Source organism: Kitasatospora sp. NBC_01300 (assembly GCF_041435235.1).
Classification (GTDB): Bacteria; Actinomycetota; Actinomycetes; order Streptomycetales; family Streptomycetaceae; genus Kitasatospora.
In genome coordinates this window covers 6,804,926-6,920,268 of sequence record NZ_CP108408.1, presented here as the reverse complement: position 1 = coordinate 6,920,268, position 115,343 = coordinate 6,804,926, and the positions used below count along the sequence as shown (strand labels likewise).

The following is a 115,343-nucleotide window of genomic DNA, read 5'->3' as shown; positions in this document are numbered from 1 at the left end:
CTGCAGCAGCGCCGTGACCGACGCCGTGCCCTCGGCGCCGCCGGCACCCGTCGGGCAGGCGGCGGCCTCCTCGGCGGCGCAGGCCTTCATGAAGTTGTCGAAGGCGAGCTGGAAGCCCTGGGCCTGGCCGAGCGCGGACTGCTGCGGGTCCTTCGTCGGGTCGACGACCGAGTCCAGGACGATCCGGCCGACCTCCTGCGGGAACAGGTGCGCGTAGACACCGCCGAGCTGGGTGCCGTAGCTGATGCCGAAGTAGTAGAGCTTCTGGTCGCCGAGCACCTGCCGCATCAGGTCGAGGTCGCGGGCGGCGCTCTCGGTGTCCACGTAGGGCAGCACCGGACCGGAGTTGTGCTCGCAGGCGGCGGTGAACTGCGCGTTGCTGGCGTCCAGCGCCTTCACCGCGTCGGGGGTCCCGGGAGTGTTGTCGACTGCCAGGGTGGCGTCCATCGCCTTGTCGTCCAGGCAGCTCACCCCGGCGCTGGCGCCGACCCCACGGGGGTCGAAGCTCACCAGGTCGTAGCGGGCGTTGAGGGAGGCGTAGTCGGCGGCGAGGGCGGGCAGCGTGGCGACGCCGGAGGCGCCGGGGCCGCCGAAGTTGAACAGCAGCGAGCCGATCCGGTGCTTCTCGTCCTTCGCCCGGCTCCGGATCATGGCCAGGTCGATGGTCGGGCCGTCCGGCTTGCCGTGGTCGAGCGGTGCCTTGAGGGTGGCGCACTGCCAGTCGCCGGCGGGCGCGGTGCCGCTGCCCTGCGCGGGACTGGGGGCCGGGCAGGCCTGCCAGTCGAGCCGCTGGGCCGCGAGCCCGGTCGCGGACGCGGCGGGCGAACCGGGTGAGCCGGCCGGGGAGGCCGGGGAGGTCGGCGCGGGCTCGACGGCGGAGCGGGCGTCGCCCTGGCAGCCGGCGGCGGAGGCGAGCAGCAGCGCGGCCAGGCCGAAAGCGCCGGCGCCGCGGACGACGGTGTGCATGGAGCGGTCCACCTCTCGGGTTGCCGGGCGCGCCCCGGCGGACGGCGGGGCGGCGTGCGCCCCGGCACTCGGCACGGTCAACGCACCACAGACCCTAGGGGTGGTGGGGCGACCGCGCCTGGCGGAAGGCCCGGTGGAGGGGCGTGCGCCGGTCCGGCTGCCACCCGCCGTCCGGGTGAGGCGTCCTGCGGCCCTCGTCCGGCATTGCCCACTACCTGGCGTCGCATGCTATCTTGCATCACATGGTACCTGGCATCACACATCACGACGGCGACGCCGGTACGGCCGACGGACCGGTGGCGACGCAGCTGCGCAAGGGCGTGCTGGAGTACTGCGTCCTGGCACTGCTGCGGGACGGCCCCCGGTACGGGGTGGAGCTGCTGCAGGAGCTCGGCCGGTTCCCGATGCTGGCGACCAGCCAGGGCACCATCTACCCCCTGCTGTCCCGGCTGCGCCGGGCCGGCCTCGCCGACACCTTCCTGCGCGACTCGGCCAGCGGCCCGTCCCGCCGGTACTACACCCTCACCGACACCGGCCGCAGCGCACTGGAGGAGTTCGCCACGCTGTGGCCCGCCTTCCGCGAAACCGTCGACCACGTCCTGGCCCCGGGAGAGAACCCGTGAACAACCCCATCGAGCACCCCCTGGTCCGCGCCCACCTGGCCGCGGTCGCCCGGTACACCGCTCCGCTGCCCGAGCCGCGCCGCCGCGAACTGCTCGCGGACCTGCGCGAGCACATCGAGGTCTCGCTCGCCGAGTGCGACCCCGCCGACGAGGCCGCCGTCCGGCGGGTCCTGGAGCAGCTGGGCAGCCCCCGGCGGATCGCCGACGCCGCGCTCGACGAGGAGGGCGGCACCCGACCGGAGCCGGAGAGCCGCGGCCGCACCGCCCGCACCCTGGTCTTCGCGGTGCTGCCGGTTCCGCTGTCGTTCGTCCCGGCCATCGGGCCCCCGCTCGCGCTGGCCGCCGCCGTCATCGCCGCGAGCAGGGTGTGGCGGTCCACGCAGTGGAGCCGCCGGGAGAAGCGGCTGGCGGCCCTGCTGCTGCTCTCCCCCGTCCTGGTCACTCCGCTGGCCGGCATCGCCGCCGCCGTCGTGTCCCCGTTCGGCCTGACCGCGACCGGCGTCCTCGCCGCCTGCGTGGTGGGCTTCTGCCCCGCCCTGCTCGCGGCGTTCCTCCTGGCCCGCTCCGCCGCCCGGCTGCGCAACGCCGCACTCACGGCCTGAACCGGCTTCACCGAAGAACACTGACGTTTCGCCGGCCCCCCCTGGCGATGCCGGACGCCGCCCCCACGCACAAGGGGGGGCGGCCTCCGCACGTCGGAGGCTCGCGCTTGCGCGCGCCTCTGCCCGGCGGCTAATGTCTTACCTGTTTCTCACCATCAAATCCCTTTTCGGCCAAGGCTGTTCATACGGTTAACGGAAACCCGTATACAGTGTGCGGGCCTGGAGAATCCGAACCGCCGCCCCCTCCGTCTGGGGGCTTTTCCATTACGCGGGAATCAAGGCAACTCACTTTACCGTCAGGCTCGTTGACCCTGTTCTCCGGCGGCTGCTTTGCTTCTCGGCGGCCGAGGCGGGCCTGTTTCCCCCCCGGTGATCCGTTGTGCGGCGGGTCATCCAGGCATTTCCACCGCCTCCGGCCTCTCCCTGTCCTTCGCGACCACCCGTCACCCACCGGTGCCCGGGCGGTCGGCATGAGAGAGGCAACCCTCACATGGGCCGAACCCCCACGTTCCGTCTCGCCGGACGGGCGGCGCTCACCGGCGTCGCCGCGCTCGCCCTCGCGGCGGCCGGCTTCACCGCGGCACCCGCCCAGGCTCAGCCCGACGACGCCGCGCACCCCACGGCGTCGGCGAACCACCCCTACCGGCACGGCGCCGTCCCGCTGCGCGGCCACCAGGCCGCACCGAACGCCACCTCCGCCAACAACCTCAACTACGGCGGCGGCGCGGGCAGTCCGAGCATCGGTGTGACCACCGGACCGGAGCACGTCTACCTGGTGTTCTGGGGCTCCCAGTGGGGCAGCTCCGGCACCGACGCCAACGGCAACACCACACTCAGCGGCGACGCCAAGGGCATGGCCCCGCGCCTCCAGCAGCTGTTCAAGGGCATCGGCGCGGGCAACGAACTCTGGTCCGGCGTCATGACGCAGTACTGCGAAGGCGTCGCCACCGGCTCCCAGACCTGCCCGGGGAACTCCGCGCACGTCGCCTACCCCACCGGCGGCGCGCTCGCCGGCGTCTGGGTGGACACCTCCGCCGCGGCGCCCGCCTCCGCGACCGGCAACCAGATCGGCGCCGAGGCGGTCAAGGCGTCCGGCCACTTCGGCAACACCACGGCCGCGGCCAACCGGAACGACCAGTACGTCGTCGTCTCCCCCACCGGCACCACCCCCGACGGCTTCAACACCGCGTCCGGCAACTTCTGCGCCTGGCACGACTACACCGGCGACACCACGCTCACCGGCGGCGCCGTCTCCTCCCCGTACGGCGAACTGGCCTTCACCAACCTGCCGTACGTGACGGACGCGGGCTCCGGCTGCGGCCAGGGCTTCGTCAACGCGGGGACGGCCGGCACCCTGGACGGCGTCACCATCGTCGAGGGCCACGAGTACGCCGAGACCATCACCGACCAGAACCCGGCCGGCGGCTGGACCGACAGCAGCGGCGCCGAGAACGGCGACAAGTGCGCCTGGGTCAGCAGCGGCCAGGGCGCCTCGGCGAACGTCGGCTTCACCACCGGCAGCTTCGCCATGCAGTCGACCTGGGCGAACGACTTCAACAGCGGTGCGGGCGGCTGCGAGATGTCCCACCCGATCGTCGGCGGCACGACCGGCAACACCGTCACCGTCACCAACCCGGGCGCCCAGACCGGCACCACCGGCAAGGCCGTCAGCCTGCAGATCGCGGCGACCGACAGCGCCTCCGGCCAGACCCTCACCTACACGGCGAGCGGCCTGCCGGCCGGCCTGTCCATCTCCGCCTCCGGCCTGATCAGCGGCACCCCGACCACCGCCGGCACGGCGAACGTCACGGTCACCGCCAAGGACGCCACCGGCGCCTCCGGCTCCGCCGCCTTCGGCTGGACCGTCACCTCCGCGGGCGGCGGCGGCCTCACCAACGGCGGCTTCGAGACCGGCACCCTGAGCGGCTGGACCTCCACCGGCAGCGCCGCCGCCTCCAGCGCCGCCAAGCACACCGGCGGCTACGGCGCGATGCTCGGCTCCACCGGCCCCACCACCACGTCCACGGCCAGCCAGACCTTCACCGCCCCGACCGGCAGCAGCAAGGTCGCCTTCTGGTACGACGTCACCTGCCCGGACACCGTCACCTACGACTGGGCGACCGCCACCCTCAAGGACAACACCACCAACACCACGACCACGGTGCTCGCCAAGACCTGCACCAGCGGCCTCGGCTGGAAGTCCGCCTCCGGCACCGTCACCCCGGGGCACAGCTACACGCTCACCCTCACCAACGTGGACGACAACTACCCGGGCGACCCGACCTACACCTACTACGACGACGTGACCGTCTCCTGACGGCCGCCCGTCCACGCCCCTGACGCCGCCGGGGCGGGCCACCACGGCCCGCCCCGGCGGCACCGCGCCCGGCGACCGCACCCCGCACCCCGCACCCCGACCCAGCGAAGGAGAAGAGCCGTGACCGTGCGAACGCTCGCGGCAGCCGCCCTGCTCGCCCTGGCGGCCGGCTGCTCGTCGAACACCGGCCCCGCCGCGCCGGGCCCGCCCGCCCCGGCCGCCCTGGTGCTCGACGAGCACGCCGACGGCACGACCGTACGGGTGGCACCCGGCACCGTCGTCCGGGTCGAGCTGCACAGCACCTACTGGTCCCCGGCCGCCGGCGACAACCCGCGGACGCTGCGTCCGACCGCCACCGCGACCACCCCCGCCCCCTCCTGCCGACCGGGCGGCGGCTGCGGCCAGGTCACCGCCGGCTTCCTCGCCGCCGCCCCCGGAACGGCCCGCCTCTCCGCCCACCGCACCACCTGCGGCGAGGCGTTGGCCTGCCCGCCCGGGCAGCGGGCCTTCACCGTGACGGTGACGGTCGGCTGACGGTCAGTGCTGGACGCCGGAGGACAGCGAGAAGTCCGCGAAGTAGGCGTGCTGGGTGCTCGCCGGGCCCCAACTGGTGTCGTGGCCGCCGTAGAAGGTGGAGAAGAACACGCCGCCGAAGGGGATCCTGCCGATGCCCGAGGCCACCCCGCGCGCCGCGTAGACCTGACGGCCGTCGTACCAGACGGTGACGTCCCCGGTGCCGCGGTCGACCAGCTGCTCGACGCTGTGCCACGCGCCGTCGCCCTGGAACCGCCAGTCACCGAGCCCCTCGTCCACCCCGTAGCCGGTCGGGCCGGAGTTGGTCGGGGTGTAGAGGTAGACCTCGCCGTTGTCCGGCACGCCCTTGGCGCCGCGCCACATGTAGCGCGTCGACCAGCCCGCGCCGTGGTTGCCGCCCGACTCCTCGCCGATCTTGCCGCCGTACAGTCCGGGCAGCTTCCCCGCCTTGCCCCAGTCCCGGCCGGCCGGGAACTTGAGGGAGTACTTCAGGTCCAGCGTCCGGCCCTGGGCCAGGGCGGACAGGCCCAGGCTGGTCAGATCCGTGTAGAACTGGCCGCCGCCCGGGTTCGGACAGTCGGTGCACTGGTTGGAGGAGGAGCCGGCGCCGTAGGTGACCTGGAGCGCCGAGCCGCCCCCGGGAGCGGCCGCGTCGTCGACCGCGCTCAGGTCCGAACCGCCCCACGTCCCCTGGTCGACCGCGCCCCAGGCGTGCTTCCACTGGTCCGTCCCGTAGCCGCGGAACTGGCCGGTCCAGGCCGCCTTCCCGCTCGCCACCGCGGCCGGCGCGGCTCCCCCGGCGCCCCCGGCTCCCTCGGCCCCCGAGGCAGCCGGCGCGGCGATCGAGGCCGCGGCGGGCGACGCCGACGGGGCGCAGGCGGCCAGGGCGGCGGCCGCGAGCACCGCTCCGAACACACGACGAGTGCTTTTCATGACTGCCCCTCCTGACGGGACCGGGCCGGGACGGCCCACCCGCTCCATGTGACGCTCCGCCACCGGGTCACAGTAGCGGCGCCCGATGTGACGTGGCCATCACACTCCCGGGTGACGGCGGGGCGGTTCCCGGCCCCCGGCCCTCCCCATGCGGGCCGTACGGAGACGCGCGAGGTGCGAGGTGCGAGGTGCGAGGTGCGAGGTGGCGATGCGGCCGCGAGGATTCCTCCGAACGTCCGGCGGAGGACGTCAAGACCGCGGCGACGGCTCCGACCACCGGTCGAGGAGCCCAGCCGGGCCCGCGAACCACGAGGAGCACGAGATGAAGTTCCTGATCAGCCTGCACATCAACCCGGCCGTGATGGACGCGCTGACCGACGAGGAGAAGGCGGCGATCGGCCGCGGCCACGGCGAGTTCATCGAGGCGCTGAAGGCGTCCGGAGAGCTGATCACCACCCAGGCACTGGCCGATCCGGCCCAGGCCGCCGTGGTGACCGTGCGCAACGGCCAGCCGGTGGTGACCGACGGCCCGTTCCTGGAGGCCAAGGAGTACCTGGGCGGCTTCTACCTGATCGACTGCGAGGACAAGGAGCGGGCGATCGCGCTGGCGGCGCTGATCCCGGACACCGCGATCGAGGGCCTGGGGGTCGAGGTGCGCCAGGTGATGTTCGCCGACGGACACTTGGAGGCATGACAGCACCGGACTTCGAGGACCTGCTGCGTGCGCTCACGCCGCAGGTCCTCGGCACCCTGGTGCGCCGCTACGGCCGGTTCGAAGGGTGCGAGGACGCCGTCCAGGAGGCCGTCCTCGCCGCCACCCTGCAGTGGCCGTCCGAGGGCATGCCCGACAATCCGCACGGCTGGCTGGTGACCGTCGCCGCCCGGCGGCTCATCGACCAGCTGCGCCGCGACCGCGCGCGCCGCGAACGGGAGTCGGCGACGGCCGCCGAGACGCTGCCGCCGGAGGTGCCGGACACCGACGACACGCTCGTCCTGCTGTTCCTGTGCTGCCACCCGACGCTCACCGCGGCCTCCCGGACCGCCCTGACGCTGCGGGCGGTCGGCGGTCTGACCACCGCCGAGATCGCCCGCGCGTTCCTGGTGCCGGAGGCCACCATGGCGGCCAGGATCAGCCGGGCCAAGCAGCGCATCAGGGCCGCCGGCAGCTCGTTCGCCCTGCCGGACGGCGCGGAGCGCGAGGAACGGCTGCGGGTCGTGCTGCACGTGCTCTACCTGATCTTCAACGAGGGCTACACCGCCACCTCCGGCCCCGAGTTGCACCGCCCCGACCTCGCGCGCGAGGCGATCCGGCTGACCAGGACGGTGCACGCGCAGCTACCGGAGGACGACGAGGTGACCGGGCTGCTCGCACTGATGCTGCTGACCCACGCCCGCCGGGAGGCGCGGACCACCCCGGCCGGCGACCTGGTGCCGCTGGACGAGCAGGACCGCAAGGCCTGGGACCGGGCGCTGATCGACGAGGGCGTCGGACTGGTCGAGGCGGCGCTGGCCGGCCCGACCCTGGGGGCTTACCAGTTGCAGGCCGCCATCGCGGCCACGCACGCCGACGCGGCCACCGCCGAGGAGACCGACTGGCCCCAGGTGCACGCCCTCTACCTGATCCTGGAACGGATCGCGCCCAACCCGATGGTCACCCTCAACCGGGCGATCGCGCTCGCCGAGACCGACGGCCCGGCCGCCGGGCTGGCCCTGCTGTCCGCCCTGGACGGTGACGGGCGGATGGCCGGGCACCACCGGCTGCTGTCCGTCCGGGCGCACCTGCTGGAGAAGGCCGGCGACCCGGCCGGCGCCCACGAGCACTACCGGCTGGCCGCGAAGGCCACCGCCAGCCTCGCCGAGCGGCGCCACCTGGAGGCCCGGGCCGCCCGGACCAGGCCGCGCTCCGACTGATCACGCGCCCGGGGCGTCCGAAACGTCCGGTGCGCGGCCCGGGCGGGCCCGGGAACGGCCGGGCTCAACCACCCTGCGGCGCCATCCCCGGCCTGCCCCGCACCGCGTACGCCGGCAGCCGCAGCTCGCCGAGGACGGCCCGGGGCAGGCTCAGCCCGAACCGCCGCCCGACCGCGCCGAGGGTGCGGCGGCGGACGGCCGCGGGCGGCTCGCCCCCGGGGCCGCGGGTGATCCCGTCGGGCTCCAGGACGCCCGCGGCGACCAGCTCGGGAACCAGCAGGTCGGGCTCCCGGCCCCAGCGCCAGCGCTCCTCGGCGAGGCCGAACCCGCACAGCACGGCGCCGTCGCGGGCGTAGTCCAGCAGCGCGGGCGGGTGGTCCGGCATCGGGCGGAAGTGGACCACCTCGACCCCGTCGCGCGCTATCTCGGTGAGCCGTTCGCCGCCGGTGGAGTCGCCGTACTCAACCGCGAAGGACCAGTCACCGGACTCGCCGACCCGGATCACACCGTCGCCGTCGTCGCTCGGGCGGAACACCTCGATGTCGAGGTCCCACACCTCGGTGCCGCTGAGCGGCCCGGCCGCGGCGGCCGGATCGGCGCCCATCCGGCGGGCGAGCTCCTGCGGCGGTATCCCCCGGGCGAACAGGACGCCGTCGACGGAGCACCCGGCGTCCGCGAGCCACCGGATGCCCTCCTCGCCCCCCGCCCCTTCGGTACCGTCCGTCATGACGCCCCCTCACCTCGCGCCGACCCGCGTGGCCGGGCCGCCGGTCCGCACCCTAACGGACGCCACCGACAACCGGCCGCCCCCAGGCGCGTCCCGGCCGAGCGTCCTCAGCACCCGCCCGAGGAAGGGCAGTTCGCCGGGGGCCGCCGGAAGACCGCGCTCAGGCACCCCGGCGGTTCAGCCTCCCGCGCATCAGCACCGCGTACACCGCCGCCGCGACGACCATGCCGACCGGCAGCGCGAGGTCCGCGCCGACGAGGGCGGCCACCGGCCCGGTGTACAGGGTGTCCACGCACAGCGCGGCGCCGGCCACCCCGGCCGCGAGGGCGAGCGCGCCGGCCGGGTTGACGCCCGCCCGGTACCAGAAGGGGCTGCCCGGGCTCTCGTCCGTGAGCGCGCGGCCGTCGTAGCGGTTGCGGCGCAGCAGGATGTCGGTGGCGTAGATCGCGGTGCTGGGGCCGAGCAGGACGACGGTCAGCTGGAGCACGTTGCTGACGGTGTCGAGGAAGTTGGAGACCAGCAGCGCGTACAGCGTGAGGCAGACGGCGACGGTGCCGTCGACGAGCACGCTGAGCGTGCGGCGGATCCGGATGCCGACGGCTTGCAAGGCGAGGCCGGCGCTGTAGGCGGTGAGCGCGTTGACCGCGATCGTGCCGACGACCAGGGCGAGCAGGAAGACCGGGTCGAACCAGCCGGGCAGGATCCGCTGGAGGGCGGCCTGCGGGTCCGTCATGTCGACGGCGCTGGCGGCGAGTACGCCCAGGCCGCCGACCGCGACGCTGGGCAGGAAGCCGCCGAGGGCCGTCCAGCCGAGGACGGCGCGCGGGGAGGTGGTGTGCGGCAGGTAGCGGGAGAAGTCGGCGCTGGTGGTGTAGGACAGCGGGCCGGAGGCGATCAGGGTGACGCCGGCCAGGACGGCGGACCACAGGCGGGTGCCGGAGAGCGGTTCGGCGGGCGCGTAGCCGAAGTCGGCGTGCCGGAGCACCACGTACCCGACGACGGCGAAGGCGGCGGCGAGCACCAGGGTGATCGGCAGGTAGAGCCGGAGGATCGCGGCGTGGCCGTAGACGCTGATGGTGAGCGTCACCACGACGATGGCCACCACGATGGCGATCTTGATCGGGGTGGTCGGGGTGATCCCGGCCTGTTCGACGAGCGAGAACGCGGCGACGGCGGCCGCGGCGAGGTTGAGCGCGAAGTAGCAGACGGAGATCATCCAGCCGGTGACGGCGTTGTTCACGCGGTTGCCGCGGACGCCGTACAGCGCGCGGGTGATGACCTCGCTGGGCGCGCCCGCGGCCGGTCCGGAGACCGCCAGCAGGCCGGTGCCCAGCCAGAACAGGTTGCCGACGACGACCACCGCGAACGCCTGGGGCAGGTCGAGCCCGGCCAGGACGAGGGTGCCGCCGACGACCAGGTTGAGGTAGTTGACGCTGGCCGCCGCCCAGACGGAGAAGAGTTCGCGGGCGCGGCCGCGCCGTTCGGTCTCGGGGATGTGGTCGATGCCGTGGACCTCGACCCGGCCGGCCCGCTCCTGCTGGAGCGGCGCGGCGGCGCGGGTGTCGGGGTGGGGGTGGTCCGGGAGCGTGGACGCCATTGGGGGCCCTCCGTGGGGGTGTCGTGCCCACCTGCTTGCTTATTGGTCGCACACTCAATAGCATCCGGCACATGACGTCAAGCGTTCAGCGCAAACGGGTCCGCAAATCCCCCGACGACCGGCGGGCGGAGATCGTCGAGGCGGCGGCCGCCGTCGCCCTCACCGAGGGCCTGGAGTGCATCACGCTGCGCAGGATCGCCGAGCAGCTCGACGTCCGCCCCGGTCTGATCAGCCACTACTTCCCCGCCGTCGAGGACCTCGTCGCCGAGGCCTTCGGCAGCGCCGCCACCGCCGAACTGGAGACGCTGCTGCCCGCCGACCCGCACGACGGGTCGCCGCTGCACCACCTCGCACGGTTCTTCGCCCGCGCCACCGGGCCCGCCTACGACGACATGAGCCGGCTCTGGCTCAACGCCCGCCACCTCAGCCGCTACCGGCCCGTCCTGCGCGACCGGGTCCTGGAGCAGCAGGCCGGCTGGCGCGGACGGCTCAGCGGCGTCATCGAAGCGGGCGTCACCCAGGGCGAGTTCCGCACCGAGGACGGCGATGTGGCGGCAATTCAGATCCTGGTCGTGATCGACGGCCTCGCCGCCCACGCCAACACCGGCCTGCGCGAACACCCTTCCGCCGTCACCCGGCTCGCCGCGGCCACCGCCGAACGCGAACTCGGCCTGCCCGACGGCTCCCTCACCCGGCACGACTGACCACCCCACAACTCCCCCACCCCGCAGCACCGTTGGAGCCGATGTGCGCACCTCCCTCGTCCTCCTGTCCGCCCGCCTGCTCGACCCGGCGACCGGCGGCCCCCTCCCGCAGACCGCCCTGGCCGTCGCCGACGGCCGGATCGCCGCCCTCGGCGACGACCGGGAGATCCGCCGACTCGCCGACGCCGCCACCACGGTGGTCGACCTGAAGGGCGCCACCGTCACCCCCGGGCTGGTCGACGGGCACCTGCACCCGGTCACCGGCGCCGAACTCACCCACGGCCTCGACCTCTCCGGCTGCACCGACCTCGCCGGGGTCCGCGCCGCCCTCGCCGCCGAGGTCCGCACCCTCGCCCCCGGCGCCTGGCTGCACGCCTGGGGCCTGGACCCGAACGTCTTCGGCGACCGGCCGGTGGAGTCCGCCGCGCTCGCGCCCGTCCTCGACGGCGTCCCGGCGCTGCTCCAACTCTTCGACGCCCACTCCATGCTCGCCAGCCCGCGCGCCCTGGAACTCGCCGGCGTCGACGGCCCGCGCAGCTTCGCCCAGGCCGCCGAGGTGGTCTGCGACGCGACCGGGCGCCCCACCGGCCTGCTGCTGGAGGACGCCGCCTGCGAACTGGTCGAACGCGCCGCCCCGCAGCCCACCCGGGCCGAACGCCGCGCCCGCCTGGCCGCCGCGCTCACCGCCATGGCCGCCGCCGGCCTCACCGGCGGCCACGCGATGGACGCGAACGGCGACAGCCTCGACCTCTACACCGAACTCGACGAGGCGGGCGAGCTGCCGCTGCGGCTGCGGGTCGCCCCCTGGTGCCAGCCCGGGGTGGACGCGGACGGGCTGCGCGCCCTCGTCGAACAGCAGCACCGGGGCGGCCGGCTCTGGCGGGTCGACGGCGTCAAGCTGTTCATGGACGGCACCATCGACAACGGCACCGCCTGGCTGGAACGCCCGGACTGCCACGGCGAGTCCACCCACGCGTTCTGGCCCGACCCGGCGGAGTACACCCGCGTCATCGCGCACCTGCACCGCGCCGGCGTGCCGACCGCCACCCACGCCATCGGCGACGCCGCCGTCCGCCACGCGCTCGACGCCGTGGCCGGGGCCTCGGCGCAGGACCCGGGGGCGGCCGCCGCCGGGGCGCGTACCGTCCGGCACCGGATCGAACACATCGAGACCGTCCCGGACGCCGTCCTGCGGCGTTTCGCCGAGCTGGGCGTGATCGCCTCCATGCAGCCCACCCACTGCTGCGACTTCACCCGGGCCGACCACACCGACAACTGGTCCCGCCGCCTCGGCGAGGAGCGCGCCGACCGCGCCTGGCGCTGCCGCGACCTGTGGGACGCGGGCGCCACCGTCGTGCTCGGCTCGGACTGGCCGATCGCCCCGTACCCGCCGCTCGGCGTGATGGCCGGCGCCCGCCACCGCCGCCCGAGCCGCGACCTGACCCAGCCGCCGCACCAGCCCGGGCAGGCGCTCACCGCCCTGGAGGCGCTGCGGGCGGTGACCGTCAACGCCGCGCACGCGGCCGGGGAGGAGGAGCAGGCCGGCCGGATCGCCGTCGGGCAGCGCGCCGACCTCACCGTCCTGGCCGCCGACCCGCTCACCACCCCCGCCACCGAACTGCCGGACGTCCCCGTGCTGCTGACCGTCCTGGACGGCCGCCCGACGCACCGCGCCGCCGCGCTCTGACCCGCCGGGCGGACCCCGCATCGCCGCAGGTCGGGGGTTATCCCCCCGAGGAACCCGGCGGTCGGCCCCAGCGCGCCGCACCCCCGCCGCGGACGATGATCATCTCACCGAGCTTTCGGGACAAGGAAACTGAGGAGAGATCATGACCACGGCGAACAAGCGAACGATCGGCCGACGCGGGCTGATCGCGGTGACGGTGGCGGCCGCCGGCACCGCCCTGCTGGCCCCGGTGGCCTCCGCCGCCCCTGCGGTGGACGGCCAACGGAGCACGGTGGTCCGCGCGTTGGAGCGGTCCGCGCACCCGCTGCGGTCGACCGAGCCCGGCGGCAGCACCAGCGACCTGCGGGCGCTCGGCGCGATGGTCGGGGACGCCAAGGTGGTGGGCCTCGGCGAGGCCACGCACGGCTCGCACGAGTTCTTCACCATGAAGCAGCGGGTCTTCCGCTACCTGGTCCAGGAGAAGGGCTTCACCACCTTCGCCCTGGAGATGAGCTGGTCGGCGGGCCTGAAGATCGACAAGTTCCTCCAGGACGGCAAGGGCGACGCCCGGCAGATCGTCAAGGACGAGCTGGGCCAATCACCTTGGGAGCGCCAGGAGTTCGTGGACCTGATCAGCTGGATGCGCGAGTACAACCGCCAGCACCCGGAGCACCCGGTCCACTTCATGGGCGACGACGTCGGCGCCCCCAAGCTCGGCGAGGAGGTCTTCGCCCGGGTCGACGCCTACCTGCGCAAGGCCGACCCCGCGGCCCTGGCGCGCGTGGACGGGCTGTACGCGGGCCTGCGCCCGCTCGACGACACCGTCGCCTACCTGAAGCGGCCGGTGGCCGAGCGGAAGGAGAACGCCGCCAAGGCGCAGCAGGCGCTGGACCTGGTCACCGCCGCCAAGGGCAAGGGCGGCGAGGAGTACGACTGGGCCGTGCAGCACGCCCGCATCATCGCCCAGACCTTCGCCTTCGCCACCTTCGAACTCACCGACAAGGCCTCGGTGAACGCCGCGGAGGTCGTCCGCGACCGGGCCATGGCCGACAACACCGCGTGGTGGCAGCGCCACACCGGCGACCGGATGCTGCTCTCCGCCCACAACGGGCACGTCGGCTACCTGGCCAGCGATCCCGAGATGTACCCCAAGACGCAGGGCTCGATCCTGCGCGACACCTTCGGCCCGGAGTACATGAACATCGGGTTCACCTTCGACCGGGGCTCCTTCCTCACCATGGGCGCCGCCCTCGACACCAATTGGGAGAAGAACACCGTGCCCGCGGCCACGCCCGGGATGAACGAGTACACCCTGGACCAGGTCCGCGGCCAGGACTACTACGTCGACCTGCGCACCGCCCCGCGCGTGGCCCGCGAGTGGCTGGACACCGCCCGACCCGTCTACGAGGCCGGGTCCACGTTCACGAAGGACCCGCTGCCCTCCGTCGCCCTCGGGCGGGCCCACGACGTCCTCGTCCACCTCCACCAGGTCCACGAGGCCACGAAGCTCTGACCGGGCTCCGGCCCCGCCTCGGGCCGGCGGCCCGGCCTCAGCCGGGCGGGGCCGCCGTCTCGGGGAACGCCCGGTCCAGCAGCGCGCCCAGGGCGGCCCGGTCCTGGCCGGAGAGCTGTTCCAGCGCGGTCAGGCCGGACATCAGGTCGGCCCGGATCAGCCGGACGGTCTGCTCGCCCCGGTCGGTCAGGGCGATGCTCTTGACCCGGCGGTCGGCGGGGTCGGGCTCGCGGCGGACCAGGTCGCGGCCCTCCAGCCGGTCGACGATGCCGGTGACGTTGGAGGCGTCGCAGGACAGCAGTCCGGCGAGGGAGCGCATGGAGCGCGGCCGGGTGAGCAGGCTGAGGGTCTTACCCTGCATCAGGGTCAGCCCGTGCCCGGCCGCGGCGGAGGCGAAGTGGCGGTAGTAGGCCGCGGCCACCCGGGCGAGCTGATCCATCAGCTCGCCCGGCGTGGCCGGTGGGTCCGGGTGGGGGTTCTGGTGCACGGTTCGAGCATAGGCACATTGCTTGACACCCTCAACCATTGAGGTTTACCGTCCAAGAATGCTTGAGGTCATAAACCATCGACGACCTCAAGCCAGCTGGAAGGACCGCGAGACCCTCATGAACCACACCCCTGCCGCCACTCCGGACGCCGCTCCCGAAGCCACGCCGGAAGCCGCCCCGGAGACCGCCGCCGCCACGGTCACCCGTCTGCGCGCCGCCTTCGACACCGGCCGGACCAAGCCGCTCGCCTGGCGCCAGGCCCAGCTGGCAGCACTGCGCTCGCTGCTCACCGAGCAGTCCGAGGCGTTCCTCCAGGCCCTGCACGAGGACCTCGGCAAGAGCACCGCCGAGGCCTACCGCACCGAGATCGGCTTCACGCTCAACGAGCTCGACCACACCGTCGCCCACCTGGAGCAGTGGCTGCGGCCGAAGCCCGCCGCCGTGCCCGAGTTCTTCCGGCCCGCCGCGGCCCGCGTGGTGCGCGACCCGCTCGGCGTGGTCCTGATCATCGCGCCCTGGAACTACCCGCTCCAGCTCGCCCTGTCCCCGCTGGTCGGCGCACTGGCCGCCGGGAACGCGGCAGTCCTCAAGCCCAGCGAGCTCGCCCCCGCGACCTCCGCCGCGCTCGCCCGGCTGCTCCCGCGCTACCTCGACCCGGCGGCCGTCGCGGTCGTCGAGGGCGCCGTCCCGGAGACCACCGCGCTGCTGGAGCAGCGCTTCGACCACATCTTCTACACCGGCAACGGCGCCGTCGGCCGGATCGTCATGGCGGCCGCCGCCCGGCACCTGACCCCGGTCACCCTGGAACTCGGCGGCAAGAGCCCGGTGGTGGTCGAACCCGGCGTCGACCTCGCGGTCACCGCCCGGCGGATCGCCCGGGGCAAGTTCCTCAACGCCGGCCAGACCTGCGTCGCCCCCGACTACGTCCTCGCCATCGGCGAGAGCGCGTCCGCGCTGGAGGCGCACCTCGCCGACGCCGTCCGGGAGCTGTACGGCGACGACCCGGCGACCGGCGGCGAGTACGGCCGGATCGTCAACGAGCGCCACTTCGACCGGCTCACCGCGCTGCTCGGCGACGGTCGGACCGTCACGGGCGGCACCCACGACCGCGCCGACCGCTACCTCGCGCCGACCGTCCTCGCCGACGTCTCCCCCGAGGCCCCCGTGATGCGGGCGGAGATCTTCGGCCCGATCCTCCCCGTCGTCGCCGTGCCCGACCTCGACGCGGCGATCGCCTTCATCAACGAGCGCGACAAGCCGCTCGCCCTCTACGCCTTCACCGAGTCCGCGCACACCAAGCAGCGGCTGACCGAGGAGACCTCCTCCGGCGCGCTCTCCTTCGGACTGCCGGTCTCCCACCTCGCCATGCCCGAGCTGCCGTTCGGCGGGGTCGGCGAGAGCGGCATGGGCCGCTACCACGGCGAGTACTCCCTCGACACCTTCAGCCACGCCAAGGCCGTCGTCGACAAGCCCCTCGCCTGACCGCTCCCCCTCGTCCGACCGTTCCGCCCCTCGTCCGACCGTTTCGCCCCTCCCCGCCACCCCGACACCGAGCGAGCACCCTCATGACCACCATCGACCACGGCGCCGCCGTCGCCGCGGAGACCGCCCGGCTCGTCGCCGCCCTCCAGGACGCCGACCCGACCACCCCGGTGCCCACCTGCCCCGGCTGGACACTGACCGACCTCACCCGCCACACCGGCAGCGTGCAGCGCTGGTTCACCGTCCTGCTCCGGCAGCGGATCCAGCAGCCGCCCCGCAGCCGCGAGGTCGACCTGCGGCTGCCCGCCGGGCCGGACGGCTACCCCGCCTGGCTGGCGCAGGCCGCGGCCGAGGCCGGCGCCGCGTTCGCGGAGACCGACCTCGACGCCCCGATGTGGGCCTGGGGCGCCGACCAGCACGCCCGCTTCTGGGTACGGCGGATGCTGTTCGAGACCCTGGTGCACCGCGCCGACGCGGAACTCGCCCTCGGGCGCACCCCGGTGCTCGACCCGGAGCTGGCCGCCGACGGGGTGTCCGAATTCCTCACCAACCTGCCCCACGCCGCCTTCTTCGCCCCGGGGACCGCCGAGCTGCGCGGCGCGGACCGCACCATCCGCTTCACCCGCACCGACGGCAACGCCACGTCCCCGGACGGCGACTGGCTGATCCGCCTGCGGCCCGACGGCTTCGGGCTCGACGACCTCGGGCCCGACGCGGACGGCCCGAGCCCGGAGGCCGACGCGACCGTCCGGGCGAGCGCCGCCGATCTGCTGCTGCTCCTGTACGGCCGCCTCGACCTGGCCTCCGCCCGCCTCGACGTGCGCGGGGACGAGGAGCTGCTCGCGCACTGGTGCGCCAACTCGGCGTTCTGACCTGCCCGGACGAGGGGCGGCGGCCCGGCCGCCGCCCCTCCCCCGTACGGGTGATCGACTGTCGGTGGCCGGTGCTAGCGTGCCGTTCCGTCAACAGACGATCAAGGAAAGGCGGCATCGGATCGTGGACGTCGAGGTCACGCGCCACCAGGTCGCACCCCAGCGGATCGCCCAGGCCCTGGAGGGCATCGAGGACCGGGCCCTCGCCGGCTGGTACCGGATCCACTACGGCCGCCTGGCCATCCAGGAGATCCGGACGATGGGCGAGGAGCTCCTCGACCACATCGGCGCGCTCACCCTGGAGGGCCGGCCGCTCGGCGGCTACCCCGCCCGAGTCATCCTGGAGACCGCGGCCGAGTGCTCCCTCGGCGTGCTGTCCCTCGGCTGCTTCCCCCGCGGCGACTTCGAGGTCCCCTTCCCGTTCATCGGCGAGACGCTGACCAGCGAAGAGACCAGCTTCGGCGACACCGTCGACTTCGCCCCCACGGCCGCCACCTGGGTCGACGCCTTCGCGATGTGCGTGATCAGCGGCCTGATCCAGGAGCGCCACCGCATGCTCGGCCCGCTGCTGAAGGACGACTACGGGCCCTCGGTCCGCAACGGCCTGCCCCACTCGGACCTGGACTCGACCTCCGATCCGGCGAGCCTCGCCGAGCTGGACGCGCTCTGCTCCTACCTCCACGTCGTGCCGACCGCCGTCTCGCCCTGGGTCGCCCCCGGCCCCGTGCCCCTGCGCAAGCCGGACGCCGAGGAGCGCGCCGCGGCCGCCCGGGCGCTGGACGCCGCCGGTCGGCTCACGCCGGACCAGCACCTGCTGCGCGTCCTGCTCGACGACGACCAGAGCACCTTCGAGCGCGCCCTCGCCGCCCGCCTCGACCAGCACCGTGAGAGCAGCGCTCCGGACGCGGCCCCGCGCAGCCTGCTCCCGGTCCTCCCGATCGCCCTGGCCGCACTCGCCGTCCAGGCGCACGGCTGGCAGCTCGGCCTCTCCTCCGGCTACCTCCCGGCGACGCTCATACAGCCCCCGGCGCCCTGACCGCCCCACCGCAGCCGCCCGCCTGCCTCCCACTCCCCGGCCGTCGCGAGCGCCGTGGTCGTGGTGCTCCAGGCCCCGCCGGCACTGCCGTTCCTGCCGCTGCTGGTCCTCTCGACCGGCATCCTGGTGGCGATCGGCCTCCTCCCCGGCCGGATCGGCGGGCACCCCGTCCGCTACCCGGTCTCCTGGTGAGGGCACCCGCCCCCGGCGAGCACCGAGCCCCCTGCGAGCCGCGACGGCCGGGTCATCCGATCGGATGGCCCGGCCGTCCGCGTTGTCGTCGTCCTGGCCGAAGGACGCCGGGTCCGGCCCGGAACCACCGGGACCAGGGGCGCGAGCCGGGCTCAGCCGGCCGCCGGGCGGTCGAGGAAGCGCCGGAGCCCCTCCCGCACCCCGTCCGTCGGCACGGTGGCCGCGAAGCAGGCCGCCTCGACGGCGAGGCCCTCGTCGATCGGCAGGTTGATGCCGCGGGTGACGGCCCGCAGGCAGGCGGACACCGCGGTCGGCGCGTGCCGGATGATCCGGTCGACCAGGCCCCGTGCCGCGTCGAGCAGTTCACCGGCCGGGACGACGGCGTTGACCAGTCCGATCTCGGCGGCACGGGCGGCCGGGATCGGATCCCCGGTCAGGATCAGCTCCAGGGCGCGCTTGCGTCCGACGTGCCGCGGCAGCCGCTGGGAGCCGCCGAACGGCGGCGGGAAGCCGAGCGAGATCTCCGGCTTGGCGAAGGTCGCGTGCTCGGCGGCGACGGCCAGCGGGGCGGCCTCGGTGAGCTCGCACCCTCCCCCGTAGGCGAGGCCGTTGACGGCGACGACGATCGGCTTCGGGAACTCCTCGATCCGCCGGGTCAGCGCGTGGCCGCGCCGGACGACCTCGCGCAGCGCCCGCTCGGGCCCGCCCGCGATGCTCCCGGCCAGCGACGGGATGTCGGCGCCCGCACTGAACGCCCGCTGCCCGGCGCCGGTGAGCACGACCGCTCGGACGGTGTCGTCGGCGTCGACGCGGTCGAGTTCGGCGAGCAGCGCGTCGATGGTCGGGTAGTCGAGCGCGTTGAGCTTGTGCTCCCGGTCGATGGTCAGGGTGACGACGTGCTGGTCCCGCTCGCTGCGGACGGTCATGCCGGGTGCTCCGATTCGCCTGGGCACGGACGCCCGCAACCCGGCGGACGCCCGCGTGGTGGCGGACGCCCCCACGGCGCCCGCCCGGTTGCGGACGGCACCGAGGCTAGGAACAACCCTCCAGGACAATCCAGTTATTGTCCTGGATACACCCTGGACGCCCAACGCCCCACGACGGCAGGTGCCGCATGCGACCGCCCTCCTACAAGGCCATCGTCGACGAGTTCGCGGCGGCCATCCGCTCCGGCGCGCTCCCGGCCGGCACCCGGCTGCCGACCCACCGGGTGCTCGCCCGCGAGCGGCGGATCGCCCTGGCCACCGCCACCCGCGTCTACACCGAACTCGCCGCCGCCGGGCTGGTGGTGGGGGAACAGGGCCGGGGCACCTTCGTCCGGACGCGCTCCGGCTACGACGGGATCGAGCCCTCCCGCGCGCTCCCGGTGCCCCGGGTCGCGGACCTGTCGTTCAACCAGCCGCTGGCCCCCGGGCAGGGGGACCTGCTCCGGCAGGCCCTGCGCACGCTGGCCTCCTCCGGCGACGCCGAGGCGCTGCTGCGCCAGCACCCGCCCGGCGGCCACCGGCACGACCGGGCGGTGGTGGCCGGGTACCTGCTGGGGCGCGGCGTCGACACCGCCCCGGAGAACATCCTGCTGACCAGCGGGGCGCAGCAGGCACTCGACTGCGTGCTGCGCACGCTCACCCGGCCCGGCGACGTCCTCGCCGTCGACGCGCTCAGCTACCCGGGGGTGAAGCTGCTCGCCGCCGCCCACGGCCTCGACCTGGCGCCCGTGCCGGTCACCGCGACGGGACCGGACCTCGACGCGCTGGAGCGGCTGTGCCGCGCCCGGCCGGTCCGCGCGGTGTACACCATGCCCACCGTCCATAACCCGCTCGGCTGGGTGCTCGACCGGGCGCAGCGCGACCGACTGGCCGCCATCGCCACCGCCCGCGGCTGCACACTGATCGAGGACGGCACGTACGCCTTCCTGGAGGTCTCGCCGCCCCCGCCGCTGCACGCACTGGCGCCCGAACACACCTGCTACGTCGCCGGGTTGTCCAAGAACGTGGCCCCGGGCCTGCGGTTCGGCTTCGCCGTGCTGCCCGGGCGCCTGCTGCGGGCCGCGACCAGCAGCCTGCGCGCCGCGGCCTGGGGTGCGCCCGGGCTGGTGACGGCGCTGGCCACCGGCTGGCTCGCGGACGGCACGGTCGCCCGGCTGGAGCGGCACCGCCGCGCGGACGCCGCCGCCCGCCAGCGCGTCGCCGCCACCGCCCTGGCCGGCCTGGACGTCACGGCGCACCCGGCCTCTTACCTGGTGTGGCTCGGCCTGGCGGAGCACCAACGGCCCGACCGGGTCGCGGCCGTCCTCGCGGGCGAGGGGATCCTGGTGTCCACGGCGGACGCCTTCGCCACCGGCCCGCACCGCCCCCGGGCCGTCCGGCTGGCGCTGGCCACGCCGCCGCTGGACGCGTTGGCGGGCGTGCTGGGGCGGCTGCGCACGGCCGTCGAGGCGATCCCGCCGTGAGGCCTCTCGCGGCGCACGGCCCGCCTGCCCGCAGGCCTGCCCGCTGCGGGGGCCGACCCGCCGCACGCGCAGCACCAACCGCACGAGAAGTCGGCCCGCCCGATGTCCTGCTCCGACGTCCTGCCCCGGTGTCCTACTCCCCCGCGCCACCCCGCGCGGCCCGGGTGAACCGCGCCCCCCACTCCTCGACGAGGTCGAGCAGTTCGGGCGGGCCGAGGACGCGGAAGTCCGCGCCCAGCGAGCCGAGGGCCATGGCCGGCCAGTCCAGGGAGTCGGCGGTCATCTCCAGACGGCAGCGCCCGGCGTCGACCTCCTCGACGGTGCCCCACCGGCCGACCCGTGCGCGGACGGTCGCGGCCGGGGCGTCCACCAGCGCCGCCACCCGGTACGGGCGCGGCACGCCGTTGAGACCGGCCCGGACGAACTCGGCGGCGTCGGCGGCGGGCAGCGAACGGGGCCCGAACCGGACGCCGCCGCCCTGCGGCGCGCTCAGCCGGTCGAGCCGGAAGGTGCGCCAGTCCTGCCGGTCGAGGTCGTAGGCGACCAGGTACCAGCGGCGGTGCAGGCAGACCAGCCGGTGCGGTTCGACCTGCCGTTCGGCGTGCCGGCCGTCGGCGGCGGTGTAGGAGAAGCGCAGCCGCTCGGTGTCCCGGCAGGCCAGCGCGACCACGGTGAGCCGGTCCGGGTCGACGCCCGGCCCGGCCGTGGCGCCCCCGCCGACGGGGACGGTCACCGCGCGCAGCGCCTCGACCCGGTGCCGCAGCCGGGCGGGCATCACCTGCACCACCTTGGCCAGCACCCGCACCGAGGCCTCGGCGATGCCCTCCACCGGGCTCTCCGCCGCGGCCTGGAGGCCCACGGCCAGGGCGACCGCCTCCTCGTCGTCGATCACCAGCGGGGGCAGCGCGGCGCCCGCGGCGAGTTGGTAGCCGCCGTCGACGCCGCGCTGCGCCTCCACGGGGTAGCCGAGTTCGCGCAGTCGGTCGATGTCACGGCGCAGGGTGCGGATCGACACCCCGAGCCGGTCTGCCAGTTCCTCGCCGGGCCAGTAACGGTGGGTCTGGAGCAGGGAGAGCAGTCGCAGCGTCCGGGTGCTGGTGTTCGCCATGACTCCGATCATCCCGGAATTCAGGCCAGAAAGTGGCCGCTATCGCGTTTAGCGTGGAGCTTGTCCGAAGGAGCAGGAACCGAACGGAAGGCCATCACCATGACCAGCACCGCGACCCCGAACAACAGCACCACCACCGGCGAGCGCGCCGACCTGCTGGCGGCCCTGGCCAAGCAGCGGCACTTCCTGCGCTTCACCACCCGCGACCTCACCGACGAGCAGGCCGGCCTGCGGACCACCGTCAGCGCACTGTGCCTGGGCGGCCTGATCAAGCACGTGAGCGCGGTCGAGCGGTTCTGGGTGGCCTTCATCGTGGAAGGCCCGTCCGCCATGCCCGATTTCAGCAGCTTCACCGAGGCCGACTTCGCCCGCCGTGCGGACGAGTTCCGCCTGCTGCCCGGCGAGACGCTGGCCGGCGTCCTGGCCGAGTACGCCGAGGTGGCCCGCCGCACCGACGACCTGGTCGCCACCCTCCCCGATCTGGGCGCCACCCAGCCGCTGCCGAAGGCCCCCTGGTTCGAGGCCGACACCGAGTGGTCGGCCCGCCGGGTGCTGATGCACATCGTCGCCGAGAGCGCCCAGCACGCGGGCCACGCCGACATCATCCGCGAGGCCCTGGACGGCGCGAAGAGCATGGGCTGACGCCGGTGGACGGCCCGGGCGCCCGGGGCCTGTCCGGCGGATCCGCCGGACAGGCCCCAGGCCGCCCCTCCCCCTCGGCCGGTTGCCGGGGGCGGGTCAGCCCCGGCCGACGAAGGTGAACCCGGCCCCGGCGACCGCGCCACGGAGCACGGCGTCGTCGAGCGGTTGCGCGGACGCCACGGTGACGCGGCCGGTCGGCGCGTCGGCGCTGACCCCGGTGACGCCGGGGAGGGCGGCCAGCCCGGCGCTGACCGTCCTTTCGCAGTGGCCGCAGCTCATGCCGTCGACGGTGAGGACGGTGGTGATGGACATGGTGGTGCCTCCGGTGAGGTGAGGTGGGGTGGGGTGGGGTGGGGAAGCCCGGCCGGGCCCGCTCGGACGCGGCCGGTGATCAACGTGCACCACGACAGCGGAAAGCGCCGCCGACGCCGAGGGACACGCCGCACGGGTGGCACCTTCGAGTGGTTCTGGGAACCGATCGGTCCGCGCGACCGACGGGTCGTCACCGACCGGCTGAACCGGTGGTCCGCTTTCGCCCGTTCCTCCCCACAACGCCCTTCCTTTCCGCGACCGAACCCCGTCCGAACCTGCCTGAACCCGTCCGAACTCCGCCTAGACTCGTCTGATCCCGACCGGACCCGCCCAGGAGCCCTTCACCGCCATGCCCACCCCGACGCCCCACACCTCCATACCCGGCGGGTCCACCGGACCCGACCCGACCACCGGAGCGAGGGCGCGCCTCGCGGCCGGGGGCAGCCGATGAAGAGGTTCACCGGATTCCGGCGCCTGCGGCTCTGGCACGGCGCGCTCGCCCTGGTGGCGGCCGGCGCCGTGACCGCCGGCCTGCTGTGGTGGCACCCGTGGGCCCCGGGCGAGGGCCAGAAGCCGATGCAGTTCACCACGGCCGCCGGCGGCTCACCCCGCTTCGGCACCGGCGAGCACCTGTACCGCTACAAGGTGCGGGCGGAGAACGGGATCGCCGAGAGCCCCGGGCAGTTCGCCGCCGAGGTCGACGCGGTCCTCGGGAACGTCCAGTACGGCTGGGCCGCCGGTGGCACCGCCTCCTTCCAGCGCATGCCCGCCGACCCGGTGGACTTCACCGTCTACCTGGCCACCCCGGAGACCACCGACCGGATCTGCGGCCAGTACGGCCTGGACACCGGCGGCACGGTGAACTGCGGCGTGGGCCACCAGGTCGTCATCAACCTCAAGCGCTGGACGGAGCTGTCGGAGTTCTACGTCGGCAAGCCCGAGCTCTACCACGCGCTCGCCGTCAACCACGAGGTCGGCCACATCCTCGGCAACGGCCACGTCGACTGCCCGGGCGCGGGCGCGCCGGCACCGGTGATGATGCAGCAGATCAAGGGCCTGCACGGCTGCGTCCCGAACGGCTGGCCCTACTCCGACACCGGCACCCTGCTCACCGGCCCGCCCGTCCAGGCCCCCACCTCCGCTCCCTGACGGCCCGCCCCTCCCGTCCGCGACCGGCCGCCCGGCCGCCCGGCCGGCGTCAGGACCAGGCGGTCGGCAGCGGACGGGCGTGCAGTACGTCCAGCCGGGACACCGCCCGGGTCACGACCACATAGAGGCGGTGCAGGCCGCGCGGTTCGGCCTCGACGATGGCGGCGGGCTCCAGCACGATCACATGGTCGTACTCAAGTCCCTTGACCAGCGAGGCCGGTAGCACCGTGACCCGCGCCGAGGTGCCGACCTCCGCCGCCGACGCGGCCGCCACCCCGGCCTCCCGCAGTGCCGAGGCGGCCCCCGGGGCCTCCGCGTCCGCGGCGATGACCGCGATCGACCCCTCCCGCTCCAGCGCGCCGCGCACCGACTCCACCACCGACCGCGCCGGGTCACCGACTTGACGTACCGTCAGTTCGCCGTCCTGGCGCAGCGAGCGGGCCGGCGGGACTCCCACGTCCAGCGCGGCGAGCAGTTGGTTGGCCAGGGCCAGCACGGCCGCCGGCACCCGGAAACCGGTGGTCAGCGGGACCACGGCCGCCTGCGGCTTGCCCAGGTGGGCCAGTTGCTCGGGCCAGCTGCGCGCCGACCACGGCGCGGTCGCCTGCGCGAGGTCGCCGAGGACGGTGAGCGAACCGAAGGCACTGCGGCGGGCGATCGCCCGGCACTGCATCGGCGAGAGGTCCTGCGCCTCGTCGACCACCACGTGGCCGAAGCCGGCCGGCCGCTCGATCAGCCCGGCCACCTCGTCGAGCAGCAGCAGGTCGTGCCCGGACCAGCGTGCGCTCTTCGGCGAGCGCGGCGGCCGGTGCCAGCGGATCGCCGCCTGCTCGGCCGGGGCGAGCAGGCCGTCCGCGGCCTCGGCCAGGACGGCGGGGTCACCGAGCAGGGCCGCCAGCACCGCCTCCGGGCGCAGCGCGGGCCACGCCGCGTCGAGGAAGGCCGCCACCGGCCGGCATCGGCCGATCCTCGTCCGCCAGGCTCCACCCTTGATCCCGGACCGCCACTCGGCCCGGTCCTGGAGTGCGGCCACCACCCGGGTACGGAGGTTCTCCCGGCCGATCGCGTACGGCGCGTCCTGCTCCCGCAGTTCGGCGACCATCCGGTCCAGTTCGTCCGCCGGGACGCGCCAGCGGTAGGAGCCGTCCGGGACGACCAACGCCTCGGAGCCGGTCGCGCCGACCCGCCCGTACAGCGCCCGGCGCAGCACGGCCGCCATCCGGGCGTCCTGCTTGACCACGGCGGCCCGCTCGTCGTCGTCCGCCTGGACGGGGTGCGTGGCCACCAGGTCCTCGACGGTGCACTGGGCGATGTCGATCTCGCCGAGCGCGGGCAGGACTTCGGCGATGTAGCGCAGGAAGGTCGGGTTCGGGCCGACGACCAGCAGGCCACCGCGCTGGATCCGCTGGGGGAAGGTGTAGAGCAGGTAGGCGGCGCGGTGCAGGCCGACGGCGGTCTTGCCGCTGCCCGGCGCGCCCTGGACGCACACCGACTCGGCCAGCCCGCCGCGCACCAGCGCGTCCTGCTCGGGCTGGATGGTGGCGACGATGTCACGCATCGGCCCGGTCCGTGGGCGTTCGATCTCGGCGGTGAGGATGCCGCCGGCGCCTCGCCGCCCGCCCCGCGCCTCGGCGCGGCTCAGGTACTCGTCCTCCAGGCCGGTGAGGTCCTCGGGCGCGCCGGGGCTCGACGGCGCCCAGCCGAAGCGCCGTCGCCTCGCGAGGCCGAGCGGCCGGTCGGCGCTCGCCTGGTAGAACGCCCGGGAGACGGGGGCCCTCCAGTCGATCACCAGCGGCGGCGCGGCCGGGTCGGCCGAGATCCGGCGGCGGCCCACGTGGTAGCGCTGGCGCCGGTGGTCGCCGGTCTCCGGGGCGTCGTCGAAGTCGAGCCGGCCGAAGAACGCCGGGCTCTGCGGCAGTTCCCGCATCCGCCGGGCCCGGGTCCGCAGGTAGCGGCCGAGGGCCTCCGCGCCGGCACCGTCGCCGGAGACGTCCTCCGCGGCGACGACCTGGTGGTCCGCGTCCTCGACCTGCCGGGCCAGTGCAGCCCGGCAGGCCTCGACATGGGCCCGTTCGCCTTCCAGCTCCCCGTCGAGGCCGGCCGCCTTCCGCTCGCCGTCCGCGCGCCGGAGGTCTCCCGCCATCGCCGCACCTCTTCCCCGTCACTGCCACCTGTCCGGCCATGCCGTGCGCCCGCAGCACGGGCGCACGGAGCAGCATAACTGAACCTGGTTAAGAGAATGACTGAGTTGTGTTTTGGGTGGAGCCGGGGACCGGCGGGCGCCCGAAGCCTCCCCGGCCGCCCCTCCTACCAGCGCCGACGTCGCTCCCGGTGCTCATCCGCACGTCCCGGAGCACGGATAATCCTGTATCGGACCAGGTCGTGGTCCTGATCGCGCTCATGGAGGAACAGCGTTGAACGGTATGCCCGCCGGAGAGAACCTCGACTACCGGCTGCTGCTGGATGCCGCGGCGGCGGCCGCGCGGGCGACCGGCGACCAGGGGCATGTCGCCGACTACATCCCGGCCCTCGCCACGGTCGACCCGGACGCCTTCGGCATGGCGGTGGCCACCGTCGACGGCGAGCTGTACGGGGTCGGGGACTGGGAGCAGCCGTTCTCCGTCCAGAGCGTCTCGAAGCTGTTCACCCTGGCACTGGCCCTGGCCCACGGCGGGGACACGGTCTGGCGCGGGGTGGGGCGGGAGCCGTCCGGCAACCCCTTCAACTCGCTGGTGCAGCTGGAGAGCGAGCACGGCATCCCGCGCAACCCGTTCATCAACGCCGGCGCGCTCGTGGTGACCGACCGCCTGCAGACCATGACGGGCGACGCCGCCGGGGCGGTCCGCGAGTTCCTCCGCCGGGAGTCCGGCAACCCGCTGCTCGACACCGATCCGGTCGTGGCCGCGTCCGAGGCCGAGCACGGCCACCGCAACGCCGCCCTGGCCCACTTCATCGCCAGCCACGGCAATCTGGAGAACCCGGTCGAGACCGTCCTCGACCACTACTACGCGCACTGCGCGGTGTCCGCCAGCTGCCGGGACCTGGTCCTGGCCGGCTCCTTCCTGGCCCGCTACGGGGTGCGCACCGACGGCACCCGACTGATGTCGCGCAGCGAGGCCAAGCGCGTCAACGCCGTCCTGCTCACCTGCGGCACCTACGACGCGGCGGGCGAGTTCGCCTTCCGGGTCGGGCTGCCGGGCAAGAGCGGCGTGGGCGGCGGCGTCCTCGCCATACTCCCCGGGCGGGCCGCGGTCTGCGCCTGGGGCCCCCGGCTGGACCAGGCCGGCAACTCGGTGGCCGCGGTCACCGCCCTGGACGCCCTGACCACCCTCTCCGGCTGCTCGATCTTCTGACCTCCCGACGGTCTCCCGACGGGCTCCCGGCAACCTCCCGACGGCCTCCCCGGGCATTCCACGGGCTCCGCGTGCCACACCCGGCCGTCGCCTAACTCGTGGCGTCGATCCGGCCGTTGGGCACCGACCGGCCGGTCGTCCATGGCATGCTCCAGGCGGGGGCGCCGATCGTGCCGACGATCGGCCGGCCATGAGGAACACGACCAAGAGGAAAGTGGGGGTCCCGTCCCATGCGAACCGTCGTAGCAAGCTTGTTGGCCCTGGCCGGCGCGGCAGGGCTGGTGCTCAGTTCGTTCCAGCCCTGGTACGCCAAGAGCGATCCCAGGTCCGTACCGGTCGCCGACCTGTTCCGGGGCATGTCACCCACCCGCACCACGTCGACCGGTATGTCGATGTTCCTGCTCCTGGCCGTCGCCGCGGCGATCGCGGTGCTGGCGCTGCTGGTGCGCTCGCGCCCGGGCCTGCTCCTGGCCGCCGTGGTCGCGGTGGTCACCGGCGTGCTCTGGGTGTACCAGAAGGGACGGGAGGTGAAGCCGCTCTCGCTCGGGATCGGCGATCTGGAGAACGGCTTCTGGAACGCCTGCGGCGGCGTCCTGGTACTCCTCCTCGCCCTGGCCGTGCTGCCGCCCAAACGCTCCTGAGCATTCCCGCCTCCCGGCCCGGTCGCCCCCACGGCGGCCGGGCCGGAGTCGTTTCCGCCCGAGGTGATCCGCTCCCCATCACTCCCTAAAATTACCTTTACTTCACCCCTCGCGGTGGTTTAAGGATAGATACCAACCTATCGAGCGAACTGGAGTACGGCATGACCATCTACACCTCCGACGCGGGCGCCCGCGTCCTCGCCCAGGAGTACACCGCCCTCCTGGACCGCTGGCCCGTGCCCGCCGAACGGCTGCACGTCCCCACCCGCCAGGGTTCGACCTTCGTCCTGACCTGCGGCCCCGAGGACGCGCCGCCCCTGGTCCTGCTGCACGGCTCCGGGGCGAACACGGCGATGTGGGCGGACGACGTGGCCCTGTGGGCCCGGCACTTCCGCGTCCACGCCGTCGACGTGATCGGCGAGCCCGGCCTGAGCGCCCCCGTGCGCCCCGAACTGCACTCCGACGCGCACGCGCTGTGGCTAGACGACGTGCTGGACGCGCTGCGCGTCGAGCGCGCGGCCTTCGTGGGGACGTCGCTGGGCGGGCTGCTCGCCCTCGACTACGCCATCCGCCGCCCGCAGCGGGTGGACCGGCTGGCGCTGCGCTGCCCCAGCGGGATCGGCCGCCAGAAGTGGGGCGTCCTGGTCGCCGCGCTGTTCCTGCTGCCGTTCGGGGAGTGGGGGCGGCGCACGATGCTGGGGCTGGCCCTGGGCCCCGCCCCCACCACCGCCCCGCCCACGACCGGGCAACGCGCCTTCGGCGAGTACGTCCTGCTCATCCACCAGCACTTCCGGCCGCGGCGGGAGAAGCTCCCGGTCGTCACCGACGACGACCTGGCGGGCCTGGAGATGCCGGTGCAGGTCACCATCGGTGGCCGCGACCGGCTCATCGACTCCCACGACACCCGCCGCCGGCTCCAGCGGGCCGCCCCCCGGGTCTCGGTCACCTTCCTCCCCGAGGTCGGCCACCTGCTCGGGGACCAGGCCCGGCCGGTCCTCGACTTCCTCCTCGCCCCGGAAGGCGGCCCGCCCCGGGCCTGAACACGAGCGGCCCCGCGCTCCACCGCCCGGTCGGGGCGGGGAGCACGGGGCCGTCGTACCGGGCCGGTTCGCACCGGGCCCGCACGAACCGGGTCAGGACCGCGCGGCGGACCTCACGGCGCGCGGATGACGGGCGGCGGCAGCGCCGGCAGGGCGGCGGCGCCCGCCACCGACGGCACCCCGGGCGGAGCGGCGGGGACGCTCGACGACCGGGTCGGGGATCGTCACGGGGATGCCGGTCGGGACGCGGGCGCCGGTGAGGCGGGCGAGTTCGTCGTCGTCGGAGTGGACGCGGGTGGCCGTGGGGGCGATCCCGGCGGTGGCCGCCAGCCGGGCCATCTGGCGGCGCTGGCTGGGCAGGACGAGGGTGACGACGGTGCCGGACTCGCCGGCCCGGGCGGTGCGCCCGCCCCGGTGGAGGTAGTCCTTGTGGTCGACCGGCGGGTCCAGGTTGACGACCAGGTCGAGGCCGTCGACGTGGATGCCCCGGGCGGCGACGTTGGTGGCGATCAGCGCCGTGACGTGGCCGGTGCGGAACTGCTCCAGGGTCCGGGTGCGCTGGGGCTGGGACTTGCCGCCGTGCAGGGCCGCGGCCTTCACCCCGTTGGCGAGCAGGTCCTCGACCAGCGCGTCGGCGCGGTCCCGGGTGTCGGTGAACATGATCACCCCGCCGTCCCGGGCGGCGATGCGGACGATCAGGGTGTTCTTGTCGTGGTTCTGCACATGCAGCACGTGGTGCTCCATGGTGGTGACCGCTCCGGCCGACGGATCCACCGAGTGGGTGACCGGGTCCTTGAGGAAGCGGCGCACCAGGCGGTCGACGTTGCGGTCCAGGGTCGCGGAGAAGAGCAGCGTCTGGCAGTCGGCGGAGACCTGGTCGAGCAGCTCGGTGACCTGCGGCAGGAAGCCGAGGTCGGCCATCTGGTCGGCCTCGTCCAGGACCGCGATGCCGACGTCGTCCAGTCGGCAGTGGCCGCGCTCGATCAGGTCCTTGAGCCGACCGGGGGTGGCGACGACGACCTCGGCGCCCCGGTGCAGCACCTGGGACTGGCGGCCGATCGACATCCCGCCGACCACGGTCGCCATCCGCAGCCGCACGGAGTGCGCGTAGGGGGTGAGCGCCTCGGTGACCTGCTGCGCGAGCTCGCGGGTGGGCACCAGCACCAGGGCCAGCGGGCTGCCCGGCTCGGCCCTGCGGCCGGCGGCACGGGCGGCGGTGCGGGCCAGCACCGCGAGGCCGAAGGCGATGGTCTTGCCGGAGCCGGTACGGCCCCGGCCGAGCACGTCGCGGCCGGCCAGCGAGTTCGGCAGCGTGGTGGCCTGGATCGGGAACGGCGAGGTGACGCCCTGGCGGGTCAGCGTCTTCAACAGGGCCGCGGGCATGTCCAGTTCGTCGAACGACTCGACGGCGGGCAGGGCGGGGGTGGTGCTGACCGGGAGTTCGAACTCCTGCTGGGAGGAGCGGCCCTGGGCCCGGTTCGGGGCTCCGGTCCGGCGGTGCGGACTGCGGTGCGACGGGCGGTTCGAGCGGTTCATACGGAACCTTCCTCAGGACGGCACGTCGCGAGGAAGGCTCCGCTGCACGGGCGCGCGGAGATCACAAGAAACGGGCCGGAGATGTGCCGGGCGGGGCGCGGACGATGCGGCCGGGCGAGGCATGGACGGTGCAGCCACCGGTGGGCGGGCGTCGGTGTGCGCGGTCGGCGCGACACGGCCCGCGCGGGACGGCGGACGACGGCCGAAGGCGGATCCACGGGGCCCGGTACGGCCGGGGCGGCCTGGCGGCCAGGACGGCCGGAGGCGATGGGGGGTGGAACGGCCGAGGGGCCCGCACCGGGCGTAGCGCACGGTGCGGGCCCCTCGCTACCAGGCGAGTGCCGTGGCAGAGAACTACAGCGGGCGAATGTTCTCGGCCTGCGGGCCCTTCTGGCCCTGCGTGACGTCGAACTCGACCTTCTGGCCCTCGAGCAGCTCACGGAAGCCCTGGGCGTTGATGTTCGAGTAGTGGGCGAAGACGTCAGCGCCGCCGTCCTCCTGCTCGATGAAGCCGAAGCCCTTTTCCGCGTTGAACCACTTCACGGTACCAGTAGCCATTAAAAAATCTCCTTCGAGAGACTGTACGAAGTCCGCACCGTGCGGACGCCGAGTCGCCGCGATGAGCACCCGCCGGGGAAAGAGCCGGAAAACAAAAAATGCGCCTGCAATACATCAGCAGGCGCACACAAAGTTCATGGGAACCACTACTGCAACTAAATCGACTGTAGCAGGCCCGGGCTCGTCGCGGAGGATATTCCGCAGCCGGTCTTTCCCGGCCCTCCTCCACGGGCGCGGCCCACCCGCCGACGGGGTCGGCAACGGGTGGTGCCGCCAGGGCAGTTGGGGCACCGGCGGCGGGGCCCGGTCGGGCGGAGAATTTTTCCGGGCCGGGCGGGTCCGCCGAGCCGGGGCCGACTGGTCGTGCCCTGTCACCCGGCGGGGTTCCGGCCCTCCGGAAGGGTCCGCTCCCCGGTTTTTCGGAGCATACTGATCGGGATGACGAAATCACCGGCAGTCCGGCGCCACCTGCCCACCAGTCCCTTCAAAGCCCCGGCCGAGGTGCCCCGCAAGCGGTTCGCCGTGGGCGACCGGGTCACCCACGACAAGCACGGCCTCGGCCGGGTCGTCGACGTCGAGGACGGCAGCGACATCGCGGTCCTCGTCGACTTCGGCTCCCGCCAGGAGCGACTCACCCCTCCGTACGCCGAGATGTGGAAGCTCTGACCCGGGGCTCCCCCCCGGGACACCAGGGCCCGGGCCCCGGAACGATCCACAAGATCTTCCCCAGGACGCCGGACCGTGCGTAGGCCGTAGGACAGGCCGCGCGCACGGTCACGCGCCCGGCCTGCGCCGAACCGTGCACGAGGCCACCGAAGCCGGCGGCGGCGCAATAGTCTGGGTGCATGTCGAACTCTGATGAGCTCCTCGTTGACATCGCCGCCATGGTGGAGTCCGAGCACAGCAACCAGATGTCCTTGACCGTGGTCGTCCCCGGAGCGGTCATCACCGGCCGGCTCGCACCGATGGCCCTCTGGTTCGAGCGGGTGTCGGAAGTCCTGCACACCTCACAGCACTTGAAGCCGTTCGCCGCCCTCTTCTCCCCGCCCTCCGCCGACGTGCCCGCACGGCCGAAGCACCTGCACCTGCACCGGGCGCGGATCCTCCAGGGCGACTTCGGACTGCCCCACACCGGCGGCATGTACCGGATCGCCATCGAGGACGTGAGCAGTTGGACGGTGGGTGACCTCAGCTACTCCGACGCCTGACCTCCGACGCGACGGGCCCCGGGCGCCACACGGCCGCCCGGGGCCCTTTCCGTCCGCGGACCCGGGCCCGCGCCGCGCCGTCAGCGGCCGGTGAGCGAGCGGAGCTCGGCGGCGTAGAGCTCGGCGGGGTCGAACCCCATGCCGGTGAAGTGGCCGGCGAGTTCGAGGGAGAGCACGCCGTGCAGCCGGGTCCAGACGGAGAGGGCCCGGCGGAGGACCGCCGGCGGGGCCGGGTGCTCCCCGGCCCAGGCCCGGTGTTCGGCCAGGTGGGCGTCGAACGGGGACGGCGGCACGGCCGGTGACTGCTCCGCCGGCGCCTGCTCGACGGGCGACCGCTCGGCGGCGCAGGCATCGAGCAGGACGGCCATGATCTCGACGGAGATCCGGGTGGTGTCCTCGGGCGCCCGGTAGCCGGGCACGGGGGTGCCGTAGACGAGCAGGTACCGCTGGGGGTCGTCCAGGGCCCACCCGCGCAGGGCCTGCGCCAGCCCGGCCACGTCGGTACCCGCGGCGGCGCGGGCCCGGAAGGCGTCGGCGAGGCTCCGGTAGGCGTCCCGGACGAGTTCGGTGATCAGCTCGTCGCGACTGGCGAAGTACCGGTAGAGGGCCGGGCCGCTCATGCCCATCCGCTTGGCGATGGCGTTGAGGGACAGTGCGGAGGCCCCGGCGGTGGCGATCTGCTCCCAGGCCCGCTCCTTGATCTCCTCCTGCACCTGGGCGCGGTAGCGCTCCCGGGGAGTCCTCACATCCGACGCGCCCATGGCCGCCTCCAGACCTCACGACGACGACATCACCATCTCGTTAGAGGCTATCACTCCCCCTCTTGACTCTCACCGACGCCTGGAGTTATAACTTCTAACGAAGGAAACAACGTCTATCGAGAAGGAGGGCGTCATGGACACCGAACGCCTCGTCCAGGTCGTACTGCCGGGCGTCGTGGCGCCGGAGGGCCTGGAGATCCGGCACGGAGCCGTACCGCGGGCCGGCCGGGGACAGGTCCTGATCGCCATGGAGGCGAGCGGCGTCTCGTTCGCCGAGCAGCAGATGCGCCGCGGCCGGTACTACGACCAGCCGCCGTTCCCGTTCGTCCCCGGCTACGACCTGGTCGGCCGGGTGCTGGCCACCGGCGAGGGCGTCGACCCGGGGCTGGCCGGGCAGCGGGTGGCCGCGCTGACGAAGGTCGGCGGGTGGGCCAGCCACGTGACCGTCGACGCCGCCGACGCCGTGCCCGTCCCGGACGGCCTCACCGCGGCCGAGGCGGAGACCGTGGTGGTCAACGGCATCACGGCCTGGCAGCTGCTGCACCGCCAGGCGCGGGTGCGCGCCGGGCAGCGGATCCTGGTGCACGGCGCCTCCGGCGGGGTGGGCTCCGTCCTGGTCCAGCTGGCGCGCGCGGCCGGCGTGCAGGTGATCGGCACCGCGTCCGCGCGGCACCACGACGCCCTGCGGGAGCTCGGCGTGACCCCGGTCGACTACCGCACCGAGGACGTGGCGGCCCGGGTCCGGGAGCTGGCGCCCGGCGGGGTGGACGCCGTGTTCGACCACGTCGGCGGGCGCAGCGTGATCGACTCCTGGCGCCTGCTCGCCCCCGGCGGCACGCTCGTCGCCTACGGCAGCGCCTCCACCCGCGACGACACCGGCTCCAAGCAGTGGCCCGTGCTGAAGATCCTCGCCCGCACCTGGCTCTGGAACACCCTGCCCAACGGCCGCCGCGCCCACTTCTACAACATCTGGGCCGGCCGCGCCCTCGGCCGGGACCGCTTCCGCGCCCGCCTCCGGTCCGACCTCGCCCAGGTGTTCGCCGCCGTCGCCCGCGGTGACGTCACCGCCCGGATCGCCGCCCGACTCCCGCTCGCCCAGGCGGCCGAGGCCCTGCGACTGGCGGAGTCCGGGACCGTCAGCGGCAAGATCGTCCTGATTCCCTGACCTGCGGGCGCGGGGCGCGGGGCCCGGCAATGACTCGGCAATGAACCGGCAATGGTTCAGACCATTGACGGCCCGGGCGGGGGCTTCTACGGTGTCAGCACCGACCTGACGCAGGCATGCCATGATCTTCGGCCGCGCCCCCACGCGCGCGCCCTACGTCGGGCGCACACTCCATCCACCCCCACGGAGGAGCACCATGCGCAAACGTCATCTCGCCGGCGCGGCCGCGGCCGCGATCGCGCTCCCGCTCGTACTGGCCCTGCCCGCCCAGTCGCACGGCTACATCAACCTGCCGCCCAGCCGGTCCGCGCTCTGCGGAGCGGGCGGAGTGCCGTGGGACTGCGGCGACATCCAGTGGGAACCGCAGAGTGTCGAGGGCCCGAAGGGCTTCCCCGGCCGGGGCCCGGCCGACGGCACCATCTGCGCCGGCGGGGACGCCCGTTGGGCCCCGCTGGACAACCCGCGCAACGGCACCTGGCCGACCACCCGGGTGACGGCGGGCCAGCAGCTCACCTTCACCTGGTACATCGAGGCCCGGCACTCCACCACGAACTTCAGGTACTTCCTCACCAAGCCCGGCTATGACGCGAGCCAGCCGATCACCCGGGCCAGCCTGGAGCTCACCCCCTTCCTGACCGTCCCCTACAACGGCCGCCAGCCCGCCGCCACCACCACCCACACCGCGACCCTCCCCAGCGGTCGTACCGGGCACCAGGTGGTGGTGGCGGTCTGGGACGTCGCCGACACCGGCAACGCCTTCTACTCCTGCACCGACGTCCAGTTCTGACGGTCCCGACCGCCCTGACAGCTCTGATAGCACTGACTGCCTGACCGCGGCACTCCGCTGCCCCGCCGTCCCTTGCGGCGGGGCAGCACCGCGGCCCCGGCCCGACCGCTCAGGACGCCGTGCCGGTCCGGGCCCGCAGCCCTTCGGCGAACGCGCGCGCCGCCGTCAGGTCGTCGGCGTCGGGCCGGGTCTTGTTGATACCGCCGACGAGCTTGAACGGGGCCCAGGTGTCGAACCCGCGGCACGCGAAGGTGTCGCCCACCTCGAAGCCCTTCTGCTCCAGGACCCGCACGACGGGGCGGGTGAACGGCTGGAACCGCGGCTCGGGCAGCCCGCTGGTGGCGAACACGAACGCCCGGCGGCGCGGCCCCCGCCCCTGCGGGAGCGACCTGACGAACCGGCGCAGCTGCGGGTGGAACTTCATCGAGAAGATCCCCGAGCCGAACCCCACGAGGTCACAGTCGGCGAGTTCCTCGACACCGATCCGTTCGGGGTCGACGACCCGGGCCTCCAGGACCTGGCCCATGACGTCGGCGATCCTCCTCGTGTTGCCGTGGGACACGGAGGTGCACACGATGACGGCCTTCATGACGGCGCTCCTTACGCTTCACGATTCCCGTGCGGCGCGGCCGGACCAGGCCACCCGCTCGCCCCACCCGCCCGCACCGCACCCGATTCACCGGAGGCGGTCGCCGCAGCACGCCACGACCGCACCCGACAGGTAGACCGGGCACCGCCGGAGAACGTGACATCGGCGTGCGCCGAAGACCCCCGTGGATCCCCGTGGATCCCCGACCGCGCATTCCACCCGGGCGGCCGGCCCGCGCGGCGGCACCGCTTCGGTCACCGACCTGCCGCGTCGCTCCGGGCGCCCCGAGGAGTCAGCCGTTGGGGAGGATGACGGCGCGCCCGTTGATCCGGCCGCTGTGCAGGCGCTCGTAGGCGAGCGGCGCCTCGTCGATCCCGTAGGTCTCGACGTGCACGTCCACCGCGCCGGCCCGGGCGAGGTCGAGGACCTCGATCAGCTCCGCGCGGGTGCCCCAGTACGGGGAGGCCACCGAGACCTCGTACGGCAGGGTGCCGAAGCCGACGGCCAGGGTGCCGCCGCCGAGGCCGACGATCGTCACGTCGCCCTCCACCGCCGCCATCGCGCCGGCCGCGGCCGTCGTGGGCGGGGCGCCGACGAAGTCCAGCACCACCTGGGCGCCGACGCCGCCGGTGAGTTCGCGCACCCGGGCGGGCGCGGAGGCGTCGGAGCGGACCGTCTCGTGCGCGCCGACGCTGCGGGCCAGCGCGAGCTTCTCCTCCGTCACGTCCAGGGCGATCACCCGGGCCGCGGTCATCGCGCGCAGCAGCTGGATCGCGACGTGGCCCAGGCCGCCGGTGCCGATCACCACGGCGGTGCTGCCGGGCGTCAGCTTGCCGAGCGAGCGCTTGATGGCGTGGTACGGGGTCAGGCCCGCGTCCGTGAGCGGCACGGCCCTGACCGGGTCGAGGCCGCCGAGCGGCACCAGGTGCCGGGGGCTGTCCACCACCATGTACTCGGCCATCGCCCCGGGGGCGCCCAGGCCGGGCGGGCGGATGCCCAGTTCGGCGGCGCGCAGGCAGTAGTTCTCCTTGCCCTCCGCGCACTTGGCGCAGTTGCCGCAGCCCCACGGCCCGTAGACGGCGACCGGTTCGCCCTCGGTCAGGCCGGTCACGCCCGCGCCGAGCGCGGCCACGGTGCCGACGCCCTCGTGCCCGAGGGTGAGCGGCAGGGGGAAGGAGAGCCGCTCGGCGGGCATGCTCATCACGGCGATGTCGGAGTGGCACACCCCCGCCGCGGTGACCTTGAGCAGGACCTGGCCGGGGCCGGGCTCCGGATCGGGGACGGTGACCACCTCGGGGGCGGCGCCGACGCTGCGGTACTGGACTGCCTTCATGGGTTTCGGACTCCCTCTCTCTGCCCCCCGGACGTGTCTGTCCCCCGCTTGCGCTGCGCCTGCTCCCGGACGGGCCGGTGACGGTCCGGTCAGCGGGCCGCGTAGCCGCCGTCGACCAGGTGGTAGCTGCCGTGGATGAAGGAGGCCCGGTCGGAGAGCAGGAAGGCGGTCAGTTCGGCGACCTCCTCGGCGCGGCCGAGCCGGCCGGCCGGGTGCAGGGCGACCAGCGCCTGACGCGCCTCCTCGTCGGCCGCGCTCAGCAGCGGGGTGTCGATGAAGCCCGGGCCGACGGCGTTGATCCGCACGCCCTGCGCGGCGTACTCCAGGGCGGCGGTCTTGGTCAGGCCCACCACGCCGTGCTTGGCGGCGGCGTAGGCGGGCGAACCGGCGAAGCCGTTGGTGCCCAGGATCGAGGCCATGTTGACGACGGCGCCGCCGCCGGCCGCCAGGATGGCGGGTATCTCGTAGCGCAGCGAGTAGAAGACGCCGTCGAGGTTGGTGGCCAGGACCCGGCGCCACTGCTCGGGCTCGTACGCGCCGGTGGGAGCCTTCGCGCCGCTGATGCCGGCGTTGTTGACGGCCAGGTGCAGGGCGCCGAGGCCGTCCACGGCGGCCTGGACGGCGGCCCGCACCGACTCCGGGTCGGTGACGTCCGTCCCGATCGCCAGGGCCCGGGCGCCGGTGGCCTCCAGTTCGGCGGCGGCCTTGCGGGCGCCCTCCAGGTCGAAGTCGGCGACGGCGACGGCCGCGCCGCCGGCCGCCAGGCGGCGGGCCACGGCGAGGCCGATGCCGGAGGCACCACCGGTGACCAGTGCGGCCTTGCCGGTGAACTCCTGGGGGTGGTCGGTGCCGGTCATGGCGTACGTCCTTTCGTGCGGGTGCGCCGGGGGGCGCGGTGGTTCAGGCCGCCGGGCCGTCGGGGGGCGGTTCGGCGGCGAGCAGGTCGAAGGCCCGTTCCACGAGGTCGGGCAGATCCGGTTCGTCGGCGCCGACGGGGTGGCGGACCCAGGCACGGGAGGCGGCCTGGAGGGCCGCCACGCCGAGGCCGACGGCGACGGCCGGGCGCAGGTCGTACTCCGGGTCCAGGCCGAGGCGGGCGGCGGCGATCCGGATGGAGGCCTCCTCCTCGTCGACGCAGATCCGCCGGTAGGCGGCGGTCAGCGAGGGCTCGGCGGCGATCAGGCCGAACAGTTCCCGCACGCCGGGGCGCCGGTGCCAGGCCGGGTCCCGCTCGTCGCCCAGCCAGACCCGCAGCGCCGCGCGGTAGGCGGCCACCGGGGTCTCGGCGGCGGCGCGGGCCGCCAGTGCCGCGTTGATCCGGCCGAAGTCGGCGCGCAGGCAGTCCAGCACGGCGTCCTCGCGGGAGGCGAAGTACCGGCTGAAGGTGCGTCGGGAGACGTCGGCCCGGTCGGTGACGTCCTCGACGGAGACGGCGGCCAGGCCGCGGTCCAGCACCAGCTGGAGGGCGGCGGCGGCCAGTGACTCGCGGGTGCGGCGCGCCTTGCGGTCACGCCGCCCCTCGGTGCTGTGCTCGGCCTTCTCGGTGGTCACGGGAGCCACCGTACACCCGGAAATGTCTCACTGGGACATGAGTCCCGACGGGACGCGAACCGGCCCCGGCCCTCGCGGGAAGGCGGGGGCCGGGGCGAACTCGGAGGCGGGTCCGGCGGAACGGGTCAGGCCGATGGGTCGGGCGGCCGGGTCAGGCGGCCGGGTCAGGCGGGGACTATCGCGAAGGAGCCGTTGCTGAGCGCGGTCTCGGTGTAGGGGCCGCTGTTGATGGCCTGCGGGGAGTAGCCGTCGAAGACCTGGCCGTTGACCGTGACGCCGGAGAAGTCCAGGCGGCTGAAGGAGGGGTAGCTCTGGCTCGGGGACTCGATCACGGCCTCGGCGCTGACGTTCTGGCCGTCGAGCTGCTGGGTGGTGGTCTCGGTCCAGCCCTTGGTGTTGTCCGTGATCTGCAGGGCGTAGCTGGAACCACCGCTGTTGACCACCGAGGCGGTGAAGCTGTCGCCGGCGTCCACCGGGTCGCTGAAGTACTGCGGCGGGGCCGGGTACATCTCGTACCAGGCCGAGTAGACCGCGGAGCCGCTGGAGCAGTCGGCCTGGACGCCGGTCTGCTCGACGGTCTGCGAGCCGTAGCCGTCGATGCCGACCCAGGGGGCGAACAGGTCGTTGGTGGTGTTGCACTGCACGGCGGGCATCGTCCAGGAGCCGGAGACGCTCTGGAAGCCGTTGCCCTGGGCGACGTAGCCGCCCCAGACTCCGCCGTCGTAGCGGGCGCCGTGGCCGAAGCGGTGTGCGGCGCCGTAGCCGTGCGCGGCGGTGTGGGTGGCGGGGGCGGCGGTGGCGGGGGTCGCGGCCGCGGCGGCCGGGAGGGCCAGCAGGGCGGCGAGCACGAGCCGGCCGGTGCGGGAAAGGGCCATGGGGGGCTCCTTCACTGGGGGTTGAGGGGGTGCCGCCCAGCTTGCGGGCGCCGCGGGCGGGCCGGGAAGGGAGCCGCGTGGGCAGGAACCCGACATGGCGGGAACATGTCGGCCGATCAATCCCTTGATTTCGGGCACCGAGTGGCGCACAGTCGGCTCGTCCACTGGCGGTGCAGGACGAGGAGGGCGCAGTGTCGGGGACGGGCATGCTCGCCGGACTCGGCCTCGGCACGGTCGAGGAACAGCTCTACCTGCGGCTGCTCGGCGTCCAGGCCGCCGACCCGCAGTGGCTGGCCACCCAGATGAACCTCCAGGCCTCGATCGTGCTCGCGGCGCTGGTCTCGCTGGCCGCGCAGGGGCTGGTGGAGGCCTGCGCGGCCGGGGCCTGGGCGGCGGTGCCGCCGGACGTGGCGGTGGAGGAACTGCTGCTGCGGCGCGAGGTCGAACTGCGGCGCGCCCGGGGGCGGATGGGCGAGCTGATGCGCGCCTACCGGCAGGGCCGGGACGGCAGCGGCTCCGACGGGCCGGCCGAGGTGATCTGCGGGCGCAGGTCGGTCGCCGAGCTGTGGCGCACCCTGCAACAGGGGGTACGCCGACAGTTGCGGGTCCTGGACCGGCCCCCGTACATCCGGCGCAGCGATCCGCAGACCGAACTGGCCCTGCTGGCAAGGGGGGTGACGACCAGGGTGGTGTACCACAGCCAGGTGCTGCGCGATCCGGAGCGCCTGGCGGAGATCCACTCCTTCACCACGGCCGGGGAGCAGGCCCGGGTGCACACCGAACTGCCGCTGAAGCTGGCGCTGTTGGACGACCGCTGGGCGCTGCTGCCGGTCAGCGCGGGCACCGAGCTGCAGAGCGTGCTGCTGATCCGGCCCTCCACCCTGCTGGACGCGCTGGCCGGGCTGTTCGAGCTGTACTGGGCGCAGGCGATGCGGCTGCCCGCCCTGCCGGAGGAGAGTCCGGAGGACCGGCACCGCCAGCTGCTCCCGCTGCTCGCGGCGGGGCTCACCGACGAGTCGATCGCCCGCCAGCTGGGGGTGTCCACCCGGACGGTGCAGCGCTGGGTGCGGGAGCTGATGGACCGGTTCGGGGCCCGGACCAGGTTCCAGGCGGGCATCCAGGCGGCCCGGGCCGAGCTGCTGTGAGCCGGCCGCGCCGCCGTCGGCCCGCGTGAGTGCGCAGGTCAAGGCCGGGCCGGGTGCGCGCGGGAGGCCCGGTGACCGGGAGAATGGTGCGGACAGTTCACCGGAAGTACAGAGAAAGCGAACCCCCACCATGGATCTCGGCGTGCGCTGGAAGCTGCACGGTGACGGGCGTACGCCCGCGCCGGGGGCGGTCGTCCGCCCCGACGAACGGCTCTCCTGGCCCCGCACGGCAGGGCTCGGCGCCCAGCACGTGGTGGCCATGTTCGGCGCGAGCTTCGTGGCGCCCGTGCTGATGGGGCTCAACCCCAACCTGGCGATCATGATGTCCGGCGTCTCGACGATCATCTTCCTGCTGGCCACCCGCGGCCGGGTGCCCAGCTACCTCGGCTGCTCGCTGTCCTTCGTGGGCGTGGCCGCGGTGATCCGGGCGCAGGGCGGCACCAGCGCGACCGTGACCGGTGCGGTGTTCGTGGTGGGCGCGGCGCTGTTCCTGGTGGGCCTCGCGGTCCAGCGGTTCGGGGCACGGATCATCCACGCGGCGATGCCGCCGATCGTGACCGGCGCGGTCGTCATGCTGATCGGCTTCAACCTCGCCCCCGTCACCGCGTCGACCTACTGGCCGCAGGACCAGTGGACGGCGCTGCTGGTGATGCTGTTCACCGGTCTGGCCGTGGTGTGCCTGCGCGGCTTCTGGTCGCGCGTGGCGATCTTCCTCGGGCTGCTCTTCGGGTACGGGATCTCCTGGCTGTTCGACCAGGTCTTCGGCAGGATCCACTCGGTGGACGCAGGCGGCCACCTCACCGACCACTGGCGCCTGGACCTGTCGGGCGTCGGCAAGGCGGACTGGATCGGCCTGCCCGACTTCCACGGCCCCTCCTTCCAGTGGTCCGCGATCCTGGTCGCCCTGCCCGTGGTGATCGCGCTCGTCGCGGAGAACGCCGGGCACGTCAAGGCCGTGGGCGAGATGACCGGGCAGACGCTGGACGACAAGCTCGGCGTCGCGATCTCCGCCGACGGCGTCGGCTCCATGCTCTCCACCGCGCTCGGCGGCCCGCCGAACACCACCTACTCCGAGAACATCGGCGTCATGGCCGCCACCCGGGTCTACTCCACCGCCGCCTACTGGGCCGCCGCCGGCTTCGCGCTGCTGTTCGGCGTCTGCCCGAAGTTCGGCGCCGTCGTCGCCGCGATCCCCGGCGGGGTGCTCGGCGGCATCACCGTCATCCTGTACGGCATGATCGGCCTGCTCGGCGCGCAGATCTGGATCAAGTCCAAGGTGGACCTGCGCAACCCGCTGAACCTGGTGCCGGCCGCCGCGGGCATCATCATCGGCATCGGCAACGTCACCCTGAAGTTCACCGACACCTTCAGCCTCAGCGGCATCGCGCTGGGCACCCTGGTCGTCATCACCGGCTACCACACGCTGCGGGCGCTGGCCCCCGCGCACCTCAAGACGCAGGAGCCGCTGCTGGACGAGGGCACGTCCTCGTACGACGAGGGCTCCGCCGAGGAGCCTCGCCGGTAACGGACGACCCCGGGTTCGGGTTCAGGTCGACACGACGGCCGGCGGAAGTGTCCGAAAAGGATCTTCCGTCGGCCGTTCCGTCTGGCCGGACGGGCCGGGCGGTGGTCGAATCGCCGCGTACACCCGTCCCCCGCCCCGCGCCACTCATCCCCCCGGGAGAGGCATGTCCGTTCCGATCCACCGCCGCAAGGCCGCCGCCGCGGCCGCCGCCCTCGCCACGTTCGCGCTCACCTGCGGCGGCCAGGCCTCCGCCGCCGACGCGGGCAAGGTCCTGTGGACGCCGAGCACCAGCACCGGCCCGTCCTCGTTCAAGGCCGTCCAGTGCGCGGCCGGCAACTTCGGCGTCGTCAAGGACTCCGCCAAGGGCAACGTGTGGCGGGCCTTCCAGGCCGCCGGCGAGGAGCGTTGCGAGACGCTCAGCCCGGACCTGAAGCAGGGCGACACCTTCTACCTGGGCTGGTCGTCCAAGGTGGACATCAAGGACACCAACAGCCGGTACGTGTTCCAGCTCAAGTGCTCGCCGAGCACCGACACGGCCAACCACCCGATCGAGATCGACATCGTCAACGGGCGCGTCCGCCTCCAGGAGTGGGACACCGACCACGTCGCGCACTCCCTGTGGACCGCGCAGACGGCCAACAACACGTGGCACTCGTACGCGCTGAAGATCCGTCTGGGCCGCACCGACGGCACCATCGACTTCTGGTTCGACGGCGCGAAGCAGACCTTCACCACCGGCTCCGACACCTTCACGGGCACCACCTGGGACGGCGACCGCAACTACCTCAAGTGGGGCTCCTACCACCCCTCCTCGGGCGACGCGACGAACACGTTCACCAGCCCGATCATGGCGACCACCCTGGAAGCGGCCACGGCCGGCTCCTGACGGCGCGCGGGCCCGGACCGGTGAGCGGTCCGGGCCCGCGGTTCCGGACGTCGCCGAACTCGCACGACCGGCCGAAGCCGGCCGTTCCGCTCACCCGCCGAGCCCTCGCCGCCGCCGCTTCAGGGCCGGGGTTCCAGGTAGTCGCGGATCGCGTCGCGGTTGCGGGTGAGACAGTCGATGCGCTCGTCGAGCCGGCCCGGTTCGCGCCGGAGCAGTGCGGCCGGTTCCGGCCCGGGGGTGGCCGGGAGGGTCACCGAGCCGTGCAGGCAGGGGATGACCGAGCGCAGGACGCGGGAGGGCGGAGCGGGCGGCGGTCACCGCAAGGGGTGGCCGACGTCGGATAAATGCCGTGCGTGCCTGGCCGCCGGTGGCTACACTGGCGCGGACTTCGACCGTCCGTATGCCGAGGAGACCAGACGTGGTGGTGGACGACGACATCTCCGGGTGAGTCCCGGACCCGGTAGGCCACCGACCGGTGCGTACGAGCACCGTCGGCGTGGCCCCGTCGTCGTGCCCTTCTCCCATCCGTCTGCCCCCGGGCGCCGGCTGTCTGCTGCGCCGCGCCCTGCTCCTCTGTGAGGCCACCTCCATGTCCGGCGCTCTCGTCGTCTGCTCGAACCTGTCCTTCTCCTGGCCCGACGACACCCCCGTCTTCCAGGACCTGTCCTTCTCCCTCGGTGCCGGCCGCACCGGCCTCGTCGCGCCCAACGGCACCGGCAAGAGCACGCTGCTGCGGCTCCTCGCCGGGACGCTGCGGCCCGCCGGCGGATCCGTCACCGTCACCGGCACCCTCGGCCACCTCCCGCAGACCCTCCCCCTGAGCGGCGACCTCACCGCCGCCGAGGTGCTGGGCGTCGCCGCGATCGTCCGGGCCATCGACGCCGTGGAGTCCGGGGACGTCGACGAGCGGCACTTCGCCGTCATCGGCGACGACTGGGACATCGAGGAACGCACCCGCGCCCAGCTGGAACGCCTGGGCCTGGCCCACCTGGCGCTGGACCGGCGCCTGGGCACCCTCAGCGGCGGCCAGATCGTCTCCCTCGGCCTGGCCGCCCAACTGCTCAGGCGCCCCGACGTGCTGCTGCTCGACGAGCCCACCAACAACCTCGACGCCGACGCCCGCCACCGCCTCCACGACGCCCTGGACGACTTCCGCGGCGGCCTGCTCCTGGTCAGCCACGACCGCGCCCTGCTCGACCGGATGGAGCGGATCGCCGAACTCGACCGCGGCGAACTGCGCTTCCACGGCGGCAACTTCACCGCGTACGAGGAAGCCGTACGGGCCGAGCAGGAGACCGCCGAGAAGAACGTGCGCAACGCCGAACAGGAACTGCGCCGCGAGAAGCGGGAGATGCAGCAGGCCCGCGAACGCGCCGAACGCCGCCAGGGCAACGCCGCCCGCAACCTGAAGAGCGCCGGCCTGCCCCGCATCTTCGCCGGCACCATGAAGCGCGGCGCCCAGGAATCCGCCGGGCGGGCCGGCCAGATGCACGCCGAGCGGGTCGGTGAGGCGAAGGCCCGGCTGGACGAGGCCGGGCGCGCGCTGCGCGAGGAGCAGCGCCTCTCGCTGGACCTGCCCGACACCACCGTGCCCGCCGGGCGCACCCTCTTCCTCGGCGAGCGGCTGCGCGTGCGGCTCGGCGACCGGGAGGTGTTCACCGGCCGGGGCGTCGACCTGACGGTGCGCGGCCCCGAGCGCATCGCGCTGACCGGCCCCAACGGCGCGGGCAAGAGCACCCTGCTGCGCCTGCTCAGCGGGGACCTCACCCCCGAGGGAGGCGACGTGCGGCGCGCCGAAGGGCGCACCGCCTACCTCTCGCAGCGCCTCGACCTGCTGGACCCGGAGCGCACGGTGGCCGAGAACTTCGCCGCGTACGCCCCGCAGCGGCCCGAGGCCGAGCGGATGAACCTGCTCGCCCGCTTCCTCTTCCGCGGCGCCCGCGCCCACCTGCCCGTCGGGGTGCTCTCCGGCGGCGAGCGGCTGCGCGCCACCCTGGCCTGCGTGCTCTGTGCGGAGCCGGCCCCGCACCTGCTGCTGTTGGACGAGCCCACCAACAACCTCGACCTGGCGGGCGCGGCCCAGCTGGAGAGCGCGCTGAACTCCTACCGGGGGGCCTTCGTGGTGGTCAGCCACGACGAGCGGTTCCTGCACGGGATCGGCGTACAGCGGTGGCTGCGGCTGGCCGACGGCGAGCTGGCGGAGGGCGCGCCCGCGTAGCGGGAGACGGGCTGCGCCGTTCGGTGGGCGCAGCCCGGTGCGCCCACCGGCGGAACGGCGCGATGTGGCGCCGGTCACAGGATCGGGGCCCTCGGGGGCCTCCGGGTGAGAAGGGTCACGCCCGGCGGGCGGGCGGGCGTCCGGACGGCGACAGGGCCCGGCAGGACTGGGCGGGCGGGGTCGCGACACGGTCCGAGGTCCTGTCCGCTTCGGGACCTTCGTCGCGACTTCGGCCGACCTTCGGCCCGGTGGCGGCCCCCTCGCACCCGGGCAACCGTGGACGGTCGCCCGGTGTGAGCGGGTGATGGCGCCGTCCGCCGGACGGCGTCTTTCCTTGCCGTCTACCCGGCGCACGGTGAGCGGGTCATCCGCCGTCGTACGCTCCGGAGGACCCCCAGCACATGTCCCAGACCATCGACAACGCCCCGTATACCGCCTTCCACCGGAGACTGGCCCTCGCCTGTTCCGGTGGACCGCTGCTCGACGGCTACATCCTGAGCATCGTCGGCGTCGCCCTGATCGGGATGCGACCCGAGCTCGGCCTGTCCACCGCGGAGGTCAGCCTGATCGGCGCCGCCGCGCTGGTGGGCATGTTCGTCGGCGGCGCGCTCTTCGGCGTGCTGACCGACCGGATCGGCCGGGAGGTGATGTACACCGCCGACCTGCTCGTGATGGTCGCCTGCTCGGTGCTCTCCTTCTGGGTCGACACGGTGTGGGCGATCGCCGTGCTGCGCTTCGTGCTCGGCATGGCCGTGGCCGCCGACTACCCCATCGCCACTTCCCTGCTCGCCGAGTGGCTGCCCGCCAAACAGCGCGGGCGGCTGCTCGGTCAGCAGATCATCGCCTGGTACGCCGGGTCCGTGCTCGCCTACGTGGTGGGCTACGCGTTCCTGGAGCTGGCCGGGCCCGGCAGTTGGCGGTGGATGCTCGCGAGTTCCACGGTGCTGTGCGTGGTGTTCCTGGTGATCCGCCGCGGTACGCCGGAGTCCCCGCGCTGGCTGGCCGCCCACGGGCGGGTCGGCGACGCGGTGCGCGTGGTCGAGAAGCACCTCGGCGTCCGGGTGGACGGCCGCGAGCTGATGCCCGACCCGGCCGAGCGCGGCCGCCCCGGCGGGCTGCGCCTGCTGATGACCCCGCCCTACCGGCGCCGCACCCTGTTCTGCGGTCTGTTCTTCCTCTGCCAGGTCGGCCCGCTGTTCGCGATGCTCACCTTCGGCCCGCAGATCCTCTCCTCCTTCGGCATGCCCGGCGGCACCGTGATGGAGACCCTGGGCACCGGGCTGATCAGCCTCGTCTTCCTGCTCGGCTGCTACCCGGCCCTGCGCCTGATCGACACCCGCGGTCGGCGCCCCGTCATCATCTGGTCGTTCGCCCTGATGGCCGTCCCGCTGGCCCTGCTGGGCGTGTGGCCCACCGCTCCGGCGGCCGTCGCGCTGACGGCGCTGTGCGCGTACGCCTTCCTGTGCGGCGGGCCCAACGTCCTCGACTGGACCTACCCCAACGAGCTGTTCCCCACCGAGATCCGGGCGACGGCGGTGGGTGTGGCGACCTCGGTGAGCCGGATCGGCGCGGCCGTCGGCACCTACCTGCTGCCGCTGTCGCTGTCCGGGCTGGGCACCGGTCCGACCATGCTCATCGCGGCCGGCACCACCGTGGTCGGCCTGCTGGTGTGCATGCTGTGGGCCGAGGAGACCCGGGGCACCGCCCTGGGAGCCGCCCCGGCCGCGGGCCGCACGACCGCCAGGCCGGCCGTCCCGGGCCAGCGCGTCCCGCAGACGGCGCGCTGACGGCCACTGCCTGACGCACGCGGCGGCGCTGCCCGGAACCTTCCGGGCAGCGCCACCGGGCTTTTACGGGCCGCTGACGGCCCGGGGCGGCCCAGTGCGGCCCGACGGTTCCCACCGGGCGCGCGGCGCGGACCGTCGGGCACGCCCTACGGCAGGTCGCCCCGCTCGCGCAGCAACGGCAGGAGGTGGTCGCGCACGGCCGGGGCGAGGCGGAGGGTGTCGTCGCGGCCGTCGGTCCAGCGCAGGGCGGCGAGTTCGGCGGCGGGGACGGGGGTGCGGTCCAGGGCGGCGGTGAAGACGGTCATCAGCATGGGCACGCCCTCCAGGGCGGCGGTGGCGCGGATGTCGACGAGGTGACAGGGGTCGACGGGCACGGCCCCGAGTTCCTCGCGCAGTTCACGGGCCAGCGCCTGGAGCGGGTTCTCGCCCGGGTCGGGCTTGCCGCCCGGGAGGTAGAAGACGTCGGGGGCGGCCTGCTTGCTGACCACGAGCAGTCGGCCGTCCTGGACGATCGCGGCGGCGGCGACGGCGAGGGGGGCGGTCGGGGCGGCAGAGTCGATCATGGTCGGGATTGTCGCAGGTGGGGGCCGTGGTCGGCACCCGAGCAACCCGGGCGGCGAGCCGGACGACCGGCCGAACCTTCAAATGTGACGCTCATCACAGGCGATCGGAACGGCCCGCCGACCCCCTCGGGGCGGTGCGGAGCGGCCGGCGCCCCGGCGGCGGTGCCTGTCGCACCGGAGGACGGACGGGCTGCCGGAAGAACGGGCCGCGTCCGCCGCCCGACCTGGGGGGTCGGGACACGCCGACCGGGAGCCGGTGCCGGCGGCGCTCGCCCGCTTCACCCCTCGACCCGTCCGCCCGCGACGGGCCCCCGCAGCGCATCGCGGTTGTCGCCCCGTGACGCGAAGCTGGCCGATCCCGGGCTGGTTGGCGGATTCCCGCTGAACCCGACTCAGATGTTCATCCGTAGGTTATGCGACGGTCGACCCGTGGTGGGCCGCTGGACGGAGGGATGGACGATGGGACGAGTTCTGACCGAATTGGTGGGCGACGCGGCGACGTTCGCCGAGGCGCTGGAGGAACGCCGGCCGCAGGTGTTCCGCACCGCGGGCTGGCCCGCGGGGCTGCCCCGGCCGGGCGAGCTGGACGAGGCGCTGCGCGGCGGACTGCTGCGGGTGCCCTACGTCGAGATGGTCCGGGCGGGTGCGGTCGTCCCGCCCGCGGAGTTCTGCACGACCCGGGTGGTCGCCGGGCGCCGGGAGGAGGGCTTCGCCGACCCCGACCGGATCGCCGCCCTGCTGGCCGACGGCGCCACGCTGCTGCTGCCGCAGCTGGACCAGTGGCACGCGCCGGTGCGCGCGCTGGCCACCGACATCGCGGTCGAACTGGGCCGCCGGACCGAGGCGTTCTGCTTCGCGACGGGTGCCGGCCGACGCGGACTGGACGTGCACCGGGACGACGCGGACGTGCTGGTCGTCCAGCTCGCGGGGAAGAAGGAGTGGACGGTCCACGAGGCCCCCGCCGACGGGCGCTGGCGCCCGGGGCTGGCCCCCGAGCCCGGCGCGGTGGCGCTCAACTCGGTGCTCGGGCCGGGCGAGGTGCTGTACGTGCCGCGCGGGGCGCCGCACACCGCGACGGGCCATCAGGGCCTGTCGGTGCACCTCTCGTTCACGATCCGGGAGGCGGGCACGGGGCAGCTGCGCGGCGCCGTCGGCGAGTGGCTGGCCGGCGGCGGCTGGGCGGACGGGCTGCCGGAGCGCCCGGCGACACCGGCGGAACTGCTGGACACGGCCGCGGAGGTGCTGCGGCTGGGCCGCGCCCGGCTGGCCGAACTGACCCCGCAGGAGCTGCTGCGGCTGGCCCGGGGGCCGCTGCCCGCGCCGGTGACGGACGACGGCCGGGCGGCGCCGGGTCACGGACCGCTGGCCGCCGGCGGCTGAGCCGGGCCCGGACCGGGCGGGGCCCGAACGCACGAGGGCGCGGCTGCCCGGACCGTCTGGTCCGGGCAGCCGCGCCCCGTAGTGCCGGTACTGCTACCGGACTAGATGCACCACGGACGGGTGCAGGACCCCTCACAGGAGATGCTGATCGCGGACTCCTCGCGCTCGCCGAGCTCGCCCGAGACCAGGTCCTGCACGTCAAGGTCGAACAGCTCCAGCATGTCGTCGGCCATGAGGGCCTCCCTTCGTCAGTGCCACGGTTGACCGCGGCGGACTGCAGCGGACGTTAGGCACTCCTGCATGGGCCCAGCAATGGTTCTGCACGGATGAATGGATTAACTCAGCCAAAAATCGAAACAGTTCGATCGATGGTGGACAGTTTTCGATCGCCGGGGTAGACACGACCCGACCCGCCGTCAGGAGTGCGGACCGCGTGGCGGCATCGGCACGAGGCGTGTGGCACGAGGCACCGAGGCACGAGGAGCACAGTGGTCGAGACGCACGGAGCGCCCCAGGACGGACTCTTCACCGCGACCGGCCCGGTCCTGCTGCGGACACCCGCGCTGCCGCGCTCGCACCGTCACACCGTCCCGGCCCCGGAGTCCGCCGACCCCGCACACCCCGCGTCGGGGTCCACCGACACCGAGCTCCTGGCACACCTCGCCGAGGCCGCCGCCGACCCGGCCCTGCGCGAGGCGATCGAGCTCTCCAGCCCCTCCCTGGCCGACCTGCTCGACCAGGTCGCCGCAGGCACCGTGCCCCGCCCGGCCGCGCTGCGCCGGGCGGCCGAGGCGGTCAGCCGCTACCGGCTGCGGATGGCCACCCGGCCGACGCCGTTCGGGCTGATGGCCGCAGTGGCGCCGGCGCGCTTCGGTGCGGCGGCCAAGGTCCGCTGGGGCGGGGCCGACCGCCGCGCCCTGCGGCCCGACCTGGGCTGGCTGCTCCCGCTGCTCGACCGGCTGCGGACCGACCCCGCGGTGCTGCCCGGCCTGCGGCTGGCCGTGGACCAGCAGGCCCGGCTGCGCGGCGGTCGCCTGGTGCTGCCGTACCTGCCCGAGCGTCGGCCCGCCGCCGGTACCGGCGCCGCTTCCGGTGCCGAGGCGGAGCCGGTCGCCGAACGGACCGTACGGGCCACCGCCGTCGTCCGGGCCGCGATCCGGACCGCCGCCGAGCCGGTCCGGCACCGCGACCTGCTGGCCGCGCTGACCGCCGACTTCCCCACGGCCCCGGCCGAGGCCGTCACGGCCCTGGTCCGCTCGCTGGTCGGCCAGGGCTTCCTGCTCACCGACCTGACGCCTCCGCCGGACAGCACCGACCTGCTCGGCCATGTGCTCGACCGGATACCCGCCGACCACCCGGTGCACCCCGAACTGGCGGCTGTCCGGGACGCGTTGGCGCAGGCCGCCGCCCTGCCCGGCGGACAGGCCACCGACCTGCTGCGCGAGCTCCGGACCCGGATGACCCGGCTCGCCCCGGCCGACCGCCCGCTCCACGCGGATCTCGCCCTGGACGCCGAGGTGGTCCTGCCGGACCAGGTCCGCACCGAGCTGGAGCGGACCGCCGCGCTCCTCTGGCGCCTGGCGCCGCAGACCCCCGGGCCCGAGCACCTGCGCGCCTACCACGCGGAGTTCGTCGAGCGGTACGGCACGGACAGCCCCGTCCCGCTGGCCGAACTGCTCGACCCCGACACCGGCCTGGGCCCGCCGGCCGGCTACCGGCGCCCGGCCGGCCCCCGCGGCACGGCCAACCCCCAGCCCACCCGGGCCCGCACCGACGCCGACGCGGCCCGCGACCGGTTGCTGGCCGAACTGGCGGCGGGCGCCCTCGCCGACCGGGAGCCGGACGGCACGCTGCCCGAAGTGCTCCTGGACGACGACCTGCTGGCCCGGCTGGCCCCGCCGCGCGACGAGGCGGGCGGCGCCGTCGACACCCCGCCCGCCTCCCTGGAGCTGTACGCCGAACTGGCGGCGGACTCCCTGGAGGCGCTGGACGCCGGGGACTTCCGGCTCGTGCTCTCCCCCGTCGCCGGCAGTGACCGCGCCGGGGCCACCTTCGGCCGCTTCGCCACCCTGCTCGCGGGCGCGGGGGGCGACCGCGGCCCGGCTGCCGGACCGGGTACCGAACCGGGCCGGTCGACGGGCGACCCGGCGGCGGCCGGCGGGGCCCTGCTGGCCGAGGCCGCCGGGTCCGTACGGTCTGCCGGGCCCGCCGGGCCCACCGGATCCGGCGACTCCGGCGCACTCGAAGCGCACCTGGAGTTCACCCCGTACCGCGCGCGCCATGCCAACATCGCCCTGACCCCGCGCTGGCTCGACCACCGGGTGGTGGTCAGCGCCTTCGCCGACCCGGGCGGCCCCTCCGTACTGCCGCTGGACGACCTGGTCGTGCTGGCCGATCCCGACCGGCTCGCGGTGTACTCCCGCCGCCTCGGCCGGGAGGTCCGCGTCGCCACCCATCACGTGCTCAACCTGCGCAGCGGTGCGCCCAACGCGGCCCGTTTCCTCCAGGAGGTGACGCTGACCGGGCAACGGCCCTGGCAGCCCTGGGACTGGGGGGCGGCGAGCAGCGCGCCCGTGCTGCCGCGCGTCCGCCGGGGCCGGGTGGTGCTGGCCCCGGCCACCTGGCGGCTGACCGCGCCCGTCCCGGCGGCCTCCGCCCCGTTCGAGCAGTGGGACGAGGGCCTGGCCCGCTGGCGCCGACGCTGGGGAGTGCCGGCCGCCGTCCGCCTGATCAGCGGCGACCAGCGGATCAGCCTGGACCTCGACCTCCCGTGGCACCGGCGGCTGTTGCACAGCCAGGCGCGGTCCGCCGAGCCCACCGTGCTCCAGGAGGACCCCAATCCGGCCGGCGACGGCGGCTGGCTGTGCGGACCGGACGGTGCGCGGACCGCCGAACTGGTGGTCCCGCTGCGCCGCAGCACGACCGGGCCGACCGCGTCCGGACCTCGCCGACCGCTGCCCGCCCGGCGCGACCGGACCGTCGAACTCCCCGGCGGATCCTGGCTGTTCGCCCGGCTGGCGGCCACCGAGGCGCGCCAGGAGGAGATCCTGGTCGAGCACCTTCCCCGGCTGCTCGACGCCCTGCCCGCCGACGTGGACCGCTGGTTCTTCATCCGCTACCAGGACTCCGCGCCGCATCTGCGGCTGCGTTTCCACGGTGCGCCGCCGGTCCTCGCCGCCCGACTGCTGCCCACCGTGCACGACTGGGTGCGGGAGCTGCACAGGGCCGGGCTCGCCGCCGACCTGCGCCTGGAGGGCTACGCGCCGGAGACCGACCGCTACGGCGGCGCCGAGGTGCTCGCCGACGCCGAGCGGGTCTTCCAGGCCGACAGCCTGGTCGCGCTGGCCGCGCTGCGGCTGGCCCGGGCGGAGCGCTCGCTCTCCCGGGACCTGCTCGCCGCCGTGAACCTCGCCGGCACCGTGCAGGCCTTCCTGGCCGGCCGCGCGGGGCAGTCGGCGGGGCAGCCGACGGGAGACCGCGTTCCTGACGGCGGGCCCGAGCGCGGCACCGGCCTCCCCGCCGGCCCTCCCGACGACCAGCCGGCCGTTCCCGGCGTGCCCTCGGTCGGAGCCTGGCTGGCGGGGGCGTATCCGAAGTCGGAGCGCCACCACCAGGCGTTCCGGGCCCAGCGTGCGGCCGTGTTGCGGGCGATCGGCCCCGACGGGCCGGCCGTCCCGGCGGGCGGCCTGCTGCCCGCCGACCCCGCGCTGGCCGACGCCTGGCGGCAGCGGGCCGTCGCACTCGCGCGGTACGCGTCCAAGGTGGAGCCGTCGTCGGCCGACCCGGTGCTGGCCTCGCTGCTGCACATGGGCCACAACCGGCTGATCGGGATCGACCGCGAGGCCGAACGCCGCGCCTACGCACTGGCCCGAGGCGCCGTCGAGGCCCACCGGGCCCGCCGCTCCAGCCCGCGGGAGGGGCGATGAACACGACGGATCCGATCCGCGCCGTGGCCGAGTTGCTCAGCAGGCCCGGTGCGCTCGAAGAACCGGCCGCCGACACCACGACGTCCTCGGCGCCCGTGCCGCCCCCGGCGGCGCACGCGCTCGGGGCCGGCCGCAGCGGCGCCGCGCTCGCGCTCGCCGTGCTGGCCGACCGCGAGGACGACGCCGCGCTGCGCCGCGCCGCGCACGGGCACCTCGCGGCCGCTGTGAAAGCCCCCGGGGCGATGCGGGGCGGCGGACTCTTCTCCGGCGCCGCCGCGATCGCCTTCGCCGCCCGCACCATGGCGCGGCGCCCCGGCGAGTACCGCACGCTGCTCGACGGGCTGACGCCCCGGGTCCGGCAGGCCGCAGCCGGGCGCGTCGCCGACCTGCGCGCCGATCTGGCCGCCGGCACGGGCCTGCGGGCGCACACCTTCGACGCCGTCTCGGGCGCGGCGGGCCTGGGCCGGCTGCTGCTCGCGCTGGAGCCGGCCGGACCGGCGCTGGCCGACCTGCTCACCGCGCTGGTCGCGCTGGCCGAGCCGACCGGCGGTGTGCTGCCGCGCTGGTGGACCGCCGGTGGACCGGGACTGCCCGGCGCGGCTCCCGGCTTCCCCCGGGGGCACCTCAACCTGGGCCTGGCCCACGGGGTCCCGGGCCCGCTCGCCCTGCTGGCGCTGGCCCGGCTGCGCGGTGTGCGGGTGCCCGGGCAGGACGAGGCGATCGAGGCGCTGGCGAGCTGGCTCGCCGCCCGGCGGATCCCCGGTCCGGTCGACCCGGCCGGCCCGGTCGGGCCCGTCCCGGCCGAGCCGGTGCCCATGGGCCCCGACGCGGCCGGGGGCCGACCCGGCGTGGGCGGCTCCTGGCCGATGACCGTGCGCGTCGAGGACGAGGAGGCCGGCCGGCTGCCGACCGACCAGCCGACGCGCGCGGCCTGGTGCTACGGAACCCCCGGTGCGGCCCGCGCGCTCTTCCTGGCGGGCGCGGCCCGCGGCCGCTCCGACTGGCGGACCACCGCCGTCGCGGCGCTGACCGACACGCTGCGCGACCCCGCCGGCTGGAACCTCCAGGGCCCCGGGCTCTGCCACGGCACCGGCGGCCTGCTGCGGATCGCCCAACGGATGGCCGAGGACTCCGGCTCCGCCGAACTGACCGCCCGCCTGCCCGGGCTCGCCGCCACCGTCGCGAGCCGGCTCGACACGGCACTCGGCGCCGGCGACCCGCCCGGCCTCCTGGAGGGGACGGCAGGCGCGGCCCTCGCCCTGCACGCCCACGCCCATGCCCATGCCCGTACCGCTGCGCAGGCGTCCTCGGCGGGCACCGGCGACGCCGCCGAGGAGTGGGACGCCTTCCTCCTGATCTGCTGAACTACTGAACTGCTCGACTCCTGAGCCGTTGAGCCGTTGAGCTGCTGATCAGCAGGAAAGCCGCCCCACCCGCCGGGCCGTCACTTCTTCGGGGCGCCCTACTCCACCGTCACGCTCTTCGCCAGGTTGCGCGGCTTGTCGACGTCGCGGCCGAGGGCCACGGCGGCGTGGTAGGCGAGGAGTTGGAGCGGGATGTTGAGCAGCAGCGGGTCGAGCTCGGGCTCGCTCTTGGGGACGAGGACGCAGTGGTCGGCGAGCTTGTCCTCGGGGCGGCGGTGCGCGATGGCGATCACGCGGCCGGAGCGGGCCTTGATCTCACCGAGGGTGGTGAGGTTCTTGTCGAGCAGCTCGTCGTCCGGGACAAGTGCGACGGTGGGCAGTTCGGGGCTGATCAGCGCCAGCGGACCGTGCTTCAGCTCGCTCGCCGGGTAGGCCTCGGCGTGCACGTAGGAGATCTCCTTGAGCTTCTGCGCGCCCTCCCGGGCGACCGGGAAGCCGCGGACCCGGCCGATGAACATCATGCCCGCCGAACCGGCGTACTCGGCGGCGAGTTCGGCGATGGCCTCGGTCTGCGCGAGCACCTCGCGGATCTGGTCCGGCAGCGCCTTCAGGGCCGCGACGATCCGGCGGCCGTCGGCGGGCGACAGGTCGTGGATGCGGCCGAAGTGCAGGGCGAGCAGCGCGAAGGCGACCACGGTGGAGGTGAAGGCCTTGGTGGAGGCGACCGAGATCTCCGGCCCGGCGTGCAGGTACATGCCGCCGTCGCACTCGCGGGCGATCGCGCTGCCCACGGTGTTGACGACGCCGAGCACCCGGCCGCCCTTGCGCTTGATCTCCTGCACGGCGGCCAGCGTGTCGTAGGTCTCGCCGGACTGGCTGACCGCGATGTAGAGCGTGTCCGCCTCGATCACCGGGTTGCGGTAGCGGAACTCGGAGGCGGGCTCGCTGTGCGCGGGGATGCGGGAGAGCTCCTCGATCAGCTGGGCGCCCATCTCGCCGGCGTAGTAGGCGGATCCGCAGCCGAGGATCTTCACCCGGCGGATCTCGCGCAGCTCCCGGGCGTCCAGGTTGAGGCCGCCGAGGTGCGCGGTGGAGAAGCGCTCGTCGAGCCGGCCGCTGAGCGTGCGCTCGACCGAGCCGGGCTGCTCGTGGATCTCCTTGAGCAGGAAGTGCTCGTAGCCGCCGGTGTCGTAGGAGTCGATCTCCCAGTCCACGGTGGACGGCTGGTGGTGGGTGGTGCGGGCGTCGGTGGTGAAGGTGCGGAAGCCGTCGGCGCGGACGGTGGCCAGCTCGCCGTCCTCCAGGTGGACGACCTGGCGGGTGTAGCGGACGAGGGCGGAGACGTCGGAGGCGACGAACATCTCCTTCTCGCCGAGGCCGAGAACTATCGGGCTGCCGTTGCGGGCGGCCACGATCCGGTCCGGCTGCTCGGCGTCGAGCACCGCGATGCCGTAGGTGCCGACCACCCGGCCGAGGGCGGCGCGGACCGCGTCCTCCAGCTCGACGCCCTCGCCGACGTGCGCGGCGATCAGGTGGGAGAGCACCTCGGTGTCGGTCTCGGAGCGGAACACGACGCCGTCGGCGGTGAGCTTGGCGCGCAGTTCGTCGGCGTTCTCGATGATGCCGTTGTGGACGACGGCGATCCGCTCGGCGCCGTCCAGGTGCGGGTGGGCGTTGGCGTCACTGGGCACGCCGTGGGTCGCCCAGCGGGTGTGGCCGATGCCGGTGCTGCCCTTGAACCGGGCCGGGACGGCGGCGGCCAGGTCAGCGACCCGGCCCTTGACCTTGCGGACCTTGAGCCCGCCGGTGCGACCGGTGACGGCCACGCCGGCCGAGTCGTAGCCCCGGTACTCCAGCCGGGCCAGGCCCTCCAGCAGGAAGGGGGTCGCGTCCTTGGGGCCGATGTAGGCCACGATTCCGCACATGCGTGGTCTCCTCTTCGTGAATGCCGTGAATACCGTGAATGCCGTAAGTGCTGTGGATGCCGCGAATGCCGTGGATGCGGCGAGTGCGCCGGTGCCGTGGGTGCGCCGGCGCCGCGCCCCCGCCCCGGCAGCGCTCAGCCGTAGACGATCCGGCGCAGCTGGCGGGCCGAGAGCTCGGGTGCCGCGACCCGGCGGGCGGGGAGTTCCTCGGCGAGCCGGGTGAAGATCCGTTCGTTGGTCAGTCCGCGTGCCTGGAGCTCGCCGTGGCGGCGGCGGACGTACTCCTCGGTGCTCTCGGAGAAGTACGCCAGCACCTCCGCCACGACCCGCGCCGCCTCCCGGGGCCCGAGCGGGCTGGTCCGGGTGAGGTGGGCGAGGAGGTCGTCGTGAGGGTGGGGTGAGCTCGGCACGAGTGAGGAGCCTAGGCCGCACCGCCCGCCGGGGCCAAGAATCCTGCCCGAATTCGGGCAGACTTTACGACTTTCAGCTCAAACAACCAGTCACATCGCCCTCCCGAGCCCCTCCCGCCTCCTTCCCGACTCCGTCCCGACGCACCCTTGTAGTCGCACCCCTTCGACACGTAGCGTCATTTTCCGCATACGTAGCGGAAGAACCGGAGGCTTGCTGATGTGCGGGATCACCGGATGGGTCGCCTTCAACCGTGACCTCACCGCCGAACGGGCCGTCGTCGACGCCATGACGGCCACCCAGATCTGCCGCGGCCCGGACGCCGGCGGCGTCCACCTGGAGCGACACGCCGCCCTCGGCCACCGCCGCCTCGCGGTCATCGACCTGGAGGGCGGCGTCCAGCCGATGACCGTCGAGCACGACGGCCGGCTGCTGGCGGCGCTCACCTACAGCGGCGAGGTCTACAACCACCGCGAACTGCGCGCGGAACTGAAGGCGGCCGGACACCGCTTCCGCACCCGCAGCGACACCGAGGTCGTGCTGCACGCCTACCTGGAGTGGGGCGAGGGCCTGGCCGAACGCCTCAACGGGATGTTCGCCTTCGCGATCTGGGACGCCCGCAGCGAGGAACTGCTGCTGGTCCGCGACCGGATGGGCGTCAAGCCGCTGCACTACCACCCGACCCCCGACGGCGTGCTCTTCGGCTCCGAGGTGAAGGCCATCCTGGCCCACCCCTCGGTCCGCCCGGTGGTCGACCTGGACGGGCTGCGCGAACTGCTCGCCTTCACCCGCACCCCCGGCATCACCCCCTACCGGGGCATCGTCGAGGTCCGGCCCGGGCACGTCGTCCGGGTCCGCCGCGAGGGCATCTCGGTGCGCCGCTACTGGGCGCTGGAGGCGCGCGAGCACACCGACACCCTGGAGGCCACCGTCGCCACCGTCCGGGCCCTGCTGGACGACATCGTCCACCGCCAGCTCGATTCGGACGTCCCGCTCTGCTCGCTGCTCTCCGGCGGCCTGGACTCCAGCGCCGTCACCGCCCTCGCCGCCCGGGTCCTACGGGCCGAGGGCGCAGGCCCGGTGCGCTCCTTCGCCGTCGACTTCGCCGGCCAGAGCGAGAACTTCCACGCCAGCGAGGTCCGACCGACCCTGGACGGCCCGTACGCCCGGATGCTGGCCGAGCACGTCGGCGCCGACCACAACGTGATCGAGCTGGACGCCGCCGCGCTCACCGACCTCGCCCAGCGGGACGCCGTCCTGCGCGCCCGCGACCTGCCCGGCGGCTTCGGCGACATGGACATCTCGCTGCTGCTGCTCTTCCAGGGCGTGCGCCGCCAGTCCACCGTCGCCCTGTCGGGCGAGTCCGCGGACGAGCTGTTCGGCGGCTACCGCTGGTTCCACGACCCGAAGACCGTCGCCACCGACGACTTCCCCTGGGCGGTCTCGCTGACCGGCCTCGGCGGCCAGGGAACGGGCCCGCGCGAACACCTGCTCGACGCCGGCCTGCTCGCCGAGCTCGACCTGGCCGGCTACCGGCGGGCCCGCTACCGCGAGGCGCTCGCCGAAGTCCCGCACCTGCCGGACGCCGATCCGCTGGAACGGCGGATGCGCGAGATCTCGTACCTCCACCTGACCCGCTTCGTCTGTATCCTGCTCGACCGCAAGGACCGGATGAGCATGGCCAACGGCCTGGAGGTGCGGGTGCCGTTCTGCGACCACCGGCTGGTCCAGTACGTCTTCAACACGCCGTGGGCGATGAAGCACTTCGACGGCCGGGAGAAGAGCCTGCTGCGCGCGGCCGTCCGGGACGTGCTGCCGGCCGCCGTCGCCGACCGGGTGAAGAGCCCGTACCCGGTCACCGAGGACCCGCACTACCCGGCGCTGCTGCGGGCCGAGCTCGCCCGGCTCGCCGCCGAGCAGAAGTCCCCGGCGCTCGCCCTGCTCGACCGGCGGCGCCTCGCCGACGCGCTCGATCCGGACACCGACCCGCAGTCCGTCCGGCTGTCCGTCGACTTCGCGCTCGAACTGCACACCTGGCTGACGGACTACCAGGTGACGCTGGACATCTGACGGCGGGCCGCCCCGGGCGGCGCGGCGGCCCTGACGGCGGGCCGCTGCGCCGTTCGGGTGATTGATCCGGGTGGTCGATCCCGGGTGATCATCCGGAACCAACCCGCCGCGCCCGGGCGTCGGACGGTGCGGTAGCGTCGCCGACACCTCCCGAATGGCGGGCGATAACGCGGACTCCCGCCGGCGTGCCGTCAGGATGGGAGCGAACCGTCCACCTCGATCCGCCGGGGGATCACCTCATGCAACCGCGGGTATTCGCGATTCTCACCGCCCTGCTCCTGGGCGTCCTGGGCCTCGGGTCGGTGGCCGTCACCGACTGGTCGCCCGCGCCCGCCACCGCGGCGACGACCCCGGCCGCCACCGCGGGCTCCGGCGCCGCCGCGCCCGGCGTCGCACCGGCGGCCGCGAGCGCCACCCCGACCGGCGACCCGGCGGTGTGGACCCGCTCGACGCTGCGCAACAAGCTGATGGCCGAGATGGACGCCACCGACCCCGGCGTCGCGCTCGCCGACCTCGACAAGATCACCAAGGAGAAGCCGTACACCGTGCGCTTCTGTCACCCGATCGCGCACGAGCTCGGCCACGCGGCGGTCAAGCGCTTCAACGCCGACTTCCAGAAGGTCATCTCCTACCCGCACGAGACCTGTGCGGCCGGCTACCTGCACGGCGCGGTCGAGGAGATGCTCAACGCCTCCGCCCAGCCCGAGGTCGACCTCCTCAAGCTCTGCGCGCCCAAGAACACCGGCCCGTGCATCCACGGCGTCGGCCACGGCACCATGTTCGTCGCCAAGCAGGACGTCCCCAAGGCGCGCGAGCTGTGCAGCAAGTTCCCCAGCGACCAGAACAAGATCCGCTGTTCCGAGGGGCTGTTCATGCAGCTCTTCGGCCCGGACGAGGAGGACGAGAAGGCCAAGGCGAACCTGCCCGCCGACAAGCTCGCCCAGGACCCGCTGTACCCGTGCAAGGACCAGCCGCCCCTGTTCCAGTCCGCGTGCTTCTTCTACGCCCCGACCTTCTACCTCTCCTCGCACGACTACCCGAACCACCCCGAGGTCTACGCCGACGCCCTCAAGTGGTGCCTCAACGGCAAGGCCAGCGGCGGGGCGACCGACTGCAGCCGCGGCGTCGGCTCGCGGACGATGAAGTACAACCTCGACCGCGAGGACTGGGCCGCCCAGCAGTGCGGCACCGCCGCCGACAGCTGGCAGCGCAAGGCCTGCGCCGAGGGCCTGGTCAGCTACTACACGGTGAACTACACCGACGAGGGCGCGGCCGGCCGGCTCTGCGCCAAGATCACCAACAGGGAGATGCAGGGCTACTGCCGCTCCGCCAGCGGCCTGTCCAGCTCGCTCGACTGACCCCGCCCCGCCGGGACCGACCGCCCCGTCTCACCTGGAGGGCCCGCGCCGCACGGCGCGGGCCCTTTCCGTAGGATCGGCCGACCGGTCCACCGGACCGAACGATCAGGGTGCGCCGAGGACGCCGCGCCTCCCCCGCCCCTGGAGAGCCGCCACCATGACCACCGAGGACTTCCGCGCCGCCGCGCACACCGCCGCCGACCTCGTCTCCGACTACCTCGCCGAACTGCCCGGGCGCCCGGTCTGGCAGCCGATGGACGACACCGCCCGCCGGGCCCTGCTCGACGCCCCGCTGCCCGCCGACGGCCGCCCGCTCGCCGACCTCCTCACCGCCATCGGGCAGGACGTCCTCCCCCACCCGATGGGCAACGGCCACCCCCGCTTCTTCGGCTGGGTCAACTCCGCCCCCGCCCCCGCCGGAGTCCTCGCCACCCTCGCCGCCTCCGCCATGAACCCCAGCTCGGCCGGCGGCGACCACGCCGACGTCCACCTGGAACGCGCCGTGGTCCGCTGGATCGCCGAACTCGTCGGCTTCCCGCACCCGGCCGGCGGCGGCCTGCTCACCTCCGGCACCTCGATGGCCACCATCGTGTGCGTGGCCGCCGCCCGCAACCGCGCCGCCCGCCGGGCCGGCCGGGACGTCCGCGAGGACGGCCTGGCCGGTCTGCCGCCGCTGGTCGGCTACGTCACCGGCGAGACCCACTCCTGCGTCCGCAAGGCCGCCGAACTCCTCGGCCTCGGCAGCCGGCACCTGCGCACCGTCGCCACCGGGCCGGACGGCCGCATCGACCCCGCCGAACTGCGGGCCGCCGTCGAACGCGACCGGGCCGCCGGGCTGCTGCCCTTCCTGGTCGTCGCCTCGGCCGGCACCGTCGGCACCGGCGCCGTCGACGACTTCGGCCCGATCGCCGACCTCTGCGCCGAGCAGCGCCTGTGGCTGCACGTCGACGGCGCGTACGGGGCCTTCGGCAGGCTCGACCCGGCCATCGCCCACCGCTACGGCGGCCTGGAGCGCGCCGACTCCCTCGCCCTCGACCCGCACAAGTGGCTGGGCGTGCCCGTCGACTGCGGCTGCGCGCTGGTGCGCGACACCGAGGAGCTGCGTGCCACCTTCAGCCTCGTCCCCTCCTACCTGCGCGACGAGGCGGCCGGCGCGCTCGGCTGGTTCTCCGAGTACGGCACCGAGCAGACCCGCCCGTTCCGCGCGCTCAAGGTCTGGGCCACCATCGCCCACAAGGGCCGCGACGGCATCGCCCGGGACATCGCCCGCTGCACCGCCCTCGCCCGCCGCCTCGGCGAACTGATCGAGGTTGACGGGGAGTTGGAGCTGCTGACCGAGGTCCAGACCTCCATCGTCGCATTCCGCCACCGCGCCCCCGGGCACGACGAGGCCGCCGTCGACGCCCTCAACCGCGAACTCCCCGCCGCCGTCCAGCGGCGCGGCCGGGTCTTCGTCACCGGGGCCCGTCTCGGCGACCACGAGATGCTCCGGGCCTGCCTGCTCAACGCCGCCACCACCGAGGCCGACCTGGAACTCCTGCTCACGGAGGTCAAGGCGGCGGCCGCGGACCTGCAACCGTAACGCGGGCCCGCCGGCCTTAACCACCAGGTCACGGCGGGTTCGTGGACAGGAAACACCCGTCGGGCAGGGTGCTGTCATGGAGCAGACGGAGCACACGGAGCACCCGACCATGCAGCCGACGCCCACCCTCCCCCGGGCCCGACGACGCGGCGCCGGCACCCACCGCTGGCGCCGCGACAGCGTCGAACTCGCCGCCGTCTTCGTCTCGGTCACCGCGGCCGACCTGGTCGCCAAGATCGTCGTCCGCGGCCCCGACGGCCCGGTGGTCCTCGCCGCCGCCGCCCTCGCCCTCCTCGCCACCGCCCTCTTCCACACCTGGTGGTCCCAGCGCCACCACCCCCACTCCCCCGCGCCCCCGACCACCCTGTGGCGCGTCCGCACCGCCGCCCGCAGCACCCCCGACGGCCTGGCCCGTGTCCACACCGCCCTGGCCGACCAGCACGTCGCCGTCCTCTCCCGCCAGCCCCACCCCCTCCCCGGCACCACCGTCGACGAGCTCTACCTCCGCGCCCCCCACACCCTCACCCCCACCGACCTCACCACCCTCCTCGCCACCACCGGCCACCCCCTCCTCGACACCCCCACCCGCATCGGCTGACCACGGCGCGACCACGGCGACGCGGCCGGCTCCCCGACACCGCTTCGCAGGAGGGGGTTCGACGCCCCTCCCGCGAGCCCGCCCGCCGCGTCCGGCTCAGGACTGCGGGGCTGCCGCGGTGAGACGGTAGGCGGGCAGGCCCCGGCGGCGGATGAGGAATTCGGCGACTATCAGGTTGGGCAGCCAGCTGAGGAACGGGAGGGCGGCGTAGGCGTTGTCGAAGAGGCGCTCGCCGTCGACGTGCCCCTGGGCGGTGAGCGTCTGGAGGAGGATGAGGACGCCGAGCCAGGACCGGAGGGTGACGGCGGCGTAGGTGAGGGCGAAGCTGCGGATCATCCAGGCGCGGTGGCTCGGCAGGTCACGGTCGCGGACGGCGCGGTAGCCGCGCCAGGTGGTCCAGGCCCAGAGCACGGCGAGCCCGCCGAAGCCGAAGAAGCCGTTGAAGGCGGCGGAGTTGAAGAACGCCATGACGAACGCGGCCAGGGATCCGACGCCGACCCCGAAGACGTAGACGCGGCCGGTCCAGCGGTGGACGGCGGGGGATCGCCGGCGCAGCGTGGTGGAGAACTGGAACGGGCCGACCAGCAGCGCGAGCGCGGCCGCCACGATGTGGACGTAGAAGGCGACTTGGACGGCCATCGGGCGCTCGGCGTAGATGGCGGACACGCCGCCCTTCGACGCGGTGATGGGCAGGCCTGCCTGGGCGTACGTCCCCACGGCGTACCCGACGATCGCGAGCGAGGTCAGCAGGACGACGGTCCAGCGGACGCGCCCTCCCCTCCTGCTCGTCGGGGCGGCGGCGGGGGCGGTCGCGGCGCGGGCGGCGGTACTGGTCATCGGTGACCCCGATCGGCTGGAGGTGGGACGGCATCACGTGCACGGTGCGCGTCGCGCGGTCGGCCGGCGCCCTGCTGCGGCACCCACCACCCCGGAACCGGGGCCTACCACCACGCTGTTCGAACCGCAGCCAGTGTGGCCGGGCCCGTGACCCCGGGCCATGGAGCGTCCCCCCGGGCCGGGAGGGGGGTTACCCCCACGACCCGACGCGGCGTCAACCGGAACGCCTCCCACCGCGCGGGCACCGTCGCCGCCACCCCGGCCGCGACGGGCCCCGGGGTTCGTTACGCAGCCGATGGGCGGCCGTGACACGACCGGCCGGGGACCGCGACACGGGCCTCCTACCGTCATGGACGACGCACCGGCCACCCCGGCCGGAAGGCGTCCATGACGAAGGAGAACACCGTATGAGCAGGAGCCGTACCCACCGCTCCCCCGCCCGCCGCGTGCTGGCCGTCTGCGCCCTGACCGGTGGCGCGCTGCTGACCGTCGTCACCGGCGGACAGGCCTTCGCCGACGGGACCCCGTCCGCCGCGCCTGCTGCGGGTGCCGGCGTGTCGGCCGCCCCCACCTCGACGCCCACCCCGGCCCGCCCCGCCCCGGCCGCCCCCTCGGTCGCGGGCAAGGACGCCGCTGTCACGCCCACCGCGACGCCCTCCGCGGGCGCCGGTAGCGGCCCGGTCGTGCAGCCCTCCGCCGGTGGCGCCGCGGTCTCCAGTGACGGCAAGACCCAGGTCCGTGAGGTGCCCAAGGGCGCCGCCCAGGCCGGTGACGGATCCGGCGAGACCGACAGCAACGGCCTGATGCTGGCCGGTGGCGGGGCCGTCGCGGCCGTCGGCGCCGGTGCGCTGGGCTTCGCGATGCTGCGCCGCCGCTCCGGTGCGCGCGGCTGACACCGGCCCCGAGTCCGCCGGGCACCCCGGCGCCGTTCCCCCGCCCTTGACCGGGCGGGGAGGCGGCGCCGGGGGCCCGGTGGGTACCGGGGCCCCCGCGGGCGGCGGGCAGCCCGACAGCACGCCCGGCGCCGACGGGCCGGCCCGCCACGGCCGCTCGCGCGGTGGCCGCAGCCGGCGGCGCCGCAAGGCCTCCCCCGGCCCGGGCACACTGCGCCGGACGGCGTTCGGTGCGGCGGGCCTGGCCTGCCTGGTCCTGGGCACCACCGTGGCGTTGTCCGGCCGGCACACCCCGGTGGTGCGGGTCGAGCCCTCGGTGCACGGCAGTACGGACAACCCGGCGGCCGCGCCCTCGGGAGGCCCCGGAACCGCGGGGACCACGGGAACGGCCGGGAGCACCGGGAGCCCGGCCGGCGCGCCGAAGCCGTTCGCCGCCTCGGCGCCGACCCGGCTGCTGGTCCCGGCCGCCGGGGTGGACGCCCCGGTGACCGGCCTCGGACTGAACCCCGACGGGACGGTCGAAGTGCCGGCCGCCGACCGGGCCGAAGAGGTCGGCTGGTACCGCAACGGGCCGACGCCCGGGGAGGCCGGCCCCGCCGTCCTCATCGGGCACTACGACACCGCGCACGGCCCGGCGGTCTTCCACGGCGTGCCGAAGCTGCGGCCGGGCGACCTGATCCAGGTGCGGCGCGCCGACGGCAGCACCGTGGACTTCAAGGTCCGCTCGCTGCTCCAGGCCGCCAAGGACCGCTTCCCGACCGAAACGGTCTACGGTGACACTCCCGAACCCGCTCTCAGGCTCATCACCTGCGGCGGGCGGATCGGCTCGGACGGGCACTGGACGGACAACATCATCGTCCTGGCGGACCTGGCCGGTCCCGGCGCCGCGACCGGCTGAAGCCGCCGCGCCGTCGCCGTCGTCCCGGCCGTCGGGTCGTTTCGACTGTCGAACCGGCGCGGCGGCCGGGACGGCGGGACGGGAACCACCGACCGCCGTCCACGCGACCTACCACCGAGGCCGGTACGGGGACGAACCGGCGCATCGCCGCAGACCAGGAGGACGAGCACCGACCGTGGCAGCAGCATCCCCACCCCGCCGCCGGCCCGTCGCCGTGCCGGTGGCGGCCCTCGCCGCCCTGGCCGTCCTCGTGACGCTCGCGGCCCTGGCCCTCGGCCGTGCCACCCCCGGCGGGCTCCAGGACCACGGCGCCACCCAGCCGGTGGCACCGCCGCTGGTGGCCCAGCCGCTCTGGCCCGACCTGGCGGCCTCCCCGCCGCCGCGCCCTCCCGCCACCGGCGCCGCGGCCGCCATGCAGGCCGCGCCGCAACCCGTCCCGGACGTGACCGTCCCCGGGCACGACATCAGGACGGTCGACGTCCGCACCGTCCTCGCCAAGGACTCCACGGTGGGCCCGGAGGAGCGGCGCGCCCTGAACTCCTGCCCCGCCTGCGACGTCCGCAGCCCCGAGTTCCGTGACCTCACCGGCGACGGGCGGGACGAACTGGTCGTCGCCGTCGTCACCCCCGGGCCCGTGGTCCTGCACGTCTACCTGCTGGCCGACGACCGGCTGCTGCCCATCCTCCAGGTCGAGGTGCTCAAGGGGTTCAGCGCCGCGACCGTCGGATCCGACCTGTGGCTCTACGAGCCGACCGGCGCGTTCGTCCGGACCAGCAGCCACTACCAGTGGGACGGCGTCCGGCTCGGCCTGCTGGAGCGGAAGGTCGAGGACACCGGCCCGATCGCCGGCCCGGGCGGCGGACCCGCGAACGGCGGCGCACTGACGCCCACCAGCACGCCCAGCGCCGGCCCCGCCGTCTCCACCCGCGACGGCCGCTCATCCGCCCAGCCTCAGCCCGCCCTGCCCGGGGCCGGGGCCGGCGCCGGCCCCGGCGTGGGCGTCCCCTCCCAGAAGACGGCCGTCCCGGTCCCCGTCCGCCCGTCCTCGGCTCCCTCGGAAGCGAAGCCATGAACCCCGCAGCCGCGCCCGCCCACCCGCACATCCTGCTCGTCGAGGACGACGAGGTGATCCGGGAGGCCACCCGGATGGCCCTGGAGCGCTACGGCTTCCCGGTCACCACGGCCGCCGACGGCCTGGAGGGCCTGGAGGCCTTCCACGCCGTGCGCCCCGACCTCCTCCTGCTGGACGTCATGCTGCCGCTCCTCGACGGGGTCGGCCTCTGCCGCCGGATCCGGGAGGAGAGCCAGCTGCCGATCCTGATGATGTCGGCGCGCACCGACCCGGTCGACGTGGTGTCCGGTCTGGAGGCCGGGGCGGACGACTACGTCGTCAAGCCCTTCGAGAGCGCCGTGCTGGTCGCCCGGATCCGCACCGTGCTGCGCCGGGTGCGGGTGGTCCCGGCCGAACCCGCGCCGCCCGAGGAGCCGGTGGACCCCGCCGTGCCCGTCGCAGCGCCGGCCGCCGCCGTTCCCGCCACCGCCGTTCCCGCGGACGCCCCCTCCCCCGCGCTGCGCAGCTTCGACGGCATGCAGGTGGACACCGACAGCATGGAGGTGCGCGTCGACGGCCGCCTCATCCCGCTCACCCCCACCGAGCTGCGGCTGCTGCTGGAGTTCACCGCCGCGCCCGGCATCGTGCTGGAGCGCTCCACCCTGCTGGAACGCGTCTGGGACTACGACTGGGGCGCCGACACCCGGGTGGTGGACGTCCACGTGCAGCGGCTGCGCGCCAAGATCGGCCCCGGCCGGATCGAGACCGTCCGCGGGTTCGGCTACAAGCTGCGGCGTCCGGCATGACCCTGCGCCGTCAGATCGCCACCGCCGTCGCCGCCATCGCCGTCCTGGTGGCGGTGGCCGTCGGCCTGCTGGTCCACCAGGCGATGATCCGTCAGCACGTGGACCAGGCCCGCGCCGCCGCGCTCGCCGCGCTCGGCTCGGCCGTGGACACCTACAAGCGCGGCGAGGTCACCGACCGGTTCGCCCTGGACGACCCGGCGCTGCCCGCGGGGCTGCGGACGCTCGCGGCCGACGGCCGCGAGGGCTCGCTGCTCGCCGGCGGTCCGCGGGGCGAGTCGATGTGGGCGGCCCGACAGGTCCAGACCGGGGTGCTCTCCGTCCGGGTGGACTTCACCCAGGACCGGCAGGCGATCGCCGACCTCGACCGGATCATCCTGATCACCGTCGTCGCCGCCGTCTTCACCACGGTCCTGGCCGGCGTCCTGGTCGCCGACCGGATCAGCCGCCGACTGCGCACCGCGGCGACGGCCGCCCGGGGCATCGCCGCCGGCCGGACGGACACCCGGATCGGCGAGCTCGTCGACGGGAAGGACGAGGTCGCCGACCTCGCCGCCGCCGTCGACCTGATGTCCCGCACCCTGCACCAGCGGCTGGAGGACGAACAGCGCTTCACGGCGGACGTCGCCCACGAACTGCGCACCCCGCTCACCGGCCTGGTCACCGCGGCCGAGCTGCTCCCGCCCGGCCGCCCCACCCAGCTCGTCCAGAACCGGGTGCAGGCCCTGCGCTCGCTGGTCGAGGACCTGCTGGAGGTCTCCCGCCTCGACGCCGACGCCGAGATCCCGGACTTCGCCCCCGTCCCGCTGGAGCGGGCGGTGCGCCGCACCGTCACGCTCACCGGCCTGGAGGTCGACGTGGACGTGGACGTCGCCGCCGACCGCCAGGTCCGCACCGACCTGCGCCGCCTCGACCGCATCCTCGGCAACCTGCTGATCAACGCCCACCGGCACGGCACCGCGCCGATCCGGCTGCACGTCGACGGCCACCGGATCACCGTCCGCGACCACGGACCCGGCTACCCCGACGACCTGCTCGCCCGCGGCCCCCAGCGCTTCCGCACCAACGCCCCCGAACGCGGACGCGGCCACGGCCTCGGCCTCACCATCGCCACCGGCCACGCCCGCGTCATCGGCGCCGGCCTCACCTTCACCAACCACCCCGACGGCGGCGCCCTCGCCACCCTCACCCTGCCCGACGACCCGTCCCACCCCTGACCGCTCAACCGCGGCCGTGAGGCAAGGCCGCCGGGTGGCAGCCGCCGGAGCAGCGGCTGCCACCCGGCGGCCGGGGCCTGAGGGCGGCCCCGTACGGCCGCCGCTCAGCCGTCGCTCAGTCGTCGCTTCAGCTGTCGTTCAGCTGTCGCTCGGCTGCACGACGCACGCCGAGTTCGCGAGCATCGACCCGAAGCCGCCGAGCAGCGTCGAGACGACGGCCTTGCAAGCGGCAGCCTCCTGGGGCGTCTTGGGCCCGTCGGCGGCGGCGGCCGGCTGGGCGAGGGCGATCGGCGCGGCCAGCAGCAGTGCACAGCACGCCACGCCCAGTACGGACCGCTGCACGAGGGCGGACTTCTTCAGGAAGGACGACGGGAAGGACATGTGAGCCCCTTCGGGGGAGGTGGGATCGGCGAAAAGCCGAGCCATCCCTATCCGAACGGGCTCGCTCGTCCCCGGATTCTGCGCCATCCGTGAGCGTGTCCAGGTCAACAGTCCGGTCGGGGCCGGGCGATCGCCCCGCGCCCGTCGGCCACCCTGGTGCCCGAGCCCGGTCGGGCACCGTCGAGCACGGTCGGGCACCGTCGAGCACGGTCGACGCCCCCGAAACATGGTCACGCTCCGGAACCGCCCAGGTCATTCCTGCGTTCACGATCACGTAACCGGCCGGAAGCGCGGCGTCGGTAGCGTCGGCGGCATGACGGCATCACGCACTCGCCCCGAACGGCTCTGGCACCGGCCTTTCCGCAGGTCCGACCGCAGGTGCGCGGCGCCCGAGGGCCAGGCCGCCCGGCTGCCCGCGCTCACCGGGGGCCCGCTGCGGCCCGCCCGCCCGCACCCCCCGGTCGACCGGCCACGAACCGTGACGGACCCGGGCCGGGAGGCGCCGTCCCGGCTGACGCTGGCGGACGGGACGGCGCTGACGCTGCGCCCCGCCGGACCGGCCGACCGGGCCGCGGCCCTGGCGATGCACCTCCGCTGCTCCCCCGCCTCGCTGCGGCTGCGCTACCACGGGCCCGTCCGCGACGCCGGCCGCTACCTGGACCACCTGCTGGACGCCCGGCACGGCCGCAGCCTCGCCGCGACGGCCGCCGACGGGCGGATCGTCGCCCTCGGACACCTGATGTGGGACGACGACGAGGCGGAGCTGGCGGTGCTGGTCGAGGACGCCTGGCAGCGGCGCGGACTCGGTCCGGCCCTGCTGCGGCAGCTGTCGGCGGCGGCCCGGGCGGCCGGTGTCACGACCGTGTACGCGGTGACCCACGCCTCCAACACCGGGCTGATCACCGCGATGCGCCGGCTTGCCGCGCCGCTGGACTTCCGGGCCGAGGACGGCACCCTGGTGATCACCGCCACGCTGACCGCGGACGAGCCGGTCTCCTGCGCCCGCCCGGGCCGCTGATCTTTTCTTCACCACATCCTCACCCGGGAACCCCGAGGGCCCGGAGAGCGTCCCAAGCGGCGAAGGCCCCCTCCGTACACCGTCTTCCCCGACGATCCGTCAGGACGCCCGAGGCGGCGCCTCCGGCCGTGTCGCAGCAGGCTGCCTGGGGTCCGGATCGTCGAGCCGGGCGGCGGAGTCGGTAGGCTGGCCCCGTCCCCGCCGCCCGACGGCCCGTTGATCCGGACCCGGGTGGTGCCGCAGCAAGGAGGAACCACTGAGCATGGCAGGCACCGAATCGGAGCCCACAGGCGCACGCGACGCCTCGCTGCCGGCCCGCGCCAAGATCGCGGTCACGGCCGGTCGGGTCGCTGCCGCCGTGTCCCGCAAGGCCGGACGCGGAAGCGGCTCGGTGATCGGCGGCAAGGTCGCCCTGAGGCTCGACCCCGACCTGCTCGCCACCCTCGCCGACCACCTCGACGTCGTCCTGGTCAGCGCCACCAACGGCAAGACCACCACGACCCGCCTGATCGCCGAGGCGCTGCGCGCCGCCGGCCCGGTGGTCTCCAACGCCCTGGGCGCCAACATGCCGGCCGGCATCACCTCCGCCCTGGCCGGCGGCTCGGACGCCCGCTTCGGCGTGATCGAGGTCGACGAGAAGTACCTGGCGGGCGTCGCCCGCGACACCCGCCCCAAGGCGATCGCCCTGCTCAACCTCTCCCGCGACCAGCTCGACCGCGCGGCCGAGACCCGGATGATGGCCGAGAAGTGGCGCGAGGGCCTTCAGGACACCGAGGCCGTGGTCATCGCCAACGCCGACGACCCGCTGGTGACCTGGGCCGCCTCCTCCTGCAAGAAGGTGGTCTGGGTGGCCGCCGGGCAGGCCTGGAAGGAGGACGCCTGGTCCTGCCCCGCCTGCGGCGGCGTGATGCAGCGACCCGGCGACGACTGGTTCTGCCAGGAGTGCGGCTTCCGGCGCCCCAACCCGCACTGGGCGCTCCAGGGCACCCACGTGATCGACCCGCAGCGCGGCGCCTGGCCGATCCAGCTCCAGCTGCCCGGCCGGGCCAACCTGGCCAACGCCACCAGCTCGGCCGCCGTCGCCGCCGTGTTCGGCGTCTCCCCGCAGGTCGCGCTGGAGCGGATGCGCTCGGTCACGGCCGTCGCCGGCCGCTACGACGTCGTCCAGTACCAGGGCCGGGACATCCGGCTGCTGCTGGCCAAGAACCCGGCCGGCTGGCTGGAGACCTTCTCGCTGATCGACGGCCCGCCCGCGCCGGTGATCCTCTCCGTCAACGCGCTCGACGCCGACGGCACGGACACCTCCTGGCTGTGGGACGTCGACTACGAGCGCCTCGCCGGGCACCCGGTGTTCGTGATGGGGCAGCGCAAGCTGGACCTGGCCGTCCGCCTGGAGGTCGCCGGACTGCAGTTCCACGTGGTGGACACGCTGGAGCAGGCCGTCCGGATGGCCCCGCCCGGCCGGATCGAGGCCATCGCCAACTACACCGCCTTCCAGCAGCTGCGGAAGGTCGTGGCCGGCTGATGCCGCGCCTGCAGCCCCATCTGATCGTGACGGAAGGCCTTCGAGGATGAGTGAGAGCAGCCTGCGCGTGGTCTGGGTCTACCCGGACCTGCTCAGCACCTACGGCGACCGCGGCAACGCCCTGGTCGTGGAGCGCCGGGCCCGCCAGCGCCATCTCAACGTGACCCGGATCGACGTCCGCTCCGACCAGGCGGTCCCCACCAGCGGCGACATCTACCTGATCGGCGGCGGCGAGGACCGTCCGCAGCGGCTCGCCGCCGAGCGGCTGCGCAACGACAGCGGCCTGATCCGGGCCTCCGAGAACGGCGCGATCATCTTCGGCGTCTGCGCGGGCTTCCAGATCATGGGCCACGAGTTCATCAACGACCTCGGCGAGCGCGAGCCGGGCCTCGGCCTGCTCGACGTCTGGACCACCCGCGGCGACGGCGCCCGCTGCGTCGGCGACGTCCTCGCCGACGTCGACCCGCGCCTCGGCCTGCCGCAGCTGACCGGCTTCGAGAACCACCAGGGCGTCACCCACCTCGGCCAGGGCGTCCAGCCGCTGGCCACCGTGGTCGCAGGCCGGGGCAACGGCACCGGCGACGGCACCGAGGGCGCCTGGCGGGACACCGTGTTCGGCACCTACCTGCACGGCCCAGTGCTGGCCCGCAACCCCGCCGTGGCCGACATGCTGATCAAGCTGGCGCTGGACGTCAACGCCCTGCCGCCGGCCGACACCACCTGGTACGACGCGCTGCGCGCCGAGCGCATCGCCGCCACGACGCGCCCCGCGTAGTACGTCCGACCCGCCCCGGAACCCGGGTGCCCGCGATGCGGTCACCCGGTTCAGGGGCGGCCCCGGACGTACCACAATGGGGCTGCCTACTGCACACCCTCCTCGGCAGCAGGCTGCACTTCCGCGCGGGGGCGCCGACGGCGCCGCTCCCGCGTCGGCTCCTGCCCGGCCGGACCAGGGGCCGTATGCTCGACTTCGCGGCCGTTTTCGGGCGTTCTGTCCGGATCGGCCGGTCCTTCACCCCGCGGCCACCTCCCCGCCACTCCGGCGTGGGAGCGCCCCGCTACGGTGACGGCTCGTCGTCCCAGCCTGTAGTCCGGCCGTTCCTCGGTTCTGCTCGGGAGTTGCAAAGCTAATGCGTATCGGAGTGCTGACCAGCGGCGGTGACTGCCCCGGCCTGAACGCGGTGATCCGTTCCGTGGTCCACCGGGGGGTGGTCGACCACGGCGACGAGATCATCGGTTTCCAGGACGGCTGGCGCGGTCTCCTGGAGGGCGTCCACCGGCCGCTCACCCTCGACTCGGTGAGCGGCATCCTGGCCCAGGGCGGCACGATCCTCGGCTCGTCCCGGGTCCAGCCCAGCCACCTGCGCGACGGCGTCGAGCGCGCCAAGCGACTGTGCGCGGACCTCGGCATCGACGCGGTGATCCCGATCGGCGGCGAGGGCACCCTCAAGGCCGCCAAGCTGATGAGCGACGCCGGACTGCCGGTGGTCGGGGTCCCGAAGACCATCGACAACGACATCGCCTCCACCGACGTCACCTTCGGCTTCGACACCGCCGTCTCGGTCGCCACCGAGGCGCTGGACCGGCTGAAGACCACCGCCGAATCCCACCAGCGGGTCATGGTCGTCGAGGTCATGGGCCGGCACACCGGCTGGATCGCGCTCAACGCGGGCATGGCGGCCGGCGCGCACGCCATCGTCGTCCCGGAGCGGCCGTTCCACATCGACAAGCTGACCGCCGTCGTCCGCGAACGCTTCGACCGGCAGAAGAAGTTCGCCATCGTGGTCTGCGCCGAGGGCGCCAAGCCCGAGCCCGGCACCATGCACTGGGAAGAGGGCACCAAGGACATCTACGGCCACGAGCGGTTCACCGGCATCGCCACCCAGCTCTCCCGCGAGCTGGAGCACCGGCTCGGCAAGGAGGCCCGCCCGGTGATCCTCGGCCACACCCAGCGCGGCGGCACCCCGACCGCGTACGACCGGGTGCTCGCCACCCGCTTCGGCTGGCACGCCGTCGAGGCCGTCCACAAGGGCGCGTTCGGTCACATCACCGCGCTGCAGGGCACCGACATCAACCTGGTGCCGATCGCCGAGGCCGTCGCCGAGCTGAAGACCGTCCCGCAGGAGCGCTACCTGGAGGCGGAGACGGTCATCTGACCTCCCCCGCCCCGCCGAGGGCCCGGACCGCTACCGGTCCGGGCCCTCGTGCGTCCGACGGGCGCCCCTGCGACGGCCCCGCTAGCGTGGCCGGTGGAGCGGACCACTCGCGGAAGGGCAACCGATGGAGATCCTCGCGTACGGGGTGCAGGCCGACGAACGGCCGCTGCTGGAACAGGCCTTCGCCGGGCGGCACGGGCTGCGCTGCCTGAGCATGTTCCTCAACCGCGACACCGCCCCGCTCGCCGCCGGCTACCCGGCCGTCAGCAGCAGCGTCAACGCCGTCCTCGACGCCGGGACCCTCACCGCCCTCGCCGCCGGCGGCACCAAGCTGATCGCCCAACGCTCCACCGGCTTCAACAACATCGACCTCGACGCCGCCGCCGACCTCGGCCTCACCGTCGCCCGGGTCTCCCACTACAGCCCGTACTCGGTCGCCGAACACGCTTGGGCCCTCGCCCTGGCCGTCAACCGCCGCCTCACCCGCGCCGCCAACCGCTCCCGCGAGTTCGACTTCCGCCTCGACGGCCTCCTCGGCCGCGACATCCACGGAATGACCGTCGGCGTCGTCGGCACCGGCAAGATCGGCGAGTGCTTCACCCGGATCGCGGCCGGCTTCGGCACCCACCTCCTCGGCTGGGACATCGCCCGGAACCCGGCCTGCCTCGACCTCGGCATGACCTACACCGAACTGCCCGAACTCCTCACCCGCGCCGACCTGATCAGCCTCCACGTCCCCCTCCTCCCCGCCACCCACCACCTGATCAACGGCGGCGCCCTCGCCCGGATGAAGGACGACGCCATCCTCGTCAACTCCAGCCGCGGCGGCCTCATCGACAGCGCAGCCCTCGTCGAAACCCTCCGCGCCGGCCGCCTCTCCGGCGTCGGCCTCGACGTCTACGAAGAAGAAACCGGCGTCTTCTTCACCGACCGCTCCATCGAAGGCATCACCGACGACGTCCTCGCCCGCCTCGTCACCTTCCCCCAAGTCCTCGTCACCAGCCACCAGGCCTACTTCACCCACACCGCCGTCGGCCAGATCATCGACGCCACCACCCGCAACATCGACGACTACGCCGCCGGCCGCACCAACGAGAACACCCTGGTCCCGAGGAGCTGACCCGTCGGCGGAGGGGGTGGCCCGGAGGGCGCGGCCCGGGGGTGTTCAGCCGTGTTTGGACTCCGGGAGGCGGGCGCAGGGGGCGCCGTCCGGGGTGCCGGGGGCGGTGGTGTCCCAGGTTCGCAGGGCCGTGAGGGCGGCGGCGCGGGCGGGGGCCGTCGGGCGGACGCCCTCCGGGGCGAGCAGGAAGTCGGCGACCGGGGTGAGCAGCAGGGTGGCGGGTCCGGCCGGGAGGAGGCGGGCCTCGTCCCACTGGTGCCGGATGACGGTGCGGCGCAGCAGGGTGCCGTGCCGCGGCCGGAGCGGGCGGGCGAGGGATTCGCGACGGCGGAGTTCGGGGGCGACCTCGGCCTCCAGGACGGTGCGCACGCCCGCCAGGGAGCCCAGCGGCACGTGTTCGGCGGCGAGGTCGAGCAGCGCAACGGCCTCCGGGGCGAGCCGGTAGGCGGCGACCACGGCGGCGGTCTCGACGGGTTCGAAGGACTGCCGGCCCAGGCGGGCCACGTCGATCACGTCGCCCGCCCGGAAGGCGCGGCCGAGGCCCTCCTCCGCGAGGGCGATCAGGCACTCGACGTGGTCGTCGGCGGCCAGGTAGGGCCGGACCGGGACGGTGGCGAGGTCGCCGGTGAGCGCGGCGGTGCCGAGCCGGACCTGGTACCACGGGTCGAGCAGCGGGTCCTCGGCCGGCCAGCGCAGGGTGACGGAGGTGTGCCGGGGGCGCTCGCCGATCAGGGTGACCTCGACGGACTCCACCGGGTGTTCGGTGACCAGCCGGCTGACGGCCTGCCAGAGCGCGGCCTCGGTGGGGCTGACGAGGGTGAGCTCGCCCAGCGGCCGGGGCAGGTCGGGCGGGTAGTAGCCGGCCAGCGGGAGGTCGCGGATCGGGCGCACCCCGGTGGCGTCGGCGAGGTCGCGGGCGATCCGGGCGTAACACTCGGCCCGGTCGCGGGCGCGCTGGAGTTCGGCGCGGGCGTGCTCGCCCATCCGGACGTCCTCCCGGACGAGCGCGGCGAGCACCAGGTAGGGGAGGTCGCGGGCGCCGCGGGCGCGGTGGAGCAGTTCGACCGGTCCGGCGACCGGGTCGACGTCGAGCAACCGGTAGAGCAGGTCGGTGTTCACTGGCGTCGGCCTCCGAGAAACTGTGGTGGTCGCCCGGGCGGCGGCACCCGGGGGGTGTGGCGGGCCCGGCGGGTCGTACCGGGCCGACAGCTGGGCCACACCAGTGATTGTGGCGGTGGGGGATCAACACCGGATCACTACGGGGTCGACGATCTCTCGACAGTCCACCGGCTGGCGTGGGTTGATAGTGACTCATCAATCGGGGGGCAGACGCGTGCGTGGGCGGGGGCGGGCACATGAAGCGGGCAGGTGCACGAATGGGTGATTTCCGGTTCTCGGTGCTGGGGTTGATGAGAGCGCAGCGCGGCACGACCGTGCTGAAGGTCGGCAGTCCCCAGCAGCAGGCGATGCTGGCGGTGCTGCTGCTCCGTCCGGGGCACGGCGCGAGCGCCACGGACCTGATCGACGCCCTGTGGGGTGAGGAGCCGCCGAGCACCGCGGTGACGACGGTGCGGACGTACGCCTGGCGGTGGCGCAAGATCCTGCACGGCGACGAGCCGGACGCGCCGACCGTGCTGACCTCGGTCGGGGACGGCTACCGGCTGGTGCTGCCCAAGCACTCCGTGGACGCGGCGCAGGGCGAGGAGCTGGCGGCGCAGGCCGAGCGCACGGCGGCCGCCGGACAGCCGCAGCAGGCGCGTGACCTGCTGAACCAGGCGCTGGAGCTGTGGCAGGGCGAGCCGCTGGCCGGCATCCCCGGCCCGTTCGCGCAGCGGCAGCGCCAGCGGTTGCAGGAGCTCCGGCTGACCCTGCTGGAGGAACGGATCGCCCTGGACCTGACGCTGGGCCGCTTCTCCCGGTGCATCCCGGAGCTGACCGCGCTGACCACCGAGCACCCGCTGCACGAGCGGGCGTACGGGCTGCTGATGCGCGCGCTGTACCAGGCCGGGCGGCAGGCGGACGCGCTCTCGGTGTACCGGAGCGTGCGTCAGTTGTTCCTGGACGAGCTGGGGGTGGAGCCCGGGGCCGACCTGGACCAGCTGCACCGGCGGATCCTGGAGGGCGACCTGTCGCTCGCCGCCCCGGCGCCGGCCGTGGCGCTGCTCTCCAGCCCGGTGAAGCCGGCCGGGCCCGGGCCCGCGGCGCAGGATCCACCGGACGGCCCCGCGGCGGCGGGTGCGCCCGCCGCGCCCGCCGGCACCGCCACGGCGTCGCCCAGACCGGCCCAGCTGCCGCCCGACGCGGCGGACTTCACCGGCCGCACCGTCCTGGTCGAGCGGCTGGGCGAGGCCCTCGGCGCCCCGGACCAGCAGGCGCTGGTGATCGCGACCGTGGTCGGCATGGGAGGGGTCGGCAAGACCGCGCTGGCCCTGCACGTCGCCCACCGGGCCCGCGACTCCTACCCCGACGGGCAGCTCTACGTCGACCTGCGGGGCGCCGACACCACGCCGGCCGACCCGGAGGCGGTGCTCAGCAGCTTCCTGGTGGCGCTCGGCGTGCCGGTCGACGGGGTGCCCGACGGGCTGGACGCCCGCTCGGCGCTGTTCCGCTCGGTGGTGGACGGCAGGCGGCTGCTGCTGGTGCTCGACAACGTCCACGACACCGCGCAGATCAGGCCCCTGCTGCCGGGCGCGGTCGGCTGCGCCGTGCTCACCACCAGCCGTACCCGGCTCTCGGGCCTGCCCGCGTCCGTCCAGGCCGACCTCGGCGTGTTCGAGCCGGCGGAGGCGCTCGAACTGCTGGGCCGCACGATCGGCGCCGAGCGGCTGGCCGCCGAGCCGGAGGCCGCCCGGGAGCTGCTGCTCGTCTGCGGCCACCTGCCGCTCGCGGTGCGGATCGTGGCGGCCCGGCTCGCCGCCCGGCCCAGCTGGACGATCCAGACGCTGGGCCGCCGGCTGGCGGTCGAACGGCGGCGGATCGACGAGCTGCGCATCGGCGACCTGGCGGTGGAGGCCGCCTTCGAACTGAGCTACCGCCAGTTGACGCCCGCCCAGGCCCGGGCGTTCCGGCTGGCCGCCTCGGTGGACGGCCCGGACATCGGGCTGCCCGCCGCGGCCGCCCTGCTGGACCTGGACGAGTACGACGCCGAGGACCTGCTGGAGTCCCTGGTGGACGTGGCGATGATGGAGTCGCCGTTCCCCGGCCGCTACCGCTACCACGACCTGCTGCGGGCCTTCGCCCGGCGGCGCCCGGACCACCCGGGCGCGGCCGTGGAGGCCCGTGACCGGCTGCTGGACCATCTGCTGGCCACCGCGTGCGCGGCCTTCCAGCACGCCGTCCCGGGGGATCCGGCCGCCGGTGCGCTCGGGCCGGCCCGCAGCGCGGGCGTGGACCTCGGCGGCCCGGACGGCGCCCGGGCCTGGGCCGAGGCGGAGGGTTCCGGGGCGATCGCGCTCGCCGCCCAGGTGGCGTGCTGGACCGTCGCGGACGACACCGCGCCGGCGCCGGCCGACGGTGCGGCACCGGACCCGTTGCGCGCCGCGATCGACCTGCTGATCGCGCTCACGCCGTTCGTCCTCGCCCCGCCCAGCCGCCAGCTCGCCAGTACGGCGGAGGCCCTGGCCGCCGCCGCGGACCATCACGCCGACCACCGGGCAGCTGGTCGGGCGCACTTCCTCCGCGGCAACGTCGCCCTGGCCGCCACCCGGTTGGAGGAGGCCGAGGCGGCCTCCCGGCTGGCGGTGGCCGCCTCCCGCTCGGCGGGCGACACGGTGATCCTGCGCCAGGCGCTGAACGACCTCGGCCTGGTCTGCCAGTTCCTCAGCCGCTACGACGAGGCCGTCGGGCACTACGACGAGGCGCTGCTGCTGGCCCGCGAACTCGGCCACCGCTCCGGGGCGCTGGTGACGACGGTGAACGCCGCGCTGGCCCGGGTGCGCAGCGGGCGGGCCGCCGAGGCCGTGCCGATCTGCCACGAGGCGCTGGCCGAGCTGCGGACCCGGCACGACGATCCCGGCCGGGCGTACACGCTGTACGTGCTGGGGCTCGCACTGCACGGGCTGGGGCGGCACGAGGAGGCCGTCACCTGGTTCGGCGAGTGCCTGGCGGTGGCCTCGGCAGCCGGACTGCGGGCCCGGGCCGCGCACGCCCGCTACCGGATGGCGGACAGTCTGCGCTCGCTGGGCCGGACGGACGAGGCGCTGGAGCACGCCGGGCAGGCGCTGACGCTGTGCGAGGAGCTGGGGGCCGAGCGGGACCAGGGCCAGGCGCTGGTGGTGCTGGGCCGGACGCTGGCGGACCTCGGGCGGGAGGCCGAGGCGTGGGGCCGGCTGCGGGAGGCGCATCGGATCTTCGTCCGGCTGGGGCTGCCGGAGGCGGAGGAGGTGGCGGGGCTGCTGCCCCGGGGGGAGGGTCCGAACCCTTCGGCCGATACGGCCGCTACGGCTGCTACGGCTGGTTCGACGGCTACGGCTGCTGCGGCTCCGTCGACGTCGTCGACTCCGTCCGTCCCGGATGGGCGTCGAGGCGGTGGTCGGGGAGCGTCGGGCGCTCCGGTGACGAGCTGCGGGCCGGGCCGCTGACGAGCTGATGACCAGCTGCTGAAGAATCGATCCTGCCGCTTTTTGTCGCGGTCAGGAGCCGGTGCTGTTCCAGTCGCCGGTGCTGCCGTGGACGGTGCCGGTGGGGCTGGGCTGGGCGGGGGTGGGCGTCGGCGTCGCGTCGCCGCTCACCACCGTCACCGTCCCGGTGCCGGCCGTCTCCGCCACGGCGGCCGTGGCGGAGAGGCCGGCGCCCAGGGCGACGACCACCCCGAGACCGACCGTGAACAGCCGGAGGCGGGTGGGGGTGGTGGCCGGACGCTGCGTCATCTCTGGTGCTCCCTTGGCTCGCTTCCCTGGTGGGAAGGGCTTCCGTCGTGGTGTGCCACCAGTCTGGCCGGGAGCGTTCAACGGCGGATCTACAGCCGAGCACCACTGATCACGGCCGCCCGCCGAGACCGTCGTTCAGGCCGTCGTTGAGGCCGCTGTTCAGACCGTCGTTCAGGCCGCCGCGCGGATCTCCAGGGTGCAGCACTTGACGCTGCCACCGCCCTTGAGCAGCTCGCTGAGGTCCATCCCGATCGGCCGGAACCCGCGCTCCCGCAGCCGCGCGGCCAGGCCGACGGCCGCCTCCGGCAGCACCACGTGCAGGCCGTCGCTGACCGCGTTGAGGCCGAACACCGCCGCGTCGGCGCCGTCCACCAGCAGGGCGTCGGGGAACAGCCGGCGCAGGACGGCACGGCTGCCGGCCGAGAAGGCCTCCGGGTTGTACATGATCTCGTCGCCGTCCAGCACGGCCAGCGCGGTGTCCAGGTGGTAGTAGCGCGGGTCGACCAGCTCCAGGCCGATCACCGGGCGCCCGAAGAACTCCTGGGCCTCCGCGTGCCCGTCGGTCACGCTGCGGAAGCCCCGCCCGGCCAGCACGGAGCTCGCGGTCAGCAGCAGGTCCCCCTCGCCCTCGTTGACGTGCTCCGGATCGAGCGTCTCGAAGCCCCGGGCGCGGAACCACTCCAGGTAGGCGGGGCCCTCGGCGGCGCGCTCGGCGTTGCGGAAGCGGGCGCCGAGCACCTTGCCGTCCACCACGGTGGCGCCGTTGGCCGCGTAGACCATGTCGGGCAGGCCGGGCAGCGGGTCGATCAGGTCGACCCGGTGGCCGAGCTCCTGGTAGAGCGCGTACAGCCGCTCCCACTGCGCCACGGCGAGCCCGGTGTCGACCGGCTTCGCCGGGTCCATCCACGGGTTGATCGCGTAGGTGACCTCGAAGTGGGTCGGACGGCACATCAGGTAGTGGCGCGGGCGGGCGGTGCGGGTCATCGGAGGCTCCAGGGGTCGGGAGGGAAGGCCACGTCAGGTCAGGTCAGGTCAGGTGCGGGGCAGAGCGGGTGGTTCGGGTGCTGCGGCGGTCCGGTCAGGAGACGGGACGCCCGGGGCGCTCGGGCAGCTCGGGCAGTTCGGGCCGCTCGGGGAAGTCGCGCAGGCCCCGCAGCGGGCTCGCCAGCAGCACCCCGCCGGCGGAGAGCAGCACGCCCGCCATGATCCAGATGGTGGTGCGGGCGCCCAGCGCCTCGCCGAGCCAGCCGCCGGCCAGGGCGCCGACGGGGATCGCGCCGTAGTTCAGGGTCGCCGCGCTGGCCCGGATCCGGCCGATCATCTCCGGCGGGCAGTAGGCCTGGTTGAAGCTTCCCGCCAGCACGTTCCCGGCGATCACCCCGCCCACCGCGACGGCCCAGGCGAGCGCGCACACCGCCAGCGGCAGCCGCTCCCCCGCGAGCGGCAGCAGCAGGATGAACGGCGCCACCACCAGCTCGCAGAGCAGCAGTCCGCGCGCGCTGCCGAGCCGGCGGGCGATCCGCCGGGCCAGCGTCGCCCCGGCCAGGCCGCCGATGCTGACCACCGCGAACACCAGGCCCACCGCGCCCGGTTCGACGCCGACCGACCGGATCAGGAACACCGTCTGCACCGCCTGGATGCCGTTCAGCCCCAGGTTGCCGACGGCGCCGAACAGCGCCAGCGTCCGCAGGTACGGGTCGTGCACCAGGAAGCGCACCCCGTCGCCGATCTCCCGCAGGAGGCCGCGCCGCGCGGACCGCGGCGGCGGCTGCTCGACCGTCCGGATCCGGCTGACGCAGATCGCGGAGACCACGTAGCTGACGGAGTCCGCGAGCAGCCCGCTGGCCGCGCCGAACGCCTGCGCCAGCAGACCGGCCACGCCCGGCCCGGCGATGTCGGCCGCGGAGGCGCCGGAGCGCAGCTTGACGTTGCCCTCCAGCAGGTCCTCCTTGCCGACCAGGGTCGGCAGCACGGCCCCGTAGGCGGTGGAGAAGAACACCTTCACGGCCCCGGTGAGCAGGGCCACCACCACCAGCTGCGGCATGCCGAGCACGCCCAGCCAGCCGGCCACCGGGACGCTCGCGAACAGCAGGAGCAGCAGCAGGTCGCAGACCAGCATCACCCGCAGTCGCGGCCAGCGGTCCACCCAGGCGCCGGCCGGCAGGCCGAGGAACAGCCAGGGCAGCCAGGCGGCCGCGTTCAGCACACCGACCGCGAGCGGGCCGGCGTCCAGCGTGACGACGGCGACCAGGGCCAGTGCCACGCTCCCGACGGCCGTGCCGAGACCGCTGGAGGTCTCACCGATCCAGAGCCGGCGGAAGTCGGCGTGGGCCCACAGGCCCCACCGGCCGCGGGGCGGTCCGGTCGGCGGTGCGGCGGGTGCGGGGACGGTGGTGGTCATCGCGGATCACACTCCAAGCTTCTCGGCGAGCACGGCGGCGATCCGTGCGAGGGACTCCGGACGGGTCAGGTCGCCGTGCCCGCAGGCCAGGCGGTGGCTCTCGATCCGGCCGTCCAGGTAGGGCCGCCAAGCCTGCTCGTACGGCCAGTCGGCGGGCTTGTCGAGGGTGGCGCCGAAGAACACGGCGTCGCCCCGGTACTGCTCGGGCAGGTGCTCGGCCATCAGCTTGCGGTGCCGGTCGAACACCTCGGGCAGGACGTCCGCGGCCTCGCCGAGCACGGCCGCCAGGTCGGCCTGGCCGCTGCCGTCCGCCGGATCGTAGCCCAGCGAGCGCAGCAACTCGGCCAACGTGTCGGCGGGTTCGGTGGTGGGCGGGGCGGCGTCCGTGCGGACCGCCGGGGCGCCGTCCAACAGGGCCAGCAGGCCGACCGGCGCGCCCTCGGCCCGCAGCCGGACCGCCATCTCCTGGGCGACCACCGCGCCGAACGACCAGCCCAGCAGGTGGTACGGGCCGGACGGGTGCACCGCGCGGATCTGCCGCACGTAGTCCTCGGCGATCTCGGCGACGCTGGCCGGCGCCCCGCCGCGCAGGCCGCGGGCCTGGAGGCCGTACACCGGCAGCTCGGGGTCGAGGTGGCGCAGCAGCCCGGAGTAGACCCAGCTGATGCCGGCCGCCGGGTGGACGCAGAACAGCGGGGCCCGGTCGCCGCCGGTGCGCAGCGGCAGCAGGACGTCCAGGGCGTCGGCCGCCGGGCCCTGGTCGAGCCGGCGGTCGAGCCCGGCCACGGTCGGCGCCTCGAACAGCGCCCGCATGCCGAGGTCGACGCCGAGGGCGGTGCGGATCCGGGAGAGCAGCTTCATGGCGAGCAGGGAGTGTCCGCCGAGGTCGAAGAAGCCGTCGTCGATGCCGAGCCGGTCCAGGCCGAGGGTCTCGGCGAACAGCGTGCACAGCAGGCGCTCCCGCGGGGTGCGGGCCGGGCGGCCGGCCGGCAGGGCGGCGAAGTCCGGGGCGGGCAGGGCCCGGTGGTCGACCTTGCCGCTGCCGGTCAGCGGCAGGGCGGGCAGCGCGACGAAGGCGGCGGGCACCATGTGGGCGGGCAGGGACTCGGCGGTGAAGGCCCGCAGCCCGGCCGGGTCGAGCGGACGGTCGGTGACCAGGTAGGCGACCAGCCGGGTGCCGCTGTCGTCCGGGCGGACGACGGCTGCGGCGACCTCCGGGTGGCGGGTCAACGCCTGCTCGATCTCGCCGAGTTCGATCCGGAAGCCGCGGATCTTCACCTGGTCGTCGGTGCGGCCCAGGTATTCCAGCTCGCCGTCACGGGTGCGGCGGACCAGGTCCCCGGTGCGGTACATCCGCTCGCCCTCGGCGAACGGGCTGGCGACGAAACGCTCCGCCGTGAGGGCCGCACGGCCCAGGTAGCCCCGGGCCAGACCGGCCCCCGCCAGGTACAACTCCCCCGGAACACCGGCCGGCACCGGGTTCAGGTGCTCGTCCAGCACGTACCCGGCGGTCCCCGCGACCGTCCGGCCGAGCACCGGCCGGTCCGTGCCGTCGAGCGGCTGCACCAGCGCGTCCACGGTGGACTCCGTCGGACCGTACAGGTTGTACGCCCGAGTCCCCGGCGCCTCCCGCAACCGCGTCCACAACGCCTGACCGACGGCCTCACCGCCCAGCAGGACGAGTTTGGGGGCGGGGGCGTCGAGCAGTCCCTCCTCGACCAGTTGGGCCGCGAAGGACGGGGTGGAGTTCACCACGTCGAGGCCGTGCGTGCCGACGTGGCGGACCAGGGCGGCCGCGTCGAGGCGCAGGTCGTCGCCGATCAGGTGCAGCTCGTGCCCGGCGACCATCCACAGCACGCCGTCCCACGAGGCGTCGAAGCACAGCGAGGCCGTCAACGCGACCTTCCGCCGCTCCTCACCCGCCATCAGCTCCATGCGGTGGCCGGCCAGCAGCGCCGCGAGACTCCCGTGCGACACCACCACGCCCTTGGGGCGACCGGTCGAACCCGAGGTGTAGATCACGTACGCCGCGTCCGCCGACTCCAGCCGACGGCTCGGGCTCCCGTCCGGGCCGGGCGCATCCGTGACGTCCAGGACGGACAGCCCGGCCAGCACCTCCGGCAGCGGCCAGCGCCCGTCGCTCAGCACCAGCACCGGCGCCGCGTCCTCCAGCGTGTACGCCGTCCGCTCCGCCGGGTACGACGGGTCCAGTGGCAGGTAGGCGCCGCCGGCCTTGAGCACCGCCAGCAGCCCGACCACCGACTCCACCGAACGCGGGAGGGCGAGGGCCACCACCGATCCGGGGGCGACCCCGGCGGCGATCAGCCGGTGCGCCAGCCGGTTCGCCCGCGCGTCCAGCTCCGCGAAGGTCAACGCGGCACCCCCGTGCACCAGCGCCACCGCCTCCGGAGTCGCCACGGCCTGAGCCTCGAACACGGCCGGAACCAACGGCACCTCCACCGCCAACGGCACCGACCCGTCAAGCAGTTCGGCCCGCTCGGCCGGGGACAGCAGTTCCGCCCGGCCGATCGGCCGGTCCGGCCCGGCCGCCACGGCCGCCAGCAGCCGGCCGAGCCGGAGGGCGATCGCCTCGACCGTCTCCCGGTCGAAGAGGTCGGTGGCGAAGTCGATCACGCACTCCAGGCCGGCCGGGGCGCCGTCCGCGTCGAAGGACTCGCCGATGCCGACGCTCAGGTCGAACTTGGCGACCGCGCCGCCGGACGGCTCGACGGAGACGTCCAGACCGGCCGCGTCGAGCGGCGCCGCGTCGCCGTCGCCCTGCATCACCAGCATGACCTGGAAGAGCGGGTGCCGGGCCAGCGAGCGGGCCGGGTTCAGCTCCTCCACCAGCCGCTCGAACGGCACGTCCTGGTGTGCGTGCGCGTCGAGTTGGGCCTCCCGGACGCGGGCCAGGAGTTCGGTGAAGCTCGGGTCGCCCGAGGTGTCGGTGCGCAGCACCAGGGTGTTGACGAAGAAGCCGACCAGCTCGTCCAGCGCCTCGTCGGACCGCCCGGCCACCACCGAGCCGATCGGGATGTCCGTACCGGCCCCCAGTCGGGTGAGCAGGGCGGCCAGGGCGGCCTGGACGGTCATGAACATCGTCACCCGCTGTGAGCGCGCCAACGTCACCAGCTCGCGGTGGAGTTCGGCGCCCAGCGGATGGACGATCCGGGCGCCGCGGTGGCTGGCGACGGCGCCCCGGGGGCGGTCCGCCGGCAGCGTCAGCTCCTCCGGGAGGTCGGCCAGCGCGTCGCGCCAGTAGGCGAGTTGGCGACCGAGGAGGCCGCCCTGGTCCTGGTCCTGGTCCTGGTCCTGGTCCCGGTCCTGGTCCCGGTCCTGGTCCAGGTCCCGGTCCTGGTCCTGGTCCAGGTCCTGGCCGTCGCCCTCGCGCTCCCCCAGCAGCTCACGCTGCCAGAGCGCGTAGTCCGCGTACTGCACCCGCAGCGGCGTCCGCTCGGGCGCAACGCCCGCCACCCGCGCCGCGTAGGCCGCGGCGAGATCCCGCAGCAGCGGGCCCATCGACCAGCCGTCACCGGCGATGTGGTGCAGCACCAGGACGAGCAGGTGCTCGTCCCGGCCGGCCGGGATCAGGTGGGCCCGGATCGGCAGTTCGGCCGCGAGGTCGAACGGGCGCGAGGTGCAGGCCTCCGGCGCGGTGCCGCCGGGCAGCAGCTCGACGGGGACACGGGCCGCCTCGGCCGGTCGGATCCGCTGGTACGGGGTCCCGTCCTCCTCTTCGATCACCGTGCGCAGGCTCTCGTGCCGGGCCACCAGGTCGCCGAGGGCGAGCTCCAGGGCCGCGGCGTCCAGCTCGCCCCTCACCCGGAGCACGAGCGGCAGGTTGTAGAGGGCGCTCGGGCCCTCCATCCGGTCGATCAGCCAGAGCCGCTGCTGCGCGAAGGACAGCGGCACCCGCTCGGGCCGCTCGGCCCGGGCACTCAGCGCCAGCCGGTCGGAGCCCGCGTCGAGGCGGTCGGCGAGCCCGGCCGCGGTCGGCGCCTCGAAGACGTCCCGGATGCCCAACTCCGCTCCCAGTACGGAGCGGACCCGGCTCAGCAGCCGGGTGGCGAGCAGCGAGTGCCCGCCCAGCGCGAAGAAGTCGTCCTCCACGCCGACCGTGTCCAGGCCCAGCACCTCGGCGAGCAGGCCGCACAGGATCTCCTCCTGCGGGCTGCGGGCCGCCCGGCCGCCGGCCGCCGCCAGGGCGGCGAAGTCCGGGGCGGGCAGAGCGCGGTGGTCGACCTTGCCGCTGCCGGTCAGCGGCAGGGCGTCGAGCGGCACCACGGCTGCGGGCACCATGTAGCCGGGCAGCGACTCGCCGGCGAACCGGCGCAGCGCGTGGGCGAGTTCGGGGGCGGCGGCGCCGTCCACCGCGCAGTAGGCGACCAGTCGGCGGTCCCCTTCGCCGCTCTCCCGGACGGTCACCACGGTCTGGCGGACGGCGGGGTGGCGGGTCAACACCTGCTCGATCTCGCCGAGTTCGATCCGGAAGCCGCGGATCTTCACCTGGTCGTCGGTGCGGCCCAGGTACTCCAGCTCGCCGTCACGGGTGCGGCGGACCAGGTCCCCGGTGCGGTACATCCGCTCGCCCACCGCGAACGGGCTGGCGACGAAACGCTCCGCCGTGAGTGCCGCGCGGCCCAGGTAGCCCCGGGCCAGACCGGCCCCGGCCAGGTACAACTCCCCCGGAACACCGGCCGGCACCGGGTTCAGGTGCTCGTCCAACACGTACCCGGAGGTCCCCGCGACCGTCCGGCCGAGCACCGGCCGGTCCGTGCCGTCGAGCGGCTGCACCAGCGCGTCCACGGTGGACTCCGTCGGACCGTACAGGTTGTACGCCCGGGTCCCCGGCGCCTCCCGCAACCGCGTCCACAACGCCTGACCCACGGCCTCACCCCCCAGCAGCAGGAGGCCCGGCGCCGGTGCTTCCAGCAGTCCTTCCGCCAGGAGCTGTTCGGCGTACGAAGGGGTGACCTCCAGGACACCGATCCCGGCCTCGCGCACATGGCGGACCAGCTGGGCGGCGTCCCGGCGGACCTCGTCGCCGATCAGGTGCAGCTCGTGCCCGGCGACCATCCACAGCACGCCGTCCCACGAGGCGTCGAAGCACAGCGAGGCCGTCAACGCGACCCTGCGCCGCTCCTCACCCGCCATCAACTCCGTGCGGTGGCCGGCCAGCAGCGCCGCGAGACTCCCGTGCGACACCACCACGCCCTTGGGGCGACCGGTCGAACCCGAGGTGTAGATCACGTACGCCGCATCCGCCGCGCCCAGACCGAGTCGCAGACCCTCCGCAGGACCGGGCGCATCCGTGACGTCCAGGACGGACAGCCCCGCCAGCACCTCCGGCAGCGGCCAACGGGCGTCGGTCAGCACCAGCACCGGCGCCGCGTCCTCCAGCGTGTACGCCGTCCGCTCCGCCGGGTACGACGGGTCCAGCGGCAGGTAGGCGCCGCCGGCCTTGAGCACCGCCAGCAACCCGACCACCGACTCCACCGAACGCGGCAGCGCCAGCGCCACCACCGCTCCGGGGGCGACTCCGGCGGCGATCAGCCGGTGCGCCAACCGGTTGGCCCGCGCGTCCAGCTCCGCGAAGGTCAACGCGACGCCCCCGTGCACCAGCGCCACCGCCTCCGGAGTCGCCACGGCCTGAGCCTCGAACACGGCCGGAACCAACGGCACCTCCACCGCCAACGGCGCCACACCGCCCAGCAGTTCGGCCCGCTCGGCCGGGGTGACCAACGGGAGCAGCCCGATCCGGGTGTCCGGCCGCCGGACGGCCGCCGTCAGCAGCCGCGCGAAGTGGCGGACGACCGCCTCGGCCGTCTCCCGGTCGAAGAGGTCCGTCGCGAAGTCGAGCGCGCAGTCGATCCCGGCGGGTTCACCCTCCGGGTCGAAGGACTCCTGGGCGATCAGGTTGAGGTCGAACTTGGCGACTCCGGTGGCCGCCGGCAGCGCCTCGCCCCACGGGCCGGTGGGCGATGCGTCGGCCTGCTCGTTGTTCTGGAGCACCAGCATGACCTGGAAGAGCGGGTGGCGGGCCAGCGAGCGGACCGGGTTCAGCTCCTCCACCAGTCGCTCGAACGGCACGTCCTGGTGCGCGTAGGCACCGAGGTCGGTCTCCCGGACGCGGGCCAGCAGTTCGGTGAAGCTCGGGTCGCCCGAGGTGTCGGTGCGCAGCACCAGGGTGTTGACGAAGAAGCCGACCAGCTCGTCCAGCGCCTCGTCGGACCGCCCGGCCACCACCGAGCCGATCGGCACGTCGGTGCCCGCGCCGAGCCGGGTCAGCAGGGCGGCCAGGGTGGCCTGGAGGGCCATGAACACCGTCACCCGCTGCGAGCGGGCCAACCCGACCAGCTCGCGGTGGAGTTCGGCGCCCAGGAGGTGCGACACCCGGTCACCGCGGTGGCTGGCGACGGCGCCCCGGGGGCGGTCCGCCGACAGCGTCAGCTCCTCCGGAAGGTCGGCCAGCGCGCCGCGCCAGTAGGCGAGTTGGCGGGCGGCCAGACTCTCCGGATCGGCCTCCTCGCCGAGCAGCTCGCGCTGCCAGAGCGCGTAGTCCGCGTACTGCACCGGCAGCGGCACCCGCTCGGGTGCGGTGCCCGCCGCCCGGGCCTCGTAGGCCTCGGCGAGGTCGCGGACCAGCGGGCCCGTCGACCAGCCGTCGCTCGCGATGTGGTGCAGCACCAGGACCAGCACGTGGTCCTGGTCGTCGGTGCGCAACAGGACGGCCCGGAGGGGGAGTTCGGTGGCCAGGTCGAAGGCCCGGCGGGAGGCCGCGTCGACCGCTTCGGCGACCTCGTCGGCCGGGCAGTCCCGGACGTCGAAGGGCACCGCCGCCGCGTCGGCCGGCCGGATCAGCTGGTGGGGCTCGCCGTCGGTCTCGACGATCACCGTGCGCAGGCTCTCGTGCCGGGCCACCAGGTCGCCGAGGGCGAGCTCCAGGGCGGCGGTGTCCAGCTCCCCGGCCAACCGCAGGGCCAGCGGCGAGTTGTAGAGGGCGCTCGGGCCCTCCATCCGGTCGATCAGCCAGAGCCGCTGCTGCGCGAAGGACAGCGGCACCCGCTCGGGCCGCTCGGCCCGGGCACTCAGCGCCAGCCGGTCGCAGCCCGCGTCGAGGCGGTCGGCGAGCCCGGCCGCGGTCGGCGCCTCGAAGACGTCCCGGATGCCCAACTCCGCACCCAGCGCGCCCCGGACCCGGCTCAGCAGCCGGGTGGCGAGCAGCGAGTGCCCGCCCAGCGCGAAGAAGTCGTCGTCGGCGCCGACCGCGTCGAGGCCGAGCACCTCGGCGAGCAGGCCGCAGAGGATCTCCTCCTGCGGGGTGCGGGCGGCCCGGCCGCCGGCGAGGGCGGCGAAGTCCGGGGCCGGGAGCGCGGCGCGGTCCAGTTTGCCGTTGGCGTTCAGCGGCAGGGCGGGCAGCGCGACGAAGGCGGCCGGGAGCATGTAGCCGGGCAGTGTCTCCGCGGCGAAGGCGCGCAGTGCGGCCGGGTCGAGGGGGCCGTCGGCGACCACGTAGGCGACCAGGCGCAGACCGCTGTCGTCGGGCAGGACGGCGGCCCGGTGCACCTGCGGGTGCGCGGCCAGGACGCTCTCGATCTCGCCGAGTTCGATCCGGAAGCCCCGGACCTTGACCTGGTGGTCGGTGCGGCCGAGGTACTCCAGCTCGCCGTCGCGGGTGCGGCGGACCAGGTCCCCGGTGCGGTACATCCGCTCGCCCTCGGCGAACGGGCTGGCGACGAAGCGCTCGGCGGTCAGAGCCGGCCGGTTCAGGTAGCCCCGGGCCAGACCGGCCCCCGCCAGGTACAGCTCCCCGGGGACGCCGACCGGCGCCGGGTTCAGGTACTCGTCCAGCACGTACCCGGCGGTCCCGGCGACCGTCCGGCCGAGCACCGGCCGGTCCGTGCCGTCGAGCGGCCGGGTGAGGGCGTGCACGGTGGACTCGGTGGGGCCGTACATGGTGTGGCCGGCGGTCAGCGGGGACGCGCACAGCCTGGTCCACAGGCCCTGGCCGATGGCCTCCCCGCCGAGCAGCAGCAGCTTCGGCGCGGGCTCCTCCAGCAGGCCCTCCTCGACCAGTTGCTCGGCGTACGAGGGGGTGACGTGCAGCGTGTCGATCCCGGTCCCGCGCACGTGGCGGACCAGCTGGGCGGCGTCCCGGCGGACCTCGTCGCCGATCAGGTGCAGCTCGTGCCCGGCGACCATCCAGAGCACGACCTCCAGCGAGGCGTCGAAGCAGAGCGACGCCGTCAGCGCGGCCCGCAGCCGGCCGTGCGCCGCCTCGGCGTCCGCGATCACCGTGGCCCGGTGGCCGGCCAGCAGGGCCGCGAGGCTGCGGTGCGGCACCAGCACGCCCTTGGGGCGGCCGGTCGAGCCGGAGGTGTGGATCACGTAGGCGGCGTCCTCCGGGTGCAGGCGGGGCCGCGGGTCCTGGGCCGGGCCGGGCTCGTCCGTGACATCCGTGACGTCCGTGATGTCCAGGACGGGCAGGGCGGCCAGCAGTTCGGGCAGCGGCCAGCGGGCGTCGGTCAGCACCAGGGCGGGCGCGGCGTCCGCGAGCATGTGCGCCGTCCGCTCCGCCGGGTACTCGGCGTCCAGCGGCAGGTAGGCACCGCCGGCCTTGAGCACCGCCAGCAGCCCGACCACCGTCTCCGCCGAGCGCGGCAGGGCGAGGGCCACCACCGATCCGGGGGCGACCCCGGCGGCGATCAGCCGGTGCGCCAGCCGGTTGGCCCGCGCGTTCAGCTCCGCGAAGGTCAGCACGGTGCTCCCGTGGACCAGCGCCACCGCCTCCGGAGTCGCCACGGCCTGAGCCTCGAACACGGCCGGGAGCAGCGGCGGTTCCCCGGCCGGCGCGGGGCCGGCCGTCAGCGCGGCCCGCTCGTCCTCGGGCAGGACCTCGGCAGTGGTGACGGCCTGGTCCGGGTCGGCGGCGGCCTGCCGCAGGATCAGGACCAGTGCGGCGCCCAGCCGTTCCGCCGTCTCCCGGTCGAACAGGTCGGTGGCGTACTCCAGCCCGCCCGCGAGCCCGCCCGGGGTGCCGTCGGCACGGTGGCGCTCGGTCAGCGACAGCTTGAGGTCGAACTTGGCGGTGCCGTAGTCGACGGGCTCCTCCGCCGCCGCCACACCGGGGAAGGACGGTCCGGCCTCGGCGGCGGTGGCGAAGGTCAGCATCACCTGGAACAGCGGGTGCCGGGCCAGCGAGCGGACCGGGTTGAGCTCCTCGACGAGGCGCTCGAACGGCGTGTCCTGGTGCTCGTACGCCGCGAGGTCGGTGTCCCGGACGCGGCGCAGCAGTTCGGCGAAGCCCGGCCGGCCGGAGAGGTCGGTGCGCAGCACCAGGGTGTTGGCGAAGTAGCCGACCAGGTCGGTGACGGCCTCGTCCAGGCGGCCGGCGACCGGGGTGCCGATCGGCAGGTCGGTGCCGGCGCCGAAGCGGTGCAGCAGGGTGGCGTAGGCGGCCTGGAGGACCATGAACAGGGTCGCGCCGTGCTGGGCGCCGAGCTCGCCGAGGCGGGCGTGCAGTTCGGCGTCGAGTTCCAGCGGGACGACGGCGCCGCGGTGGGTGGCGACCGGCGGCCGGGAGCGGTCCACGGGCAGCGGCAGCTCCTCCGGCAGGTCGGCCAGCGCGTCGCGCCAGTAGGCGAGTTGGCGGGCGGCCAGGCTCTGCGGGTCGTCCTCGTCGCCGAGCAGGGCGTGCTGCCAGAGCGCGTAGTCGGCGTACTGGACGGGCAGCGGCTCGCCGTCGGGGGCGCGGCCGGCGAGCCGGGCCCGGTAGGCGTCGGTGAGGTCGCGGTAGAGCGGGCCCAGCGAGGCGCCGTCGCCGGCGATGTGGTGCAGGACGAGGACCAGGACGTGCTCGTCCGGGCCCTCGGGCCGCAGGTAGGCGTGCAGGGGCAGGTCGGCGGCCAGGTCGAAGGTGTGGCGGGCGAGTTCGTCCACCGGCCGGTCGGTGGTGGTGAGCAGCGGGGCGGTCGGCCCGTCCAGGACGTGCTGGTGGGGGGTGCCGTCGTGGACGGCGAAGACGGTGCGCAGGGCCTCGTGCCGCCGGACGGTGTCGCCGAGGGCGTCGGCCAGGGCGGCGGGGTCGAGCGGGCCGCTCAGCCGCAGGGCGAGGGTCACGTTGTAGGTGGCGGCGGGGCCCTCGGCCTGGGCGAGGAACCAGAGGCGGCGTTGGGCGAAGGAGAGCGGCACCCGGTCCGGCCGGGGGCCGGGCCGCAGCGCCGGGCGGGCCGGGGCCGGCACGTCGGCCGCGCGGTCGGCGAGCCGGTCGGTGAGCCCGGCGACGGTGGGGGCCTGGAAGAGGTCGCCGATGGCGAGTTCGATGCCGAGTTCGGCGCGGGCCCGCCCGGTGAGGCGGGTGGCGAGCAGCGAGTGGCCGCCGAGGGCGAAGAAGTCGTCGTCGATGGTGATGTCGTCGATGCCGAGCAGGTCGCCGAAGAGCTCGCACAGCGCCCGTTCGCGCTCGTCGCGGGGCTCGCGGCCGGTGCCGTCGGCGGCGACGTCCGGGGCGGGCAGGGCCCGGCGGTCGACCTTGCCGTTGGCGTTGAGCGGCAGCGCGTCGAGCAGGACGACGGCGGCGGGGACCATGTAGCCGGGCAGCGTGGTGCCGGCGAAGGTGCGCAGCTCGGCCGGGGTGAGCGAGGCGTCGGCGGTGCAGTAGGCGACCAGCCGGGTGTCGCCGGGGCGGTCCTCACGGGCGATCACGATGACCTGGCGCACGGCGGGGTGGCGGGAGAGCGCCGCCTCGATCTCGCCGAGTTCGATCCGGAAGCCGCGCAGCTTGACCTGGCCGTCGATCCGGCCGAGGAACTCCACGGCGCCGTCGGCGCGCAGCCGCACCAGGTCGCCGGTGCGGTACATCCTCTCCCCCGGCGCGTACGGGCAGGCGACGAACCGCTCGGCGGTCAGCCCCGGCCGGTTCAGGTAGCCCCGGGCCAGCCCGGCACCGGCGATGTACAGCTCTCCCGGGACGCCGGGCGGGACGGGGCACAGCCGGGCGTCGAGGACGTAGCTGCGCATGGCGTCGAGCGGGCCGCCGATCGGCACCCGGGGGCCGTCGAGGTCGGCGTGGACGAGCGGGTGGTGGGTCGCGAAGGTGGTGGTCTCGGTGGGCCCGTAGACGTGGGCGAGCAGCAGGTCGGGGCAGGCGTCCAGGACGCGCCGCATCAGGGTGCCGGAGGCGGCCTCGCCGCCGGTGCAGACGACGCGCAGGGCGGCGAAGGTCTGCGGGGCCTGCTCGGCGACGAGGTCGAACAGGGCCTTGGTGAGGAAGACGGCGGTGACGTCGTGGCGGGTGGTGACGGCGTGCAGGGAGGTGGCGTCGAGGGCGCCGGGCGGGGCGACGACGACGGTGCCGCCGGCCAGCAGGGGCGTCCAGATCTCGTAGGTGGCGGCGTCGAAGGCGTGCGGGGAGTGCAGCAGGACCCGCTCGTGCCGGCCGTCCTGCCAGCGCCGGTCGGCGGCGAGGTCGAGGACGTCGCGGTGGCGGACGGCGACGCCCTTGGGGCGGCCGGTGGAGCCGGAGGTGTACATCGCGTAGGCGAGCTGGTCCGGGTGGACGGGCACGCCGGGGCGGTGGGCGGGGGCGGCCGCCTCGTCGCCGGGGCGGACCACCACGGCCCGGTGCGGGAAGCCCGGGTCGGCGCGGTCGGTGAGCAGCACGGGGGCGCCGGTGTCGGCGAGCACGTCGGTCATCCGCTCGGGCGGCAGGCCGGGGTGCATGGGCACGTAGCAGCCGCCGGCCTTGAGGATCGCCAGGGTGGCGACGACGACCTCGACGGAGCGCTCCATCAGCATCGCGACGGGGGTCTCGGTGCCGACGCCGAGGGCGATCAGGTGGTGGGCGAGGCGGTTGGCCCGGGCGTCGAGTTCGGCGTAGTCGAGGGTGCCGCCGTCGTGGGCGAGGGCGGTGGCGTGCGGGGTCCGGTCGGCCTGGCGCTCGAAGGACTCGGCGAGGGTCCCGGCCCGGCCCGGGGCGCCGGTGGCGTTCCACTCGGTGAGGATGCGGGTGCGTTCCTCGGGGGCGAGGACGTCGAGGGTGGCGATGGGGGCGTGCGGGTCGGCGGCGGCACCGGTCAGCAGCAGGCCGAGCCGGGCGGCCAGGGCGGCGACGGTGGCGTGGTCGTAGAGGTCGGCGGCGTACTCGATCGAGCCGGTGAGCCCGGCGGGGGCGCCGTCGGGGCCGTGGCGTTCGGCGATGCCGATGTTGAGGTCGAACTTGGCGACCCGCAGGCCGATCGGTTCGGGTGCGGACTCCAGCCCGGGCAGGTCGAGTTCGGCGTCCTGTCCGTGGTTCTGGAGCACCAGCAGGGTCTGGAACAGCGGGTGGCGGCCGAGGGCGCGGGTCGGGTTGAGCTCCTCGACGAGGCGCTCGAAGGGGATGTCCTGGTGGGCGAAGGCGTCGAGCTGGGCCTCCCGGACGCGGCCGAGCAGTTCGGCGAAGCTCGGGTCGCCGGACGTGTCGGCGCGCAGCACCAGGGAGTTGACGAAGAAGCCGACCAGGTCGTCCAGGGCCTCGTCGGCGCGGCCGGCGAGGCCGGTGCCGAGCGGGATGTCGGTGCCGGCGCCGAGCCTGGTGAACAGTGCGGCCAGGCCGGCCTGGAGGACGGTGAACAGGGTGGTGCGGTGCGCGCGGGCGAGGTCGAGCAGGGCGCCGTGCAGGTCGGCGCCCCAGACGAGGTCGACGGAGTCGGCGGCGCCGGTGGGGGCGGGCGGGCGGGGGCGGTCCGTCGGCAGCTCCAGCTCCTCCGGGAGTCCGGCCAGCGCGGTTCGCCAGTGGTCGAGTTGGCGGGCGAGCAGGCTCTCGGGGTCGCGCTCGTCGCCGAGCAGGTCGCGCTGCCAGAGCGCGTAGTCGGCGTACTGGACGGGCAGCGGCTCCCAGTGGGGGGCGCGGCCGGCGAGCCGGGCGCGGTAGGCGGTGGCGAGGTCGCGCAGCAGCGGGCCGAGCGACCAGCCGTCGCCGGCGATGTGGTGCAGGACGACGAGCAGCACGTGCTCGGTCGGAGCGAGGGTGAACACCGTGACCCGGATGGGCAGTTCGCGGCTCAGCTCGAAGGTCTCGGCGGCGGCCGCGTCCCGGCGGGCGGGGTAGTCGTCCGGTGCGCAGTCCACGACCAGGAAGCGCGGCTGCGCCTCCTCGGCCGGCAGGATCTGCTGCACCGGGACTCCCCCGGCCACCGGGAACACCGTACGCAGGGCCTCGTGCCGGGCGACCACGTCCACCGTCGCGGCACGCAGCGCGGCGGTGTCGAGCTCGCCGCGCAGGCGCAGGGCGAACGGAAGGTTGTACAGCGCGGTCGGCCCCTCGATCTGGTCGATCAGCCAGAGACGCTGCTGTGCGTACGAAACCGGGATCACGGTGCTTCCTCTACTCACGTCACGGCACGGGGTGGTCTGGGACAATCAGGCGACGGCCAGGGTGGGCCGGACGCTGGGCCGGCAGTCCAGGACGTCGAGGGGCTGCCCCATCGCGACGGCGATCCTGCGGTCGCCGCGGTACGGGTCCCGGCCGTGCGCGCACAGCACGTTGTCGACCAGCATCACGTCGCCGACCTGCCAGCGCTCGCGCACGGTCGCGGCGTGGTACGCCTCGTTGAGGGCGTCGACGTCGGCGCGCTCCAGCGGTTCGCCGTCCCCGAAGCCGGTGTTGAACGGGAAGCCGTCCGGGCCGAACTCGTCGGTCATCGCCTCGTGGATGTCCGGGTCGAGCGACCACTCGCTCCAGAAGGCGAGGTGGTTGAACCAGACCTCCTCGCCGGTCGCCGGGTGGTGGATGGTGCCGGGGCGCAGCTGGCCGGTGCGCAGGTTGCCGTCCGGCAGCCACTCCCAGGTGATGCCGTTCTCCCGGCAGTAGGCCTCGACCTCGGCCCGGTCCTCGGTGGCGAAGGCGGTGCGCCAGCCGAGCGAGACGTAGTCCGAGTAGTTGCGGGTGAGCGTCCAGCCGGACGTCCGCATCCGCTCGACCAGGTGCGCGGGCAGGTGGTCGAGCACCTGGCGGCAGTCGGCGGTCGGGGTGGCGCCGCCCTCCTCGGGGGCGGTCAGGCAGGCGAAGAGCAGCCGGCCCGGGAAGGTGAGGGTGTAGCTGTTCTCGTTGTGCATCCGGATCGGCTGGGGCGACGGCAGGTCGGTGGAGGAGAAGACGCCGTTGCCGTAGTCGCTGCGCGGGGTGGCCTTCTCCCGGTAGGGGGTGCGCTCGGGGATGAGGACGTCGCGCACGGCGGCGACGTCCTCGGTGCTCGCGACCGGCAGGCCGCGCAGGAAGATCGTGCCGTGCCGGTGCAGGGCTTCGGTGAGCTCGGTCTCGTTCTCGCGCAGCCACGCGCGGGCCTCGCCGATGTCGGCGGTGCGCGGGGCGTGGGCGAGGGCCGGACGGCCGGGGTTCAGTTCCCAGGTCAGCATGGTCGCGCTCACTGCCGGGCGAGGGAGGCGGTCAGGCTGGCGGGCCGGATGTCGGTCCAGTTGGCCTCGATGTGGTCGAGGCAGCCCTGGCGGGTGTCCTCGCCGTGGACGGTGGTCCAACCGGCCGGCACGTCGATCCAGACCGGCCACAGCGAGTGCTGGTTCTCGTCGTTGACCAGCACCAGGTAGCCGGCGTTGTCGTCCTCGAACGGGTTGCTCATGGTGTCCTCCTTGGGTTGCTTCGAAGGTAGGGGCGGGCCGGGGGGCGCAACGGCAGGAGTCGCGGCAGGAACGCGGCAGTTCGTCTCGGGCGCCCGTCGGCAGGGTGTGGCGGGCCGGTTCGGCGCGGGGTGGGGCAGGCCGGTCCGGCGCGGGGTGGGGCGGGCCGGTTCAGCGCGGGGTGAGGCGCACCGGGAAGTGGTCCAGGCCGAAGTTGATGATCGAGCGGTTGTGGACGACCGGCCCGGTCGGCTCGATCACGGCGACGCGCTCCAGCATCGCCGTGAACAGGGCGCCGAGTTCGGCCTTGGCCAGCGGCGCGCCGATGCAGTAGTGGGCGCCGAGGCCGAGGGCGAGGTGCTTGTTGGGGGCGCGGTCGAGCAGGATCTCCTCGGGCCGCTCGAAGGCCTCCGGGTCCCGGTTGGCGGACCACACCCAGACCGCGACCCGGTCGCCGCGCCGGATGGTGCGGCCGTCGAGCTCGGTGTCCCGGCTCGCGGTGCGCAGGGTGTGCAGCCCGACGGACGTCCAGCGCAGGAGTTCGTCCAGCGCCGAGTCCATGCCGACCTCGCCCCGCTGCAACTGCCGCCACAGCTCCGGGTGCTGGACGAGGGTGTGCAGGCCCATGGCCGCGGTGTGGCGGACGGTCTGGACGCCGCCGACCACGATGTTGTCCAGGTTGAGGACGACGTCCTCGATCGGCAGCAGCTTGCCGCCGACCCGGTAGGTGGCCATCTTGCTGATCAGGTCGTCGCGCGGGTCGGTGCGGCGCAGCATCACCTGGTGCAGCAGGTAGGGGATGAGCTGCTGGTGGCCGGCCCGGCGCTCCTCGGGGGTGCGGCCGAGGAAGGCGACGTCGCAGACCCGTTCGACCATCTCGCGGTCCTTCTCGGGGACGTCCAGGAGGTCGCACATGACGGACAGCGGCAGGGCGGAGACGGCGTCGACGAGGTCGACCTCGCCCAGCTCGACGGCCCGGTCGACGATCGAGGCGGCGAGTTCGGTGATGCCGCGGGACGCTCCGCGCACCGGGCCGGGGGCGAAGAACGGGTTGGCGGGCGCGCGGAGTTCGCGGTGCCGGGGCGGGTCGGTGAGGGCCATCATCCGGCCGGAGCCGACCGGGACGTTGCCCTCGCCGGCGCCGAGCAGCGAGCCCTGCTCGGAGCTGTAGAGCGTGGCGTTGCGCAGCACCTCCGCGGAGTGCCGGTAGGAGAGCACCGACCAGATCGGCCCGTCGTCGACGGTGTCGGTGCGGTGGACGGAGGCCTCCCGGCGCAGTTCCGCGACCAGGGCGGGGGTGTCGGGGCGGGCCCACAGGCCCGGGTCGGTGAGGTCGACCGCGGTGGTGGTCAGCATGGCTACTCCGTCGTGGACTGGTCGGCGGCGGCGCCGGTCCGGTGGCCCGGGCCCGGTCGCTCGATGAGGGAGGTCAGCAGGTCGACCGGGCCGGGCCCGTCGACGGTGGCGAGCAGGTGGCCGCCGGGGACGATGTGGTGGCCGCTGGCGCCCCGGGTGTGGACGGCCCAGCCCTGGAGTCCGGCGGAGCCGAGCATCGGGTCGTCGGCGCCGGCGACGGTGTGCAGGTCGGAGCCGATCGGCGGGTGCGGGCGGGGGCGGTAGGTGGCGACCACGGCCAGGTCGGTCCGGATGCCCTGGAGCGCGTGCTCCTTCAACTCCTGGTCGCCCTCGATGAGTTCGCCCATACCGGCGAGGCGCAGCAGGTCGTCCGCGGTGTGCTGCGGGCGGTCCCGGCCGGCCCAGGTGGCGGGCGGCGAGGCGGAGGCGGCGACCACCAGTTCGGGCCGCCGCTCGGCGGGCAGCGCCCGGGCGACCTCGTAGCCGAGCAGGGCGCCGAAGCTCTGCCCGTAGAAGCCGAACCGGCCCGTCAGGTGCGGGGTGAGGGCGTCCACGACGGCGTCGACCAGCAGGTCGAAGCTCGCGGGCATCGGGTGGCCGAGACGGCCGCCGCGGGCGGGCGGGCGCACGGCCCAGACCTCGGCGGTCGGGGCGAGGGCCCGGGCGAGCGGGGTGTAGGCGGTGGCGTCGCCCCCGGCGTGCGGGAAGCAGAACAGCCGGAACGGGCGGTGCGGTTGGGGCGCGGGGACGAGCAGCCAGTCCCCCTCGACGCGGGGGCGCACCCGCGTGGCGGTGGTCATGCGCCGCTGACCCGGGCGCGGGCGGTCAGGGCGGGCCGGGGGGCGGCGGTGCCGGCCTCGACGGCCTTCCCGACGGTGGCGGTGAAGGCGGCCAGGTCGGCCGAGTCCAGCAGGTGGCGCAGCTGGAGCTCGATGCCGAGCCGGCGGCGCAGCAGGTGGACGACGCGCAGCGCGGCGAGCGAGTGGCCGCCGAGCGAGAAGAAGTCGTCGGTGGGCGTGACGCCGGTCAGGCCGAGCACGGTGCGCCAGACCTCGGCGACCTGCTCCGCCAGGCCTCCGGCGCCCTCGGCGGGCACCTCCCCGGCCGCGGGGGCGGGCTGCGCCGCGGGGACGGGCAGGGCCGCGTGGTCGACCTTGCCGTTCGGGGTGAGCGGCATGGCGTCCAGCACGGTGATCGCCGAGGGCACCAGGTGCGCGGGCAGGGCGGCCCGCAGGCGCTCGGTCAGTTCGGCGGCGGTGGCGGTGCCGGTGACGTAGCCGACGAGCCGGCGGTCGCCGGGGGCGGGCTCGTGGACGGTGACGGCGGCGGCCTGGACGCCCTCCAGCCGGGCCAGCGCGTGCTCGACCTCGCCGAGCTCGATCCGGTAGCCGCGCAGCTTGACCTGGCGGTCCACCCGGCCGACGTACTCCAGGCGGCCGCCCGCGCCGCGCCGGGCCTGGTCGCCGGTGCGGTACATCCTCTCGCCGGGGGCGGTCGGGTCGGCGACGAAGCGTCCGGCGGTCAGCCCGGGGCGGCCCGGGTAGCCGTGGGCGAGCCCGGGCCCGGCGAGGTAGAGCTCGCCGACGAGGCCGTCGGCGACCGGGGCGAGCTTCTCGTCCAGCAGGTGGAGGCGCACGCCGGGCAGCGGCTCGCCCAGGTGCGGGCCGGGGCCGCTGATCGGCGCGGTGACGGCGTCGACGGTGCACTCGGTGGGCCCGTACAGGTTGATCGCGTCGATGCCGCCGTCGGCTAGCTCCCGCCAGGTGTGCTCGGGGACGGGCTCGCCGCCCATGAACAGCCGCGGCACCCGGGCGCCGGTGAGCGGCTCGCGCAGCAGCTCCCAGTGCGAGGGGGTCAGGTCGAGGTCGGTGACGGCGTGCTCGGCCAGCAGGGCGGCCACCCGGGCCGGGTCGGCGCGGTCTTCGTCGCCGATGACCAGGACGGTGTCGCCGCGGCAGATCCGGGCCCACTGCTGGACGGAGGCGTCGAAGGAGACGCTGGCGTTCCAGCCGACCACGCCGGGCTCGGCGCGGTAGGCGCCGGTGGCCTCCAGTGCCTCCACCAGGGCGGCGACGGCCCCGCGCGGCACCTCGACGCCCTTGGGGCGCCCGGTGGAGCCGGAGGTGTAGATGACGTAGGCGGGGTCGAGCGGGTCGGCCGCCTCCGGCAGGTCGGGCCCGTCGGCGACGGCGTCCGGCCCGGCGGCGTCCGGGCGCAGGACCGGCACGCCCTGGGCCGCCGGGAGGCCGTCCGTACTGATCAGGGCCGCGAGCCGCGCGTCGGCGGCCATGAAGGCCAGCCGCTCGGCGGGGTAGGCCGGGTCGAGCGGGACGTAGGCGGCGCCGGCCCGCCAGACGGCGAGCAGGGCGACCGGCAGGTCGGCGGTGCGGGCGAGGTGGACGCCGACCCGGTCGCCGCGGCCGACGCCGTGGGCGCGCAGGGCGCGGGCCAGCGCGGCGGTGCGCAGGTCGAGTTCGGCGAAGTCCAGGCGGGCCGTTCCGGCGAGGACGGCGGTGCGCTCGGGGTGGGCGGCGACGGCATCGCGCAGGCGGTGCAGGAGGTCGGTCATGACGGTTCCTCAGGACTCTCGGACGGAGGCGGCCATGGCGTGCAGGGCTGCCGTGTAGGTGTCGATGAACTGCTCGGCGGTGGTGTCGGTGACCAGGGAGCGCTGGTGGTCCACGGCGAGCAGCACGCGCTGCGAGACCGGGTCCTGGATCAGCGAGGCGCCGAACGCGAAGCTGTTGGGTTCGTGGCGCAGGGTCGGCTCGCAGCCGATCCGGCCGTCCACGATGCGGGCGGAGCTGAGCCGGCCCAGGGCGTGGAAGCGCAGGTAGCCGAACTGGCTGTCCAGCGCGGTGTCGGTCATCAGCCGGGCGAGGCGGGCGAAGGGCACCCGGCGGTGCGGCATCATGTCCAGTTCCTCCCGGTGCACCTCGCGCACCAGGGCGAGCAGGTCGTCGGTGGGCTCGCAGCTGAGCGGGACGGTGTTGAGGAACAGCCCGTACACCTCGGTGCCGCCGAGCCGTTCCAGCCGGCCGTTCACGGCGAGGCCGGTGGTGACGCGCCGTCGTCCGGTGATGGCGGCGAGGGCGTGCAGGTGGGCCGCGAGCGCGACCGACTTGAGGGGCACGGCCAGGGCGTCGGCGACCTGCCGCAGTTGCTCGGGCGCCTCGGGCAGCACCCGCTCGACGGTGCGCGGCGCCTCGTGCACGTCCTCGCTGCCGGGGAAGGACTGGCCGCTGACGCCGGACAGCCGGTCGCGCCAGTACGCGAGCGAGCGCTCGTCCCCGGCGGCCTGCCGTTCGACGGCCACGAAGTCGCGGAAGGCGGTGCGCGGCGGCGGGGTGGGGGCGCCGAGCGGGTCGGCGGCCAGGGCGGTGTGGCGTTCCAGGATCTCGGTGAACAGCGAGGTGAAGCTCCAGCCGTCGAGGATGGCGTGGTGCTCGGAGATGGTGAGCTGGAAGGCGTCCTCGGCCAGGCGCTGCACGGTGATCCGGAACAGCGGCGGGGCGGCCAGGTCGAAGGGCGTCCACCGGTGGGTGTCGAACACCTCGCGGACCGCCGTGTCCTGGTCGGGCTCGCCGCGCAGGTCGGTGAACTCGACGGGCGCGGGCAACCGCCCGTACACGAGCTGGAGCGGTTCGCCGTAGCCGGACAGGTCGAGGCCGGTGCGCAGCACCGCGTGGCGCTCCATGGCCTCGGCGACGGAGCGGCGGAAGGCCTGTTCGTCGAGGTCGCCCGAGATCCGGTAGGAGTTGACGTTGTGGTAGCTGTCGGTGCCGCCGGCGATCTCCATGTGGAAGACCATGGAGAGCTGCATGGAGACCATCGGGTAGGCGTCGGCCAGGCCGGGCGGCAGGTCGTCGCGGTCCTCCGGGCTGATCAGGGAGAAGGGCTCGTGGTCGGCCGGGCCTTCGGCGACGGGCTCGGCCAGCGGCAGCAGGGCGGCGACCGTGGGGGCGTTGAAGACGTCCCGCAGGCTCACCCCCCAGCCGCGCTCGTGCAGCGCGCCGGCGAGCTGGACGGCCCGGATGGAGTCGCCGCCGAGGTGGAAGAAGTCGTCGTGGACGCCGATGCCGTCCACCCCGAGGACCTCCGTCCAGACGGCGGCGAAGGCCTCCTCCTCCGGGGTGCGCGGCTCGACGTGGCGGCCTCCGGTGGCCGTGCTGCGCTGGCCGGGGGCGGGCAGCGCGGCGCGGTCCACCTTGCCGTTGACGGTGAGCGGCAGCGACTCCAGGACGGTGAAGCTGGCCGGGACCATGTACGGGGGCAGCGAGCGGCCGAGGAAGGCGCGGACGTCGGCGGGCTCGCGCCCGGTGACGTACGCGGCGAGCCGGTCGTCGTGCACGGTGACGACGCAGGCGTCGACGTCCGGGTGGGCGGCGAGCGCGTTCTCGATCTCGCCGAGCTCGATCCGGAAGCCGCGCAGCTTGACCTGGAAGTCGGCGCGTCCGATGTACTCCAGGCCGCCGCCGGGCAGGCGCCGGGCGACGTCGCCGGTGCGGTAGAGCCGCGCGCCGGGCGGGCCGTAGGGGTCGGCGACGAAGCGGCCCGCGGTGAGGCCGGGGCGGCCCCAGTAGCCGTGGGCGAGGCTGCCGCCGCCGATGTACAGCTCGCCGGCCGCGCCGGGCGGCACCGGCCGCAGCCAGTCGTCCAGGACCTGGGCGGTGAGGTGCGGCATGGGCGCGCCGATCAGGCTGCGCTCGAAGCCGGCGCTGCCGGCCAGGTCGTGGGTGGTGACGTGGACGGTGGTCTCGGTGATGCCGTACAGGTTGCAGAGCCGGGCCGGGGGCGGCGGGTCGAGTTCGAACCAGCGCTGGACGACGCCCGGGTCCAGCGCCTCCCCGCCGAGCATGATCCACTTCAGCGCGGACAGGTCGCGCGGGCCGCGCCGCAGCACGGGCTCCAGCTGGCGCAGCGCCGAGGGGGTCAGGCAGAGGAAGGAGACCCGCTCCTGCTCCAACAGTTCGGCGAACTCCTCCGGCGAGCGGCTGGTGACGTAGGGGACGACGACCAGGCGGGCGCCGTGCAGCAGGGCGCCCCACATCTCCCAGACCGTCCAGTCGAAGGCGTAGCTGTGGAAGAGCGTCCAGGTCTCCTCCGGGCCGAAGCCGAAGTGCTCCGCGCCGTCCGCCATGAGCCGGCTGACGTGCTCGTGGGCGACGGCGACGCCCTTGGGGCGGCCGGTGGAGCCGGAGGTGAAGATGATGTAGGCGACGTCGCCGGGGCGCCCGGCGGCCGGCGGGCGGTGGTCCGGCCGGGCGGCCAGGTCGGCGGCCTCGGCGGTCAGGTCGTAGGCCTGCCAGGGGCCTTCGGGGGCCCGGTCCGGGCGGTCGGTGACGACGTGGGTGACGTCGGCGTCGGCGAAGACCAGCGCGGCGCGGTCGGCGGGGGCGGCGAGGTCGACGGGCACGTACGCGGCGCCGGTCTTGAGCACGCCGAGGACGGTGACCAGGACGTCGGCCGTGCGGTCCAGCAGCATGCCGACGCGGTCGCCGGGGCCGGCGCCGCGGGCGCGCAGGGCGTGGGCCAGGCGGTTGGCCCGGCGGTCGAGTTCGGCGTAGCTCAGGGTGTGGCCGGAGTCGCTGACGGCGGGCCGGTCGGGGTGGGCGTCGGCGGCCTGCTCGAACAGCCGGTGCAGGCAGTGGCCGGGGGTGTCGGTGGCCCGGACGGCCTCGGCCCCGGCGGTGCGGCCGGTCAGCCGCAGCACGGTGGCGTCGGGGTCGTCCAGGGCCGCGCCGAGCAGGGCGTCGAAGTCGGCGGCCAGCCGGCGCACCGTCCCGGCGTCGAACAGCTCGCTGCGGTACTCGGCCTCGCCGCGCAGTTCGCCGCCGGGGTCGCCGGTCCCGCCGCCCGTCCCGCCGCCGGTGCCGCTGCTGTCGAAGACGGACCAGGTGAGGTCGAACTTGCTGGTGCCGTTGGAGCGCACCCGGCTCTCGGCGGTGGCCCGGCCGAGCGCGAGCGGGGTGCGGTCCTCGCCGTGGGCCCCGAACACCACCTGGACCAGCGGCGGGTGCTGCGCGGTGCGGGCGGTGCCGAGCTGGTCGACCAGCTGGTCGAAGGGCACGTCGAGGTAGCCGTAGGCCTCGAAGGCGACGTCCTGGACGTGCTCCAGCAGGGCGCGGAAGCTCAGCCCGGGCGCGAGCCGCAGGCGCAGCGGCAGCAGGTTGACGAAGTAGCCGAGCAGGTGCTCCAGTTCGGGCCGGTTGCGGGTGGTGACGGGGGTGCCGATCACCAGGTCGTCGGCGCCGGTCCAGCGGTTCAGCAGCAGGGCGAAGGCGGCCAGTTGGACGGTGAAGGGGGTGACGCCCTCCGCCTCGGCCAGGGCGCGTACCCTCGCCGCCGTGCCGGGGGCGAGCCCGAACTCCTCGGTCCGGCCCGCCGCGCCGCGCTCGGCGGGCCGGGGCCGGTCGGTGGGCAGCTCCAACAGGGCGGGGGCGCCGTGCAGCTGCTCCTTCCAGTAGGTCAGGTGCTCCTCGAAGGAGGTGTCGAGCTCCTCCACCGCGTAGTCGGCGTACTGCACGGTCAGTTCCGGCAGGTCGGCGGCCCGGCCCTGCACCGCGGCGCCGTACAGGTCGGCGAGTTCGCGCTCGAAGACCTCGGCGGACCAGCCGTCCCAGACGATGTGGTGGACGGTGAACAGCAGCGTGGTGCGCTCGTCCGCCAGTTGGAAGGCCTCGGCGCGCAGCAGCGGGCCGGCGGCCAGGTCGAAGGGTTCGGCGCAGCGGGCGGTGAGCAGTTCCTCCAGGCGTCCGGCCTGCTCGGGGCCGCCCTGCGGGCGCAGGTCGGTCACCGCGAGCGGCACGGCGAGGGTGTGGTGGACCTGCTGGCGCGGGCCGTCGGGGTGCAGCGCGAAGGTGGTGCGCAGCACCTCGTGCCGGGCCACCAGGGCGTCCAGCGCGCCCTGGAGCAGCGGGAGGTCGAGCGGGCCGGTGACGTCGACGGTCCAGGGCGTGCAGTAGGTGACCTGCCGCGGATCGAGGCGGTCGAGGAACCAGAGGCCGCGTTGCAGCCCCGAGGCGGGCGCGGTGCGTGCCGGGTGGTCGGACGGGCTCACGGCCTCGTTCCCTTCGTGTGCGGTGCGGCCCGTCATCGGGCGGCCAGCCGTTCGGCGATGGCGCTCACGGTCCTGGCCCGGAACACCAGTTGCGGGGGGACGCGGGTGCCGGTCTCCCGGGACAGCCGCATCGCGACCCGGACGGCGGCCAGCGAGTTGCCGCCGATCCGGAAGAAGTTGTCCTCCCGGCCGACCTCGGTGAGGTCGAGGACCTCGCACATGGCCTCGGCGACCAGCCGTTCGGCCTCGGTCAGCGGGTCGCGGGGGGCGGCCCGGCGCCCGGCAGGGGCGGGCAGTGCCTTCCGGTCGACCTTGCCGTTGTGGTTGAGCGGCAGGGCGTCCAGGACGTCCAGGGTGGCGGGCACCATGTGCTCGGGCAGCAGGCCGGCCAGGTGGTCGAGCAGCACCTCCGGGTCCGGCGCGTCGGCCCCGACGGTGACGTAGGCGGCCAGGCGGTGGTCGCCCGGGGCGGGTTCGTGGACGGTGACGGCGGCCTCCTGGACGGCGGGGTGCCGGGTGAGCGCGTCCTCGATCTCGCCGGGCTCGACCCGGAAGCCGCGGATCTTGACCTGGTCGTCGATCCGGCCGGTGACCTCCAGCAGGCCCCCGGCGTTGACGTAGCCGAGGTCTCCGGTGCGGTAGAGGCGCTCGCCGGGGGCGCCGAACGGGGAGGCGACGAAGCGCTCGGCGGTGAGGCCGGGCCGGCCGAGGTAGCCGTAGGCGAGACCGCCGCCGGAGGCGTACAGCTCGCCGATCACGCCGGGCTCGACGGGGCGCAGCAGCTCGTCCAGGACGAGGATGCCCTTGCCGTTCAGCGCGACGCCGATCGGGACGGAGCTGCCGGTGACGTCCTCCGGGCCGACCTGGTGGCAGGTGGTCAGGCCGAGGCTCTCGACCGGGCCGTAGCCGTTGGCGACCACCAGGCCCGGGTGGTTCTCCAGGGCCTTGGCCACGTGGGTGACGGAGGCCCGCTCGCCGGCCGTGATGGCCAGTTTGAGGCCGTCGTAGGTCTCCGGGAGCTCCTCCAGCAGGAAGTTGAACAGGCTGGCGGAGAGCTGGAGTTCGGTGACGCCGTGGCGGCGGGTCAGCTCGGCGATGGTCTGCGGGTCCGGGCGCTGGCCGGGCTGCAGGACGCAGGTGCCGCCGAAGCAGAGCGCGCCGTAGAGCTCCAGCGCGAAGGCGTCCCAGGAGACCGGCGAGCACTGCAGCCAGACCTCGTCCGGGCCGAAGCGGGCGTAGTCCTGGCCGAGGTAGGTGGTGGTGAGCGCGCGGTGCGGGACGGCCGCGCCCTTGGGGCGGCCGGTGGAGCCGGAGGTGAACATCACGCAGGCGAGGTCGCCGCCGTCGACCGGCAGGCCGAGGTCGTGCGCCGCGTACCGGGCCAGCTCGTCGGCCGCGGCGTCCAGGTCCACCTGGCGCTCGACGGCGAACGGCACGGTGGCGTGGCGGTGGGTGACCACCGTGGCGGCACCGGTGTCGGCGACCGCGCCGGCCAGCCGCTCGGCCGGGAAGTCCGGGTCGAGCAGGGTGTAGGCGGCGCCGGTCTTGAGGGCGGCCAGCAGCGCGGTGACCATCTCCGGCCCGCGCTCGGCGAGTACGGCGACGGTGTCACCGCGGCCGATGCCGAGTCCCACCAGGTGGCGGGCCAGCCGGTTCGCGGCGGCGTTCAACTCGCCGTACGGGACGGTCCGTTCACCGGAGATCAGGGCGGTGGCCTGCGGGGCCCGGGCGGCCTGCGCCTCGAACAGGGCGTGCCCCGGCACCTCCAGGGCGGCGGCCAGGGTGCCCAGCCACTGCTCGCACAGGCCGGCCATGGTGGCGGCCTCGAAGAGGTCGCTGTCGTACTCGAAGCGGCCGGTGAAGCCGGTGCCGCGGTCGTCCACCGAGACGGACAGGTCGAAGCGGGAGACGGGGTTGGAGTGCAGTTCGCGGGTGACCTCGCAGCCGCCGACGGTCAGCGGGCGGGTGTCCAGCGGGTGCAGTTCCAGCAGCACCTGGCACAGCGGGTTGCGGTCCTCGGGGCGTTCCTCCACCACCGCGTTCGCGATGTCGTCGAAGGGCACCTCCTGGTGCCGGTAGCCGGCGATCGACACCTCGCGCACGTGCCGGACCAGCTCGCGGAAGGAGACGCCCTCCTCGACCTTCAGGCGCAGCGGCAGCAGGTTGACGAAGTAGCCGATCAGGCCGTCGAGTTCGGCCCGGCCACGGACGTTCACCGGCGAGCCGAGCACCAGGTCGCGCTGCCCGGAGCGGCGGTGCAGGGTGAGCGCCAGCCCGGCGAGCAGCACCATGAACGGGGTCGCGTCCTCGCTGCGGGCCAGCGCCCGGACGGCCCCGGCCACCGGATCCGGCATCGCGAAGCGGTGGAACGCGCCGCGGAAGGCCTGCTCCTCGGGGCGGGGGTGGTCCGGCGCCAGCGCGTCGGCGTCCGGCGCGTCGGCCAACTGCTCGCGCCAGTAGTCGAGTTGCCGCTCGGCGGTGTCGTCCTGGTACTGCCAGGCCGCGTAGTCGCCGTACTGGACGGCGAGTTCCGGCAGCTCGGCCGGGCGCCCCTCGGCCGCCGCGGCGTACAGCTCCTGGAGTTCGGCCTCCAGCACCGGCAGCGAGCCCTCGTCCCAGACGATGTGGTGGAGGAGCAGCAGCAGCGTGGTCGCCCCGGCGGTCCGGAAGACCCGCGCCCGCACCAGCGGCCCGGCCGCCAGGTCGAAGGGCTCCAGCGCGGCCTCGGCCACCAGGTCGTCCACCTGGTCGGCGGTGGTCTCGGTGAGCGTGAACGGCAGCTCCACGGCCGGGTGGACGACCTGGCGCGGACCGTCCTCGGCGAGTTCGAAGGTCGTCCGCAGGCTCTCGTGCCGCGCCACCACCCCGGCCAGCGCCTGCCGCAGCAGCTCGGGGTCGACCGGCCCGGCGAACCGGAACACCCAGGGCACCACGTAGGTCGGCGCGTCCGGGTTCCACTGGTCGAGGAACCAGAGGCCGCGCTGGAACTTGGACAGCGGGGCCTCGGCGGCGCCCGAGCGGACCAGCGCCGGGCGCTCACCGCCGGAGGCGGCGGTCACCGCGGCGGCGAACTCCGCCAGCGTCGGCGCGTCGAAGATGGTGTACGGGGACACCATCCCGAAGACGTCGAAGACCCGGCCCACCACCCGCACGGCCGTCAGCGAATCGCCGCCCAGGTGGAAGAAGTTGTCGTCCGCCCCGACCTCGGGCACCCCGAGCACGTCCGCCCAGACCGCCGCGATCAGCTGCTCGGCGGGCGTGCGCGGCGGGCGGCCGGCGGGCCGGCCCTCGGGCGCGGCCTGCGGCTCGGGCAGGGCCTGGCGGTCCACCTTGCCGCCGCCGGTCAGCGGGAAGGCGTCCAGCGCCGTGAGCGTCGCCGGGATCATGTGCTCGGGCAGCCGCTCGGCCAGCCAGTCCCGCGCCTCGGCGTACCGCGGCGCGGCGCCGGTCAGGTACCCGGCCAGCCGGCCCTCGCGCGCCACCACCACGCAGCCGGTGACGCCCGGGTACCCGGCCAGCACCTGCTCGATCTCGCCCGGCTCGACCCGGAAGCCGCGGACCTTCACCTGGTGGTCGCTGCGGCCGACGAACTCCAGCGGCCCGTCCTCGGTGCTGCGGCGCACCACGTCGCCGGTGCGGTACATCCGCGCGCCGGGAGCGCCGCTCGGCGCTGCGGCGGGGTCTGCGAGCGGCTCCGCGGGCGGGGCCGCGGGCGGGCTCACGAACGGGCTCACGAACGGGTCCGCGACGAAGCGGTCGGCGGTCAGGCCCGGGCGGCCGAGGTAGCCGGAGGCCAGCAGCGGCCCGCCGACGTACAGTTCGCCGGCCGTGCCGGGCGGCACCGGACGCAGCCGCTCGTCGAGCACGTAGAGCCGCCGCCCGCCGAGCGCGGTCCCGATCGGCACGCCGGCCTCGGGCTGCTCGCCCGCGAGCCGGTGGGTGGTGGCGGTGACCACCGTCTCGGTCGGTCCGTACGCGTTCAGCAGCGGCACCCCGGTGGCGGCCCACCAGGCGGCGGCGGTGGCGGGCTCCAGCTTGTCGCTGCCCGAGATCATCAGCCGCAGGGTGCGCGGCACCCGGCCGCCCAGGGCCGCCACCACGTCCTGGAAGTAGCCGGCGGCCAGGTTGGCGACGGTGACGCCCTCGGCGTCCAGCAGGTCCAGCAGTTCGGCCGGGGAGAGGAGCCGGTGCTCCGGGAGGACCAGGCAGGCCCCGGCGGACAGCGCGCCGAGGACCTGCTCCACGGCCACGTCCACCGTCGGACGGGCGAACTGCAGCACCACGTCCTGCTCGGTCAGGCCGAAGGTCCGGACGGCGGCGGCCAGGTGGCCGGTCAGCGCGGCGAGCGGGACGTGCACGCCCTTCGGGCGGCCGGTGGTGCCGGAGGTGTAGATGACGTAGCCGGCACCGGCAACGGCACCCGCGCCGTCGCCGAGCCCGCCGAGCTCGGTGAGCTCCTCGCCGCCGAGGGCCAGGGAGGCCCCGGCGTCCTCGGTGATCCAGCGGTTGCGCTCCTCCGGGGCCTCCCGGTCCAGCGGCAGGTAGGTGGCGCCGGCCCGCAGGACCGCCAGCAGCGCGACCACGTGGTCCAGCCGGTCGCGGCCGGTGACGGCGACCGTCACCCCGGGGGCGAGCCGGGCGGCGAGCGCGGCGGTCAGGCCGTCCAGCTCCCGGTAGCTGACGGTCCGGCCGCCGGTGCGGACGGCCGGCCGCTCCGGAAAGCGGCGGACGGCGGAGGCGAACGGCTCGAAAGCGGGCGGCTCGAAAGCGGACACCTTGATCTCAGGCGCCGTGATTTCGGGCGCAGCATTCTCAGTAGGGAAACCGCGAGAGGACATCATCCAGCCCCAGAAGTGAGATGAATCGGCGACGAGTTCGACGATAGGGGGAATTCGGCGGCCCTATCGGCAGGAAATGAGGAAGGAAATCGGCAGTTTCCGGTGCCGCTTTCCGGACCTGCCGCAGGAATGGTCCCGGGCAGGCCGGGGCTACCGGCCGGCGGTGATTCCGTATTCCTCGGGGGACCAGACGTCCTCCCGGTCCAGGGCCTGCGGCGCGTACTTTCCGAGCGCACTGATCAGCAGTCGGAGTTCCAGCGCCAGACAGTCCACGAAACGGCGGAGCCCGGATTCCCGGTCCTCCGCCACGGCGAGCAGCGCCGCCCGCCCGAGGCCCACCGCGCGGGCCCCCAGGGCCAGGCTCTTGACCGCTCTGGCGCCTTCCCAGATCCGCCCGGAGACCAGCAGCGAGGGCGGCGGCGCGACCGCCAGCCGGCGCAGGCACTCCGCGAGCGGCAGTCCGACGTGCGGCAGGAACACCCCGGGCGCCCAGCCGGTTCCGCCTTCGGCGCCGTCCACCACGACGGCGTCCGCCCCGGCCTCGTGCGCCACCCGGGCGGCCTCGGCCACGTCCCGGCCGGGGTAGAGCTTCACCCAGATCCGCACCCGCGGGTAGTTGTTGCGCATCAGCCGGATCTGCTGGCGCAGGATCTCCGCGGTGAAGGTGCCCGGGGTGGCGGCGCGCAGCACCCGCCCGTCGCCGAACAACGGGTCCAGCCCGAAGCGGTCGCCCAGCGCGGCGGCGGCCTCGGCCTCCAGCACGGTCATGCCGCCCAGGCCCGGTTTGGCGCCCTGGCCGACCTTCAACTCGAAGGCCAGCCGTCCGGATTCCAGCAGGGGCAGGGCGGCCGGGTCACTGTGGACGAGGTTCCACACCTCGGCGTCGGCGTCCTCGGTGCTCTGCTGGACGGCCACGCCGCCGAGGCCGTCCGGGAGTTCCTCGGTGTAGGCGCGCAGCCGGCCGAGCAGCGTGCGGTCGGCCGCCTCGCCGAGCCGGCCGTAGCCGTTGACCGGCACCACGTTCTCGCCGATCACCATCGGGATGCCGAGCGCCCCGGCCTGCCGGCTCAGCGCCAGCCCGAGGTCACCGCCGGCGGCCCGGGTGGAGCCGGTGGCGGAGACGTACACCGGCAGCGCGGAGGCGAACCCGCCGATGGCGGTGGCCAGTTCGACGTCCCGGTAGTCGGGCTCGCGGCCGAGGTCGATCAGCTTGGCCAGCCGCTGCGGCAGGAACAACGGCGGGACGATCCGCAGCGCGTCCAGGGCGTCCGACGGCGCCGCCCGGTCCGCCGCCCCCGGCCGGTCGGCGCCGAACAGCACGTGTCCGTACTCCTCGGCGGGCGGGAAGGCGGCGGCCGCCCCGGCGCGGGCCCGGTTCCGGACCTCCTCCTCCGGGAATCCCGGCGCGCTGAGGTCGCTCACGGGGACACCACCCCGGCGATCTTCGGGAAGGCGCTGGCCTGCCAGACGGCGTCCAGCCCGGCGACGTACCGGGTGAGCCGCTCGACCCCGATGCCGAAGCCCGCGCTGGCCGGCACGCCCTCGCGCACCAGGTCCAGGTACCAGCGGTACTTCTGCGGGTTCTCGCCGGTCTCCCGCATCCGGGTGACGATCTCCGCGTAGTCGTTGGTGCGCTGGCTTCCGCTGCACAGTTCGCCGTAGCCCTCGGGCGCCAGCAGGTCGAAGTTGCGCAGCAGGCCCGGGTCGTCGGGGTGCTCGCGGTCGTAGAAGCCGCGCGAGCCCTTCGGGTAGTCGGTGACGAAGAACGGCCGGTCCCGGCGGGCCGACAGCAACGCCTCGCCCTCCCAGTCGAGTTCGGCCTCGGGGCTCTGCGGGTGCCCGATGCCCTGGAGTTCGGCGACCGCCTCGGCGTGCCGGATGCGGCCGAAGGAGCCCTGCAGCAGTTCGGCGAAGGCCTGCGGGTCCCGGCCGAGTTCGGCGAACTCCTTGGGCAGCGCGCGGACGGTGCTGTCGACCATGTGCACCACCAGGTCCTCGGCCAGCTGGACGACGTCGTCCCGGCTCGCGCCGGCGACCTCCACGTCCAGCTGGTGGAACTCGGCGAGGTGGCGGCTCGTCCCGGCGGTCTCCAGCGGTTCCAGGCGGACGTTCGGGGCGATGCAGAAGATCTTGTCGAAGGCGAGCAGCGAGGCCTGCTTGTACAGGATCGCGCTGGTCATCAGCTTGTAGCGGTGGCCGTAGAAGTCGATGTCCACCTGCTTGGAGCCGCGCGCACCCGGATCGGTGACCGGGCCGATGATCGGCGGCAGCAGTTCGGTGAAGCCCCGGCCGCGCAGGAACTCGCGGGCCGCGGTGAGCAGGTGCTGCTGGATCCGGAGCGCGCTGCGGGTGGCCGGCGCGGTCAGGTGCCGGCCCGGGTCGGTCGGCGGCAGGAGCGTGGGGTCGGACATGGTCGGGTCCTCTTCTCTCGTTCTCTCGTGGAGCGTGGAGCGTGGTTTCTCACCCGGCGTCTCACCCGGCCTCTCACCGGACTTCTCACCGGGCCTCCCGCCGGGCGTCTCACCGGGAGGCGGGCAGGCCCCGGGGTGCGGGTGCGGGTGCGGGTGCGGGTGCGGGTGCGGGTGCGGGCGAGCGTTCGGCCCGCTCGTCGTAGCGCTGCTGGACCTGGGAGAGCGCGGCCAGCAGCCCGGCCGAGCCGAGGATCGGCGCCCGGCCGCCCTCGGCGAGCCCGGCGATCGGCATCGAGCCGACGGCGGACCACAGCAGCCGTCCGTCCGGGCCGATCGAGCTGCGCGTCCGCCCGGCGTTGTCGGGGTGCAGGCAGTACGGCACGTCCAGGTAGCCGGCCGCGAACGCCCGCACCAGGGCCCGCCCGACGTCGGAGTCCAGGTCGAGCACCGCGCCGATCAGCGCCCTGGCCTCGGCCTCGATCCCGGTGTCCGGCGGGGCGGCGGGCCGGGGGCGGGCGCCTTCCTCGGTGGCGGCCGCGGCGGCGGTCTCCAGCGCCCGGACGTTCTCGGCGACGGTCGGGATGCGGTGCGCCTCGGCCGTGGTCTTGACGATCAGCCGGGCGGCGCCGCCGCGCACCGCGAGCCGCGCGGCGTCCTCCAGCAGCAGCCGGGCGCCGCCGGGCGAGCGCGGGTACACGCCCATGTACGCGTACACCACGAGGTGGTGGTCGACGTCCGCGAGCAGTTCGCCCGCGATCCGGCCGAGCGCGGCCAGCGCCTCCTCGTCCTGGCGGGCGTTGGCCTGCTGGGCGTAGCTGAGCGAGATGCTGCGCAGCCCGTGCTGGCGGAAGAACAGCGCCTCCAGGACGCTGATGGCGATCAGCAGCGAGGGCGGGCAGAGCTGGCCCATCATGCAGCCGCCGAACGTCTCCAGGTGCGGATCCGCACCGAACTCCCGCATGGACGAAAGCAGTTCGCAGCTGCGCTGCCAGCGGGCCACCGCCTCGTGCAGCGGGGTGCGGCCGTACGGCAGGCAGTAGGAGACCGGTCCGCCCTCGGTGGCGTCCAGGCCGGCCGCCAGCAGCGCCCCGATGATGTGCTCCGGCGCGGCCGAGCCGTGCCGGACCTGCACCGGGAAGCCCGCGTCCGCCACCCCGGCCAGGACCGCCCGGGTGACCTCGACCGGGTGGGTGGCGATCGGGTAGCCGTTGAGGCCGGCCCCGGCGGCCAGCGCCCGCCGCGCGGCGTCGAGGTCGCCGGTGCGGGTGTAGCTGTCCAGGGTGATGGTGCCGACGGTGACGGCGGCCGCCGCCCGGGTGGCGAGCAGGCCCTCCCGCATGAGGGCCGCCTGCGCCATCCCCATCCGGGGCTGGACCACCAGTGCGCCGGCCTCCGCGGCCTGCGCCACGAACGCGCCGAAGCTCGTCACAGCAGGACCCGGGAGCGCAGCCCGTCGACGAACTCGCGGAACCCGGCCACCGCGGAGCCCTCCTCGAAGACCCGGTCGAAGCCGGCCGCCAGCAGTGTGCGCTCGCGGTCGGGGTCGTCGGTTCCGGCGATGCCGAGCTTGCCGCCGATGACCGTCGGGGTGCGCCGCAGTTCCGGGCAGGCGCGCAGGGCCGGGATCACCCGCAGCCCTTCCTGGTAGCCGTGCCCGTTGACGCTGCTGACCACGATCAGGTCCGGTTCGATCCGGCGGCATTCGGAGAGCAGCAGGGCGTCGGGGACGCACGCGCCCAGGTTCGTCACCCGGTGGCCCATTTCCTCCAGCAGCAGTTGCAGGAACACCAGGTTCCAGGTGTGCGAATCGGAGGCCGTCGTCGTCACGACGACGTCCAGTCTGTTCTCTTCGGCGTTTCCGTGCTCCACAGCCCAGCCCTCGTCGGTAGCGATCGTCGATGGAATTCCGCCGACGCCCCAGCCGGCGGCCCGGGAATTCCGGCGCGTATTCCGCGGCGGTCCAGCCCCACGGAGAACGCTAGGAACGATCGGGCCCGGCGACCGGCAGCTCGTGCGGCAAGATGCGGGCAAGAAGCGGCAGTATCGACACCCGGCCGGCCTGCCGCCGCGCGGTCAGCCCGCGACGGCGAGCAGTTGGACGTCCGCGGCCGGCGCGAACCGGTGCCCGGGCTCCTCCTGGAGGAGGCGGCGGCACACGTTGAGCACCGTGAAGCGCACCCCGTCGCGGGCGGGCACGCTGCGGATCAGTCCGCGCGACAGCAGTTCGTGCACCGTCGCCAGGCAGGTCTGCGGCGCCCAGCCGCTGCGGACCACCGCGTCCTCCCCCGACCAGTCGCCGGGCTCGTCCACGAGCACGTCCAGCAGGGCCCGCTGGCGTTCCGTCAACCGCTGGATCGCCGGCTCCACCTCGTCCCGGACGTCACCGCGCGTGCCGTACACCACCGGCGGTGCCGCCAGCGTGAACGGGCCGGCCGACAGCCGGGCCAGCAGCTGGGCGGTGGACTGCACCAGCGTCCACCCCGCCGCGCGCTCCAACGCCCCCGGCAGGCCGTCCAGGTGGCGGCAGAGCGCGGCCACGGCGGGGGCCTCGGAGCGCTCCAGGGTGTAGCCGGGGCGCAGCCGGCGCAGGTGCGAGAGCAGCAGCCGGACGGCGCCGATCTGCGCCAACGCCTCCGGGTCGGCGTCGAGTTCGGGGGCCGGTACGGGCAGCGGGGCGAGCGGGACGACCTGCCCGCCGGGCAGCGGCCAGGCCTCCCGGGCGGTGATCAGCACCCGCAGCCCGGGGCAGTGGTGGAACAGCCCGTCCAGCTGCCCGGCGTCCACCCCGCCGTCGGCGCCGTCCAGCACCAGCAGGGCGGGCCGGTCGCCGATGTCCCGGACGATGTCGTCCATCCGGCCGTGCCAGGGGGCCGAGTCGCCGGAGCAGTCCACCCAGCGCACCGACCAGCAGGCGGCCAGGTGCAGGCGGCGGGCCACCTCCAGGGCGAGCCGGGTCTTGCCGACCCCGCCGAGCCCCACCAGCGAGACCAGCCGGTCCCCGTGCACGGCGAAGGCGTCGGACAGCACCTCGGCCTCCATCTCCCGGCCGACGATGGCTCCGCGCGCCACCGGCGGGGCGACCGGCGCCACGGCCGCCGGCTCGTCGGCGAGCGGGTGCCGGCGAGCGGCCTCCTCGAAGTCCGCCCGGCTGCGGCCCTCCAGCCGCAGCGCGTCCGCCAGCAGCCGGACGGTCTCGTTCCGCGGCCGTCTCACTCGGCCGCTCTCCATGTCCCGAATGGCCCGCACGCTCAGGGTGGCGTGATCGGCCAGGCACTGTTGGGTCAGGCCGATCCGCTCGCGCCGCACCCTCAACTGCTCTCCGAAGCCCGCCGCCGTCCTCACCGCTTGCACCCACTGCCCGCCGTCCATGCCTCGTCTGCCCTTCGTGGTCCGGACTCCTGATGGGGGTCGGGACCAGTGGCGGCATCAGCGCTGGGCACCCGCGCGGTCCGTGGTCCGACCGCGTGGGACCCGGTGGTCAGGCTGTGGCCTCCGAACCGGTCCCCTCCGGTTCCAGATGCTCCAGGCTCGCCGTCTACGCCCGATCAACGGCCGATCACCGGCCCCACCCACGACCTTCACGCGGGCCTCACAGCCTGTCGGCGGACTGCTCCTCAAGCGCGGCGCGGGCCGTGTCCATCAGTTCGTCGAGCGCGTCACGGGTCCTGGCCATGTCCGCGATGTGCGCGTCGAGCTTCGCCCGCTCCTGCCCCATCCGCTCCAGCGCGGCCGCCGAGTGCTCCTCGCTGGGCGCGTCCACGCACGGCAGCAGTTCGGCGATGGCGCGGCTGGACAGCCCCGCCGCGAAGAGCCGCTGGATGAACAGCACCCGCGCCACCGCGCCGTCGACGTAGTGGCGCTGCCCGCTGGCGCTACGGGTGCTGGCCAGCAGGCCCTGCCCCTCGTAGTAGCGCAGGGATCTGACGCTCACTCCGGCAC

General features: G+C 74.7%; 88 protein-coding genes (2 of these 88 running past the window's edge). 46 read left to right on the top strand and 42 right to left on the bottom strand.

What is annotated here, in order from left to right; all coding sequences use genetic code 11:
* Positions 1-966: the 5' portion of an alpha/beta fold hydrolase gene (locus OG556_RS30170; RefSeq protein WP_371521669.1), read on the bottom strand. It extends 630 nt beyond the left edge of the window; only the first 966 of its 1,596 coding nucleotides appear in the window; its start codon is at positions 964-966; its stop codon lies beyond the left edge, outside the window.
* 242 nt (positions 967-1,208) lie between these two features.
* On the opposite strand from OG556_RS30170, the gene OG556_RS30165 reads away from it, so the two are divergent.
* The 4 genes from OG556_RS30165 to OG556_RS30150 all read left to right on the top strand — a co-directional run bounded on the left by OG556_RS30165 (position 1,209) and on the right by OG556_RS30150 (position 5,042).
* Positions 1,209-1,589 (top strand): PadR family transcriptional regulator, encoded by a 381-nt coding sequence (locus tag OG556_RS30165; RefSeq protein WP_363377112.1) that lies wholly within the window; start codon positions 1,209-1,211, stop codon positions 1,587-1,589.
* Positions 1,586-2,191, top strand: coding sequence for a hypothetical protein (locus OG556_RS30160; RefSeq protein WP_371521667.1), 606 nt, complete (start codon positions 1,586-1,588; stop codon positions 2,189-2,191). Before OG556_RS30165 ends, OG556_RS30160 begins: the two co-directional genes overlap by 4 nt.
* A gap of 490 nt (positions 2,192-2,681) precedes the next feature.
* Positions 2,682-4,508 (top strand): Ig domain-containing protein, encoded by a 1,827-nt coding sequence (locus OG556_RS30155; protein WP_371521665.1) that lies wholly within the window; start codon positions 2,682-2,684, stop codon positions 4,506-4,508.
* A 120-nt stretch (positions 4,509-4,628) separates the two neighbouring features.
* Positions 4,629-5,042, top strand: a complete 414-nt coding sequence (locus OG556_RS30150; protein ID WP_371521663.1) for a hypothetical protein — start codon at positions 4,629-4,631, stop codon at positions 5,040-5,042.
* A gap of 3 nt (positions 5,043-5,045) precedes the next feature.
* Here OG556_RS30150 and OG556_RS30145 read toward each other — a convergent pair whose 3' ends face one another.
* A complete protein-coding gene (locus OG556_RS30145; RefSeq protein ID WP_371521661.1) occupies positions 5,046-5,975 on the bottom strand; it encodes a polysaccharide lyase in 930 nt (309 codons plus the stop codon).
* A 322-nt stretch (positions 5,976-6,297) separates the two neighbouring features.
* Here OG556_RS30145 and OG556_RS30140 point away from each other — a divergent pair, with 322 nt between their 5' ends.
* Positions 6,298-6,669 (top strand): YciI family protein, encoded by a 372-nt coding sequence (locus OG556_RS30140; protein WP_371521659.1) that lies wholly within the window; start codon positions 6,298-6,300, stop codon positions 6,667-6,669.
* Entirely contained in the window at positions 6,666-7,886 is a 1,221-nt protein-coding gene (locus OG556_RS30135) for an RNA polymerase sigma factor (RefSeq protein ID WP_371521657.1), read from the top strand. Before OG556_RS30140 ends, OG556_RS30135 begins: the two co-directional genes overlap by 4 nt.
* A 64-nt stretch (positions 7,887-7,950) precedes the next feature.
* Here OG556_RS30135 and OG556_RS30130 read toward each other — a convergent pair whose 3' ends face one another.
* Both OG556_RS30130 and OG556_RS30125 read right to left on the bottom strand, forming a co-directional pair.
* Positions 7,951-8,613, bottom strand: coding sequence for a DUF6461 domain-containing protein (locus tag OG556_RS30130; protein ID WP_371521655.1), 663 nt, complete (start codon positions 8,611-8,613; stop codon positions 7,951-7,953).
* Between the two features lie 160 nt (positions 8,614-8,773).
* Positions 8,774-10,210, bottom strand: coding sequence for a cytosine permease (locus tag OG556_RS30125; RefSeq protein WP_371521653.1), 1,437 nt, complete (start codon positions 10,208-10,210; stop codon positions 8,774-8,776).
* A 71-nt stretch (positions 10,211-10,281) separates the two neighbouring features.
* Between OG556_RS30125 and OG556_RS30120 the strand changes: the two genes are divergently transcribed.
* From OG556_RS30120 to OG556_RS30110, 3 genes are all read left to right on the top strand, one after another.
* Complete coding sequence (locus tag OG556_RS30120; RefSeq protein WP_371521651.1) at positions 10,282-10,914, top strand: TetR/AcrR family transcriptional regulator; 633 nt, start codon at positions 10,282-10,284, stop codon at positions 10,912-10,914.
* 43 nt (positions 10,915-10,957) lie between these two features.
* Entirely contained in the window at positions 10,958-12,601 is a 1,644-nt protein-coding gene (locus tag OG556_RS30115; RefSeq protein WP_371521649.1) for an amidohydrolase, read from the top strand.
* A 142-nt stretch (positions 12,602-12,743) separates the two neighbouring features.
* Positions 12,744-14,093, top strand: coding sequence for an erythromycin esterase family protein (locus OG556_RS30110; RefSeq protein ID WP_371521647.1), 1,350 nt, complete (start codon positions 12,744-12,746; stop codon positions 14,091-14,093).
* 37 nt (positions 14,094-14,130) lie between these two features.
* Here the strand turns inward: OG556_RS30110 and OG556_RS30105 are convergent, their stop codons facing one another.
* Complete coding sequence (locus OG556_RS30105; protein WP_371521645.1) at positions 14,131-14,580, bottom strand: MarR family winged helix-turn-helix transcriptional regulator; 450 nt, start codon at positions 14,578-14,580, stop codon at positions 14,131-14,133.
* Between the two features lie 118 nt (positions 14,581-14,698).
* Here OG556_RS30105 and OG556_RS30100 point away from each other — a divergent pair, with 118 nt between their 5' ends.
* From OG556_RS30100 to OG556_RS30085, 4 genes are all read left to right on the top strand, one after another.
* Entirely contained in the window at positions 14,699-16,063 is a 1,365-nt protein-coding gene (locus tag OG556_RS30100; RefSeq protein WP_371521643.1) for an aldehyde dehydrogenase family protein, read from the top strand.
* A gap of 83 nt (positions 16,064-16,146) precedes the next feature.
* Positions 16,147-16,935 carry a maleylpyruvate isomerase family mycothiol-dependent enzyme gene (locus tag OG556_RS30095; RefSeq protein WP_371521641.1) on the top strand — a complete coding sequence of 263 codons (789 nt, stop codon included), beginning with the start codon at positions 16,147-16,149 and terminating at the stop codon, positions 16,933-16,935.
* A 124-nt stretch (positions 16,936-17,059) separates the two neighbouring features.
* Entirely contained in the window at positions 17,060-17,971 is a 912-nt protein-coding gene (locus tag OG556_RS30090; RefSeq protein WP_371521639.1) for an immunity 49 family protein, read from the top strand.
* Positions 17,972-18,031: 60 nt separating this feature from the next.
* Positions 18,032-18,163: a hypothetical protein gene (locus tag OG556_RS30085; protein ID WP_371521637.1), complete on the top strand. Its 132-nt coding sequence runs from the start codon at positions 18,032-18,034 to the stop codon at positions 18,161-18,163.
* 152 nt (positions 18,164-18,315) lie between these two features.
* Here the strand turns inward: OG556_RS30085 and OG556_RS30080 are convergent, their stop codons facing one another.
* The gene (locus OG556_RS30080) at positions 18,316-19,089 is read right to left on the bottom strand and encodes an enoyl-CoA hydratase-related protein (RefSeq protein ID WP_371521635.1); all 774 of its coding nucleotides are present in this window, start codon (positions 19,087-19,089) and stop codon (positions 18,316-18,318) included.
* 188 nt (positions 19,090-19,277) lie between these two features.
* Here OG556_RS30080 and OG556_RS30075 point away from each other — a divergent pair, with 188 nt between their 5' ends.
* Positions 19,278-20,612 carry a PLP-dependent aminotransferase family protein gene (locus OG556_RS30075; RefSeq protein ID WP_371521633.1) on the top strand — a complete coding sequence of 445 codons (1,335 nt, stop codon included), beginning with the start codon at positions 19,278-19,280 and terminating at the stop codon, positions 20,610-20,612.
* Positions 20,613-20,745: 133 nt separating this feature from the next.
* Here OG556_RS30075 and OG556_RS30070 read toward each other — a convergent pair whose 3' ends face one another.
* Positions 20,746-21,720: a helix-turn-helix transcriptional regulator gene (locus OG556_RS30070; protein WP_371521631.1), complete on the bottom strand. Its 975-nt coding sequence runs from the start codon at positions 21,718-21,720 to the stop codon at positions 20,746-20,748.
* A gap of 99 nt (positions 21,721-21,819) precedes the next feature.
* On the opposite strand from OG556_RS30070, the gene OG556_RS30065 reads away from it, so the two are divergent.
* Positions 21,820-22,362, top strand: a complete 543-nt coding sequence (locus tag OG556_RS30065; RefSeq protein ID WP_363624561.1) for a DinB family protein — start codon at positions 21,820-21,822, stop codon at positions 22,360-22,362.
* 96 nt (positions 22,363-22,458) lie between these two features.
* Here the strand turns inward: OG556_RS30065 and OG556_RS30060 are convergent, their stop codons facing one another.
* Positions 22,459-22,674 carry a heavy-metal-associated domain-containing protein gene (locus OG556_RS30060; RefSeq protein ID WP_363585818.1) on the bottom strand — a complete coding sequence of 72 codons (216 nt, stop codon included), beginning with the start codon at positions 22,672-22,674 and terminating at the stop codon, positions 22,459-22,461.
* A gap of 447 nt (positions 22,675-23,121) precedes the next feature.
* On the opposite strand from OG556_RS30060, the gene OG556_RS30055 reads away from it, so the two are divergent.
* Positions 23,122-23,823, top strand: a complete 702-nt coding sequence (locus OG556_RS30055) for a DUF3152 domain-containing protein (RefSeq protein WP_363624563.1) — start codon at positions 23,122-23,124, stop codon at positions 23,821-23,823.
* Between the two features lie 49 nt (positions 23,824-23,872).
* On the opposite strand, the gene OG556_RS30050 is transcribed toward OG556_RS30055, so the two are convergent.
* Positions 23,873-25,966 (bottom strand): AAA family ATPase, encoded by a 2,094-nt coding sequence (locus tag OG556_RS30050; protein ID WP_371521629.1) that lies wholly within the window; start codon positions 25,964-25,966, stop codon positions 23,873-23,875.
* Positions 25,967-26,246: 280 nt separating this feature from the next.
* On the opposite strand from OG556_RS30050, the gene OG556_RS30045 reads away from it, so the two are divergent.
* The 3 genes from OG556_RS30045 (at position 26,247) to OG556_RS30035 (ending at position 28,857) form a co-directional block, all read left to right on the top strand.
* The gene (locus tag OG556_RS30045) at positions 26,247-27,176 is read left to right on the top strand and encodes a glutaminase (protein ID WP_350884044.1); all 930 of its coding nucleotides are present in this window, start codon (positions 26,247-26,249) and stop codon (positions 27,174-27,176) included.
* A 230-nt stretch (positions 27,177-27,406) separates the two neighbouring features.
* Entirely contained in the window at positions 27,407-27,817 is a 411-nt protein-coding gene (locus tag OG556_RS30040) for a hypothetical protein (RefSeq protein WP_363585821.1), read from the top strand.
* Positions 27,818-27,978: 161 nt separating this feature from the next.
* Complete coding sequence (locus tag OG556_RS30035) at positions 27,979-28,857, top strand: alpha/beta fold hydrolase (protein ID WP_371521627.1); 879 nt, start codon at positions 27,979-27,981, stop codon at positions 28,855-28,857.
* A 93-nt stretch (positions 28,858-28,950) separates the two neighbouring features.
* On the opposite strand, the gene OG556_RS30030 is transcribed toward OG556_RS30035, so the two are convergent.
* Together OG556_RS30030 and OG556_RS30025 are read right to left on the bottom strand one after the other, a co-directional pair.
* Positions 28,951-30,393: a DEAD/DEAH box helicase gene (locus OG556_RS30030; protein WP_371521626.1), complete on the bottom strand. Its 1,443-nt coding sequence runs from the start codon at positions 30,391-30,393 to the stop codon at positions 28,951-28,953.
* A gap of 354 nt (positions 30,394-30,747) precedes the next feature.
* Entirely contained in the window at positions 30,748-30,951 is a 204-nt protein-coding gene (locus OG556_RS30025; protein WP_063350360.1) for a cold-shock protein, read from the bottom strand.
* 438 nt (positions 30,952-31,389) lie between these two features.
* On the opposite strand from OG556_RS30025, the gene OG556_RS30020 reads away from it, so the two are divergent.
* Positions 31,390-31,617, top strand: coding sequence for a hypothetical protein (locus OG556_RS30020; protein ID WP_371521625.1), 228 nt, complete (start codon positions 31,390-31,392; stop codon positions 31,615-31,617).
* 179 nt (positions 31,618-31,796) lie between these two features.
* Positions 31,797-32,159 carry a hypothetical protein gene (locus OG556_RS30015; protein WP_371521623.1) on the top strand — a complete coding sequence of 121 codons (363 nt, stop codon included), beginning with the start codon at positions 31,797-31,799 and terminating at the stop codon, positions 32,157-32,159.
* A gap of 80 nt (positions 32,160-32,239) precedes the next feature.
* On the opposite strand, the gene OG556_RS30010 is transcribed toward OG556_RS30015, so the two are convergent.
* On the bottom strand, positions 32,240-32,920 hold the full coding sequence (locus OG556_RS30010; protein ID WP_371521621.1) for a TetR/AcrR family transcriptional regulator: 681 nt from the start codon (positions 32,918-32,920) through the stop codon (positions 32,240-32,242).
* 133 nt (positions 32,921-33,053) lie between these two features.
* Here OG556_RS30010 and OG556_RS30005 point away from each other — a divergent pair, with 133 nt between their 5' ends.
* A complete protein-coding gene (locus OG556_RS30005) occupies positions 33,054-34,085 on the top strand; it encodes a medium chain dehydrogenase/reductase family protein (protein ID WP_371521619.1) in 1,032 nt (343 codons plus the stop codon).
* A 196-nt stretch (positions 34,086-34,281) separates the two neighbouring features.
* Entirely contained in the window at positions 34,282-34,872 is a 591-nt protein-coding gene (locus OG556_RS30000) for a lytic polysaccharide monooxygenase (RefSeq protein ID WP_371521617.1), read from the top strand.
* Between the two features lie 109 nt (positions 34,873-34,981).
* On the opposite strand, the gene OG556_RS29995 is transcribed toward OG556_RS30000, so the two are convergent.
* The 5 genes from OG556_RS29995 to OG556_RS29975 form a co-directional block, all read right to left on the bottom strand.
* Positions 34,982-35,461, bottom strand: a complete 480-nt coding sequence (locus tag OG556_RS29995) for a flavodoxin family protein (protein ID WP_371521615.1) — start codon at positions 35,459-35,461, stop codon at positions 34,982-34,984.
* A gap of 292 nt (positions 35,462-35,753) precedes the next feature.
* Complete coding sequence (locus OG556_RS29990) at positions 35,754-36,794, bottom strand: NAD(P)-dependent alcohol dehydrogenase (protein ID WP_371521613.1); 1,041 nt, start codon at positions 36,792-36,794, stop codon at positions 35,754-35,756.
* 89 nt (positions 36,795-36,883) lie between these two features.
* Positions 36,884-37,651, bottom strand: coding sequence for an SDR family NAD(P)-dependent oxidoreductase (locus OG556_RS29985; RefSeq protein ID WP_371521611.1), 768 nt, complete (start codon positions 37,649-37,651; stop codon positions 36,884-36,886).
* A gap of 43 nt (positions 37,652-37,694) precedes the next feature.
* Positions 37,695-38,345, bottom strand: a complete 651-nt coding sequence (locus OG556_RS29980; RefSeq protein ID WP_371521609.1) for a TetR family transcriptional regulator — start codon at positions 38,343-38,345, stop codon at positions 37,695-37,697.
* A 164-nt stretch (positions 38,346-38,509) separates the two neighbouring features.
* Positions 38,510-39,220, bottom strand: coding sequence for a G1 family glutamic endopeptidase (locus OG556_RS29975; RefSeq protein ID WP_371521607.1), 711 nt, complete (start codon positions 39,218-39,220; stop codon positions 38,510-38,512).
* 191 nt (positions 39,221-39,411) lie between these two features.
* Between OG556_RS29975 and OG556_RS29970 the strand changes: the two genes are divergently transcribed.
* From OG556_RS29970 to OG556_RS29960, 3 genes are all read left to right on the top strand, one after another.
* Positions 39,412-40,365, top strand: coding sequence for a LuxR C-terminal-related transcriptional regulator (locus OG556_RS29970; protein ID WP_371521605.1), 954 nt, complete (start codon positions 39,412-39,414; stop codon positions 40,363-40,365).
* Positions 40,366-40,495: 130 nt separating this feature from the next.
* Complete coding sequence (locus tag OG556_RS29965) at positions 40,496-41,890, top strand: uracil-xanthine permease family protein (protein WP_371521603.1); 1,395 nt, start codon at positions 40,496-40,498, stop codon at positions 41,888-41,890.
* Positions 41,891-42,053: 163 nt separating this feature from the next.
* The gene (locus tag OG556_RS29960; protein ID WP_371521601.1) at positions 42,054-42,776 is read left to right on the top strand and encodes a heparin lyase I family protein; all 723 of its coding nucleotides are present in this window, start codon (positions 42,054-42,056) and stop codon (positions 42,774-42,776) included.
* A gap of 119 nt (positions 42,777-42,895) precedes the next feature.
* Here OG556_RS29960 and OG556_RS29955 read toward each other — a convergent pair whose 3' ends face one another.
* Entirely contained in the window at positions 42,896-43,030 is a 135-nt protein-coding gene (locus OG556_RS29955) for a hypothetical protein (RefSeq protein ID WP_371521599.1), read from the bottom strand.
* Between the two features lie 335 nt (positions 43,031-43,365).
* Between OG556_RS29955 and abc-f the strand changes: the two genes are divergently transcribed.
* Both abc-f and OG556_RS29945 read left to right on the top strand, forming a co-directional pair.
* Positions 43,366-44,994, top strand: coding sequence for a ribosomal protection-like ABC-F family protein (gene abc-f / locus OG556_RS29950; protein WP_371521597.1), 1,629 nt, complete (start codon positions 43,366-43,368; stop codon positions 44,992-44,994).
* A gap of 401 nt (positions 44,995-45,395) precedes the next feature.
* On the top strand, positions 45,396-46,781 hold the full coding sequence (locus OG556_RS29945; protein ID WP_371521594.1) for an MFS transporter: 1,386 nt from the start codon (positions 45,396-45,398) through the stop codon (positions 46,779-46,781).
* A gap of 146 nt (positions 46,782-46,927) precedes the next feature.
* Here OG556_RS29945 and OG556_RS29940 read toward each other — a convergent pair whose 3' ends face one another.
* Positions 46,928-47,344 carry an NUDIX domain-containing protein gene (locus tag OG556_RS29940; protein WP_371521592.1) on the bottom strand — a complete coding sequence of 139 codons (417 nt, stop codon included), beginning with the start codon at positions 47,342-47,344 and terminating at the stop codon, positions 46,928-46,930.
* A gap of 459 nt (positions 47,345-47,803) precedes the next feature.
* Here OG556_RS29940 and OG556_RS29935 point away from each other — a divergent pair, with 459 nt between their 5' ends.
* Positions 47,804-48,724 (top strand): JmjC domain-containing protein, encoded by a 921-nt coding sequence (locus tag OG556_RS29935; protein ID WP_371521590.1) that lies wholly within the window; start codon positions 47,804-47,806, stop codon positions 48,722-48,724.
* A 101-nt stretch (positions 48,725-48,825) separates the two neighbouring features.
* On the opposite strand, the gene OG556_RS29930 is transcribed toward OG556_RS29935, so the two are convergent.
* The gene (locus tag OG556_RS29930) at positions 48,826-48,957 is read right to left on the bottom strand and encodes a hypothetical protein (RefSeq protein WP_371521587.1); all 132 of its coding nucleotides are present in this window, start codon (positions 48,955-48,957) and stop codon (positions 48,826-48,828) included.
* 255 nt (positions 48,958-49,212) lie between these two features.
* Here OG556_RS29930 and OG556_RS29925 point away from each other — a divergent pair, with 255 nt between their 5' ends.
* Positions 49,213-52,650, top strand: coding sequence for a lantibiotic dehydratase (locus OG556_RS29925; RefSeq protein ID WP_371521585.1), 3,438 nt, complete (start codon positions 49,213-49,215; stop codon positions 52,648-52,650).
* On the top strand, positions 52,647-54,014 hold the full coding sequence (locus tag OG556_RS29920) for a lanthionine synthetase LanC family protein (RefSeq protein ID WP_371521584.1): 1,368 nt from the start codon (positions 52,647-52,649) through the stop codon (positions 54,012-54,014). The genes OG556_RS29925 and OG556_RS29920 overlap by 4 nt, the downstream gene beginning before the upstream one ends.
* Positions 54,015-54,112: 98 nt before the next feature.
* On the opposite strand, the gene glmS is transcribed toward OG556_RS29920, so the two are convergent.
* Both glmS and OG556_RS29910 read right to left on the bottom strand, forming a co-directional pair.
* The gene (glmS, locus tag OG556_RS29915; protein WP_371521582.1) at positions 54,113-55,939 is read right to left on the bottom strand and encodes a glutamine--fructose-6-phosphate transaminase (isomerizing); all 1,827 of its coding nucleotides are present in this window, start codon (positions 55,937-55,939) and stop codon (positions 54,113-54,115) included.
* Between the two features lie 134 nt (positions 55,940-56,073).
* A complete protein-coding gene (locus tag OG556_RS29910) occupies positions 56,074-56,349 on the bottom strand; it encodes a hypothetical protein (protein WP_063350341.1) in 276 nt (91 codons plus the stop codon).
* 217 nt (positions 56,350-56,566) lie between these two features.
* Between OG556_RS29910 and asnB the strand changes: the two genes are divergently transcribed.
* The 4 genes from asnB (at position 56,567) to OG556_RS29890 (ending at position 61,955) form a co-directional block, all read left to right on the top strand.
* Positions 56,567-58,417 (top strand): asparagine synthase (glutamine-hydrolyzing), encoded by a 1,851-nt coding sequence (gene asnB, locus OG556_RS29905; protein ID WP_371521580.1) that lies wholly within the window; start codon positions 56,567-56,569, stop codon positions 58,415-58,417.
* Between the two features lie 239 nt (positions 58,418-58,656).
* Positions 58,657-59,775, top strand: coding sequence for a hypothetical protein (locus OG556_RS29900; protein WP_371521578.1), 1,119 nt, complete (start codon positions 58,657-58,659; stop codon positions 59,773-59,775).
* Positions 59,776-59,932: 157 nt separating this feature from the next.
* Entirely contained in the window at positions 59,933-61,357 is a 1,425-nt protein-coding gene (locus tag OG556_RS29895; RefSeq protein WP_371521576.1) for an aspartate aminotransferase family protein, read from the top strand.
* A 76-nt stretch (positions 61,358-61,433) separates the two neighbouring features.
* On the top strand, positions 61,434-61,955 hold the full coding sequence (locus OG556_RS29890) for a hypothetical protein (RefSeq protein WP_371521574.1): 522 nt from the start codon (positions 61,434-61,436) through the stop codon (positions 61,953-61,955).
* Between the two features lie 96 nt (positions 61,956-62,051).
* Here OG556_RS29890 and OG556_RS29885 read toward each other — a convergent pair whose 3' ends face one another.
* Positions 62,052-62,792: a DUF2306 domain-containing protein gene (locus tag OG556_RS29885; RefSeq protein WP_371521573.1), complete on the bottom strand. Its 741-nt coding sequence runs from the start codon at positions 62,790-62,792 to the stop codon at positions 62,052-62,054.
* Positions 62,793-63,199: 407 nt separating this feature from the next.
* Here OG556_RS29885 and OG556_RS29880 point away from each other — a divergent pair, with 407 nt between their 5' ends.
* The 5 genes from OG556_RS29880 (at position 63,200) to OG556_RS29860 (ending at position 67,654) form a co-directional block, all read left to right on the top strand.
* Positions 63,200-63,685 carry a sortase-dependent protein gene (locus OG556_RS29880; protein WP_371521571.1) on the top strand — a complete coding sequence of 162 codons (486 nt, stop codon included), beginning with the start codon at positions 63,200-63,202 and terminating at the stop codon, positions 63,683-63,685.
* A gap of 79 nt (positions 63,686-63,764) precedes the next feature.
* A complete protein-coding gene (locus OG556_RS29875) occupies positions 63,765-64,583 on the top strand; it encodes a class F sortase (protein WP_371521569.1) in 819 nt (272 codons plus the stop codon).
* Positions 64,584-64,758: 175 nt separating this feature from the next.
* The gene (locus tag OG556_RS29870; RefSeq protein WP_371521567.1) at positions 64,759-65,655 is read left to right on the top strand and encodes a hypothetical protein; all 897 of its coding nucleotides are present in this window, start codon (positions 64,759-64,761) and stop codon (positions 65,653-65,655) included.
* Entirely contained in the window at positions 65,652-66,440 is a 789-nt protein-coding gene (locus OG556_RS29865) for a response regulator (RefSeq protein ID WP_371521565.1), read from the top strand. Before OG556_RS29870 ends, OG556_RS29865 begins: the two co-directional genes overlap by 4 nt.
* A complete protein-coding gene (locus tag OG556_RS29860; protein WP_371521563.1) occupies positions 66,437-67,654 on the top strand; it encodes a sensor histidine kinase in 1,218 nt (405 codons plus the stop codon). The genes OG556_RS29865 and OG556_RS29860 overlap by 4 nt, the downstream gene beginning before the upstream one ends.
* A 138-nt stretch (positions 67,655-67,792) precedes the next feature.
* On the opposite strand, the gene OG556_RS29855 is transcribed toward OG556_RS29860, so the two are convergent.
* The gene (locus OG556_RS29855; protein ID WP_363589325.1) at positions 67,793-68,035 is read right to left on the bottom strand and encodes a hypothetical protein; all 243 of its coding nucleotides are present in this window, start codon (positions 68,033-68,035) and stop codon (positions 67,793-67,795) included.
* Positions 68,036-68,348: 313 nt separating this feature from the next.
* Between OG556_RS29855 and OG556_RS29850 the strand changes: the two genes are divergently transcribed.
* The 5 genes from OG556_RS29850 to OG556_RS29830 all read left to right on the top strand — a co-directional run bounded on the left by OG556_RS29850 (position 68,349) and on the right by OG556_RS29830 (position 73,854).
* On the top strand, positions 68,349-69,053 hold the full coding sequence (locus tag OG556_RS29850; RefSeq protein ID WP_371521560.1) for an N-acetyltransferase family protein: 705 nt from the start codon (positions 68,349-68,351) through the stop codon (positions 69,051-69,053).
* A 262-nt stretch (positions 69,054-69,315) separates the two neighbouring features.
* Positions 69,316-70,578 (top strand): MurT ligase domain-containing protein, encoded by a 1,263-nt coding sequence (locus OG556_RS29845; protein ID WP_350886666.1) that lies wholly within the window; start codon positions 69,316-69,318, stop codon positions 70,576-70,578.
* Positions 70,579-70,624: 46 nt separating this feature from the next.
* Positions 70,625-71,353, top strand: a complete 729-nt coding sequence (locus OG556_RS29840; RefSeq protein ID WP_371521558.1) for a type 1 glutamine amidotransferase — start codon at positions 70,625-70,627, stop codon at positions 71,351-71,353.
* Between the two features lie 355 nt (positions 71,354-71,708).
* A complete protein-coding gene (locus tag OG556_RS29835; protein ID WP_350886672.1) occupies positions 71,709-72,734 on the top strand; it encodes a 6-phosphofructokinase in 1,026 nt (341 codons plus the stop codon).
* A 124-nt stretch (positions 72,735-72,858) separates the two neighbouring features.
* A complete protein-coding gene (locus tag OG556_RS29830) occupies positions 72,859-73,854 on the top strand; it encodes a 2-hydroxyacid dehydrogenase (protein ID WP_371521556.1) in 996 nt (331 codons plus the stop codon).
* Positions 73,855-73,899: 45 nt separating this feature from the next.
* On the opposite strand, the gene OG556_RS29825 is transcribed toward OG556_RS29830, so the two are convergent.
* Positions 73,900-74,973 (bottom strand): hypothetical protein, encoded by a 1,074-nt coding sequence (locus OG556_RS29825; RefSeq protein ID WP_371521554.1) that lies wholly within the window; start codon positions 74,971-74,973, stop codon positions 73,900-73,902.
* A 257-nt stretch (positions 74,974-75,230) separates the two neighbouring features.
* Here OG556_RS29825 and OG556_RS29820 point away from each other — a divergent pair, with 257 nt between their 5' ends.
* A complete protein-coding gene (locus OG556_RS29820) occupies positions 75,231-78,434 on the top strand; it encodes a BTAD domain-containing putative transcriptional regulator (protein ID WP_371521552.1) in 3,204 nt (1,067 codons plus the stop codon).
* Between the two features lie 51 nt (positions 78,435-78,485).
* On the opposite strand, the gene OG556_RS29815 is transcribed toward OG556_RS29820, so the two are convergent.
* The 17 genes from OG556_RS29815 to OG556_RS29735 all read right to left on the bottom strand — a co-directional run.
* Positions 78,486-78,722 carry a hypothetical protein gene (locus tag OG556_RS29815; protein WP_371521550.1) on the bottom strand — a complete coding sequence of 79 codons (237 nt, stop codon included), beginning with the start codon at positions 78,720-78,722 and terminating at the stop codon, positions 78,486-78,488.
* 171 nt (positions 78,723-78,893) lie between these two features.
* Entirely contained in the window at positions 78,894-79,706 is an 813-nt protein-coding gene (gene ddaH, locus OG556_RS29810; protein ID WP_371521548.1) for a dimethylargininase, read from the bottom strand.
* Positions 79,707-79,800: 94 nt separating this feature from the next.
* Entirely contained in the window at positions 79,801-81,123 is a 1,323-nt protein-coding gene (locus tag OG556_RS29805; protein ID WP_371521546.1) for an MFS transporter, read from the bottom strand.
* A 6-nt stretch (positions 81,124-81,129) separates the two neighbouring features.
* Positions 81,130-94,479 (bottom strand): amino acid adenylation domain-containing protein, encoded by a 13,350-nt coding sequence (locus OG556_RS29800; RefSeq protein WP_371521544.1) that lies wholly within the window; start codon positions 94,477-94,479, stop codon positions 81,130-81,132.
* A gap of 45 nt (positions 94,480-94,524) precedes the next feature.
* A complete protein-coding gene (locus OG556_RS29795; RefSeq protein WP_371521542.1) occupies positions 94,525-95,520 on the bottom strand; it encodes a TauD/TfdA family dioxygenase in 996 nt (331 codons plus the stop codon).
* A gap of 8 nt (positions 95,521-95,528) precedes the next feature.
* A complete protein-coding gene (locus OG556_RS29790) occupies positions 95,529-95,741 on the bottom strand; it encodes an MbtH family protein (RefSeq protein WP_063350320.1) in 213 nt (70 codons plus the stop codon).
* Positions 95,742-95,910: 169 nt separating this feature from the next.
* Complete coding sequence (locus tag OG556_RS29785) at positions 95,911-97,095, bottom strand: cytochrome P450 (protein ID WP_371521540.1); 1,185 nt, start codon at positions 97,093-97,095, stop codon at positions 95,911-95,913.
* Positions 97,096-97,097: 2 nt separating this feature from the next.
* The gene (locus OG556_RS29780) at positions 97,098-97,895 is read right to left on the bottom strand and encodes a thioesterase II family protein (RefSeq protein ID WP_371521538.1); all 798 of its coding nucleotides are present in this window, start codon (positions 97,893-97,895) and stop codon (positions 97,098-97,100) included.
* A complete protein-coding gene (locus OG556_RS29775) occupies positions 97,892-99,664 on the bottom strand; it encodes a non-ribosomal peptide synthetase (RefSeq protein ID WP_371521536.1) in 1,773 nt (590 codons plus the stop codon). The genes OG556_RS29780 and OG556_RS29775 overlap by 4 nt, the downstream gene beginning before the upstream one ends.
* A 9-nt stretch (positions 99,665-99,673) precedes the next feature.
* Positions 99,674-104,155 (bottom strand): amino acid adenylation domain-containing protein, encoded by a 4,482-nt coding sequence (locus tag OG556_RS29770; protein ID WP_371521534.1) that lies wholly within the window; start codon positions 104,153-104,155, stop codon positions 99,674-99,676.
* A gap of 32 nt (positions 104,156-104,187) precedes the next feature.
* Positions 104,188-108,930: an amino acid adenylation domain-containing protein gene (locus OG556_RS29765; RefSeq protein ID WP_371521532.1), complete on the bottom strand. Its 4,743-nt coding sequence runs from the start codon at positions 108,928-108,930 to the stop codon at positions 104,188-104,190.
* A 213-nt stretch (positions 108,931-109,143) separates the two neighbouring features.
* Positions 109,144-110,415, bottom strand: a complete 1,272-nt coding sequence (locus tag OG556_RS29760) for a glutamate synthase-related protein (protein WP_371521530.1) — start codon at positions 110,413-110,415, stop codon at positions 109,144-109,146.
* Positions 110,412-111,404, bottom strand: a complete 993-nt coding sequence (locus OG556_RS29755) for an asparagine synthetase A (protein ID WP_371521528.1) — start codon at positions 111,402-111,404, stop codon at positions 110,412-110,414. The genes OG556_RS29760 and OG556_RS29755 overlap by 4 nt, the downstream gene beginning before the upstream one ends.
* Before the next feature lie 109 nt (positions 111,405-111,513).
* Entirely contained in the window at positions 111,514-112,833 is a 1,320-nt protein-coding gene (locus OG556_RS29750) for a methylaspartate mutase (RefSeq protein WP_371521526.1), read from the bottom strand.
* On the bottom strand, positions 112,830-113,231 hold the full coding sequence (locus OG556_RS29745; protein ID WP_371521524.1) for a cobalamin B12-binding domain-containing protein: 402 nt from the start codon (positions 113,229-113,231) through the stop codon (positions 112,830-112,832). The genes OG556_RS29750 and OG556_RS29745 overlap by 4 nt, the downstream gene beginning before the upstream one ends.
* Positions 113,232-113,477: 246 nt before the next feature.
* Positions 113,478-114,773, bottom strand: a complete 1,296-nt coding sequence (locus OG556_RS29740; protein WP_371521522.1) for a helix-turn-helix domain-containing protein — start codon at positions 114,771-114,773, stop codon at positions 113,478-113,480.
* A gap of 220 nt (positions 114,774-114,993) precedes the next feature.
* Positions 114,994-115,343: the 3' portion of a MerR family transcriptional regulator gene (locus tag OG556_RS29735; RefSeq protein ID WP_371522981.1), read on the bottom strand. Its footprint extends 25 nt past the window's final position; only the last 350 of its 375 coding nucleotides appear in the window; the start codon falls outside the window, past its right edge — the gene reads right to left on this strand; its stop codon occupies positions 114,994-114,996.

What these genes read in the sequence shown, in the direction of transcription:
- OG556_RS30045 (WP_350884044.1), top strand. Translation starts at nt 26,247, where the DNA reads ATGCCCGCCGGAGAGAACCTCGACTACCGGCTGCTGCTGGATGCCGCG.
- OG556_RS29885 (WP_371521573.1), bottom strand. Translation starts at nt 62,792, where the DNA reads ATGACCAGTACCGCCGCCCGCGCCGCGACCGCCCCCGCCGCCGCCCCG.
- OG556_RS29990 (WP_371521613.1), bottom strand. Translation starts at nt 36,794, where the DNA reads ATGAAGGCAGTCCAGTACCGCAGCGTCGGCGCCGCCCCCGAGGTGGTC.
- OG556_RS30040 (WP_363585821.1), top strand. Translation starts at nt 27,407, where the DNA reads ATGCGAACCGTCGTAGCAAGCTTGTTGGCCCTGGCCGGCGCGGCAGGG.
- abc-f (WP_371521597.1), top strand. Translation starts at nt 43,366, where the DNA reads ATGTCCGGCGCTCTCGTCGTCTGCTCGAACCTGTCCTTCTCCTGGCCC.
- OG556_RS29775 (WP_371521536.1), bottom strand. Translation starts at nt 99,664, where the DNA reads ATGACCGACCTCCTGCACCGCCTGCGCGATGCCGTCGCCGCCCACCCC.
- OG556_RS29900 (WP_371521578.1), top strand. Translation starts at nt 58,657, where the DNA reads ATGCAACCGCGGGTATTCGCGATTCTCACCGCCCTGCTCCTGGGCGTC.
- OG556_RS29860 (WP_371521563.1), top strand. Translation starts at nt 66,437, where the DNA reads ATGACCCTGCGCCGTCAGATCGCCACCGCCGTCGCCGCCATCGCCGTC.
- OG556_RS29965 (WP_371521603.1), top strand. Translation starts at nt 40,496, where the DNA reads ATGGATCTCGGCGTGCGCTGGAAGCTGCACGGTGACGGGCGTACGCCC.
- OG556_RS29960 (WP_371521601.1), top strand. Translation starts at nt 42,054, where the DNA reads ATGTCCGTTCCGATCCACCGCCGCAAGGCCGCCGCCGCGGCCGCCGCC.
- OG556_RS29855 (WP_363589325.1), bottom strand. Translation starts at nt 68,035, where the DNA reads ATGTCCTTCCCGTCGTCCTTCCTGAAGAAGTCCGCCCTCGTGCAGCGG.
- OG556_RS30110 (WP_371521647.1), top strand. Translation starts at nt 12,744, where the DNA reads ATGACCACGGCGAACAAGCGAACGATCGGCCGACGCGGGCTGATCGCG.
- asnB (WP_371521580.1), top strand. Translation starts at nt 56,567, where the DNA reads ATGTGCGGGATCACCGGATGGGTCGCCTTCAACCGTGACCTCACCGCC.
- OG556_RS30120 (WP_371521651.1), top strand. Translation starts at nt 10,282, where the DNA reads ATGACGTCAAGCGTTCAGCGCAAACGGGTCCGCAAATCCCCCGACGAC.
- OG556_RS30165 (WP_363377112.1), top strand. Translation starts at nt 1,209, where the DNA reads ATGGTACCTGGCATCACACATCACGACGGCGACGCCGGTACGGCCGAC.
- OG556_RS30140 (WP_371521659.1), top strand. Translation starts at nt 6,298, where the DNA reads ATGAAGTTCCTGATCAGCCTGCACATCAACCCGGCCGTGATGGACGCG.
- OG556_RS29890 (WP_371521574.1), top strand. Translation starts at nt 61,434, where the DNA reads ATGGAGCAGACGGAGCACACGGAGCACCCGACCATGCAGCCGACGCCC.
- OG556_RS30050 (WP_371521629.1), bottom strand. Translation starts at nt 25,966, where the DNA reads ATGGCGGGAGACCTCCGGCGCGCGGACGGCGAGCGGAAGGCGGCCGGC.
- OG556_RS30135 (WP_371521657.1), top strand. Translation starts at nt 6,666, where the DNA reads ATGACAGCACCGGACTTCGAGGACCTGCTGCGTGCGCTCACGCCGCAG.
- OG556_RS30145 (WP_371521661.1), bottom strand. Translation starts at nt 5,975, where the DNA reads ATGAAAAGCACTCGTCGTGTGTTCGGAGCGGTGCTCGCGGCCGCCGCC.
- OG556_RS30060 (WP_363585818.1), bottom strand. Translation starts at nt 22,674, where the DNA reads ATGTCCATCACCACCGTCCTCACCGTCGACGGCATGAGCTGCGGCCAC.
- OG556_RS30155 (WP_371521665.1), top strand. Translation starts at nt 2,682, where the DNA reads ATGGGCCGAACCCCCACGTTCCGTCTCGCCGGACGGGCGGCGCTCACC.
- OG556_RS30000 (WP_371521617.1), top strand. Translation starts at nt 34,282, where the DNA reads ATGCGCAAACGTCATCTCGCCGGCGCGGCCGCGGCCGCGATCGCGCTC.
- OG556_RS29805 (WP_371521546.1), bottom strand. Translation starts at nt 81,123, where the DNA reads ATGACCACCACCGTCCCCGCACCCGCCGCACCGCCGACCGGACCGCCC.
- OG556_RS29815 (WP_371521550.1), bottom strand. Translation starts at nt 78,722, where the DNA reads ATGACGCAGCGTCCGGCCACCACCCCCACCCGCCTCCGGCTGTTCACG.
- OG556_RS29920 (WP_371521584.1), top strand. Translation starts at nt 52,647, where the DNA reads ATGAACACGACGGATCCGATCCGCGCCGTGGCCGAGTTGCTCAGCAGG.
- OG556_RS29930 (WP_371521587.1), bottom strand. Translation starts at nt 48,957, where the DNA reads ATGGCCGACGACATGCTGGAGCTGTTCGACCTTGACGTGCAGGACCTG.
- OG556_RS30095 (WP_371521641.1), top strand. Translation starts at nt 16,147, where the DNA reads ATGACCACCATCGACCACGGCGCCGCCGTCGCCGCGGAGACCGCCCGG.
- OG556_RS30025 (WP_063350360.1), bottom strand. Translation starts at nt 30,951, where the DNA reads ATGGCTACTGGTACCGTGAAGTGGTTCAACGCGGAAAAGGGCTTCGGC.
- OG556_RS29835 (WP_350886672.1), top strand. Translation starts at nt 71,709, where the DNA reads ATGCGTATCGGAGTGCTGACCAGCGGCGGTGACTGCCCCGGCCTGAAC.
- OG556_RS29935 (WP_371521590.1), top strand. Translation starts at nt 47,804, where the DNA reads ATGGGACGAGTTCTGACCGAATTGGTGGGCGACGCGGCGACGTTCGCC.
- OG556_RS30100 (WP_371521643.1), top strand. Translation starts at nt 14,699, where the DNA reads ATGAACCACACCCCTGCCGCCACTCCGGACGCCGCTCCCGAAGCCACG.
- OG556_RS29740 (WP_371521522.1), bottom strand. Translation starts at nt 114,773, where the DNA reads ATGGACGGCGGGCAGTGGGTGCAAGCGGTGAGGACGGCGGCGGGCTTC.
- OG556_RS29820 (WP_371521552.1), top strand. Translation starts at nt 75,231, where the DNA reads ATGGGTGATTTCCGGTTCTCGGTGCTGGGGTTGATGAGAGCGCAGCGC.
- ddaH (WP_371521548.1), bottom strand. Translation starts at nt 79,706, where the DNA reads ATGACCCGCACCGCCCGCCCGCGCCACTACCTGATGTGCCGTCCGACC.
- OG556_RS30030 (WP_371521626.1), bottom strand. Translation starts at nt 30,393, where the DNA reads ATGAACCGCTCGAACCGCCCGTCGCACCGCAGTCCGCACCGCCGGACC.
- OG556_RS30130 (WP_371521655.1), bottom strand. Translation starts at nt 8,613, where the DNA reads ATGACGGACGGTACCGAAGGGGCGGGGGGCGAGGAGGGCATCCGGTGG.
- OG556_RS29940 (WP_371521592.1), bottom strand. Translation starts at nt 47,344, where the DNA reads ATGATCGACTCTGCCGCCCCGACCGCCCCCCTCGCCGTCGCCGCCGCC.
- OG556_RS29840 (WP_371521558.1), top strand. Translation starts at nt 70,625, where the DNA reads ATGAGTGAGAGCAGCCTGCGCGTGGTCTGGGTCTACCCGGACCTGCTC.
- OG556_RS29790 (WP_063350320.1), bottom strand. Translation starts at nt 95,741, where the DNA reads ATGAGCAACCCGTTCGAGGACGACAACGCCGGCTACCTGGTGCTGGTC.
- OG556_RS30055 (WP_363624563.1), top strand. Translation starts at nt 23,122, where the DNA reads ATGAAGAGGTTCACCGGATTCCGGCGCCTGCGGCTCTGGCACGGCGCG.
- OG556_RS30070 (WP_371521631.1), bottom strand. Translation starts at nt 21,720, where the DNA reads ATGGCGAACACCAGCACCCGGACGCTGCGACTGCTCTCCCTGCTCCAG.
- OG556_RS29995 (WP_371521615.1), bottom strand. Translation starts at nt 35,461, where the DNA reads ATGAAGGCCGTCATCGTGTGCACCTCCGTGTCCCACGGCAACACGAGG.
- OG556_RS30005 (WP_371521619.1), top strand. Translation starts at nt 33,054, where the DNA reads ATGGACACCGAACGCCTCGTCCAGGTCGTACTGCCGGGCGTCGTGGCG.
- glmS (WP_371521582.1), bottom strand. Translation starts at nt 55,939, where the DNA reads ATGTGCGGAATCGTGGCCTACATCGGCCCCAAGGACGCGACCCCCTTC.
- OG556_RS30015 (WP_371521623.1), top strand. Translation starts at nt 31,797, where the DNA reads ATGTCGAACTCTGATGAGCTCCTCGTTGACATCGCCGCCATGGTGGAG.
- OG556_RS29830 (WP_371521556.1), top strand. Translation starts at nt 72,859, where the DNA reads ATGGAGATCCTCGCGTACGGGGTGCAGGCCGACGAACGGCCGCTGCTG.
- OG556_RS30035 (WP_371521627.1), top strand. Translation starts at nt 27,979, where the DNA reads ATGACCATCTACACCTCCGACGCGGGCGCCCGCGTCCTCGCCCAGGAG.
- OG556_RS30065 (WP_363624561.1), top strand. Translation starts at nt 21,820, where the DNA reads ATGACCAGCACCGCGACCCCGAACAACAGCACCACCACCGGCGAGCGC.
- OG556_RS30080 (WP_371521635.1), bottom strand. Translation starts at nt 19,089, where the DNA reads ATGACCGTCCGCAGCGAGCGGGACCAGCACGTCGTCACCCTGACCATC.
- OG556_RS29845 (WP_350886666.1), top strand. Translation starts at nt 69,316, where the DNA reads ATGGCAGGCACCGAATCGGAGCCCACAGGCGCACGCGACGCCTCGCTG.
- OG556_RS29985 (WP_371521611.1), bottom strand. Translation starts at nt 37,651, where the DNA reads ATGACCGGCACCGACCACCCCCAGGAGTTCACCGGCAAGGCCGCACTG.
- OG556_RS29975 (WP_371521607.1), bottom strand. Translation starts at nt 39,220, where the DNA reads ATGGCCCTTTCCCGCACCGGCCGGCTCGTGCTCGCCGCCCTGCTGGCC.
- OG556_RS29785 (WP_371521540.1), bottom strand. Translation starts at nt 97,095, where the DNA reads ATGCTGACCACCACCGCGGTCGACCTCACCGACCCGGGCCTGTGGGCC.
- OG556_RS30020 (WP_371521625.1), top strand. Translation starts at nt 31,390, where the DNA reads ATGACGAAATCACCGGCAGTCCGGCGCCACCTGCCCACCAGTCCCTTC.
- OG556_RS29780 (WP_371521538.1), bottom strand. Translation starts at nt 97,895, where the DNA reads ATGACCACCGCCACGCGGGTGCGCCCCCGCGTCGAGGGGGACTGGCTG.
- OG556_RS29755 (WP_371521528.1), bottom strand. Translation starts at nt 111,404, where the DNA reads ATGTCCGACCCCACGCTCCTGCCGCCGACCGACCCGGGCCGGCACCTG.
- OG556_RS29945 (WP_371521594.1), top strand. Translation starts at nt 45,396, where the DNA reads ATGTCCCAGACCATCGACAACGCCCCGTATACCGCCTTCCACCGGAGA.
- OG556_RS30125 (WP_371521653.1), bottom strand. Translation starts at nt 10,210, where the DNA reads ATGGCGTCCACGCTCCCGGACCACCCCCACCCCGACACCCGCGCCGCC.
- OG556_RS29865 (WP_371521565.1), top strand. Translation starts at nt 65,652, where the DNA reads ATGAACCCCGCAGCCGCGCCCGCCCACCCGCACATCCTGCTCGTCGAG.
- OG556_RS29895 (WP_371521576.1), top strand. Translation starts at nt 59,933, where the DNA reads ATGACCACCGAGGACTTCCGCGCCGCCGCGCACACCGCCGCCGACCTC.
- OG556_RS30010 (WP_371521621.1), bottom strand. Translation starts at nt 32,920, where the DNA reads ATGGGCGCGTCGGATGTGAGGACTCCCCGGGAGCGCTACCGCGCCCAG.
- OG556_RS29795 (WP_371521542.1), bottom strand. Translation starts at nt 95,520, where the DNA reads ATGCTGACCTGGGAACTGAACCCCGGCCGTCCGGCCCTCGCCCACGCC.
- OG556_RS30075 (WP_371521633.1), top strand. Translation starts at nt 19,278, where the DNA reads ATGCGACCGCCCTCCTACAAGGCCATCGTCGACGAGTTCGCGGCGGCC.
- OG556_RS29880 (WP_371521571.1), top strand. Translation starts at nt 63,200, where the DNA reads ATGAGCAGGAGCCGTACCCACCGCTCCCCCGCCCGCCGCGTGCTGGCC.
- OG556_RS29850 (WP_371521560.1), top strand. Translation starts at nt 68,349, where the DNA reads ATGACGGCATCACGCACTCGCCCCGAACGGCTCTGGCACCGGCCTTTC.